This is a genomic window from Streptomyces sp. NPDC088746 (genome assembly GCF_044751065.1).
Taxonomy (GTDB): Bacteria; Actinomycetota; Actinomycetes; order Streptomycetales; family Streptomycetaceae; genus Streptomyces.
Window position 1 is genome coordinate 1 of the sequence record NZ_JBIVLA010000014.1, and the last position, 90,791, is coordinate 90,791.

The following is a 90,791-nucleotide window of genomic DNA, read 5'->3' on the forward strand; positions in this document are numbered from 1 at the left end:
ACTCTATCAGACTCTTTCGTGTCCGATTCCCGGCCGAAGCGGGTTCCTGCTCAATCGCTTTCCAGTTCTTCGCTTTCGCGTTTCCCTTTCCGGCGAGTCCGACTCTATCAGATCCTTTCGGGCCTGATTCCCAGTCAGCGGGGCTTGTCTTCCCGGCCCTTGGGCCGTTCCGACGAGTGAGACTTTAGCGGAATCCCCGGCCCCGACGCTAATCGGGCCACCTTCGAACGCTGATTCCTCATTTCGCACGTGTGCACGCAAAAACGCACGACAGACGTCGTTCGTTTCGAGTGGTTACTGCGGAATGGCTGTCCGGGGACCGACCGGGGTCGGCGCTCACGTCGGACAACTCGGAGCACACTACGGATCGGGGCGGGGCGTGTCAACCCTCGTCCTGCCCGCCTCTGTGATGGAACGCCAGCCTGTAGTCGCGGGGGCTGGTGGCCAGGTGCGTCGCGAAGTGCTGGCGCATCGTGATCTCGCTGCCGAAGCCCGCGCGGCGGGCCACCTCCGGGACCGGCAGGTCGGTCCGTTCCAACAGCTTCTGGGCTGCGGCGATGCGCTGGGCGATCAGCCAGCGCATCGGCGTCGTACCGGTGGTGGCCTGGAAGTGGCGGGCGAAGGTCCGCGCGGACATGCCGGCCCGGGCGGCGAGCGCGGTCACCGTGTGCGGTTCCGCCAGATGGGCCAGCGCGTGGGCACGGGCCTCCGCGAGTGCGTCCGCGTCACGGTCCGCGCGGGGCGTCGGGTGCTCGATGAACTGCGCCTGGGTTCCTGTGCGGAAAGGAGCCGTGACCATCGAACGCGCGATCGTCGCAGCCGCCTCGGCCCCATGGGTCGTACGCACCAGGTGCAGGCAGAGGTCGATCCCGGCGGCCGTGCCTGCCGAGGTCCAGATGTTGTCCTGGTGGAGGAAGAGCGCGTCCCGCATCACGGTCACCCGGGGATGCTCCGCCTTCAGCAGTTCGGTGAGGTTCCAATGGGTGATGGCCCTCCGGCCGTCCAGGAGCCCGGCCTGAGCGAGCGTGAAGGCTCCGCCGCAGAGCGCCGCGAGGGGGGTGCCCCGGATGTGGGCGCGCCGCAGGGCGTCGAGCACCGGCTCGGGTGCGGGCGTCACGTGGTCGTCGAGTCCGGGGATCACGATCAGGTCCGCGCGCGCCAGCCAGGCGAGAGTGCGGTCGGGCGTGAGGGACAGCCCTCCCCGGAGCCGGACGGGCGCCGGGTCGCTCGCCACACGCCGCAGCTCGAAGGCGGGCACACCGCGGTCGGTGCGATCCACCCCCCAGACCTCCGTGATGACGGATACGTCGAAGGCGCGGACACCGGGAAAGGCGACCAGGGCGACGCGGTGGGGGCGGTCCGGTGAGGCGGTCATCGTGGCAGTAAACCATCGATCGATGGCTTTCCCGCTCCTGTGAGCGGGCCGCCGCCGGGAGGAGAGTGGGGTGTATGGAGATCGCGGAGAACGCAGCGCTGGTGGTCGTCGATGTGCAGCAGGGGTTCGAGGAGGAGGAGTACTGGGGGCCGCGTGACAACCCCGAGGCGGATCGGAACATCGCCGGGCTGATCGATGCCTGGCAGGCGACCGGCCGGCCCGTCGTCTTCGTGCGCCACGACTCGCCCAAGCACGACTCGCCACTGCGGGACGGGTACTCGGGGAACGCGTTCAAGGAGTACGTCGAGGAGCGGCGCGGAAAGGGCCTGGGGCCGGAGTTGTTCCTGACGAAGTCGGTGAACTCCGCCTTCTACGGAACTCCCGATCTCGATGTCTGGCTGCGGGAGACCGGGGTCCGCCAGATCGTGGTGGCGGGGATCCAGACGAATATGTGTGCGGAGACGACGGCACGCATGGGCGGCAATCTCGGCTACGAGGTGTTCTTCGCGCTCGACGCGACGTACACCTTCGACGCGGTGGGGCCGTGGGGCTGGCGGCTGAGTGCGCGGGAGCTGTCGCGGGCCACCGCCGTGACGCTGCACGGCGGTGGGTTCGCGAGGGTGGTGCGCAGCGAGGAGCTGGTGGCCGCGGTGAAGTAGCCGGTCGGACAAAGCCCGGCAGGGCGGTGGGCCGGCAGGGTGCCGGCCCGGCAGGTCAGCCGTTGCCCGTCGCCAGCTCCCGGCTCCGGTCACGGGCCGCTTCGAGCGCGGCGATGAGGGCGGCGCGTACGCCGTGGTTCTCCAGTTCGCGGATGGCGCTGATGGTCGTGCCGGCCGGGCTGGTGACGGCCTCGCGGAGCTTGACCGGGTGTTCGCCGCTGTCCCGGAGCATGACCGCCGCGCCGATGGCGGCCTGGACGATCAGATCGTGGGCCTGGGCGCGGGGCAGGCCGAGCAGGATGCCGGCGTCGGTCATCGCCTCGACGAGGAAGTAGAAGTACGCGGGTCCCGATCCCGAGAGCGCGGTGGCCGCGTCCTGCTGGGACTCCGGGACCCGGAGCGTCTTGCCGACGCCCCCGAAGATCGCCTCGGCGTGGTCGAGGTGCTCGGCGGTGGCGTGGCTGCCGGCGGAGATGACGGACATGCCCTCGTCGACCAGGACGGGGGTGTTCGGCATGACGCGTACGACCGGGGTGCCGGCGGCGAGGCTGTCCTCGATGAAACCGGTCGTGATGCCCGCGGCGGCGCTGATGACGAGCCGGTCGGCGGTGACGTGCGGGGCGAGCTCGTCGAGGAGCCTGCCCATGTCCTGGGGCTTGACCGCGAGGATGAGGATGTCGGCGTTCTTGGCGGCCTCGGCGTTGGTGACGGGCTCGACGCCGTAACGGGCGCGGAGCTTCTCGGCGCGCTCGGTGGTGCGGGTGGTCACCAGCAGGTCGCGGGCTTTCCAGCCGGCCCGGATCATGCCGCTGAGCAGGGCCTCGCCGATCTTTCCTGTACCGAGGACTGCGACTGTCTGGGTCATGCGGTTCATCCTCCGGGTGGCGGCGCGCGGTACGCGGTGCTCGTCGTTGGCCGCCATCCTCGCACCGCGCCGTCAGACGGTGCGGCGGCGGAGGGTGGCGGCGCCGAGGCAGAGGACGAGCAGGGCGCAGCCGGCGACGATCAGGATGTCGCGGTAGAAGTCGGCGGTGATGCCGGTGTGGGTGAGGACCTGGTTCATCCCGTCGACGGCGTACGACATCGGCAGGACGTCGGAGACGGCCTCGAGGGCGGGGTGCATCCGGTCCCGCGGTGTGAACAGGCCGCACAGCAGCAGTTGCGGGAAGATCACGGCGGGCATGAACTGGACCGCCTGGAACTCCGAGGCGGCGAAGGCCGAGACGAAGAGGCCGAGCGCCGTGCCGAGGAGTGCGTCGAGCAGGGCGACCAGGAGCAGCAGCCAGGGGGACCCGACGACGTCCAGGCCCAGGACCCAGACGGACATCGCGGTGGCCAGGAGCGACTGGGCGACGGCGACGGTCCCGAAGGCCAGCGCGTATCCGGCGATCAGGTCGCCCTTGCCGAGGGGCATGGCGAGGAGGCGTTCGAGGGTGCCGGAGGTGCGTTCGCGGAGGGTGGCGATCGAGGTCACCAGGAACATCGTGATCAGCGGGAAGATGCCGAGCAGCGAGGCGCCGATGGCGTCGAAGGTCTCCGCGTCCGCGTCGAAGACGTAGCGGAGCAGCGTGATCATCAGGACCGGGACGATCAGCAGGAGCGCGATGGTGCGGGGGTCGTGGCCGAGCTGGCGCAGGACGCGTCCTGCGGTGGCGAGGGTGCGGGCCGGGGAGAGTGCGGGGGCGTCCGTGCTCATCGGGTCGTCTCCTGGCGGGCGGCGGCCTCGTCCGCGGCGGCCTCGTCCACGAGGTGGAGAAAGGCGTCTTCGACGGTGGCGGAGCCGGTACGGGTGCGGAGGGCGTCGGGGGTGTCGTCGGCGAGGATCGCGCCTTCGCGCATGAGCAGGAGGCGGTGGCAGCGTTCGGCCTCGTCCATGACGTGGGAGGAGACGAGGATCGTGGTGCCGCGGTCGGCGGCGAGGGAGTGGAAGAGGTCCCACAGATCACGGCGCAGTACGGGGTCGAGGCCGACGGTCGGCTCGTCGAGGACCAGGAGTTCGGGGGTGCCGAGCAGGGCGACGGCCAGGGAGACGCGGCTGAGCTGGCCCCCGGAGAGGGTGCCGGCGAGTGCGTCGGCGTGGCTGGTGAGGTCGACGTCGCCGACGGCGCGGGTGACGGCTTCCGCGCGGTCGGTCCGGTGGGCGCGGCCCGGCTGGAGCACGGCCGCGAAGTAGTCCAGGTTCTGCCGCACGGTGAGGTCCCTGTAGACCGACGGGGCCTGGGTGACGTAGCCGACGCGGGCCCGCAGGGAGGCGTGGCCGGCGGGGCGGCCCAGGACGTCGAGCGTGCCCGTGACCTTGCCCTGGGTGCCGACGAGGGCCCGCATGAGCGTGGACTTGCCGCAGCCGGACGGGCCGAGGAGGCCGGTGATCCTGCCCGGCTCGACGGTGAAGTCGAGGCCGTGCAGGACGGTGCGGTCTCCTCGTACGACGGTGAGGGCGCGTGCCTCGACGGCCCCCGCGTCCGAGGTACGCAGGGAATTCATCATGTGATGAATATTGATCCCGCCGAAGGCGCCGCGTCAAGGGAGGCGGCGCGCCCGGACCGGGCTGTCAGCGGATCAGCAGGGCGACTTCCACCACGTAACGCTCCTCGACCGCACCGTCGGGGAACACGGCGGCCAGGTGCCCGCGCTCCTCGTCCAGGAACCGGCGGGTGGACGCCTCTCCGGCCGCGCCGCGCACGAGGAACGCGGAGTGGCTGGCGAGGTTGGCGAGATGCAGGTCGACCGGCACGGTCCGGGACCACGACAGCAGCCGCTGCGTGAACTCGCCGCCGGACAGCTGCCCGAGGTTTCGTGAGCCGGCCCCGCCCGGGGTGCCGTGGGCGCTGTCGTCCGTGCCGAAGTGACGGCGCAGCCGGGTGTCCTGGTCGGCGATCCAGCGGACGGATGCGTCGGCGACGTTCCACCAGAGCGCCAGCGCGCCCCCGGGACGCAGTACACGGAGCGCTTCGGGCAGGGACAGGGCCGGATCGGTCCAGTGCCAGGACTGTGCGTAGGTGACCAGGTCGGCCGACGCGGTGGCGAGGGGGAGGCGGTTGCCGTCGCCCCGGACCACGGGGACCGACGGCAGCGACCGGCGCAGCTCTCCCGCCATGCCGGGGCCCGGCTCGACGGCGGTGACCAGGGCACCCCGGGCGTGCAGCAAGCGGGTGGCGATGCCCGTACCCGCACCGACGTCGACGGTGCGGGCGCCCTTGAGGGGGCGGCCGGCCAGCTCCTCGACCGTGTCCAGGAGCACGGGCGGATAGCCGGGGCGCGCGGCGGCGTACCGGGCGGCGGCGCTGTCGAAGGAGAGGGCGCGGGGCGTGGATGCGGTCATGCGTTCATCGTGCACACGCTCCGGCGCACGCGGGCGTGGAACGCGTCGGCTACCCGCGTCCGGAGCGCTTTCCCTTGGCACCCTTGGCGCTCTTGCGGGCCGCCGGGTTGCCGGTCCGCGAGGAGCGGCGCTTCGCGTACCGGGCGAGCGCCGTCTCGTACTCCGTGCGCCGCAGCTTCTCGCCCGGTGCCTCCTTGAAGGAGCGGATGAAGTAGGCGAGCAGCGAGCCGATGAAGCCGATCGCCTTGAGGCCGCGCAGCCTGTCCTCGTGGGACGGGTCGGCGGGGCGGCGGGTGAAGCCCTCCCAGGTCTTGCGGAAGGCGATGGCGCTGCAGACCGCGAACATCAGGACGACGAGCATGCCGACGAGGCCGCCGACCTCGGCGATCTCCAGGCCCTGGTAGGCGAAGCGCAGGACGAAGCACCCGGCCACGGCCGCGACGAGCGAGCCGAGGGTGGCGCCCACGCGCCGCAGTCCGTACCCCCCGTCGTGGCCGACCCAGGTCGTGCCGAAGAAGCGGAGGGGTTCGGGCTGCGGCCCTGGTGCGGTGGAGCCCGAAGGCGCGGCCGAGGGCGTTCCGGGGGCTTCGCTGTTCTCGCTCACGGAATCGATTATCCCCGGCCGCGCGTCTCTTCCGTCAGTCGCAGCGCGGAGCGATGTAGCCGTCACTGCCTGTCTTGACGTAGGCGTCCGACACGAACTGCCCGTTGGCGATGTTGTCCCAGAGGTTCGACGTGCCGTACGGACCGGACACCCTCTCCCCGGGCTTCTGGCAGTACACCGGGACGCTCATCCCGTACGGCAGCGTCCGGACGATCCCGTACTGGGTCCCGGGACCCCTGCGGACGTTGACGCGGTAGCCGGGAGCGATCGGGTAGACGACGGTGTCCGCGGCGAGCGTCGTCACCTCCCCCGCGGCGTCCGACTCGTCCGTGGTGGCTGTGATGACGGCGTTCTCTTCAACACCCATGAGGGCCTCCCCCGTTGAAAGCGATGCGTGCGACGCGCAGGCTAACAAGCCCCACGCTCTTCGCACGCACCATCGACTAGGCTCCGTGCGTCGCGCTTGCGCACGAACACACGGGGGTGGGCGATGCCGCCGCTGCGAGGGGCCGGATCACATCCGGAAGCGGAGCATCCTGAGTACGCCGGGCAGTACCGGCTCGAAGCACGTCTCGGAGCGGGCGGCATGGGTGTCGTACACCTGGCGCGCTCTCCCTCCGGGCTACAGCTCGCGGTGAAGGTGGTGCACCGCCAGCACGCCGCGGACCCGGAGTTCAGGGCGCGTTTCCGGCAGGAGGTCGCGGCCGCCCGGCGGGTCAGCGGCGCGTTCACCGCGCCGGTGGTGGATGCCGATCCGGGGGCGGCGCTGCCCTGGATGGCCACCCTGTACGTCCCCGGCCCGACGCTCGCCGCGCAGGTGAAGCGGAACGGGCCGATGAGCCCCGCCGAACTGCGCAGGCTCACGGCCGGGCTCGCCGAGGCACTGCGCGACATCCACCGTGCCGGTGTCATCCACCGGGATCTCAAGCCGAGCAATGTGCTGCTGCCCGACTCCGGGCCCAAGGTCATCGACTTCGGCATCTCCCGGCCGTACGACAGTGATCTCCGCACGGAGACGGGCAAGCTGATCGGCTCGCCGCCGTACATGGCGCCCGAGCAGTTCCAGCGGCCCCGCGAGGTCGGTCCGGCGGCGGACGTGTTCGCGCTGGGGGCGGTCCTGGTCCACGCGGCGACGGGCCGGGGGCCCTTCGACTCGGACAGCCCGTACCTCGTGGCCTACCAGGTGGTGCACGACGAGGCCGACCTGGCCGGGGTGCCGGCGGACCTCGCGCCGCTGGTGGGGCGTTGCCTCGCCAAGGACCCCGGCGAGCGCCCCACCCCGGACGAGATCATGGCCGCGCTGCACCCTCCGTCGTACGAGGCGGCCGCCTTCATACCCGTACAGCGCAAGCCGGTGGCCGCCGAGTCGGTGGAGGCGGACGAGGGCACGACGCATGTACGGGCGGCGGACGGGCTGCCGTCCGGCGCGGGGCCGGTGAAGGGCCGACGCAAGCGGTACGGCATCGCGGCCGTCGCCGCGGCGGCGCTGCTGGTGGCCGGAGGCCTCTGGGCGGCCGGAGCCGGGGCCGGCTCCGGGGCGCCGGAGGCGGGGACCGGCGCGAAGAAGGGGGGCGCGGCGGCCTTCGTACCGTGGCGGACACCGCTGATGTCGCGGGACGGCTCGACACCGTCGTGCGCCGCGGGGCCGGCCGCGGAGCTGTACTGCGTCTCCGCCGGTTACGGCACGGTCCGGCTGGATCCGTCGGACGGCCGGCCGGTCTGGTCGCACCGGGACACGGCGTCGAAGGGATCCGGAGGCCCGAGCCCCGAGGGCGCGGTGTCCGGGAACGTGGCCTGGACCGTCGTGGCGGGCGAAGAGGTCCGCGCGTACTCACCCGGTGAGGGCACTCAGCTCTGGCGCAAGGATCTCTCCGCGTACCTCGACACCCCCTTCCCGGCCGGAGACACCCTGCTGACGGTCCGCCAGGACGGGACGCTCCAGGCGCTCGACGCGGCGACCGGCGCGTCCCGGTGGCGGCGCACCGTCCCGGGACATGTGAGCCCGGGTTACGCGTTCCACGATCCGCGGACCGGCCTCGCCTACGCCTTCGAGAGCTCGCCGGAGGGGTCCACCACCCTGGTCACGGCCATCGGGGCGAGGACCGGCGAGACCGCCTGGCAGCGCAGGCTGGACGGGATGCTCACCCCCGCCGGGACGTCGGACGGGGCGCTCCTGCTCACCTCGATGAACGAGAAGGCGCAGACCACGGGGCTCGTCCGCTACGACCCGGTGCTGCGGAGCGCGACCCGCGTCGCGCTGCCCTTCCGGATGAACGGACCGGAGACCGTGGTGGACGGGGACACGGCCCTGCTCCTGGAGCGCGGCGGAACACTGCTGGCCGTCGACGTCCGCCCGGGCGCCGGGCGGGCCGAGCGGTGGCGTCTGGAGACGGCCGTCAGCACGACCTCGGCACCGGTCGTCGGAGCGGGCGGGCGGCTCTACTTCTCCGCCGCGGACGGACGGCTGCTCGCCGTCGACACGGAGAGCGGGACGCTGCTCGGCCAGACGCGCCCCCGGCTGCGGGGCGGGAAGCTCAGCCACGCGTCGTCCCTGCCCGCCCCCGTCGTCCTGGGCCGGAGCGTCATCGGCACCGCGCCGGACGGGTCCGTCTTCGCCGTGGACGCGGACGACCCCGCCCACTGGTGAGACCAGGGACGGGGCCGGGAGGCCGGGAGGGTCAGCCGAGCTTCGTGACGTCGCGGACCGCGCCGCGGTCGGCGCTCGTGGCCATCGCCGCGTAGGCGCGGAGGGCGGCCGAGACCTTGCGGTCACGGTTCTTCGGCGCGTACACGCCGTTCAGCGCCTCGCGGCGGGTGGCGAGCTCGGCGTCGGGGACGAGCAGCTCGATCGAGCGGTTCGGGATGTCGATGCGGATCCGGTCCCCGTCCTCGACCAGTGCGATCGTGCCGCCGGACGCCGCCTCGGGCGAGGCGTGGCCGATGGACAGGCCCGACGTACCGCCGGAGAACCGACCGTCGGTGACGAGCGCGCAGGTCTTGCCGAGGCCGCGGCCCTTGAGGAAGGACGTCGGGTAGAGCATCTCCTGCATGCCGGGGCCGCCGCGCGGGCCCTCGTAGCGGATGACGACGACGTCGCCGTGCTCGATCTCCTTGCGGAGGATCTTGTCGACGGCGTCCTCCTGCGACTCGCAGACGACGGCCGGTCCCTCGAAGGTCCAGATCGACTCGTCGACGCCCGCCGTCTTCACGACGCAGCCGTCCACGGCGAGGTTGCCCTTGAGGACCGCCAGGCCGCCGTCCTTGGAGTACGCGTGCTCCAGGTCACGGATGCAGCCACCCGCGGCGTCCAGATCCAGGGTGTCCCAGCGCTCGGACTGCGAGAAGGCGGTGGCGGAACGGACACAGCCCGGCGCCGCGTGCCACAGCTCGACGGCCTCGGGGGACGGCGAGCCGCCGCGGACGTCCCAGTTCTTGAGCCACTCGGCGAGCGTGTCGGAGTGCACGGAGTGCACGTCCTCGTTGAGCAGACCGCCGCGGTGGAGCTCACCGAGGAGGGCGGGGATGCCGCCGGCCCGGTGGACGTCCTCCATGTAGTACGTGCCGCCGGGGGCGACGTTGGGTGCGACCTTGGAGAGACAGGGCACGCGGCGCGAGACCTCGTTGATGTCGTCGAGGTCGTACGCCAGCTGCGCCTCCTCGGCCGCGGCGAGCAGGTGCAGGATCGTGTTGGTCGAGCCGCCCATGGCGATGTCGAGCGCCATGGCGTTGTCGAACGCGGCGCGGGTGCCGATGGCCCGCGGCAGGACGGTCTCGTCGTCCTGCTCGTAGTAGCGCTTGGTGATCTCGACGACCGTGCGGCCCGCGTTCTCGTACAGCGCCTTGCGGGCGGTGTGCGTGGCGAGGACGGATCCGTTGCCGGGGAGGGAGAGTCCGAGGACCTCGGTCAGGCAGTTCATCGAGTTGGCCGTGAACATGCCGGAGCAGCTGCCGCAGGTGGGGCAGGCGTTCTCCTCGATGCGGAGGATGTCCTCGTCGGAGATGCTCTCGTCGACCGCGTCGCTGATGGCGTTGACCAGGTCCAGCTTGCGGACCGTGCCGTCGACGAGGGTGGCCTTGCCGGCCTCCATCGGACCGCCGGAGACGAACACCGTGGGGATGTTGAGGCGCATCGCGGCCATCAGCATCCCGGGGGTGATCTTGTCGCAGTTGGAGATGCAGATCAGGGCGTCGGCGCAATGGGCCTCGACCATGTACTCGACGCTGTCCGCGATGAGGTCGCGGGAGGGCAGGCTGTAGAGCATGCCGCCGTGGCCCATCGCGATGCCGTCGTCCACCGCGATCGTGTTGAACTCGCGGGGCACCGCGCCCGCGGCCTTGATCGCCTCGGAGACGATCCGGCCGACCGGGGCGAGGTGGGTGTGGCCCGGGACGAACTCGGTGAAGGAGTTGGCGACCGCGACGATCGGCTTACCGATGTCCTCGCCGGCTACGCCGGACGCCCGCATAAGGGCGCGGGCGCCCGCCATGTTGCGGCCGTGGGTGACAGTGCGGGACCTCAGCTGGGGCATCGTCTCTCGCTCCTTCGACAGAAAAGACTGTCTCCGAGCGTACGCCTCCCGTGCCAAGATCTGGACACCGTGTCCGGAATGCGGGATGTGATGCCCAACGGGTGGTCGGGCGAGGCCTTTCCGCCGGCCCCGCCCCGCGTCACACCGCCGGGAGCGCCATCAGGCGTTCGGCGTGCAGCGCGGCCAGCCGCTTGCCGCCGGAGACCACGTACCACTGCTCCGTGCCCGTGTCGTCGCCGAAGGTCCAGCGGAGCTTGCCGTCCCGGGCGCCGTACGCCTGGACGCCACCGTCCTTGCCGAACTCCGTCGCCCCGTACAGGGTCTCCCCCACCCTGGCGAACTGGAGCGGGACCGATACCTCGCGCAGGTCGTCGGCGTTGTGCCACAGCTTCCTGCCGGTCGCGGGGTCGACGGCCCACAGGGCGTGGGCGCTGTCCGAGGCGTAGATCACCCCTTCGAGCATGGACGGCCCGTTGAACGTGTCGAACTCCTCGGTCTCCAGCGCCCAGCGCTCGGCTCCGTCGTCCACTCCGAAGGAGCGCAGGTGCCGCCCGTCCGAGACGACCACCGCTCCGTCGTGGACGGCGATCCTCTCGAAGTTGGCCCTGCTGATCTTCTTCGTCCACAGCTGCCGCCCGGTCGCGGTGTCGCGGACGGTCAGGTTCTTGCGGAGGTCGGTGTAGACGAGGCGGCCGCCGAGCACGGCGGAGGTGAGCCCGGACTCGTCGGTCCCCGTGTCCCGCTTCTCGCTCCAGACGGCCTTGCCGGTACGGACGTCGATGGCGGCGATCACATTGGTCCGGGAGCTGAGGTCCTTCTCCAGGATGCCCGCGATCACGTACACGCGTTCGGTGTCGGCGCCGATGGGCCGGGGCTGGTTGTACCGCCCCTCCAGGTGGCTGCGCCACGTCTCCTTGCCCGTGGCCGGGTCGAGTCCCACGAGATCACCGTCGTACTCGCCGCTGGCCAGGTAGAGCGTGTCCCCGCCCATGATCAGCCGCGCGCCCGGCTGGGCGGCGCCCGGCAGCGACCACAGCTTCTTGCCGGTGGCGAGGTCGCGGCCCACCAGGGGGTCGCCGGCGACCAGCACGACGTCGCCCACGACGGCGAGCACCTCGTGGTTGCCGAGGGTGCCCACGTCGGTCCTCTCCTGCCACAGGGCGCGCGGGGCGGTGCCTGCGGGCGGGGTCGTGAACGCGTCCCCGCCGCCCTTGCCGCTCCCGCCGGGCGCCGGGCCCCCCGTGTTGCCGCCGGAGGCGTCGGTCTTCTCCGGCCCGCACGCGGTCGTCACCGCTCCGGCCAGCGCCAGGCCCAGCCCCGCGCCGGCCAGCCGCAGGAGCCGTCTGCGCGACACGGTGGCACCCCTGCCGTCCTCCGACGGCCCGCCCTGTCCGTGCCCGCCTCTGATCGACCCGTTCATGATCGTCTCCCCCGCCCGTTGTGCACGCCGTGTAAACGTCCGGCCCGCGTGATCCCGGACAGCCAACCATCCGGATCCGGCCACGGCCGGTGCCGGTACCGACTCGCGACATCGTTGTGATGCGAACGGCACAGCCGTCACACAGGCAGGACCGGGTCAGCCGGGGTCAGCCGTCACACAGCCAGGACCCGGGTCAGCCGGGGTCAGCCGTCACACAGGCAGGACCCGGGTCAGCCGGGGTCAGCCGTCACACAGGCAGGACCCGGGTCAGCCGTCGCACAGATACCGCTGGAGCGTGGGCGCCACCATCGCGATGATCTTCTCCGGGTCCGTGGACGCCAGGGGCTCCGCCCGGATGACGTAGCGCAGGATCGCGATACCGATCATGTGCGAGGCCGCGAGTTCGGCGCGGAAGGTCGGGTCGGGCACGTCCAGCTCCGCCGCGATCCGCTCCAGCAGGCGGCGCAGGACGAAGCCGCGCAGCACCTTCGCCGCCGCCTCGTGCGTGAGCGCGGAGCGGAGGATGGCCAGGAGCGGTGCCCTGGAGACGGGGTTCTCCCATACGCCGATGAAATACCGGGCCAGCCGCTCCCCCAGGTCCTCCGAGGGGCCGCCCAGGATCGTGGGGATGACGAGCGCGGGCTCGAAGGAGAGCTCGATGGCCGCGGCGAAGACCTCGTCCTTCGTACCGAAGTAGTGGTGGACCAGGGCCGCGTCGACGCCGGCCGCCCTGGCGATGCCCCGGACCGACGTCTTGTCGTACCCGCGTTCGGCGAACTCCTCGCGGGCCGCCTCCAGGATCCGGGTCCTGGCGTCGGGGCCGGTGGCGCCCGCCGTACGGGAGGGGCGGCCCCGGCGCCGGGGCGACGGGGCGTCGGCGCCCGGGGTCACGGGCGGGGCGTCCGCGCCGACGACGCCAGGTGGAGCCGGGTGAAGGCGAGCGCCTCCGCGAGATCGGCCTCACGCTCGGCCGAGGACATGGCACGGCGGGTGTTGACCTCGATGACCACATGGCCGTCGAAGCCGGTACGGGCCAGCCGCTCCAGCAGCTCCGCGCACGGCTGGTCGCCCCGGCCGGGCACGAGGTGCTCGTCCTTGCCGGAGCCCTTGCCGTCGGCGAGGTGGACGTGGGCGAGCCGGTCGCCCATCCGGTCGACCATGGCCAGGCTGTCGGTCCGCGCGGTCGAGGTGTGCGAGAGGTCCACGGTGAAGTGCCGGTAGTCGTCGTTGCTGACGTCCCAGGCGGGGGCGTACGCGAGCATCTCGCGGTCCCGGTAGCGCCACGGGTACATGTTCTCCACCGCGAAGCGCACGTCGGTCTCGTCCGCCATGCGCCAGATACCGGAGACGAAGTCCCGGGCGTAGTTCCGCTGCCACCGGAACGGCGGGTGGACGACCACCGTCGAGGCACCGAGCTTCTCCGCCGCCGCCCTGGCCCGCTGGAGCTTCACCCACGGGTCGGTGGACCAGACCCGCTGGGTGATCAGGAGACAGGGGGCGTGCACGGCCAGGATCGGCACCTGGTGATAGTCCGAAAGCCGCTGCAGCGCCTCGATGTCCTGGCTGACGGGGTCGGTCCACACCATGACCTCGACACCGTCGTAGCCCAGGCGCGCGGCGATCTCGAAGGCCGTCGCCGTCGACTCCGGATAGACGGAGGCTGTCGACAGGGCGACCTTCGCATCCGGGATGCGCACCACTGGATCTGCCACGTGGAACAGGGTACGGGCAGCTGTACGCGAGGCCGAGGGAGCCCGGCTGAAAGTGACGAGCCCCATGAGGGCGCCCGCCGGGATCAGGCCAGGGCGGCCTGCTCGGCCGGCAGGTGGTCGAGCCGGCGCAGGATGACTCCCTCGCGCAGCGCCCAGGGGCAGATCTCCAGCTCCTCGACCCCGAACAGGTCCATCGCACCCTCGGCGACGAGCGCGCCCGCCAGGAGCTGAGCGGCACGCCCCTCGGTCACCCCGGGCAGATTTCCCCGCTGCTCGACGGTCATCGCCGACAGCTTCGGCACCCACTCCTCCAGAGCCTTGCGGGTGAGGACGCGCTGCACGTAGAGCCCCTCGGCGGACCGGGCGGCGCCCGTGATCCTGGCGAGCTGCCGGAAGGTCTTGGAGGTCCCGACGACGTGGTCGGGCGGCCCCAGCCGGGTGAACTCCCCGACCGTACGGGCGATGCCCGCGCGGACATGGCGGCGCAGCGCGCGCACGGCCGTGGCGTCCGGTGGATCGCCCGGGAGCCAGGCGGCGGTGAGCCGGCCGGCGCCGAACGGCAACGAGACCGCGGCGTCGGGCTCCTCGTCCATCCCGTAGCCGACCTCCAGCGAGCCGCCGCCGATGTCGAGGACCAGCAGCTTGCCCGCGGACCAGCCGAACCAGCGGCGCGCCGCCAGGAACGTCAGCCGGGCCTCCTCCTCGCCGCTGAGGACGGCGAGGGAGACACCGGTCTCGTCCCGCACCCGGGCCAGCACCTGGTCCGCGTTGCCCGCCTCACGCACGGCGGAGGTGGCGAACGCCAGCACGTCCTCGCACCCCTTGTCCTCGGCCGCCTGGAGGGCGTCGGCCACGGTCGTCACGAGCCGGTCGACCCCCTCGGGGCCGATCGCCCCCTCCGCGTCGAGGAGTTCGGCGAGCCGCAACTCCGCCTTGTGCGAGTGCGCGGGCAGCGGGCGGGCGCCGGGATGCGCGTCGACCACCAGCAGATGCACCGTGTTCGACCCCACGTCGAGGACTCCGAGTCTCATACGGGAACGCTACTGCGGCTTACTCTGGGCACGTGCCAAAGACGAAAAAGGCGAAGCCGGACAAAGCCACGAAGAAGCAGCGGCAGACGAAGCAGGAGATGCGGCAGCCGGACGCGACCGGGCCGGACGGGCCCGACGAGAAGGGGATCGACTTCGCGCGGGCCTGGGTGGAATTCCCCGATCCCGCCGACGACGAGCAGGTCTTCCGCTGTGACCTGACCTGGCTGACGTCCAGGTGGACCTGCATCTTCGGCAGCGGCTGCCAGGGGATCCAGGCGGGCCGCGCGGACGACGGCTGCTGCACGCTCGGCGCGCACTTCTCCGACGAGGACGACGAGAAGCGCGTCGCCGGGCACGTGGCACGGCTCACACCGGAGTTGTGGCAGTTCCACGACGTCGGCACCGAGACCGGCTGGGTCGGTGTCGACGAGGACGGCGAGCGCCAGACGCGGCGCTGGGAGGGCTCCTGCATCTTCCAGAACCGCCCCGGGTTCGCCGGCGGCATGGGCTGTTCCCTGCACATCCTGGCCCTCAAGGAGGGCAAGGAGCCGCTGGAGACCAAGCCGGATGTGTGCTGGCAGCTGCCGGTCCGCCGTACGTACGACTGGATCGAACGGCCCGACGACACGCGCGTGCTCCAGATCTCCATCGGGGAGTACGACCGCCGGGGCTGGGGCCCGGGCGGTCACGACCTGCACTGGTGGTGCACCTCGGCGACGTCCGCGCACGGGGCCGGTGACCCGGTCTATGTGTCGTACCGGCCCGAGCTCACCGAGCTGATGGGCAAGGAGGCCTACGACCGGCTGGTCGAGCTCTGCGAGCAGCGGCTGGCGTCGCTGCTGCCGATGGCGCCGCATCCGGCCGATCCGGCCTGAGGCAGGCCCTCCGGGGCGGCTTTCCTCTCCTCGACGGCGTCCTGGCGTGCGGCGCACAAACGTTCCGCCGCGTACCGGGGCGCCGTCCGTGTCAGCCGGCGGGCCCGGAGGGCTCGCCCGGCTCCGTCGGGTCGGGCGCTGTGGAGCCGCCGGACGGTGACGGGGTGGGGCCGGGAGAGCCCGGTCCGTCGGTGGGCGGCTCCGTGGGCGTGGGCGTCGGGTCCGGCGGATCGGTGGGCACCGTGGGGTCGGGGGCCGGCTCCGACGGGGCCGGGGAGGACGGGGTGGGGCTCGGGGTCCCCGACGACGGATCCGGTGACGGCCGGGGGCTCCCGGGGCGTGGGGCCGTGGCCCCGTAGCCCGTGATCGCGACCGCGGACCCCGACGGGGCGAACAGGACACGGGCGCTCCAGGGGCCCCGGGGCTCGGCCGCGCTGTTCACGAACACATGGAGGCTGACGGTGCGGCCCGGTGCGACCGTGCCGGACGTACGGCTGAGGCGCAGCCACGGGGCGTCCGCCCGGGCCGACCAGACGACGGCTTCGTCGCCGGTCGCGGTCAGGGTGATCGTCGTACGGCTGCCGGAGGAGCGGGCCGAGACCGCGAGCGAGGCCGCCCCGTCCGGGCCGGCGCCGACGCTGATCACCTCGGCCGAGACGTCCGGGCCACCGGCGTCCTCCGCGAAGCGGTCGTGCCCGTCCGGGCGGGCGTTCCCGGCGTTCTCGTAGTGGTCGTACGGATCGCCGTCGGGGCTCGGTTCGCCGTCCACGTCCGTCGCCGTGACCGATGGGTCGCGGCCCTCGCCGGTCAGCGGCGCACCTCGGTAGGCGACCCAGAGGGCGATCACCGGGGCGGCGACGACGGTCGCGACGACCGTCGTGGTCACGACCCGGGCGCGCAGCCGGTCCCGGCGCGCGGCGTGGTCCTTGGGGTCCAGCGGGAAACCGGTCCGGCCGAAGCGCGGCGCACCGGACCGGGAGCGCCGGGCGTGGGTCAGGGCGACGTGCACCGAGGGGCGGGGCGCCTCGACGACCGGCAGTGCGGCGGCCGGGGTGACCGTCGTGCCGGGCCAGGGGCCGGCCGCCCCGGCCCGCTCGGCGGCGCGGCGGCAGCGGGGACAGTCGTCGACGTGCCGGACGAGCTCCCGGCGCAGGGCCGCCGAGAGCAGCACCTGATGGGCGCCGGTGAGCCGCGCGACGGAGGGGCAGTCGCCCGTCTCCACGACGGCGAGGGCGGCACGGGTGCGCTCCACCTCGCAGGCCGCGCCCGCCAGGAGCTCCCGGGCGCTGCCGGGGTCGAGGCCGAGGACGGCGGCGACGGCGCGCGGGGTGAGCCCGTGGCGCACGGCGAGCTCCAGCGCCTCGCGCTGCTCGGGGGTGGTGCCCGCGGCCTCGGGCCAGGCCAGCTGCGCGAGTTCACGCCGGCGCGCCTCGGCCACCGGGGACTCCGTGGGGCAGTTGGGGGCGGCGGCCTCCTCCGGTGCGCCGTGGGCGGACCGGCGACGGGCCGCGCGGGCGCCCTCGCGGGGCGCGGTGCGCGCGGCGGGCGGCGTACGCCGGTGTGCCTGGCGGCCCCGCCGCTGCTCGGTGAGCGCCCGCAGGCAGGTCCATCTGGCCAGGGCGTACAGCCAGGATTTACGTTCCTCCTCGGCCGCCGGGCACCGGCCGTCCTGCCGCTCGGCGATGGCCAGGAGCGAGCCGAGCGCCTCGGTGGCCGCCTCGTGATCGCAGAGCACGGAGAGGCAGTAGGTGAACAGGCCGTCGAGATACGGCTCGTACCGTGCGGACGACCGCTGCGCCGAAGGACGGGCCGCACGGCGGTGCGCCCGGTGTGCGCCGGTGGGATGTGTGGGGGTCTCCAGCCTGCTGCTCGTCACGGGGCGACCGTAGGCAGATACGGGCGGAACCCTGACCGCACTTTCCTACATTTAATCCTTACGGGTGACGGTCTCCCTCGAAAGGGGACAGGAATCCCGGATTCCATAAAAATTGACGCATCGGGCGCATGTTCGACCATGGTGCCCGCAGCCGGACTGTCAGACCCCACCTATACGGTGACGCCATGGCTGCCCGTACGAAATCCGCGAAGGACCGCCCGTCCTACCGCTGCACCGAATGCGGCTGGACGACGGCCAAATGGCTCGGCCGCTGCCCCGAGTGCCAGGCCTGGGGGACGGTCGAGGAGTTCGGCGGCGCCCCCGCGGTCCGCACGACGGCGGCCGGCCGGGTCTCCACCGCCGCGGTGCCGATCGGCCAGGTCGACAGCCGGCAGGCCACCGCCCGCTCGACCGGCGTCGGAGAGCTGGACCGGGTGCTCGGCGGGGGGCTCGTCCCCGGCGCCGTCGTGCTGCTCGCGGGCGAGCCGGGCGTCGGCAAGTCGACGCTGCTGCTGGACGTGGCCGCCAAGGCGGCGAGCGACGACCACCGCACCCTGTACGTCACGGCCGAGGAGTCCGCCAGCCAGGTGCGGATGCGGGCCGACCGCATCCGGGCGATCAACGACCACCTGTATCTGGCCGCCGAGACCGACCTCTCGGCGGTCCTGGGGCACCTGGACGCGGTCAAGCCGTCCCTCCTCGTCCTCGACTCCGTGCAGACCGTCGCCTCGCCGGAGATCGACGGCGCTCCCGGCGGCATGGCGCAGGTCCGCGAGGTCGCGGGCGCGCTCATCAGGGCCTCCAAGGAGCGCGGCATGTCGACGCTCCTGGTGGGCCATGTGACCAAGGACGGCGCGATCGCGGGGCCGCGCCTCCTGGAGCACCTGGTCGACGTGGTGCTGTCCTTCGAGGGCGACCGGCACGCACGCCTCCGGCTCGTGCGAGGCGTCAAGAACCGGTACGGCGCCACGGACGAGGTCGGCTGCTTCGAGCTGCACGACGAGGGCATCACGGGCCTGGCCGACCCCTCCGGGCTCTTCCTCACCCGCCGTGACGAGCCCGTCCCCGGCACCTGCCTGACGGTCACCCTGGAGGGCAAGCGGCCACTCGTCGCCGAGGTGCAGGCGCTGACGGTCGACTCGCAGATCCCCTCGCCCCGGCGCACCACCTCCGGCCTGGAGACCTCCCGGGTCTCGATGATGCTGGCCGTTCTCGAACAGCGGGGCCGGATCAGCGCCCTCGGCAAGCGGGACATCTACAGCGCGACCGTGGGCGGCGTGAAGCTCACCGAACCGGCCGCGGACCTCGCCATCGCCCTGGCGCTCGCCAGCGCGGCGAGCGACACACCGCTCCCGAAAAACCTGGTCGCGATCGGTGAGGTGGGCCTCGCCGGGGAGGTCAGAAGGGTGACCGGCGTCCAGCGCAGGCTGGCGGAGGCGTACCGTCTCGGGTTCAAGCACGCCCTGGTCCCGAGGGACCCGGGACAGGTTCCGGCCGGTATGAAGGTCACAGAAGTGGCCGACATGGGCGACGCTCTGAGAGTCCTTCCCCGCCGCTCTCGGCCGGACGGACCACAGGAGGACGGCGCACGCCGGTAGACTTTGCCCTGGTCTCGCCCGCCCGTACGAACGGTACGAGGGACGCAAGGGCACCGCCGACCTGTGACCGGAGGAGTGCAGTGGCAGCCAACGACCGGGCAGCATCGCCCGGAAAGTCCGGCCAAGGCACCGGGAACGAGGCGCTGATGCGCGCCTCGTTGAGCGCGGTCGCGCCGGGAACGGCCCTCCGCGACGGCCTGGAGCGCATCCTCCGCGGCAACACCGGCGGACTGATCGTCCTCGGCATGGACCGAACCGTCGAGTCCATGTGCACCGGCGGTTTCGTGCTCGACGTGGATTTCGCCGCGACGCGCCTGCGCGAACTGTGCAAGCTGGACGGCGCGATGATCCTCGACAAGGACATGACCAAGATCCTCCGGGCCGGCGTGCAGCTGGTCCCGGACGCCTCCATCCCCACCGAGGAGACGGGCACCCGCCACCGCACGGCGGACCGGGTCTCCAAGGCCTGCGGCTTCCCCGTGGTGTCGGTATCCCAGTCCATGCGCCTGATCGCGCTGTACGTGGACGGGGAGCGGCGGGTCCTGGAGGAGTCCTCAGCGATCCTGTCCCGCGCCAACCAGGCGCTCGCCACCCTGGAGCGGTACAAGCTCCGGCTGGACGAGGTCGCCGGGACACTCTCCGCGCTGGAGATCGAGGACCTGGTGACGGTCCGGGACGTGACGGCGGTCTCGCAGCGGCTGGAGATGGTGCGCCGCATCGCGACCGAAATCGCCGAGTACGTCGTGGAGCTGGGCACCGACGGCCGCCTTCTCTCGCTCCAGCTGGACGAGTTGATCGCGGGCGTGGAGCCGGAGCGGGAGCTGGTCGTACGCGACTACGTCCCCGAGCCCACCGCGAAGCGGTCCCGTACGGTCGCGGAGGCGCTGGCCGAGCTGGACACGCTCACCCACACCGAGCTGCTCGAACTTCCCGTGGTGGCACGGGCACTGGGCTACAGCGGCTCGCCGGAGACGCTCGACTCGGCGGTCTCCCCGCGCGGATTCCGGCTGCTGGCGAAGGTGCCACGGCTGCCCGGGGCGATCATCGAGCGGCTGGTGGAGCACTTCGGCGGCCTGCAGAAGCTGCTCGCCGCGAGCGTGGACGACCTCCAGGCCGTGGACGGAGTCGGCGAGGCGCGGGCCAGGAGCGTCCGGGAGGGGCTCTCGCGGCTCGCGGAGTCCTCGATCCTGGAGCGGTACGTCTAGGACCCTCCGTCCGGATCACATGGGACCGGCCCCGCCGGACAAGCGTTCCGGCGGGGCCCGGCGTCGTTCGTTGCGGTCCGACCCGGCGTCGTTCGTTGCGGGTCCGACCGGCGTCGTTCGTTGCCGGTCGGACCCGACCGCGTTCGTTTCCGGTCGGACCCGGCGGCGTTCGTTCCCGGTGGGGGCCTGCCGCCGCCGTCAGTCCTTGGCCAGGACGAACGAGGCGGGCCGGACGGACTCGCCCGGGACCTTGGCCTCCAGCAGGTAGGTCCCCGGACCCGCGGACCGGACGGGCGGTGTCGCGCACGAGGGCGCGCTCCCCTTGCGGTCCCACTCCACGGTGTGGACGACGGTCGTTCCCGCCGGGACCCTCAGGAAGAGGGCGCCGCCGGGCTTCGGGCAGTCCTTGGAGGACCACACCTGCTCGTCGTCCTCGCCGGCCTCGGTGATCGTGAGCACGGCGTTCTTCGGACCGAAGTCGGCCTTGCAGTCGGCAGCCGAGGTGTTCTTGGCGCTCAGCCGAAACTTCGGCTTGTCGTCGGGTCCGAAGCTGATCTCCGTCTTCAGGCTCAACTGCAGTACGGCAGGCGTGCAGTTGGGGAGCGGTGATCCGGCGGGTACCTGCTGGCCGGCCGCGCTGCCACCGGTTCCCGCGCCCGACGCGGAGCCACCGGATCCCGCGGTGTCCGCTCCCGCGGTGTCCGTTCCCGCGTCCCCGCCGGTGTCCGATCCCCCGGCGCCGCCCGTTCCCGTCCCGGTGCTCCCGCCGCCCGACCCGGAGCCCGCGTCCGTACCGGAGTCGTCCGACTCGTCGCGCCCGCCGGGGGGTTGGCCGGTGACCGGGCCGGAACTCGAAGGCCCGGGGGTGATGGACGGGGCGGGGCCGGAGCCTCCGGGCTTCCCGTCGTCCTGTCCGCCTCCGCCGCCGCCCGAGGTGACGGCCCACGCAATCAGCGCCGCGAGCAGCGCGATCACCAGCACCGCTACTGTTCTCCGACGCCAGTAGATGCTGGAGGGAAGCGGCCCGACCGGATTGCGCATAGAACCCACGGACCGAACTGTACGAGAGATCCAGGCCAACTCCGGCCCTCAACCGCCGCTCTGATCGACAAGTTTTCCTGATCATCATCATGGAGCGGCCGTTACCGGGGCGCTTCCATCCGCTTTGCACCGGCTCGGCCCCCGTCCGCCCCCGCGCGAAGGGACAGAACGGGTGGCGTTATCACTCCCTGAGCGCTCCGCCGGGCCGACACCCCCGTAGCCGTGCCCGATGTCCCGCCTTCCGTGCCAGGATCGTGGGTGCGATGACTGCCACGACTTCGACACAGACGCCCCCCGCCTCCCTCCATGCCCCCGTCATCGGGTGGTTCGAGCAGCACGCGCGCGATCTGCCCTGGCGCCGCCCCGACGCGGGTGCCTGGGGTGTGATGGTGAGCGAGTTCATGCTGCAGCAGACCCCGGTGAACAGAGTCCTCCCGGTCTACGAGCAGTGGATGGCCCGCTGGCCGCGCCCGGCCGACCTGGCCGCCGACGCACCGGGCGAAGCCGTCCGCGCCTGGGGCCGGCTCGGCTACCCCCGGCGTGCGCTCCGCCTGCACGGGGCCGCGCAGGCGATAACGGAACGCCACGGCGGCGACGTGCCGAGCGAGCACAACCAGCTGCTCGCACTGCCCGGGATCGGGGAGTACACGGCCGCGGCCGTGGCCTCGTTCGCGTACGGGCAGCGTCACGCCGTGCTGGACACGAACGTCCGCAGGGTGTTCGCCCGGGCCGCCACCGGCATCCAGTACCCGCCGAACGCGACCACCGCGGCCGAGCGCAAGCTCGCCCGCGCACTGCTCCCGGAGGAGGACGAGCGCGCCGCGAGCTGGGCGGCGGCCACGATGGAGCTCGGCGCACTCGTGTGCACCGCGAAGAACGAGGACTGCACGCGCTGCCCGATCGCCGGGCAGTGCGCCTGGCGGCTGGCGGGAAAGCCCGCCCACCAGGGCCCGCCGCGCCGGGGCCAGACCTACGCCGGCACGGACCGGCAGGTCAGGGGGCGGCTGCTCGCGGTGCTGCGGGACGCGGTCACGCCGGTTCCGCAGTCGGCGCTGGACGCGGTGTGGGAGGAGCCCGTGCAGCGGGCGCGCGCTCTGGACGGGCTCGTCGCCGACGGTCTGGTCGAGCCCCTGGCGAACGGCCGGTACCGGCTGCCCCTGACCTGACGGCGCTCCGGCGGACCCGGGCTGTCCAGCGGCTGTTACACAACCGATGGACAGCCGTGCGTCCGCCTACGGCTGCTCCGCACACCCTCGTGACAACGCCTCCGTAACGTCACCGGACGTCGGCCACGGGACCACCCGGCCGACGGCGGTACACGGGGATCCACGGGGACGGAGGCGGTTGTAATGGCTCAGGGCGAGGTGCTCGGTTTCGAGGAGTACGTACGGACCCGACAGGACGCGCTGCTGCGCAGTGCCCGTCGGCTCGTTCCCGATCCCGTGGACGCGCAGGACCTGCTCCAGACCGCTCTGGTCCGCACCTTCGGCCGCTGGGACGGCATCGCCGACAAGTCCCTCGCCGACGCCTATCTGCGCCGCGTCATGATCAACACGCGAACGGAGTGGTGGCGGGCCCGCAAGCTCGACGAGGTCCCCACCGAGCAGCTCCCCGACGCGAGCGTCGACGACGGCGCCGAGCAGCGTGCCGACCGCGCCCTGCTCATGGACGTCCTCGGGGTACTGGCTCCGAAGCAGCGCAGCGTCGTCGTGCTGCGACACTGGGAGCAGATGAGCACGGAGGAGACGGCCGCGGCGCTCGGCATGTCCGCCGGCACGGTGAAGAGCACGCTGCACAGGGCCCTGGCGCGTCTGCGCCAGGAGCTTGAGGACCGTGCGGCCCGGAGCCGCGAGGCCGAGGAGACACCGGCGCGGATACCCTCGCAGCGGAACAGGCGTCATGACGAGCGGGGGCGGGAGCGGTGCGCGGCCTGACGGGCAGCAGAGGGGGCACGAGGGCCCGCCGCGGGAGACTCCGGGGCGGCCTCGCGGCGGGGAGCACGGCGGTGGCCGGGCTCGCCGCCTTCGGGCTGTTGTGCGCCGGCTGTTCCGCCGGAGGCACGGGCACGCGCGACGAGGGGCCGGCGAGCGCCCAGCAGGTCGCCCGGGCCACGCCGTCGAGCGCGGCGGTGCCCAGCGGGACGGCGAAGCCCTCCCCCCGGGTGAACGCCGTGATGCTCGTCAAGAGCGACCCGAAGGTGAGCCGGCAGCTCAAGGACGACCTGAAGCCCTGCACCGGGGACGAGTATCCGGTCGACACCTCGTACGGCTCGCTCACCGGCGGCTCGGAGACCGATGTCGTGGTCAACGTGATGACCTGCGGTGATTCGGTGGGAGTCGGGACGTACGTCTACCAGCGGCGGGCGGACGGCACGTACGGGAACGTCTTCGCCGCCGAGGTGCCCGCGGTGTACGGCACCATCGACCGGGGTGACCTGGTCGTGACGACGCAGGTGTACGGGTCGAAGGACTCGGTCACCTACCCCTCGGGCGAGGACGTCATCACGTACCGCTGGAGCGCGGGCCGGTTCACCGAGACCGACCGGGTGCACAACGATTTCAACCGGGCCGTCGGCAGCGGGGAGGGCACTCTCCCCGCACCGCAGACGGCGCAGAACTGAGAGCCGCCCGCCATGGCCGATACCCACGTCCTCTTCGTCGAGGACGACGACGTCATCCGTGAGGCCACCCAGCTCGCACTGGAGCGGGTCGGCTTCACGGTGACCGCGGTGCCCGACGGCCTGCTGGGCCTGGAGGCCTTCCGGGCGGACCGTCCGGACATCGCGCTGCTGGATGTGATGGTGCCGGGCCTCGACGGCGTCAGTCTGTGCCGGCGCATCCGTGACGAGTCGACCGTTCCCGTGATCATGCTGTCGGCGCGCGCCGACGCGATCGATGTGGTGCTCGGCCTGGAGGCGGGGGCCGACGACTACGTCACCAAGCCGTTCGACGGGGCGGTGCTCGTCGCCCGCATCCGCGCCGTGCTGCGGCGCTTCGGCCACGCCGCCGGCTCGGGCGGGGCGCCCGACGGGGCCGGTGGCGCGCAGGACGGGGCGAGCGGTGTGCTGGTCTTCGGCGACGTGGAGATCGACACGGAGGGCATGGAGGTACGCCGCGGAGGCGCGCACGTGGGTCTGACACCGACGGAGATGCGGCTGCTGCTGGAGTTCTCCGCGGCACCCGGGACCGTGCTCTCCCGGGACAGGCTGCTGGAGCGGGTCTGGGACTACGGCTGGGGCGGGGACACCCGCGTCGTCGACGTCCATGTGCAGCGGCTGCGCACCAAGATCGGGCAGGACCGGATCGAGACGGTCCGCGGCTTCGGCTACAAGCTGCGCGCATGAGGCGGCTGGCGCTGCGGACCGGGGTCCGCTGGAAGATCAGCATCGCGATCGCCGCGGTCGGCGCGCTCATCGCGCTGGCACTGAGCCTCGTCGTCCACAACGCGGCCCGTGTCTCGATGCTGGAGAACGCGCGCGAGGTGCAGCTGGAGCGGCTGCTTTTCGCCCAGCGGCTGTACGAGGCGACGAACACGAAGAAGCCGTCGCCGAAGTTCGGCGCCAAGATCAACGACCCGTCGCTGCCGGCGAGCCTGCGCAGCCGGATGCAGGACGACCGGCGCGCCACCCATGTCGACGAGTACGACGACGGGGTGCCCGACGTCTGGGCGGCCGTCCCCCTGGCCAACGGCGACGTCCTGTCCCTGCACACCCGCTTCGCCGACCGCAGCGCCACGGTCATGGGCGACCTGGACAGGGCCCTGATCATCGGCTCGGTCTCGGTCGTCTTCGGCGGCTGCGCGCTGGGCGTCCTGATCGGCGGCCAGCTGTCCCGGAGGCTGCGCAAGGCGGCGGCAGCGGCCGGCAAGGTCGCCCAGGGCAATACGGAGGTACGCGTACGGGAGGCTGTGGGCGGGGTCGTACGGGACGAGACCGACGAGCTGGCCCGGGCGGTGGACGCGCTCACGGACGCGCTGAACGAGCGGATCGAGGCGGAGCGCCGGGTCACCGCCGACATCGCGCACGAGCTGCGCACCCCGGTGACCGGACTGCTCACGGCGGCCGAGCTGCTTCCCCCGGGACGGCCCACGGAGCTCGTACGGGACCGGGCACAGGCCATGCGGACCCTGGTCGAGGACGTCCTGGAGGTGGCCACGCTGGACGGCGCCTCGGAGCGTGCCGAGCTCCAGGAGCTGCAGCTCGGTGAATTCGTCAGCCGGCGGGTCCGGCTGCTGGATCCGGAGATCACGGTCCGGGTGGTGCACGAGTCCTGGGTGTCCACGGATCCGCGACGGCTGGAACGCATCCTGGGCAATCTGCTGGGGAACGCCGCCAAGCACGGGGCCGCCCCGGTCGAGGTCACGGTCGAGGGCCGGGTGGTGCGGGTCCGCGATCACGGGCCCGGGTTCCCCGAGGCGCTGCTGCGGGAGGGGCCGAGCCGGTTCCGTACCGGGAGCAGCGACAGGTCCGGGCGCGGCCACGGCCTGGGGCTGACCATTGCCGCGGGGCAGGCGCGGGTGCTGGGGGCGAGGCTGACGTTCCGCAACGCGGGGCCCGCCGGGGGCGGGGACACCGGGGGTGCGGTCGCCGTGCTGTGGCTGCCCGAGCACGCGCCGACGAACACCGGAAGCTTCCCCGTCCTGCGGCAGACAGGGTCGGCCTGAGAGGACAGGGGCGGGCCCCGGGGACGAGGTGTCTCCGGGGCCCATCCCTGTACGGGGTCCGCTCAGGCGCTCTGCCGCGCCTTGTCCGCCGTGGGCCGGGCGGGCGCCGAGCCGTCGCCGTCCGAGGCCGCGGCCGGCATCGCGGTGCCGCGCAGCGGGACCTCCTTGACGAACAGCGCCGCCACCAGGGCCACCACCGCGACCGAGCCGCCCACCAGGAAGGCGATGTGGGTGCCGGAGGCCACCGCGTACTCGTACGCCTCGCGCATCGCGGCCGGCAGCTTCGCCAGGCTCGCCGCGTCCAGCTGTGCGGACTTCTCGGTGGCTCCCCCGCCGCCGCGTGCCGTCATCTCGTCCTGCACACGGCCGGTGAAGAGGGCGCCCATGATCGCGACGCCGAACGAGCTGCCGAGTGTGCGGAAGAGCGTGGTCGTGGACGAGGCGACGCCCATGTCCTCGAGCTCGACGCTGTTCTGGGCGACGAGCATCGTGATCTGCATCAGGAAGCCCATGCCGGCACCGAGCACCGCCATGTAGATGCCGGACGTCAGGCGCGTGGTCCCGGTGTCCATGCCGGAGAGCAGGAAGAGGCCGGCGACCATCAGGAGGCTGCCCACGATCGGGAAGATCTTGTACTTGCCGGTGCTGGTGGTGATCCGGCCGGCGACCAGCGAGACGATCATCATCGCGAGCAGCATGGGCAGGAGCAGCAGTCCGGAGTTGGTCGCGGACGCCCCCTGGACCGACTGCTGGAACAGCGGCAGGAAGAGCACCGCGCCGAACATCACGAAGCCCGCCATGAAGCCGACCACGGACATGAGGGTGAAGTTGCGGTTGCGGAAGATGTGGAGCGGCACGATCGGTTCGGCTGCCTTCGTCTCGACGAAGAGGAAGCCGACGAGGGAGGCGACGCCGAGCGCGATGAGCTCCATGATCACGGCTGAGCCCCAGGCGTACTCCGTACCGCCCCAGGTGGTGACCAGCACGATCGCGGTGATGCCGACGGTGAGGAGCGCGGCGCCCAGGTAGTCGACCTTCGCCTTCCGGCGCTCCTTGCGGGGCAGGTGCAGCACGGCGGTGACCATGGCGAGCGCGACGGCGCCGAGCGGCAGGTTGATGTAGAAGCTCCAGCGCCAGCCCAGGTGGTCGGTGATGGTGCCGCCGACCAGCGGTCCGCCGATCATGGCGATCGCCATCACGCCGGCCATCATGCCCTGGTACTTTCCGCGCTCCCGGGGCGGTACGAGGTCGCCGATGATGGCCATGACGCCCACCATGAGGCCACCCGCTCCGAGGCCCTGGACGGCCCGGAATCCGATCAGCTGGCTCATGTCCTGGGACATTCCGCTCAGCACGGAGCCGATCAGGAAGATCACGATGGACGTGAGGAAGATGCCCTTGCGTCCGTACATGTCGCCGAGCTTGCCCCAGATGGGCGTGGAGGCCGCGGTGGCCAGGGTGTAGGCGGTGACCACCCAGGACAGATGTTCCATTCCGCCCAGATCGCCGACGATCGTGGGCATCGCGGTTCCCACGATCAAGTTGTCGAGCATGGCCAGCAGCATCGCGATCATCAGCGCGAGGACCACCACCCGGACGCTGCGCGGCTGTGGTTCCGCTTTCCCGCCCGCCGTCGCTTTCTTGAGTTCTGCCATGCCGTCCGCTCCCCTGATCCCCTGATGCCTGTCCGCCGCCGATCCGGCACTTACTTGCCGCCCGGCTAGTTAGTACACTGAGGAAAGTAGACCCGTAACTAGCCGGGCGTCAAGTAAGTTTTTGGGAGAGTCGAATGAGCAGCACGCCGCAGCCGCGCCGGGGCAACACCCGCCAGCGCATCCAGGACGTCGCTCTGAAGCTCTTCGCCGAACAGGGTTACGAGAAGACCTCGCTCCGCGAGATCGCCGAGCAGTTGCAGGTCACCAAGGCGGCGCTGTACTACCACTTCAAGACCAAGGAAGACATCCTCGTCAGCATCTTCGAGGATCTGAACAGGCCTGTGGAGGAGATCGTCGCCTGGGGCCAGGAGCAGCCGCGCACCCTGGAGACGAAGAAGGAGATCCTGGTCCGCTACAGCGAGGCGCTCGAGGCGGCGGCGCCGCTCTTCGTCTTCATGCAGGAGAACCAGGCGACGGTGCGCGAGCTCAGCATCGGCCACACCATGAAGCACCGGGTCATGGCCCTGGTGGACCTGATCAAGGATCCCGACGCCCCGCTCACCGACCAGGTGCGCTGCTTCACCGCGCTCTTCGCGATGCACGCCGGGATGATGGCCCTCAAAGACGCCGAAGGCGACCCCGAGGAGAAGCGCAAGGCTGCTCTCGAGGTCGCCGTCGAGCTGGTGACCAGGGCCCATGACCCGGGGCCCGCCGCCTAGCGGCTACGGGGAACCCGTGGGTCAGACCTTGACGTGCACGGACTTCAGGTACGAGACCGGGTTCAGCGCAGAACCGTAGTCGGGCGAGGTGCGGATCTCGAAGTGCAGGTGCGGGCCGCTGGAGTTACCGGTGTTGCCGGACCTGGCGATCTCGTCGCCGGTCTTCACGCGGTCACCGACGTTGACCTCGATCTTCGACAGGTGCGCGTACTGCGAGTACTTGCCGTTGGCGTGCTTGATCACGATGGCGTTGCCGTACGCGGGACCGTCGCCGCCGCCGTTCGGGCCGGCCTTGACGACCCGGCCGGTGTGCGCGGCCTCGACCTTGGTGCCGATCGGCACCGCGAAGTCCTGGCCGGAGTGCTTGTGGGCCCAGCGGTCGCCGCCGGTGCCGTAGGTGGCACTGAGGACGTAGTGGTCGACCGGGGCCTCCCACGAGGCGGCCTTCTTCTTGGCCGCGGCCTTCTTCTTCGCGGCCGCCTTCTTGTCGGCCTCGGCCTTCCCGGCCTTGTCGGCCTTCGCCTTCGCGGCGGCCTTGCTCTGGGCGGTCGCCTGCTGGGCGACGGAGTCGGCGGTGGCCGCGCCGGCGAGGGCCGCGGTGTCCGCGGTACCCGTCGTGCCGGACGCGAACGCCGCGCCCGCACCGAACACCATCGACGCACCCAGGCCGGCGGCCACGACGGCGCCACTGACGCGGGGCATGGACGGACGGCGGGAGTGCTGGAACGTAACGCGCTTCGACATGCGGGGAGAACCTCCGGGGTGACTGGACCCGGTGCTCGACCGGGCTTGCTCCACCTTGGTAACCCGCACCCCCGGCAACACTCAAACACCCCATCTACGATCAAAAGCCGTAGCCGAGGGGGTGGGAATTCATCGCGGCCACCGGCCGGGAGGCGACGGACGATCTTCGGGATATTTTTCGCGAAGCGGGTTTAACCCCAGCCCCAAAGGCTCCCTTCCTGGACACAGGCCAGCAATACGGTCATATTCACCCAAACGCCGAAAGGCTCCTCACGGGTGGGCCGAAGGTCCCGCGGCCGCCCACCCCGACTTCTCCGAAGGGGCCTAGTAGGCCTCCGAGGGCCTGTGCGCCTTGTCACCGCCGGTGGGCCGGAAGCCTGCCCGTTTCGGGACCTTCGGCCCCCGCCCTGGCCACGCCGTCCGGGCGCACGCCCAGAACCCAGGTCGGCTCACCCTGGCCCCGCACCACGCCGTGACCGGGAGAACGGGGGCGAGGGGGCCGGTGAGCACCGCGGTGGCAACGGCACGGCAGGGTCGTGAGCGCGGTGCAAGCCCGTGGACCGCACGCTCGTCGCCCTCGGCGCCCTCCACCTCCCCGCACCCCTGGCCCGGCCTGCGCGTGACGATCCAAGGCGATCGTGTCCCCCTGCTCCGAGGACGACGGGAAGGGCGGGAGGGCCGGCTCAAGGTACTCACCCCCTGATCCGTCGATACCGGCTCAGGCGAAAAGGGGCTGCCCCGGACCGAAACCGGTCCGGGGCAGCCCCTTTTCGACGCTCAGGCGCTACGCGCCCTACGCATCCTTCGTCAGGTTCGGGCCGCCGCCCGCCGCCTGCTCGATCGGCGGGACGTCGGGCAGAGCCGACTTCTCCTCGCCGCGGAACGAGAACTTCTTCTCGTCCCCTTCGCCCTCGGTGCCCACGACCACGATGTGACCGGGACGCAGCTCGCCGAAGAGGATCTTCTCGGAGAGGATGTCCTCGATCTCGCGCTGGATCGTCCGGCGCAGCGGCCGGGCGCCCATCACGGGGTCGTAGCCCTTCTTCGCGAGGAGCGACTTGGCCTCGGCACTGAGCTCGATGCCCATGTCGCGGTCCTTCAGACGCTCATCCACCTTGGCGACCATGAGGTCGACGATCTGGATGATGTCTTCCTCGGTGAGCTGGTGGAAGACCACCGTGTCGTCGACACGGTTGAGGAACTCAGGCCGGAAGTGCTGCTTGAGCTCGTCGTTGACCTTGACCTTCATGCGCTCGTAGTTCGTCTTGACGTCGCCCTGGGCGGCGAAGCCCAGGTTGAAGCCCTTCGAGATGTCCCGGGTCCCGAGGTTGGTCGTCATGATGATGACCGTGTTCTTGAAGTCCACGACCCGGCCCTGGGAGTCGGTCAGACGACCGTCTTCCAGAATCTGGAGCAGGGAATTGAAGATATCGGGGTGGGCCTTCTCGACCTCGTCGAAGAGGACGACGGAGAACGGCTTGCGGCGCACCTTCTCGGTGAGCTGGCCACCCTCTTCGTAGCCCACGTATCCGGGGGGCGAACCGAAGAGACGGGAAACCGTGTGCTTCTCGCTGAACTCCGACATGTCGAGGGAGATCAGCGCGTCCTCGTCGCCGAAGAGGAATTCGGCGAGCGTCTTGGAGAGCTCCGTCTTACCGACACCGGACGGGCCGGCGAAGATGAACGAGCCACCGGGGCGCTTCGGGTCCTTCAGACCGGCTCGCGTACGGCGGATCGCCTGCGAGAGGGCCTTGATGGCGTCCTTCTGGCCGATGACGCGCTTGTGGAGCTCGTCCTCCATGCGCAGCAGACGCGAGGACTCCTCCTCGGTCAGCTTGAAGACGGGAATGCCGGTGGCGGTCGCGAGGACTTCGGCGATGAGCTCGCCGTCGACCTCGGCGACGACGTCCATGTCGCCGGCCTTCCACTCCTTCTCCCGCTTGGTCTTCGCCGCCAGCAGCTGCTTCTCCTTGTCGCGGAGCGAAGCTGCCTTCTCGAAGTCCTGGGAGTCGATCGCCGACTCCTTGTCACGGCGGACGCCCGCGATCTTCTCGTCGAACTCGCGGAGGTCCGGCGGCGCGGTCATCCGGCGGATGCGCATCCGGGAGCCGGCCTCGTCGATCAGGTCGATCGCCTTGTCCGGCAGGAAGCGGTCCGAGATGTAGCGGTCGGCCAGGGTGGCGGCCTGGACCAGCGCCTCGTCCGTGATGGAGACCCTGTGGTGGGCCTCGTAACGGTCGCGCAGGCCCTTGAGGATCTCGATGGTGTGCGGCAGCGACGGCTCCGCGACCTGGATGGGCTGGAAGCGGCGCTCGAGCGCGGCGTCCTTCTCCAGGTGCTTGCGGTACTCGTCGAGCGTCGTGGCACCGATGGTCTGGAGCTCGCCTCGCGCCAGCATGGGCTTGAGGATGCTCGCCGCGTCGATCGCGCCCTCGGCGGCGCCCGCACCCACCAAGGTGTGGAGCTCGTCGATGAACAGGATGATGTCGCCGCGGGTGCGGATCTCCTTGAGGACCTTCTTCAGGCGCTCCTCGAAGTCACCTCGGTAGCGGGAACCCGCCACCAGGGCGCCGAGGTCCAGGGTGTAGAGGTGCTTGTCCTTGAGGGTCTCGGGCACCTCGCCCTTGACGATGGCCTGGGCCAGGCCCTCGACGACCGCCGTCTTGCCGACGCCGGGCTCGCCGATGAGAACCGGGTTGTTCTTGGTACGGCGGGACAGCACCTGCATGACCCGCTCGATCTCCTTCTCGCGCCCGATGACCGGGTCGAGCTTGGACTCACGAGCGGCCTGGGTGAGATTCCGGCCGAACTGGTCGAGCACCAGGGACGTGGAGGGCGTGCCCTCCGCGGGGCCGCCCGCAGTGGCCGCCTCCTTGCCTCCCGAGTACCCGGAGAGCAGCTGGATGACCTGCTGCCGCACCCGGTTCAGGTCGGCGCCCAGCTTCACGAGGACCTGGGCTGCGACGCCCTCGCCCTCGCGGATCAGGCCGAGCAGGATGTGCTCGGTACCGATGTAGTTGTGGCCGAGCTGAAGGGCCTCACGGAGCGACAGCTCCAGGACCTTCTTGGCCCGGGGAGTGAAGGGGATGTGCCCGGACGGGGCCTGCTGGCCCTGACCGATGATCTCCTCCACCTGCTGGCGGACCGCCTCGAGCGAAATCCCGAGGCTCTCCAGGGCCTTAGCGGCGACACCCTCACCCTCGTGGATCAGGCCCAGGAGGATGTGCTCGGTGCCGATGTAGTTGTGGTTGAGCATCCGGGCTTCTTCCTGAGCCAGGACGACAACCCGCCGCGCGCGGTCGGTGAACCTCTCGAACATCGTTAATCGCTCCTCAGAGCGGTCAGGCAGTAAGGGGTCGGTCCCCTCCCTGTCCTTCCGCAGCTTAGTCCCGCAAGCGGGGACCGCTCATTTCAACTGCCGACACCCGGCCCTGCTGCCTGGCGGATCCCCCGCCCCGAACGCCGACAACTGCTCCAACCCGATGGTGCGAGACGATGTTCCCGCAGGCCAGGCAGATAGCCCTTTCGCCAGTACGCCGATGGCGAACGTGAGACGTTTTTGCCCGCGTGTCGCCCCTTCCCACTAGGGATGTCTTACCCGCACCCACTGACAGTCCATGCGGCGCACCCCCGTTTCCTCCGCTACGGGCGAACAACTTCGCGCCGCCGGGGGCTTCCGCACGCCCCCAGGACGCACACGCAGGGCAGTCGATCATGGACGGTGCGTAACTCCGGGGCCCGTTCGGCGGTTCATCGGACATGGCTTTCCTCGTCCCGCCTCCCCGCTCGTCGCCGGAATCCGGCGACCGCGCTCAGTGGTACGCCCGTGAGCTCGACTGGGCCACGACGGGCACATCACCGGTCCGGCTGCTGACGGGGCTGCGCTTCGACGTCCTGGAACTGCCCGCCCCGGCGGGACACGCGGTGCTGCGCCGTGTCGGGCGCACCGGCCCGGTGGCGCTGGCGGGGCAGCGGATGCGGCTGCTGGTGGCCGCGGGCAGCGCCGACGAGCTGCCGGGTCTGCTGGACTGGCTGGAATGGGGCGGGATCGCCCTCGACCTGTCCGCCCTCGGCACGGGTGGGCACATCACTGCCCCGGTGCCGCCCGGCGGGACGGCGGGCTCGCCGGGGACCGCGGTCTGGCTGCGGCCCCCCGGATCGCGCCAGGAGGTGGAACGGTCACTCCCGGCCCTCGGCGGCCTCGGGAGCAGCGGTGGGGATGCTCCCGATCTCGTACGACTCGTGGACGCGGCGGCGACGGAGTGCCACCGGGCCAGACTCGCTCATGCCCGGACTCACCTGTGGACCCATCGGCCGACAGGTCAGCCGTTCGCCTTCTCGTAAGCCTCACGGATCTCGGCGGGAACGCGGCCGCGGTCATTCACGTTGTGGCCGTTCTCGCGCGCCCACCTACGGATCTCGGCCGTGTCCTTGTTGCCACCGGTAACGGCGCGGCCCTTGCCACGGCCGGTCGCGGCACGGCCGCCGGTGCGGCGTCCGCTCTTGGTGTACGGCTCAAGAAGACCACGGAGCTTGTCCGCGTTGGTCGTGGTGAGGTCGATCTCGTACGTCTTGCCATCCAGAGCGAACGTCACGGTCTCGTCCGCCTCGCCACCGTCGAGGTCATCAACAAGAAGGACCTGAACCTTCTGTGCCACCGGATTTCCTTTCATCGAAAATGCAGTACGCGGAAAGGAAACCGCTTTTCCCCGGAAAACACAAACCCCTGGGAGAGGTTCAGGAGCGCAAGAGCACGGGAAACATGCGCGATTCGGACATAGGGTTCCGGCATCTTCCGCCGTTCACAGGTGCAGAAGCATCCGGCTGTTGCCCAAGGTGTTCGGCTTCACTCGTTCGAGACCCAGGAACTCGGCGACACCCTCGTCATAGGAACGCAGCAGCTCGCTGTAGACATCTCCGTCGACGGGCGTCTCTCCGATCTCCGTGAAGCCGTGCGCGGCGAAGAAGTCGACTTCGAACGTGAGACAGAAAACCCGGCGGACACCGAGCCAGCGCGCGGTCTGCAAGAGCTTGTCCAGGACCTGGTGTCCGACTCCGGCGCCCTTGATGGCGTGGTCGACGGCGAGAGTGCGCACTTCGGCGAGGTCTTCCCACATCACGTGGAGTGCGCCGCAGCCGATGACACGGGCGTCCTCGTCGCGTTCGGCGACCCAGAACTCCTGGATGTCCTCGTAAAGCGTCACCGTCGCTTTGTCGAGCAGGATGCCTTCGGAGACGTAGCCGTCAAGGAGTCCGCGGACGGACGCCACATCGCTGGTCCTGGCGCGGCGGACGGTGATGGCCGGTCTATTTACCGACGGGCCGGTATGAACATCTGCGCGAGATCCCGTTTCCGGACCGGTACGATCTCCGGTTTGCGTCTCGGTGGGGTGCTCGGTTTGCGACTGCTCTGGGGACATCCCCCGACGCTATCGCCCGCTCTCCGGCGGCGCCCCATCGGCCGGGTCCCCGTCATCGGGCCGGCTCTCGGCCGGTTCGGGGAAGGTCGGTGCCACGACGCGGATCGCATCCCGGAGAGCTTCGCGCTGCTCCGCGGACATCATGCCGAAGAACGCGACCAGCGCGGCCGCGGGGTTGTCACTCTGCGACCACGCTTCGTTCATCAGTGCGGCCGAGTATGCGGCGCGGGTGGAGACGGCCGTATATCGATATGCCCGGCCATCCACTTCCCGGCGTACCCAGCCCTTCTGATGGAGATTGTCCATTACCGTCATGACGGTCGTGTACGCGATGGACCGTTCCTGTTGAAGGTCCTCGAGAACTTCCCGCACGGTGACCGGGCGGTTCCATTGCCAGACCCGTGTCATCACGGTGTCTTCCAGCTCTCCCAATTGGCGAGGCACAGCGTCACCTTAGTGCTAGATGTCTGGAATGGGATAATTCAGGGACGAAAAAAGGGCGCACGGCTCCGGGGAGCCGTGCGCCCTTCATGCTCGGGCCCGGGTCAGGCGCCCTCGGGCCTCGGAGCCTGCCGGGCCGATTCGGCACGGGCGAGCGCCGCGTCCACCGCGGCGTCCTCCTTGGCCTTGTTCGGGCCGCCCTGGCTCTTGATGATCGTCCTGACGAGGCCGATGAAGAAGACGGCCATCACCACGGGGGGAACGAGCGCGGATACGTAGTCCATGCCGTCCAGGGTAGCGAGCCCGGCATTCCGGCCGCTCCCGGGCACCCCCCAGGCGCGTCGGCGCCTCAGGACACGGCGCGCTCCTCGGCCGGCGGAGCGGGTGCAGGCCGGCGGCGGGGCGGGAAGACCTCGGACGGCTTCGGCATCGGGCGCTCGCCGGGGGCCGGCGGGCGGGCCGGCTCGGCCGGCCGCGACGGGGTCCGGGGCCGCTCGGGCTCCTTGGCCGCCGACAGGCCGCCGCGCAGGGCCAGCAGCCGGCCGCGCGGCGCGGGCGTCGTCATGGGCACCGCGCGACCGGCGAGGCGCGCCCGCACCGAGCGCTCGGCCAGCACCTGGCAGCGCTCCAGCAGGGCCGCCGCGACCGGCCCGGCGCGCAGGGCGCGCAAGGCCGCGAGATCGTCAGGGCGGGGGTCGTAGCCGGCCGCCAGGGCGTCCTGGAGGAGCTCCAGATAGCCGCTGAGCGAGCCGGGGAGCGCCTCGCGGTAGCGGGCGAGATCGGCGAGGAGGAAGGCGCGCAGCCGGCCCGCCTCGCTCACCACCTCGTCCACGCTGCCCGCGAGGCGCAGGCAGTCCTGGACATCCTCTTCCGGCAGGGGCGTGGGGTGGAGGGCGTTGGCGAGAGCACGTCGGAGCACCCGGAGCTCGTCCGCGCTGAACGCCATGCCGCCGCGTGATCCATAGGGCGTGGGCATGACGCGACAATACGTGCTAAATGGACAAAATCGGCTTAACTAACCGCTCGGCGGCGCGGCGCCGTGCTCCGCGCCGCCGGGTCGTTCCCGCAGGTGGTCGCGGGCGCGCCCTACATCCGGGCGATGTTCCGCTCGTACACGAGGCGCAGCCCGATGAGGGTCAGCCAGGGCTCGTGCTCGTCGATGACGGAGGACTCACCCAACACCATCGGAGCAAGGCCGCCGGTCGCGATGACGGTGACCTCGTCGGGGTCGGCCGCCAGCTCCTTCTTCATGCGCTCGACCACGCCGTCGATCTGGCCCGCGAATCCGTAGACGATGCCGGACTGCATGGCCTCGACGGTGTTCTTGCCGATGACGCTGCGGGGCCGCGCCAGCTCGATCTTCCGGAGCTGGGCGCCCTTCACCCCGAGCGCCTCCACGGAGATCTCGATGCCCGGCGCGATCACCCCGCCCGTGTACTCGCCGCGGGCGGAGACCGCGTCGAAGGTCGTGGCCGTGCCCAGGTCGACGACGATGGCCGGGCCGCCGTAGAGCTCGACCGCGGCGACCGCGTTGATGATGCGGTCCGCGCCGACCTCCTTCGGGTTGTCGGTGAGGACCGGGACGCCGGTCTTCACGCCCGGCTCCACGAGGACCGCGGGGACATCGCCGTAATAGCGGCGGGTGACCTCGCGGAGCTCGTGCAGGACGGCGGGGACGGTCGAGCAGATCGCGATGCCCTCGATGCCGTCGCCGAGCTCGACGCCGAGCAGAGGGTGCATGCCCATCAGCCCCTGGAGCAGGACGGCGAGCTCGTCGGCGGTACGGCGGGCGTCGGTGGAGATCCGCCAGTGCTCGACGATCTCCTCGCCGTCGAACAGGCCGAGGACGGTGTGGGAGTTGCCCACGTCGATGGTGAGCAGCATCAGGCGTCGGCCCCGTCGGTGCCTGCCGCGGTGTCACGGAAGTCCAGGCCGATGTCGAGGATCGGGGAGGAGTGCGTGAGCGCGCCGACCGCCAGGTAGTCGACGCCGGCCTCGGCGTAGGCGCGGGCGGAGTCGAGGGTGAGCCGGCCCGAGGACTCCAGCACCGCACGGCCGCCGACGAGCGCGACCGCCTCGGCGGTCGCCGTCGGGGTGAAGTTGTCCAGCAGGATCAGGTCGGCGCCGGCTTCGAGCACCTCGCGGACCTGCTCCAGGGTGTCCACCTCGACCTCGATCGCGAGCTCCGGGTACGCCTTCCTGACCCGCTGGAACGCCTCGGCGACGCCGCCCGCCGCGATCACGTGGTTGTCCTTCACCAGTGCCGCGTCCACGAGCGACATGCGGTGGTTGACGCCACCGCCGCAGCGCACGGCGTACTTCTCCAGGGCGCGCAGCCCAGGGGTGGTCTTGCGGGTGTCGCGGACCTGGGCCTTCGTGCCCTCGAGCACGTCGGCCCAGGCACGGGTCGCCGTCGCGATGCCGGAGAGCCTGCACAGGAGGTTGAGCGCGCTGCGCTCGCCGGTGAGCAGGTCACGGGTGCGCGTGGTCACCGTGAGCAGCTTCTGGCCGGGCGCGACGCGGTCGCCGTCCTCGACGTGGCGCTCGACCTCGAACTCGTCGGTACAGACGATGGAGAGGACGGCTTCGGCGACCCGCAGACCCGCGACGACGCCGGCCTCACGCGCGGTGAAGTCGCCGGTGGCGACGGAGTCCTCCGGGACGGTCGCCACGGTGGTGACGTCCTCGCCTCCGTCCAGGTCCTCCTCGATCGCGACGTGGGCGATGTCCTCGACCTGCACCGGGTCCAGCCCGGCCTCCGCCAGGAGCTGGGCCAGGGCGGGGTCGAGGCCGCACTCCAGGCCGTCGGGGTCGTAGCCGTCACCGCAGCCGCAGCCGTCGCCGCAGCCACCACCGGACTCGGCGGGTGCGCCGATGTGGATCAGCGGTACGTCCACAGGTGTGGGGCGCGGATTCTCTTCGGGCGTGCTCACGGTTACGGCTCCTCGGGGGCGTCGGCGGGGCGGTTCAAGAGGCCTGCAGGCAGTGCGGAGTCTGCCGGGTCTCCGGGGCGTACGGGCGGGAACGCGGAAGTGTCCGTCGTGCGGACGACGGGCCGCAGGTACGGGTCGACGCGGACGACCAGGTGGCGGCGCCAGGCGTCGTCGTCGCGCTCGGGACGGTCCTCGCGCCAGTGGCAGCCGCGGGTCTCCTCGCGCTCCCGCGCGGCGGCGACCAGCACCTGCGAGACCAGGAGGAGGTTCGTGACCTCCCACGCCTCCACCCCGGGTACGGCGTCCTTCCGACCGTCCTTGTCGGCGGCCGTCGCGGCCCGCTGGAGGGCATCCAGCTCCCCGGCGGCGACGGCCAGGCTGCCGGCGGACCTGATCACCCCGGCGCCCCTGGTCATGATCCGCTGGATCGCGGTCCGCGACTCCGCGGTCAGCAGGGGGACGGTACGGGTTCCGGCGGGTGCCGCCACGGGGGCAGGCCGGGAGGCGGCCCCGGTCTCGGCCCTGGGGCCTTCCACGATGTCGGCCGCGATGCGCTCGGCGAAGACCAGGCCCTCCAGGAGGGAGTTGGACGCCAGCCGGTTGGCGCCGTGCACGCCCGTGCAGGCGACCTCGCCGCAGGCGTACAGGCCCGGCACCGTCGTACGGCCCCGGAGGTCGGTGCGGACACCGCCCGAGGCGTAGTGCGCGGCGGGGGCGACCGGGATCGGCTGCGTGACCGGGTCGATGTCGTGGGCCCGGCAGGCTGCCAGGATCGTCGGGAAGCGCTGCTCCCACATCTCGGCGCCGAAGTGGCGGGCGTCGAGATACATGTGCTCGGTGCCGTGCAGCTGCATCTGACGGGTGATGGCCTTGGCGACGATGTCGCGGGGGGCCAGCTCGGCCAGCTCGTGCCGCCCGAGCATGAAGCGGGTGCCGGACGCGTCGACGAGATGGGCGCCCTCGCCCCGTACCGCCTCGGACACCAGCGGCTGCTGGCCCTCGGAGTCGGAGCCGAGAAACAGGACGGTCGGATGGAACTGTACGAATTCGAGGTCCGAGACCTCGGCGCCCGCCCGCAGCGCGAGTGCCACCCCGTCGCCCGTGGAGACCGGCGGGTTGGTGGTGGCGGAGAAGACCTGGCCCATGCCACCGGTGGCGAGCACCACGGCCGGGGCGTGGACGGCGCCCACGCCGTCGTGCTGGCCCTCGCCCATGACGTGCAGGGTGACGCCCTCCGTACGGCCTTCGGCGTCCGTGATCAGGTCCAGGACCAGGGCGTTCTCGATGATGCGCAGGGCGGCTGAGCGGACCGCCCCGACCAGGGCGCGGGAGATCTCGGCACCGGTCGCGTCGCCCCCCGCGTGCGCGATACGGCGGCGGTGGTGGCCGCCCTCACGGGTCAGGGCGATCGCGCCGGTGTCGGTGGTGTCGAAGTGCGCCCCGGTGTCGATCAGCCGGCGTACGGCGTCGGGGCCCTCGGTGACCAGGGCGCGCACCGCCGTTTCGTCGCAGAGGCCGGCCCCGGCGACCAGGGTGTCGTCGAGGTGCTGCTCGGGGGTGTCGCCCTCGCCGAGCGCGGCGGCGATGCCGCCCTGCGCCCAGCGGGTGGAGCCGTCGTCGAGGCGGGCCTTGGTGACGACCACGGTCGCGAGGCCGGCCGCGGCGCAGCGCAGTGCGGTGGTGAGACCGGCCACGCCGGAGCCGACCACGACGACGTCCGCGTCGATGGCCCAGCCGGGGGCGGGGGCGGTCAGCCGTATTCCGGTCACGTGAGAGCTCCGAGGGTCAGCGGGATGTTGTCGATGAGGCGGGTGGCTCCCACCCGTGCCGCGACGACGAGGACCGCCTCGCCGCTGACGCGGTCGTCGGGCACCTCGGTGAAGTCCGCCGGGTCCACGAGCGCCACGTAGTCGAGGGCGAGCGGCACCGAGTCCTCCGCCGCCTCGTCCAGGACGGCCCGGGCGGCGGCCAGCACCGCGGCGGGCGCGACGGTCGGCCTGGCCAGTGCCACGGCCTGGGTGTCGGCGGCCGCACGGGCCTCTCCGAGCTGGTTCAGGGCGGCGGCGCGGCCTTCGCGCTCGGGGACCGTCCGGGCGCGGGCGTGCAGCGTCTGCTGGGCGACCAGCCGGTCACGGGCGGCGAACAGGGCCCTGGGCAGGGCCAGCGCGGTCCGTCGCTCCTCGGCCGAGAGGAAGCGGTTGCGGCTGGAGAGCGCCAGGCCGTCGGGGTCGCGGACGGTCGGCACCGCGACGATGTCGGTGCGGAAGTTCAGGTCGCGCACCATGCGGCGGACCAGCGCCAGCTGCTGGACGTCCTTCTGCCCGAAGAACGCCGCGTCCGGCCGGGTGAGGTGCAGCAGCTTGGCGACGACGGTGAGCATGCCGTCGAAGTGCCCGGGACGGGCGGCGCCCTCCAGCCGCTCGCCCATGGGGCCGGCGGCGATCCTGACCTGCGGCTCACCCCCGGGGTAGACCTCGTCGACGGAGGGGGCGAAGACCGCGTCGGCCCCGGCCTCCGAGGCGACGGCGAGGTCGGCCTCCAGGGTGCGGGGATAGCGGTCGAGGTCGGCTGCCTCGCCGAACTGGAGCGGGTTGACGAAGACGGTGACCACGACCTGGCCGTCGGGCCCGGCGGCGGCCCGCGCGGCACGGATCAGCGTGGCGTGGCCGGCGTGCAGCGCGCCCATCGTCATCACGACGGCGCGGCGTGTCCCGGCGGACCGGCCGAGGGCGTCCAGCTCCGCGGTGGAGCGCAGCAGGGTGGCGGGTGCGGTGTTCATCGCTTCTCCCCCGGTCCGGATGCGTCAGGACCGTGTGTTCCGTTCGTTCCGTTGACGGCGTTGCTGTCGGACAGGACGCCGAGGAGGTCCTCCGCGAACTCCGGCTTGAGCAGGCCGTGGTCGAGGGCCCGGTCGGCGGTGGCGCGCGCCATGGCGAGATATCCGGCCACCGTCTGCGGCGCGTGGGCGCGCAGCTCGCGGATGTGCGCGGACACCGTCCCCGCGTCGCCCCGGGCGACGGGGCCGGTCAGTGCCGCGTCACCGGAGCGCAGGGCGTTGTCGAGCGCGGCCCCGAGCAGGGGGCCGAGCATCCGGTCGGGCGCGCCCACGCCGGCCTTGCGGAGCAGGTCCATGGACTGTGCGACGAGGGTGACCAGGTGGTTCGCCCCGAGGGCGAGCGCCGCGTGGTAGAGCGGCCGGGACTCCTCGGCGATCCACTCGGGCTCGCCGCCCATCTCGATGACGAGCGCCTCCGCGGCGAGCCTGAGCTCCTCGGGGGCGGTCACCCCGAAGGAGCAGCCCGCCAGCCGCTGTACGTCGACGGAGCTGCCGGTGAAGGTCATCGCCGGATGCAGGGCGAGCGGGAGGGCGCCGGCCCGCAGCGCGGGGTCGAGCACCTTCGTGCCGTACCGGCCGGAGGTGTGGACGAGCAGCTGGCCCGGTCGTACGGCGCCGGTCTCGGCGAGGCCTTCGACCAGGCCGGGCAGGGCGTCGTCGGGGACGGTCAGCAGCACGAGCTCGGCGCGTGCGAGGACCTCGGCGGGGGTGACCAGGGGGACGTCGGGGAGCAGTGCGGCGGCCCGGCGCACGGATGCGTCGGAGACGCCCGACACCGCGACCGGGCGGTGCCCGGCGAGTTGCAGCGAGGCGGCGAGGGCGGGGCCGACCCGTCCCGCGCCGACCACGCCGACGGTGAGACGGGCGGGGCGGTCCCTCGCGTCGAGGGCTTCCTTGGAAACTGATGCGTTCACGCGGCGATGGCCTTCCGTTCCAGTCCGCGGGGGGTACCGGACGATTCCTCTGCATGCTACGCCAGCGTTTCGCCACATACCCCGGCCGTCCACAGCCTGTGGATAACTTCTGGCGGGAGAGAACCCCGGGATGGGCGCCGTCAGCGGTCCGGGTGATGATCGTCCCATGGGAGACACCGAGGAGCAGAAGCAGCGGCACCGCAGGCTGACCGCGTGGCAGCGGTCCGGGAAGGTGCTGGCGCGGATGTCCGCGGACCACACGCTGGCCGGCCGGCTGGCCGCCCTGGCCGCCGACGCGGGCACGGTCCACGACCTGGGCGACTGGACGGACGTCTACGGCGGCGGGGTCGTCGCGGAGGCCGAGCGGCGCACGGCCGGCCTGCTGGGCATGGAGGCCGCCGCGTTCTTCCCGACCGGGACGATGGCCCAGCAGGTCGCGCTGCGCTGCTGGGCGGGCCGTACGGGCATTCCGGCCGTGGCACTGCACCCCCTCTCCCACCCGGAGGTGCACGAGCGCGGCGCGCTCACCTCGGTGAGCGGACTGCGTACGGTGCATCCGACGACCGAGCCCCGGCAGCCCACGGCGGACGAGATCCGGGACTTCCCCGAGCCGTTCGGCACACTCATGCTGGAGCTGCCGCTGCGTGACGCCGGCTTCGTCCTGCCCTCCTGGGAGGAGCTGGAAGCCACCGTGGCCGCCGCACGGGAGCGGGACGCGGTGGTGCATCTGGACGGGGCGCGCCTGTGGGAGTGCACGACGCACTTCGGGCGCGGCCTGCCGGAGATCGCGGCGCTCGCCGACAGTGTCTACGTGTCGTTCTACAAGTCCCTGGACGGGCTGTCCGGAGCGGTGCTCGCGGGCTCCGAGTCCCTGGTCGAGGAGGCGAGGACCTGGCGCCACAGGTACGGCGGCCAGGTCTTCCAGCAGTACCCGGCCGCCCTCTCCGCCCTGCTGGGCCTGGAGCGGGAGCTGCCGAGGCTGCCATCGTACGTGGCGCACGCGAAGGTGGTCGCCGGTGCTCTGGCGGAGGGCCTCGCCGGATCGGCGGTGCCGTGGTTCCGGGTGCACCCCGAGCCGCCGCACACGCACCAGTTCCAGGTCTGGCTGCCCTACGCCGCCGACGTGCTGGACGAGGTGTCGGTGCGGCAGGCCGAGGAGACGGGCGTGACGCTCTTCCGCCGCTGGTTCGCGGCTCCGGCCGGGCCGCCCGGACTCTCGTTCACCGAGGTCACGGTGGCGGCGCAGGGGCTGGAGTGGACGGCCGGCGACGTACGGGAAGCGGTGGCGGATTTCGTGGCGCGGCTCCAGGAGGAGGCGTCAGCTCAGGAGTAGGGCGGACGGTGCGCGGCCGTCCACACGCGGATACGCCTGCGGATGGTGCGCAGGACGTCCCTGTCGTGCGCGCCCGGCGGCGGGGGCGGGCCCTCACCGTGCTGCGCGGCGCGGTAGCTGTCGAGCATGTGCTGCTGAACGGTGTCCATGAATCCAGCCTGACCCCGGCCCGGCGGTCCCGCCCGTGGATTGACGGCCGCGGTCAAGTGACGACGGTCCTCGCCCCCGCACCCCGCACCATGGAGGGGTGAGTGTGCACATCGACATCGCCGGCCTGCCTCCCGAGCGCATCGTTTTCGAGACCTCCCCCCTCGCGGAGTTGGGGCTCGCCCTCCATGCGCTCTCCGAGCCCGGCCACCACCCCGGACTGCACGGCTGGGCGACCGCGACCTCCGCGGCCCTGGAACCGGATCTCGCGGACCGGCTCCACGAGGCGGAGTTCCTGTGGCGGAACACCTTCTCCGACGTCTTCATGCCGTTCGCCGGTGTCCGCGGCGGGGACGGCAGGACCGGCTCGACCCTCGCCGAGGACCTGGACATCCTGGACAGGCTCGACGACGAGCGGTTCGTCTCGGCCGCCCTGGAGTTCACCTGCGCGAGCCTGTACGGAACGGGAGCGCCCTCACCGCTCACCGACGCCGGGATGCGGACCCGCGCTCTCGACATGGCGGCGGCCAGGGGCCCGAAGCAGCTCGCCTTCACCCGGCAGCTGCTGGCCGACCCCGTCTCCGTGCGCGGCTGGGTCCGGCGTCTCTTCGAGGACTGCGACCAGGCCTTCTTCGCCGACACCTGGCGGCGTACCCAGGTCCAGCTGGTCGCCGACGCCCGGCACAAGACCGAGGTGCTGCGGCACAAGGGCGTCGGCGCGGCCCTGGGCGCGGTCTCGGCGGCCCTCTCGCTGGACGAGAGGACCGGCAGGATCAGCGCCGACAAGCTGACCACGGGCCGGACCGAGGCCACGGGATCGGCGGCCGGGACCGGCCTCACCCTCATCCCGACCAGCTTCGGGTGGCCGCATCTGATGGTGCTGCACGCCCCCGGCTGGCGTCCGGTGATCCACTACCCGGTGCACCGCCCCGAGCTGCCCTCCCCCGCCTCCGTCGAGCTGCTCCAGCTCCGGATGGAGGCGCTGGCCCACCCCATGCGGATGAGGCTCTGCCGCAACCTGGCCCGCTCGCCGTACACCACCGGTGAGCTCGCCGACTCGCACGGCATCACGCCCCCCGAGGTCTCCCGCCACCTGGCGGTGCTCAAGAAGGCCGGCCTGGTCACCACCCGCCGGCGCGGCCGGTACGTCCTGCACTCGCTGGACCTCACGGTCGTGGCACGCCTGGGCAGCGACTTCCTGGAGGGCGTACTGCGGTGAACCGCGCGGGGTTCCGGCCGAATCCCTTGTGCGGCCGTGCTGCTGAGGAGCCGTCAGCCCGCCCCGCCGCCGGCCCGCACCAGCCCCGTCTCGTACGCGAGGACGACGACCTGGACGCGGTCGCGCAGGCCGAGTTTGGTGAGGATGCGGCCCACGTGCGTCTTCACGGTCGCCTCGGACAGCACCAGGCGGGCCGCGATCTCACCGTTCGACAAGCCCTGCGCGACGAGCAGCATCACTTCGCGCTCGCGCCCGGTCAGCTTCTCGACGTGCTTGTGCCGGGGTTCCTTCTTGCCGCTGGGCAGCATCGGCGAGAACCGGTCGAGCAGCCTGCGGGTCGTCGACGGGGCCACCACGGCGTCGCCGCTGTGCACCGCGCGGATGGCGGAGAGCAGCTCGCCGGGCGGCACGTCCTTGAGCATGAAACCGCTGGCGCCCGCCTTCAGACCGGAGAAGGCGTACTCGTCCAGGTCGAAGGTGGTCAGGATCAGCACCTTCGGCGGTTCGGTCCGCGCGCAGATGCGCCGGGTCGCCTCGACGCCGTCCAGCCGCGGCATGCGTACGTCCATCAGCACGACGTCGACGGCCGTGGAACGCAGGACCTCGATCGCCTCGGCCCCGTCGCCCGCCTCCGCGACGACCTCCATGTCCGGCTGGGCGGCGAGCACCATCCGGAAGCCGGTGCGCAGCAGCACCTGGTCGTCGACGAGCATTACGCGGATGGCCATGGGGTGTCCTGTCCTTCTGTCACTGGTTGGCCGGCTTGAGCGGAAGCAGCGCGCTGATCCGGAAGCCGCCGCCCTGGCGCGGGCCCGCGTCCAGCGTGCCGCCGACCATGCCGACCCGCTCCCGCATGCCGATCATTCCCTGACCCGCTCCGTCGGCGCCGCCGTCCTCGTAGAGCTCGTGCGGGGCACCGCGGCCGTCGTCCTCGACCAGCAGGCCGAGACCGTCGTCGAAGTAGACCAACCGCACGCTCGCACCGGCGTCCGGACCCCCGTGCTTCCGGGTGTTGGTGAGCGCCTCCTGGACGATGCGGTACGCGGTCAGCTCGACCCCGCTCGGCAGCGGACGAGGAGTGCCCTCGATCTTGAAGTCCACCGCGAGGCCGGTCTCCCTGACCTTGCCGACGAGTTCCTCGATCTGCTCGACGTCGGGCTGGGGGACGTACTCCCCGCTCTCCGGGGAGTCACCGGTCCTGAGCACTCCGAGCAGCCGCCGCATCTCGGCGAGCGCCTGGCGTCCGGTGCCGGAGATGGTCTCCAGGGCTTGCCGGGCCTGGTCGGGGGACGAGTCCATGACATACGCGGCGCCGTCCGCCTGGACCACCATCACCGAGACGTTGTGCGCGACGACGTCGTGCAGTTCGCGGGCGATACGGGCCCGTTCGGCGGCGACGGCGACCTTCGACTGCGCCTCGCGCTCCCGCTCCAGCCGGGCGGCCCGCTCCTCCAGCTGGCTGAAGTAGGCCCGCCGGGTGCGTATGGAATCGCCGAGCACCCAGGCCAGGACGAAGGGCACGGTCATCATCACGACGTAGCCGAGCGTCTGAGCCCACCCGCCGTACGGTGCGTCGTCGGACCAGCGCAGCCGGGAGATCCCCGCGGCGACCAGGCTGCATCCGAGGGCGAGCCGGGACGCCCAGCGCTCCCCCACCGTGGCCACGGTGTACGTGATCACCAGCAGGGCGAAGTCCGCCACGTCCGGCCGCACCCCGAACAGCAGCTGGGCGAGCCCCATCAGGATCGCGAGCAGCAGCATCTTCTCCGGCGCACGGCGGCGCAGCGCGACCACGACGCACAGCCCGACCGCGATCGGCACCGCGGCGACACGCTCCGGACCACCGCCGACCTGGCCGGCCACGATGGACACACCGGAGAACCCGAGGAGGAGGACAGCCCAGAGGATGTCGACGCCCGTCGGGTGTCTGCGGATGAAATCGTAGAAGCGCTGCACATTACCCAGCGTAGGGACAGCTGATCCGTGCCCGGGTCAGCCGGAGGGCCGATCCGGATCCTGGGACCGTACTCCCCAAGGTGGAGACTTGCCTATGTGACGTATGACTGGTGCCGCTGGCGGGAAGCCGCCGAGACCGCTTTGTACGGAGAAGAGGGCTTCTACCGGCGCCCGGAGGGCCCCGCGGGCCATTTCCGTACCTCGGTGCACGCCTCCCCCCTGTTCGCCCGGGCCGTCGCCCGGCTGCTGGCCGGCACGGCACGGGAGCTGGGGACGGACTCGGTGGACCTCGTGGATGTGGGAGCGGGCCGCGGCGAGCTGTTGACGGGAGTGCTGGCGGCGCTGCGGGACGAAGCCCTGGCCCCCGGCCTGACCGTACGGCCGTACGCCGTCGAGCTCGCCGCGCGCCCGCCGGGCCTGGACCCGGACATCGAGTGGTGCGCCCGGCCCCCGGAGGGTGTGCGGGGGCTGCTGTTCGCCAACGAATGGCTGGACAACGTCCCGACGGACATCGCCGAGGCCGACGCGGACGGGGTGCCCCGCTACGTCCTCGTACGGAGGGCCGACGGCACCGAGCGGCTCGGCGATCCGGTGACCGGGGCGGACGCCCGGTGGCTCAGCCGCTGGTGGCCGCTGTCACGGCCCGGCGACCGTGCGGAGATCGGGAGGCCGCGCGACGAGGCCTGGGCGGTCGCCGTCGCGTCGCTGGCCGCCGGGACCGCGGTGGCGGTCGACTACGCGCATGTACGGGCGTCGAGGCCGCCGTTCGGGACGCTGACCGGGTTCCGCGGAGGCCGTGAGGTGCCCCCCGTGCCCGACGGGAGCTGCGACCTCACCTCGCACGTGGCCCTGGACGCCTGCGCGGCGGCGGCGGACGGCGTGGCCGAGCTCCTCGACCAGCGGACGGCGCTGCGGGAGCTGGGTATCAGCGGCGAACGCCCGCCGCTGGCACGGGCGTCGGCCGATCCCGTCGGCTACGTCCGGGCGCTCGCCTCGGCCGGGGAGGCGGCGGAGCTGACGGCGCGGGGCGGGCTGGGCGACTTCGGCTGGCTGCGGCATCGGGTCCCGGGCCGTGAAGAGGGCGCCGGTCGGTGAAGAGAGCGCCGGGCCATGAGGAGTGCCCCCGGTCGGTGATGAGGGCGCCGGACCGCGGAGAGGGCCCGGATCGTGAAGGGGGATACTGTCCCGCATGACGGAGACGACGATCGGCATCGGCGGCGCGGCGGAGAGCACCGACATGGTGCTGAACATCGGTCCGCAGCACCCCTCCACCCACGGTGTGCTCCGGCTGCGGCTCGTCCTGGACGGCGAGCGGATCCAGCAGGCCGAGCCCGTCATCGGCTACATGCACCGGGGCGCCGAGAAGCTCTTCGAGGCCAGGGACTACCGGCAGATCATCATGCTCGCCAACCGCCACGACTGGCTGTCGGCGTTCTCCAACGAGCTCGGGGTCGTCATGGCCGTCGAGCGGATGCTCGGCATGGAGGTCCCTGAGCGCGCCGTCTGGACGAGGACGCTGCTCGCCGAGCTGAACCGGGTGCTCAACCACCTGATGTTCCTCGGCTCCTACCCCCTCGAACTCGGCGGGATCACCCCGATGTTCCACGCGTTCCGGGAGCGCGAGGAGCTCCAGGCCGCGATGGAGGAGGTGTCCGGCGGCCGGATGCACTACATGTTCAACCGGGTCGGCGGTCTCAAGGAGGACCTGCCCGCGGGCTGGCTCGGCCGGGCCCGGGACGCGGTGGCGTCCGTGCGTTCGCGGATGGACGTGTACGACCGGCTGGTGCTCGGCAACGAGATCTTCCGGGGCCGCACCCGCGGGGTGGGCGTGCTGTCCGCCGAGGCCGTGCACGCGTACGGGGTGTCCGGGCCGATCGCCAGGGCCTCGGGCGTCGACTTCGACCTGCGGCGCGACGAGCCGTACCTCGCCTACGGGGAGCTGCGGGACACGCTCGAGGTCGTCACACGGACCGAGGGCGACTGCCTGGCCCGTTTCGAGTGTCTCCTGGAGCAGACGCACAACGCCCTGGACCTCGCCGACGCGTGCCTGGACCGGATGGCCGAGCTGCCGCCCGGACCCATCAACCAGCGGCTGCCCAAGGTGCTGAAGGCCCCGGAGGGCCACACCTACGCGTGGACCGAGAACCCGCTGGGGATCAACGGCTACTACCTCGTGTCCACGGGCGAGAAGACGCCGTACCGGCTGAAGCTGCGGTCCGCCTCGTTCAACAACATCCAGGCGCTCACCGAGCTGCTGCCGGGGACGCTCGTCGCCGACATGGTCGCGATCCTGGGCTCGCTCTTCTTCGTCGTCGGGGACATCGACAAGTAGCCCCGGCGGCGCGGGCCCTGGCGCGACGAGCCCCGGCGCCTCGGGCCCCGGCGCCTCGGGCCCTCCCGCTACGAGGAGATCGCGCTGCGCAGCTCGACGACGTCCAGCTGCTCCGTCTCGTCGTGCGCCGTCAGGTCGATGACCTTGCCGACGGCCCGGTTCTCGGCCGTGCCCGTACGGTGCGCCGCCAGAGCCTCCTCGCCCACCACGTCCGCGAGGTCCTCGTTCTGCACGGACTCGATCGCGGCGTTCGCCTTCTGCGTGCCGAAGAAGTCGAAGCTCCCCCGCGGCACGAGGTGGCGGCGCGCGGCGGCGTACGGGACGACGGCGGAGGCGGCGGGCACGGCGCGGGGCGGACGCACGGCCGCGGGGGACAGCTGCGGTGCGGGCGGGGCGGCCTGCGGACGGCGGTGCTGGAGGTCTCCCGCTCCGGCGACCGCCGCGTGCTTCCCCTTCGGGCCGCCGCCCTCCGGGTCCTGTTCCACCGAACGCCCGGCGGTGTCACGCTGCCCGGCCGTGCGGCGCGCCTCCTGGAGAGCGGCGTTGCGGCCCAGGTCCCGCAGGGCCTGTGCGGCCCGCAGATAGGCGCCCGGAGTCGGTGTGGAACGGGCGGGCAGCAGCTCGCGCGGTGCTGAGGCCTCGATGGCGAGCTGCCTGCGGCCCTCCAGGGCACTGGCCCGCTCCGTCTCGGCGTTGGCGTACCGGCGCAGCAGCGCGGCGTGTTCGCCACGCAGCCCGGCCAGCTCCACGCGCTTGCGGCGCAGCCTGGTCTCCAGCCGGGTGCGCAGTTCCCTGGATTCCTCGAGGTCCGCCTCGAGTTCGGCTATGCGCTCCTCGGTCTTCCACTCGTCGCTCGCGCGGGCCCGGTTCAGCTCCGCGACACGCAGACCCGCCGCCCTGTCCCAGCTGCGCATCAGCCAGGCACCGGTGACGGCCACGGCCGCCGTCACGGCCACCAGGACGCGCAGCGGCAGGGGTTCCCCGAGGAACCAGGCACCGGCGGCACAGACGACCGGCACTCCGGCCACCACGGCGGGCGGCAGGATTCTGTGGAGGGGCGGCGAATGGCGGTGGCGTCCTCGTGGCATGGCCCGAAATTTACCGTGCGTACGAGTCACTTGGGAGACCGCCCGGCAATCTGTTCCCCGCCGGTTACCTAAGGGCCTCCGGTCCGGGTCGGGCGGGCCTCCCAAGTGGCCCTCGCACGGGCCTTTTTACTTCTTGATCAGACCCTTCGACCGGAGATAGTCCCCGGCCGCGTCGGCGGGCTTGGCACGCTCCGCGTCGACCTTGCGGTTGAGTTCCGCGAGGTCCTCCGTGGTGAGTACGTCGGTGAGCTTCCCCAGCGCTTCCGCGATCTCCGGCGCGCCCGCGTCCTTGGCATTGAGAACCGGAAGGACGTTGTCCGCATTCTGCAACTTCTTGTCGTCCTCCAGGAACACCAGCCCGTAGGAGTCGAGCACCGCGTCCGTGGTGGTCGTGAGGACCAGCTGGTCCTTACCGTCCTTGACCGCCTGCTTGGACTGCGGCGTGCCGACGCCCTTGGGGTCGATCCCGGTGACGTCGATGCCGTACGTCTTCTTCAGTCCGGGCGCGCAGAACGGGCGCACCTCGCACTCGTCGCCCGCCGCGATCTTCACCTTGATCTTCGAGGAGCCGAGATCGGAAAGCGTCCTGAGATTGTTCTTGTCGGCGAATTCCTTGGACACCGCGAAGGCGTTCTGATCGACCGCCTTCCCCGCCGGCAGGACCTTCAGTCCGAGCGGGGTGGCGAGCTTCTCCAGCGCGGTGACGGTGGCCTCCACGTCACCCGAGGCGACCGGCTTCGCCTCCGCCTCCTTCGCTCCGTTGACCTTGGCGTTGAGGAATTCCGCGAGGGTCGCCGCGTATTCCGGGACGACGTCTATCTCGCCCTTCTCCAGCGAGGGCTCGTAGAGTTCGCGGTTCTTCACCGTGGTGACCGACGTGTCGTACCCGGCGCCGCCCAGGACCTGGGCGTACAGCTCGGCGAGCACCTTGGACTCCGTGAAGCCGGCCGCGCCCACGACGAGCGCCCCCTTCTCGGAACCGGCGTCGGCACCCGTGCCCGAGCCGCTCTTCTCCTTCTCCAGGCTGTCGCCGCCGCAGGCGGCGAGCGACCCTGCCAGCGCGACCGCTCCGATGACCGCACCCGCTATGCGCGAGGTCCTGCTCATGGTGTTCTCCGTCCGAAAAAAATGGTGTGCACAGTCCGAAAAGTCAGCGCGTTCATACCGTCCGGCGGCGGCGCAGGGGCGACAGCAGCCGGTCCAGCGCCACGAGAACGCCCTCCACCACCAGGGCCAGGAGGGCGACCAGCACCGCACCGGCGAAGACCTGGGCGGTGTCGTAGGTGTTGAACCCGGCGGTGATGATCCGGCCCAGGCCACCGAGACCGACCATCGCCGCGATCGAGGCGGTGGCCACCACCTGGACGGCGGCGGACCGGAGACCGGCCATGATCATCGGGTACGCGAGCGGGAGTTCGACCCGCAGGAAGAGCTGTGGGCCGGACATCCCCATGCCCCGCGCGGCCTCCAGCACCGACCGGTCCACCTCCGTCATCCCGACGTAGGCGTTGGTCAGCAGCGGGGGCACGGCGAACAGCACCAGGGCGATGACCGTGGGCAGATAGCCGGAGTTACGCAGGGGCGTCATCATGAAGAGCGCCAGCACCGCGAACACCGGGACCGCACGCCCCACGTTGGAGATGTTCACGGCGAGGCCGCCCCCCTTGCCCACGTGCCCGAGGTACAGGGCGACGGGCAGGGCGATGAGGCAGGCCGCCGCGAGGGCGATCCCGCTGACGTACAGATGCTCGGCCAGCCGGTGTCCCGCCCCGCCGTCCCCCGACCAGTTGGCTCCCGTGGTCAGCCAGGTCCACGCCTCCCCGACGACTCCCATGGATCAGACCGCCTCCGTCTTCGCGATGCCCGCCCCGGCGGATGCCCCGGCGGGCGTCCGTATCCGGGTCCAGGGCGTGAGCAGGCGTTGCACGCCGAGCAGCAGGAGATCCGCCGCCACCGCGAGCAGCACGCAGAGCACGGACGCGGTGAGCACCTGTGCCTTGAAGAAGCTCGGCAGCGCGTCCTCGATGAGATTGCCGAGGCCGCCCTTGCCGACGAGCGAGCCCACCGTCGTCAGCGCGACCGTCGACACCGTGGCGATCCGCAGCCCGGCCATGAGCGCGGGCAGCGCGAGGGGGAGTTCGACCTCCCAGAGGAGCCGGACGGGCCCGTACCCCATGCCCTCCGCGGCCTCCCTGGCCTCCTGCGGGACCGCTTCGAGCCCCGCCAGGATGTTGCGTACGAGGATGGTCAGCGAATAGAGCACCAGGCCGGTGACGACGAGCGCGGCCGACAGGCCGAAGAGCGGCAGCAGCAGCGAGAACATCGCCAGCGACGGCACCGTGTAGAGCACGGTCGTCAGGCCCAGCACCGGGCCCGCGAAATGCCGGCCGCGGCGCGCGAGCAGTGCGAGCGGGAATGCCACCGCGAGCCCTATCAGCACGGAGGCCGCGGTGATCCAGATGTGCTGGACGGTCGCTTCGGTCAACTCGTGGCTGCGGGAGCGCAGATACTCTCCGCAGATCCAGTCGTTCGCCACCAGGCAGTTCTGCTCGGCCATCCGCCCCCACCTCCTGTTTGCCCTCGCGATGCCACCCCGGGTCCGGTCCTGGGTGACCCTATCCCCGACCACCGACAATCGCCGAGGCTGTCGTATTCCGGCAACATGGCCTTCACAGAACCCGCGTCACAATGGGGAATCATGATCCGTTTCGAGCACGTCACCAAGCGGTACGAGGACGGAACCACCGCCGTCGACGACCTTTCCTTCGAGGTCGCCGAGGGTGAACTGGTCACGCTCGTCGGGCCTTCCGGCTGTGGCAAGACGACCACCATGAAAATGGTGAACCGCCTGACCGAACCGACCGAGGGCCGGATATTCCTCGACGGGGACGACATATCCACCATCGACCCCGTCCGTCTCCGCCGGCGCATCGGCTATGTGATCCAGCAGGTCGGACTGTTCCCGCACAAGACGGTCCTGGAGAACACCGCGACCGTTCCCCATCTCCTCGGCTGGGGGCGGGAAAAGGGCAGGCGACGCGCTGCCGAACTGCTGGATCTCGTCGGACTGGATCCGTCCGTTTATGGCGGCCGCTATCCCGAGCAGCTTTCCGGCGGTCAGCGCCAACGCGTCGGCGTGGCACGGGCCCTGGCGGCCGACCCCCCGGTTCTGCTGATGGACGAGCCTTTCGGCGCGGTCGATCCGGTCGTACGGGAAAGGCTGCAGAACGAATTCCTGAAACTGCAGGCGCAGGTCCGCAAGACCGTGCTGTTCGTCACCCACGACATCGAGGAAGCCGTCCGCCTCGGCGACAGGATCGCGGTGTACGGGCACGGCCGCGTCGAGCAGTTCGACACCCCGGCCACGGTGCTCGGTGCTCCGGCCACGCCGTACGTCGCCGATTTCGTCGGGGCGGACCGCGGCCTGAAGCGGCTCTCGGTCACGCCCATCGAGGAGAGCGACCTCGACCAGCCGCCGGTCGTCCATCTCGACGATCCGCTGGCGAAGGCGACCGAGCGGCTGCGGGCGGACGGCGCGCGCTGGGCGGTCGTCCTCGACGGCCAGGACAATCTACACGGCTGGATCCCGGCGGGCGACGGCGCGACGGCCGAGGGCACGGTCCGTGAACACGCCCGGCGCATGGAGGCCTGGCTCCCGCTCGGCGCGCCGCTCAAGCAGGCCTTCTCCACGATGCTGCAGCACGACGCGGGCTGGATCGCCGTCATCGACGAGGAGGCCACCGGACGCTTCCTGGGCGTGCTCACCCCTGCCCGCCTCCATGAGGCCCTGCGCCGCTCGATCGACGCGGACGCACAGGACGTGCCGCGCGCCGAGGTCGCCGTGGAGACCGTGGCGGGCGTCGGTTCCCCCTGAGCCCCACGCCCCGCCGTCCGTCCGGCTAAACGCGGTGCGGGCGGATCCCGAGGCGCGGGCCCCGGCCGGGGCCCCGTAACCGCCCGTACCGGACGCGGCCGGCGGGTACGGCGGCGTCCGCCGATGTGCCTACCGGGCGCCACGGGCCCGGGCGGGACCTCTCGGACACGGCCTAGGCTGGGCGCATGAGTACGTTGCGAGGGCGGGGCACGGTGCGGGGTCTCCCGGAGTGGGACCGCTGTGCGGTCATGGGGGTCGTCAATGTGACGCCCGACTCCTTCTCCGACGGAGGCCACTGGTTCGACACCACGGCGGCGATCAAGCACGGCCTCGAACTGGTGGCCGAAGGAGCGGATCTGATCGACGTCGGCGGCGAGTCGACCCGCCCGGGCGCGAGCAGGGTCGACGAGGCCGAGGAGCTGCGCCGGGTCATCCCCGTGGTGCGCGGACTGGCCTCCGAGGGGGTCACGATCTCCGTGGACACCATGCGGGCCGGCGTCGCCGAGCAGTCCGTCGCGGCCGGCGCGGTCCTGGTCAACGACGTGAGCGGGGGCCTCGCCGATCCGGGCATGATCCCGGTCGTCGCCGACGCCGGAGTGCCGTTCGTCGTCATGCACTGGCGCGGTTTCAGCGAGTCGATGAACAGCCGCGCGGTCTACGGGGACGTCGTCGGCGAAGTCGTGGCGGAGCTCCGGGAGCGCATGGAGGCGGTGATCGAGGGCGGGGTGGACCCCGGCAAGCTGGTGATCGACCCCGGGCTGGGCTTCGCCAAGAACGCCGCTCAGGACCTCGCGCTGGTCGCGCACCTCGACCGCCTCCGCGATCTGGACAGGCCCCTGCTCGTCGCCGCCTCCCGCAAGCGGTTCCTCGGCCATGTCCTGGCCGGCGAGGGCGCGGCCCCGCCGCCCGCCCGCGAACGGGACGCCGCGACGGCCGCGGTCTCCGCGCTCTCCGCGGCCGCGGGCGCCTGGGCGGTCCGGGTGCACGCGGTACGGCCGACGGCGGACGCGGTGCGGGTCGCCCGCGCCGTCGAGGGAGCCGCGTGAGCGCGCCGCGGGACGAACACGAGGAGGCAGCCGCCGACATCGCGGCGGTCGAGCAGGCCAACACCGCCTTCTACGAGGCGATGGAGCGCGGCGACCTCGACGGACTCTCCGGGCTGTGGCTGCCCGGAGAGGACCTCACGGTGTCCTGCGTCCACCCGGGCTGGCCGGTGCTCACGGGCCGCGGCGAGGTGCTGCGGAGCTATGCGCTGATCATGGCGAACACGGAGTACATCCAGTTCTTCCTCACCGATGTCGGGGTCGCCATGACCGGCGACACCGCCCTGGTGACCTGCACCGAGAACATCCTCAGCGGTGGCCCCGCGGAGGAGGGCAACTCGCTCGGCCCGCTCGTCGGCCAGCTGGTCGTCGCCACCAATGTGTTCCGGCGCACACCGGACGGCTGGAAGCTCTGGTCCCACCACGGCTCCCCCGTACTGACCGAAACCGGTGAGGAAGAGGACGAAGAACCCACCGCCTGAGGGGGCGGAGGGGATCACGGGGGATTGGGCCCCCCGATCACGGGGTATACGCGGCTACCAACCCCCTGCCGGGCCGGTCCGCGCCCCCGCGGGCGGGCTGTGTCGGTCCTCGCGGGTAGATTCGAAAGACGGCACCGCACCGCCCGCACGCGGCCAGGTGCCTCCAGAGACGACGAACAGCAGGAGTGATTCGCGTGGATCGTGTCGCGCTGCGCGGCCTCAAGGCCCGTGGGCACCACGGTGTCTTCCCCCGGGAGCGGGCAGAGGGCCAGACCTTCATCGTGGACCTGGTGCTCGGCCTCGACACCCGCCCCGCGGCAGCCGCCGACGACCTGTCGAAGACCGTGCACTACGGCGTGGTGGCGGAAGAGGTCGTCGATGTCGTCAAGGGTGAGCCCGTCGACCTGATCGAGACCCTCGCGGAACGCATCGCGCAGCAGTGCCTCAAGCACGAAGGGGTCCAGGAGGTCGAGGTCGTCGTCCACAAGCCGGACGCCCCGATCACCGTCCCCTTCGACGACGTGACCATCACCATCACCCGGAGCCGAGCATGACTGCATTTTCCACCGAGGGGCAGAGCGACCCGACCGTACAGCCGGTTCCCGCCGCAGTGGTCGAGCAGGTCGACGCGGCAGACGTCACCCTCTCCAACCCCAAATGGGCCGTGATCTCCCTCGGCTCCAATCTCGGCAACCGGCTGGAGACGCTCCAGGGTGCCATCGACGCGCTGGAGGACACCCCCGGTCTCCGGGTCAAAGCGGTCTCCCCCGTCTACGAGACGGAGCCCTGGGGCGTCGAGCCCGGCTCCCAGCCCTCGTACTTCAACGCGGTGATCATCGTGAGGACGACTCTGCCCCCGTCCTCGCTGCTGGAGCGCGGCCAGGCCATCGAGGAGGCCTTCGACCGCGTCCGCGAGGAGCGCTGGGGACCGCGCACCATCGACGTCGACATCGTGTCGTACGCCGAGGTGGTCTCCGACGACCCCCTGCTGACCCTCCCGCACCCGCGCGCCCGTGAGCGCGCCTTCGTCCTCGCTCCGTGGCACGACGTGGACCCGGAGGCCCAGCTGCCCGGTGCCGGCCCCGTCGCCGACCTGCTGGCCGGTGTCGGCCGCGAGGGAGTGCTTCCCCGGCCCGACCTGGAACTCCGTCTCCCCGAGTAGTCGTTAGGCTCAAGGACGACCGATCACGGTCCACCTGCACAGGCGACCGATCACGGGCAACGGCGACGAAGGGCGGCACTCTCGGTGAAGCAACTACGGCTCGGGCTCCTGGCCGGACTCCTCGCCGGAGCCGGCGTGCTGTCCTGGGCTGGGGCCCGCCTCTGGGACTCCCTGGGGACACTGCCGAGCGTGCCGCTCGCCGCGCCCGTCGTGCTGGCCGTGATCGCCGTCGTCCTGCTCGCCACGGCCCTGTCGATCCGGGCACGGCTGCGCGCGCAGCGGGAGCGCCGCCCGGGGGCGAAGGGCGTGGAGCCGATGATGGCGGCCCGCGCCGTGGTCTTCGGCCAGGCGAGTGCGCTCGTCGCCGCGCTCGTCGCCGGGATGTACGGCGGCACGGGGGTCTTCCTGCTCGGCTCCCTGGACGTCCCGCCCCGTCGGGACCAGGCCATCTACGCCGGCTCCGCCTTCCTGGCCGGCGTCGCGGTCGTCGCCGCCGCCTACTTCCTCGAGCGTGTCTGCAAGCTCCCGGAGGACGGGGACGACGACAGGAACACGGCCCAGGCCGCGTAGGGCGAGGGCCCGGCCCTCAGTCGGCCACCGGATTCTCGATCAGGGTGACCCGGTTGCCGTCGGGGTCGTGTACGGCGGCGAACCGCACCCCCCGGGAGCCGGGCTGGGGCTCTCCGGCCGTGATCCCCCGGCCCGCGAGGTCCGAGAGCGCCCGGTCCAGATCCTCGACCACCAGATTCACCAGCGTCCGGCCGGCGTGCTCGGGCGACACGAAGACCTGGAGCCAGGCGGACGGGGAGACGTGCCAGTCGGCCAGCCCGTCCATGGGCCTCGCGTCGGCCGGGCGGCCGAAAAGCCGCTCGTACCACTCCACCGCCGGCTCGATGGCCATCACGGGGGCTACGGCGAGCACGTGGGTGCAGGTCATCGGGAGACTCCCTCCTGGTGGCTCCGGCCGTACGGCCGCTTCCACTACGGTCGACTCCTCCCGCCGCACGAACTCATCGCTGCCGCGCCGGCCCGCCCCCCGCAGGGGCGCCCTCAGAGGGTGTCCGCCTAGCGCGCCATGATGAGGCTCATCGCCTCGGCCCGGGTGGCGGGGTCGCGCAGCTGGCCACGGACGGCGGAGGTGATCGTCTTGGCTCCGGGCTTGCGGATCCCCCGCATCGACATGCACATGTGCTCACACTCGACGACGACGATGACCCCGCGAGGCTCCAGGATCGCCATCAGGGAGTCGGCGATCTGCGTGGTGAGCCGCTCCTGGACCTGCGGCCGCCGGGCGTAGACGTCGACCAGCCGGGCCAGCTTCGACAGTCCCGTGATCTTGCCGCTCGTCGCCGGGATGTAGCCGACGTGCGCGACACCGTGGAACGGCACCAGGTGGTGCTCGCAGGTGCTGAACACCTCGATGTCCTTCACCAGCACCATCTCGTCGTGGCCGAGATCGAACGTCGTCGTCAGGACGTCCTCGGGTTCCTGGTGGAGGCCGGCGAATATCTCCTTGTACGCACGCGCCACCCGGCCCGGTGTCTCCCGCAGCCCCTCGCGGTCAGGGTCCTCCCCCACGGCGATGAGGAGCTCCCGTACGGCCGACTCGGCCCGCTTCTCGTCGAATACGCCGATCGAGCCCTGCCCGTCGAGCGTCACCGGGTCGGTCATCTGTGCCTCGTTCCTCTGTGCAGTCACATGCGCGGGCCCGCCCGGACTTCACGGAAATTCGGCAGGCAACGCAGGCATACGGAAAAGCCGCGCCCCCACAGGCTAGAACCTGGGGGGCGCGGCATCCATTCCGGGCCCGGCGGAGCCCCCGTGACAGGGGCCACACCAGGTCGGGCAGGGGGCTAGCTCTCGGGGCGATCCTCGGGGAGAGCCTCCGGGGAGGTGCCGGTGTTCTTCGACGTGATGTCCGTCGGAGCGATCTCCGGAGTCCCCGAGCCATTGGCAGTGCCGTTGGTGAGGGCGAGCTCCTTGGGAGAGAGCACGGGCGGCCGCGTCGACGGGGTACGCCGGGCGGAACCGGTCCACGCCGGGCGAGCCGGGCGCCTCACGATCGGGGCGAAGATCTCGGCGATCTGCTCCTTGTTGAGCGTCTCCTTCTCGAGAAGCTCGAGGACCAGGGCGTCGAGGATGTCGCGGTTCTCGACGAGGATTTCCCACGCGTCGTTGTGCGCGGTCTCGATGAGCTTCTTGACCTCTTCGTCGACGAGCGCCGCGACCTCTTCCGAGTAGTCGCGCTGATGGCCCATCTCCCGGCCCACGAACGGCTCGGTGTTGTCTCCACCGAACTTGATCGCACCGAGACGCTCGGTCATGCCGTACTGCGTGACCATCGCGCGGGCCGTGGCAGTGGCCTTCTCGATGTCGTTCGCAGCACCGGTCGTCGGGTCGTGGAAGACCAGCTCCTCGGCCGCGCGCCCGCCCAGCATGTACGCCAGCTGGTCGAGCATCTCGTTGCGCGTCGTGGAGTACTTGTCCTCTTCCGGGAGCACCATCGTGTAACCGAGGGCACGGCCGCGGGAGAGAATCGTGATCTTGTGGACCGGGTCCGACTGGGGTGAGGCCGCCGCGACCAGGGCGTGTCCGCCCTCGTGGTACGCGGTGATCTTCTTTTCCTTCTCGGACATGATCCGGGTCCGCTTCTGCGGGCCCGCCACGACGCGGTCGATGGCCTCGTCGAGCATGTGGTTGTCGATCAGCTTCTTGTTGCTGCGCGCTGTGAGGAGCGCCGCTTCGTTCAGCACGTTCGACAGGTCGGCACCGGTGAAGCCGGGCGTACGACGCGCGACCGCGTTGAGGTCGACGTCCTCCGCGACCGGCTTGCCCTTCTGGTGCACCTTGAGGATCTCCAGGCGGCCCTGCATGTCCGGCCTGTCGACGGCGATCTGCCGGTCGAAGCGTCCGGGACGCAACAGCGCCGGGTCCAGGATGTCCGGCCGGTTCGTGGCGGCGATCAGGATGACGCCGCCCTTCACGTCGAAGCCGTCCATCTCGACGAGCAGCTGGTTGAGCGTCTGCTCGCGCTCGTCGTGACCGCCGCCCATGCCGGCACCGCGGTGCCGTCCGACGGCGTCGATCTCGTCGACGAAGACGATCGCCGGAGCGTTCGCCTTGGCCTGCTCGAAGAGGTCACGCACACGGGAGGCACCGACACCGACGAACATCTCGACGAAGTCGGAACCGGAGATCGAGTAGAACGGAACGCCCGCCTCGCCTGCGACGGCGCGAGCGAGCAGCGTCTTACCCGTACCGGGCGGCCCGTAGAGCAGGACGCCCTTGGGGATCTTGGCGCCGACGGCCTGGAACTTCGCCGGCTCCTGGAGGAATTCCTTGATCTCGTAGAGTTCCTCGACGGCCTCGTCCGACCCCGCCACGTCGGCGAACGTCGTCTTCGGCGTGTCCTTGGTGATCAGCTTGGCCTTGGACTTGCCGAACTGCATGACCTTGGAGCCGCCGCCCTGCATCTGATTCATCAGAAACAGGAACACGACCACGATCAGGACGAAGGGCAGCAGGGAGAGAAGGATCGAGACGAACGGGGACTGCTTCGACGGCGAGACGGTGTAACCCTTCTCGATGTCACCGCTCTCGAACTTCTTCTGCAGCGTGTCGGCCAGCTCGACACCCTGGTTGCCGATGTAGCTCGCCTGGAACTTGCTGCCGGACTCGCCCTCGAGCTTTTCCTTGTCCTTCAGCTCGATCTTCAGGATCTGTTCGTCACCGGTGGTGAGCTTGGCCTGCTCCACCTGGTTCTTACTGATCGCCTGGATCACCTTGCCGGTGTCCACCGTCTTGTAGCCGCCGGACGAGCCGACGACCTGCATCAACACGACCACGGCGAGGACGGCCAGCACGATCCACATGACCGGCCCACGGAAGTATCGCTTCACGTCCATCCATACGGAGCGAAGTCGCCCCGTCCCTCCTGCCCGTAGGTAAATGCTGCTGTGAGAAAAGACTGTTCTTCGGACGGTACCCCAGCATTGTCACCCGTGACCGCAGGGGAGGTCCGGCAAACCCGTCTTCGAAGGCTCCAACGGCCCGAACGCCACAAGGGTTCCCGGCACTGCGGCCGGGTTCGGCCGGGTGCCGCCGGTTGCACCGTGCCGCCGGTTCCTGTCGGGCGGTTGCCTCAGCCGCCGTAGACGTGAGGCGCGAGCGTACCGACGAAGGGGAGGTTGCGGTACTTCTCCGCGTAGTCCAGCCCGTAGCCGACGACGAACTCGTTGGGGATGTCGAAGCCGACCCACTTCACGTCGATCGCGACCTTCGCGGCATCCGGCTTACGGAGCAGCGTGCAGACCTCCAGGCTCGCGGGTTCACGCGAGCCGAGGTTGGTCAGCAGCCAGGACAGCGTCAGACCGGAGTCGATGATGTCCTCGACGATCAGGACGTGCTTGCCCTTGATGTCGGTGTCGAGGTCCTTGAGGATCCGGACGACGCCCGAGGACTGGGTGCCGGCCCCGTACGACGAGACGGCCATCCAGTCCATGGTGACGGGGGTGGACAGTGCGCGGGCCAGGTCCGCCATGACCATCACCGCGCCCTTGAGCACGCCGACGATGAGCAGGTCCTTGCCCGCGTACTCCGCGTCGATCTTCGCTGCCAGCTCGACGAGCTTCGCGTCGATCTCTTCCTTGGTGAGGAGCACCGACTGAAGGTCGGTGCCCATGTCCTTCTCGTTCACCCGCGTCTCTTTCTCTGCCCTGCCGGCCGGACTCTTCCCCGGGCCGGACCGGCGTTTCGCCTGCACTTCAGCCGCTTGCGCTTCAGCTCTGCCGAATCACCAGTCTGCCACCCTGCCGCCGCACCTCGACGCGGCCGGGCAGGTTGATGGCGCCCTGGCCCCGCCAGCCGGTGATGAGCCGGTCGACTTCCTCGATGTGGCGCGCGAAGAGCGAACCGGCGGGGGAACCGGCGTCGATCACGGCCCGGCGCAGCACCCGGCGGCGCACCGCGGGGGGCAGGACGGAGAGCTTGGCGCACTCCAGACGCCCGTCGTCGTCACGGACCGAGCGCGCGGCCTCGGCGGCCCAGGTGTCGAGGGCGTCCGCGTCGTCGCGGGAGAGCTGGGCCGTACGGGCGAGTGCCTCCACGACGCCCTTGCCCAGCGCCTTCTCCAGGGCGGGCAGGCCCTCGTGGCGCAGCCGGGAACGGGTGTAGGCGGGGTCGATGTTGTGGGGGTCGTCCCAGACGGGGATCGACTGGACCAGGCAGGCCTTGCGGGCGGTCTGCCGGTCGAGCTGGAGGAACGGGCGGCGGTAGCGGCCGGCGGGGCCCGACGCCGCGGCCATCCCGGACAGCGAACGGATACCCGAACCGCGGGCGAGGCCCAGCAGGACGGTCTCGGCCTGGTCGTCGCGGGTGTGGCCGAGGAGTACGGCGACGGCGCCGTGGCGCTCCGCGGCGTCGTCCAGGGCGGCGTAACGGGCGTCGCGGGCGGCGGCCTCGGGCCCGCCGTCGCGGCCCACCCGCACGGCGACCGCCTCGACCGGGTCGAGGCTCATCTCGGCGAGGCGGGCGACGACCTCGTCGGCGCGGAGTCCGGAGCCGGGCTGGAGGTTGTGGTCGACGGTGATGCCGCCCGCGCGGACGGGAAGCTTGCGCGACTCGAAGGCGAGGGCGGAGGCGAGGGCCATGGAGTCGGCGCCCCCGGAGCAGGCGACGAGCACCAGCGGGGTCTCCGGCCGCTCGGGAAGCGCGGAACCCCGCCCGCCGGTCCCTGCTTCGGCGAACTCGCCGCGTGCGGCCTGTCCGGTGTGACGGTTGTGTTCGGTGACGACGTCGTGGAGTACGCGGCGGACCGCCAGGCGTATCGCCGCGACCGCAGGATGGGGACCCATGTCCGGTGCCCTTCGGGTGAAGTTTTGGGGGGTGCCTCCGAGTGCGCGGGACGGAGTCCCGTCACTCAGAGTGCGTCGATGGTGACAGAGCCAAGCTGTCCATCGAGCATTGCACGCCTTCCCATGCCCCTATGGTCCCTCGGATGGGTGATTGGAGAGGCAATCCCGTGCGATCGGGCCGCCCAAGATCACGAGTCTGCCTTACGGTGCACCCTCGCCACCCAGTCCGCCGGTGCGGCGATCTCGGCCTTGGTGGGAAGGGTGTTGGGCGAGGTCCATACCCGGTTGAAGCCGTCCATACCGACCTCGTCCACGACGGCCCGGACGAACTTCTCGCCGTCGCGGTACTGCCGGAGCTTGGCGTCGAGCCCCAGGAGCTTGCGCAGCGCCAGGTCCAGCCGGCTCGCGCCACGCGCCCTGCGCTGCTGGAACTTCTCCCGGATCTCGGCGACCGAGCCCACCACTTCGGGGCCCACCCCGTCCATCACGAAGTCCGCGTGGCCTTCGAGCAGGGACATCACCGCGGTGAGACGGCCCAGGATCTCGCGCTGGGAGGGTGTCTGGACGATCTCCACGAGGCTGCGCCCGCCGTCGTCGCCCTCCTCCCCCTGCTCGCCCTCGGGGCGGCTGCCTCCCGAGAAGGCCTGCGCGGCCTCGCGGAGGCGTTCGAGCACGGTCATCGGGTCGACGTCGGTCTCGTCGAGGAACGACTGGATTTCGCCCCGCAGATGGTCGCGGAGCCAGGGAACCCCCGTGAACTGGGTCCGGTGCGTCTCCTCGTGGAGGGCCACCCAGAGCCTGAAATCGTGCGGGTCGACCTCGAGTTCACGTTCGACGTGGACGATGTTGGGGGCCACCAGCAGCAGCCTGCCGCCCCCCTTCGAGGACGCGGGCAGCTCCCGGCTTGCGGGGGCGAACGTCTCGTACTGTCCGAGGACCCGGGAGGACAGGAACGACAGCAGCATGCCCAGTTCGACCCCGGTCACCTTGCCGCCGACCGCGCCGAGCACGGCGTTGCCGGGCCCGCCGCCGCGGCGCTCCTGCATCTTCCCGAGCAGCGGACGCAGCAGCTCACGGAAGCCCGCCACGTTGGCCCGGATCCAGCCGGCCCGGTCGACGACCAGGACCGGGGTGTCCTCGGGTTCGTGTCCCTCCGGGATCATCCGGGTGAACGAACGGACGTGCTCCTCCGAGGCCTTGGCATGCCGTCGGAGCTCCGCGACGACGGCGCGGGCCTCCTCACGGCTGATCTCGGGACCCGGCCGCACGAACCGGGTCGCAGTCGCGACCGCGAGATTCCAGTCGACCATCTCGGCACCACCGATGCTCGTCATGCGTCAACCGTACGTGAGGTGGTCGCCCCGTGGTGGGGTGTCAGCCGCTCACCGGCTGCCCTGGGTGAGCGTGGTGGCCAGGGTGTCGAGAGAGGCTTCCGCGTCGTCGGGCGATGTGGTGCCCGAGGCCAGGAAGGCGAAGGCGAGCAGCCGGCCCTGTGCGTCGACCGCGGTCCCGGCGAGGCTGTTCACCCCGGTGAGGGTGCCCGTCTTGGCCCTGATCAGGCCGGTCGCCGGGGACGTCGCCGCGTAGCGGTCGCCGAGCGTGCCGCTGAATCCGGCGACCGGCAGGCCGGTGAGTACGGGGCGGAGCTCCGGGTGGTCGGGGCCGGCGGCGAGTGCGAGCAGCCGGGCCAGGAGCCCGGCCGTCACCTTGTCCGCGCGGTCGAGACCGCTGCCGTCGGCGAGCCGGGCACCGCCCAGGGGCAGGCCGAGCGACTTCAGCCGGGCGGTGACGGCGCGGCGGCTCCCGGCGAACGAGGCGGGCTCCCCGGCCTTCAGCGCGGTCTGCCGTGCCAGCGCCTCGGCGATGTCGTTGTCGCTGTTGGTCAGGGCCCGCTCGACCAGGGCGGAGAGCGGCTTCGACAGATGCGTCGCCACCGTTCGCGCCTTGACCGGGGCCCGTCCGGCCGCGGGGGCGGACCGGGTGGCGACACCGGCGTCGTCGAGGAGGTCCGCGAAGGAGCGCGCGGCGTCACCCGCCGGGTCGTCCGTACGGGGGGCCGGACCCCGGTCGCTCCTGTCGAGGCGGCCCTCGTCGACCATGAGCGCGCTGACGGGCGCGATGTTCTCGTTGGGGCCGATGGGGTGGAGTGCCGGACCGGAGTAGCGCGAGGCGTCGTAGACCAGCCGCACGGGCCCGGCGCCGGCGTCGCGCAGGGAGCGCGCCGTGTCGGCCGCCAGGGAGCGCAGGGCCGCCTTGTCCAGGGTGGGGTCGCCCCCGCCGACGAGGGTGAGCGTCCGGGAGTCCGGGGACAGCCTGACCGTCGTGGCGATGCGGTGGGCGGGGCCGAGCGCGGAGAGCGCGGCGGCGGCCGTCGCGATCTTCACCGTGGACGCGGGGGTCATGGGCGTTCCCGCTCCCCGGGCGTACAGCTGCTTGCCGGTCACCGCGTCGACGACCAAGGCGGTGCGTACGGAGCCGAGTGCGGGCGCGTCCAGCAGGGGCGTGAGGGCGGCGTCCAGGCCGCTCGCGCCCGCGGGGGCCGTGATGCCGCCCGTGGCGCCGAGGGCCCTGAGGACGGCCGGCGCGCTGGCCGCGGGCTCCGGGCCGTCGGGCGTGGTCCCGTCGTGATGTGCGCCACCTGGGCGCTGCAGGGCGGCCGCCCGGTCCCGCTCGGCCTTACGCTGACCGGAGTCCCAGGGACCGGTGGCCAGGACGGCACCGGCGGCGACCACCAGGCCGAGCACCGCGGAGCCTGCGGCGAGCCGGAGGTCGTCCCGTCCGCTCCCACGCTTCAGGTACTTCGGGACTTTCCACTTGCCCCACCTGTTCAACGGTCCGTCCGTCGGTTTCTCCACCGGCTCGGCCACCGTTGACCAGCCCCTTTCGCGAGCACTCATCTGCGTGAGGGACACTTAACCACCAGTCGTATGTGTTGATCATGGAGGAGCCACCCGTGGAGTTCGACGTCGTTATCGAGATTCCGAAGGGTTCGCGGAACAAGTACGAGGTGGACCACGAGACCGGTCGGATCCGTCTGGACCGTCGACTCTTCACCTCGACCAGCTACCCGGCGGACTACGGTTTCGTCGAGAACACCCTCGGCGAGGACGGCGACCCGCTGGACGCGCTGGTCATCCTCGAGGAGCCGACGTTCCCCGGCTGCCTCATCAAGTGCCGCGCCATCGGCATGTTCCGGATGACGGACGAGGCCGGCGGCGACGACAAGCTGCTGTGCGTCCCGGCGTCCGACCCCCGGGTGGAGCACCTGCGCGACATCCACCACGTCTCGGAGTTCGACCGCCTGGAGATCCAGCACTTCTTCGAGGTCTACAAGGACCTGGAGCCCGGCAAGTCCGTCGAGGGCGCCGACTGGGTCGGCCGCACCGAGGCGGAGGCCGAGATCGAGGCCTCCTACAAGCGCCTCGAGGCGCAGGGCGGGAAGCACTGACGTAATCCCACGGTTCCGCCCACGGGCGGGACGGCGCGGATCGCGGCGCATGGGCCGACCGGCCCAGCCAGCCGTACGGACAACGGGCGGCGCACCTTCACCGGTGCGCCGCCCGCTGCGTGTGGCGGCCCATGTCCGTGCACATACTGGGCAGAAGCGCTCCCGTAACGAGCGGTCGCGGAGGAACGAGGTCGAGTGGTGGCGGAACAGGGCGGTCCCGAGGACCAGAAGCCCCAGTCCGACGAGGCGCGCAGCGCCTTCGTCCCGCCGGCCGGTGTGGAGCAGCCCGCGGCCCCGTCCGAGGACGACCATCCGACGTCGGAATTCGCCCTTCCGGCCGGTCTGCACACCGATCCGACGGCGTCGTCCGGACCTGGTTCCGGTTCCGGGCCGGGGGGCGGGCCGGGCTCCGACACGCTCTCGTCGGCCTTCGTCCCGCCGAGCGGGTACGACGCACAGCAGCATCCGCCGGCGTTCACTCCCGCGCACGGCATTCCGATGGTCCGGCTGACCAAGGAAGCCCCCTGGCAGGACCGGATGCGCACGATGCTGCGCATGCCGGTGACGGAGCGTCCGGCGCCCGAGAGTGTGCAGAGGACCGACGACTCGGGGCCCGCGGTCCCGCGCGTCCTCGACCTGACGCTGCGTATCGGGGAGCTGCTGCTCGCGGGCGGCGAGGGTGCCGAGGACGTCGAGGCCGCGATGTTCGCCGTGACGCGGTCCTACGGTCTCGACCGCAGCGAGCCGACGGTCACCTTCACGCTGCTGTCCATCTCGTACCAGCCGTCACTGGTGGACGACCCGGTGACGGCCAGCCGCACCGTGCGGCGCCGGGGCACCGACTACACCCGGCTCGCGGCCGTGTTCCGGCTGATCGACGACATCACCACGGCGGAGCACGTCGAGGTCTCGCTGGAGGAGGCCTACCGGCGCCTCGCCGAGATCCGCCGTAACCGCCACCCGTACCCGGGCTGGGTGCTGACGGCCGCCGCGGGTCTGCTCGCCGGCTCGGCATCGGTGCTGGTCGGCGGTGGTGTGCTGGTCTTCATCGTGGCGGCGGCGGGCGCGATGCTCGGCGACCGGCTGGCCTGGCTCTGCGCCGGGCGCGGGCTGCCGGAGTTCTACCAGTTCACGGTGGCGGCCATGCCCCCCGCGGCGATGGGCATCGCTCTGACCCTCACCCATTCGACGGATGTGCGGCCCTCCGCGGTGATCACCGGTGGACTGTTCGCACTGCTGCCCGGAAGGGCTCTCGTCGCCGGGGTGCAGGACGGCCTGACCGGCTACTACATCACCGCGGGAGCCCGGCTCCTGGAGGTCATGTACTTCTTCATCGGCATCGTGGCGGGCGTGCTGCTGATGCTCTACCTGGGCGTCCAGCTCGGTGCCGAGCTCAACCCTGAGGCCCGGTTCGTGGCCAACGACCGGCCGGTGCTCCAGATCCTGGTCTCGATGACCCTGACGCTGGCGTTCGCCATCCTGCTCCAGCAGGAGCGTTCCACGGTGCTGGCGGTGACCCTCAACGGGGGCGTGGCCTGGGTCATCTACGGGGCGATGGCCCGCGAGGGCGGTATCTCGCCGGTGGCTGCCACGGCGGTGGCGGCCGGCCTGGTGGGGCTGTTCGGCCAGCTGTTCTCGCGCTACCACTACAGCTCGTCGCTGCCCTACATCACGGCCGCGATCGGCCCGCTGCTGCCCGGTTCGGCGACCTACTTCGGTCTGCTGGGCGTCGCTCAGAACGAGGTGGACACCGGTCTCGCCTCGCTCTCCACGGCGGTCGCCACGGCGCTGGCGATCGCCATCGGGGTCAACCTGGGAAGCGAGATCTCCCGGCTCTTCATGCGGGTGCCGGGCGCGGTCGAGGGTGCGACCCGCCGGGCGGCCAAGCGGACCCGCGGCTTCTGACCCACGCACGGCGCCCCGGCCCCCTCAGGGGGACCGGGGCGCCGTCGGTGCGCTCGGGGGAGGTCAGCGCCTGTTCTGCCACCCGTACTGACCCGGGTCGTCCTCCTGGCTGTCGCCCGGGCCGGCCGCGGGGCGCTCACCGTAGGGTCCGCCGTCGGCGTACGGGCCGGGCTGCTGCCCGTCGTACCCGCCGTCGTACCCGCCGTCGTACCCGCCGCCGTTGTACGGGGTGGCCTGGGGGCTGCCGTACTGGCCGGCCTGGCCGTTGTCGTACTGGCCGGCCTGGCTGCCGTCGTCGCCGTACTGGCCGGCCTGGCCGTTGTCGTACTGACCAGCCTGGCTGCCGTCGCCGTACTGACCGGCCTGGCCGTCGCCGTACTGACCGGCTCCGTACGGGCCGCCGTACTGACCGCCCTGGCCGCCGTTGTACTGCCCGCCGTACTGGCCGCCCTGGTCCGTGCCGTACTGCCCCTGCGCGTCGCCGTACTGACCCGCCTGCGCGTCACCGTACTGACCCGCCTGCGCGTCGCCGTACTGACCCGCCTGCGCGCCGCCGTACTGACCGCCGCCGCCCTGCTGCGTGCCGTACTGCGCGCCGTACGGAGCCTCCTGGCCGCCGTACTGGCCGTTGCCGCCCTGCTGCGTGCCGTACTGACCGCCGCCGTACTGGGCGCCCCGGCCGCCGTACTGACCGCTGCCGTACTGCGCGCCCTGGCCGCTGCCGTACGGGGCCGGCTGGTCGCCGGTGTACCGGTAGGCGGCTGGGCCCTGGCCTTCGTCGTCCGCTCCGGCGTGGGGGCCGGCCGCGGGCCCGCCGTCCGAGGGGCCTTCGTCGTCCCCGCCGCGCGCCGCGGCTTCCTTCTTCGACTTGCTGCGCGCCCGCAGGAACTCGATCGCGATCGGCACCACGGAGATCAGCACGATCAGGATGAGGATCATCTCGATGTTCTCGTGCACGAAATCGATCTTGCCGAGGACCGCGCCGAGCAGCGTCACGCCGACGCCCCAGAGCACGCCGCCGATGATGTTGAACGTGATGAACGAGCGGTAGTCCATCCGGCTCACACCGGCGATGATCGGCGTGAAGGTCCGGACGACGGGCACGAAGCGGGCCAGCACCAGCGACTTCGGGCCGTACTTCTCGAAGAAGTCGTGGGCCTTCTCGACGTTCTCCTGCTTGAAGAGGCGGGAGTCCGGGCGCTTGAACAGCGCCGGCCCCACCTTGCGTCCGAAGAGATAGCCGACCTGGTCACCGATGATCGCCGCCAGGGCGATCAGGAGGCAGACCAGCCACAGGGGGTACTTCAGGTCACCCGTCGTGACCAGCAGACCCGTGGTGAACAGCAGGGAGTCGCCGGGAAGGAAGAAGCCGATCAGCAGCCCGGACTCGGCGAACACGATCAGCAGGAGGCCGGGCAGCCCGAAGGTGTTGAGCAGATAATCCGGGTCCAGCCAGCTCGGGCCGAGCGCAAGCGTATTCAAGGGTCCGGGCTCCAGGGTTGGTCGATGTGCGCGGCTGCGTGGCCGCCCCAAGCTATCAACGCTGTGGCGGACGCCTGGGTTCCACTGGCGTAAGCAAGGATGCGCGCGGAACGAACCGGGGCAAAGCTTTCCGCAGGAGGTGCCACAGCATGAGCATCGAGGACTACGGCGGCGGACAGACACCCCAGGCGGACGTCCTGGTCGTCACCACGAACGACGTACCCGGACATCAGGTGACGCAGGTCATCGGCGAGGTGTTCGGGCTCACGGTCCGCTCCCGCCACCTGGGCAGCCAGATCGGCGCCGGTCTGAAGTCGATGATCGGCGGCGAACTGAAGGGGCTGACCAAGACGCTCGTCGAGACCCGCAACCAGGCGATGGAGCGGCTCGTCGACCAGGCCAGGGCGCGTGGCGCGAACGCGGTGCTGATGATGCGCTTCGACGTGAGCGAGGCGGCGGACGTGGGCACCGAGGTCTGCGCCTACGGCACGGCGGCCGTGATCAGCAGGTCCTGACCGGCCCCGCTCCCCTTCCCTCTCCCGGAGGCCCGCATGCCCACGCCCGTCAACGTCGCGGTCGTCTACTACTCCTCCACCGGCACCGTCTCCACGATCGCCAAGGCCATCGCGCAGGACGCCGAGAACGCCGGCGCACAGGTACGGCTGCGCAAGGCGGCCGAGCTGGCCCCCCAGGCGGCCGTCAACTCCAACCCGGTCTGGGCCGAGCACGCGAAGGCGACCGCCGCGATCGCCGAGGTCTCGCCGGACGACATGGTCTGGGCGGACGCGGTGATCCTCGGTACGCCCACCAGGTACGGCAACGTCACCGCCCAGCTCAAGCAGTTCCTCGACACGCTGGGCGGTCTCTGGCAGGCCGGGCAGCTGGCCGACAAGGTCTACAGCGGTTTCACCGCCAGCAGCACCACGCACGGCGGCCAGGAGTCCACCCTGCTGGCGCTGTACAACACCGTGTACCACTTCGGCGGCATCCTGGTCCCGCCCGGCTACACGGACGCCACCAAATTCGTGGACGGCAATCCGTACGGCACCTCCCATGTCTCCGGGCAGGGCGACATCCCGGTCGCCGAGCAGACCCTGACCGCCGCTCGGGTCCAGACCGAGCGCGTCGTGAAATTCACCCGGGCCATCAAGGCCGGACTCGCGGCCGAGAACTGAGGAGTCCGACCATGCCGCTCCACAAGGGTTCGCACGGCGGGGCCGCTCCGTCCGACGAGCACCGCAGACTCGCCCTCAACCCGTTCTTCGGAGAGGCCGACCCGACCGCTCCGATGGTCGCGGCACCGCCGACGCACCGCCTCCCGGACGGCCCGCTGCCGCCGTCGACGGCCTACCGGCTCGTCCACGACGAGCTGATGCTCGACGGGAACTCCCGGCTCAATCTCGCGACCTTCGTCACCACCTGGATGGAGCCCCAGGCCGGTGTGCTGATGGGCGAGTGCCGGGACAAGAACATGATCGACAAGGACGAGTACCCGCGCACCGCCGAGCTGGAGCGGCGATGCGTGGCGATGCTCGCCGACCTCTGGAACGCCCCCGACCCGGCGGCCACGGTGGGCTGCTCGACCACGGGCTCCAGCGAGGCCTGCATGCTGGCGGGGATGGCGCTGAAGCGCCGCTGGTCCGCCAGGAACTCCGACCGCTATCCGGCGTCCGCCCGGCCCAATCTGGTGATGGGCGTCAACGTGCAGGTCTGCTGGGAGAAGTTCTGCACGTTCTGGGAGGTGGAGCCCCGCCAGGTCCCGATGGACGGTGAGCGCTTCCATCTGGACCCGCAGGCGGCCGCCGAGCTGTGCGACGAGAACACCATCGGCGTGGTCGGGATCCTCGGCTCCACCTTCGACGGTTCGTACGAGCCGATCGCGGAGCTGTGCGCGGCGCTGGACGACCTCCAGGAGCGCACGGGACTCGACATCCCGGTCCATGTGGACGGGGCGTCCGGGGCGATGGTGGCGCCGTTCCTCGACCCGGACCTGGTGTGGGACTTCCGGCTCCCCAGGGTGTCCTCGATCAACACCTCGGGTCACAAGTACGGCCTGGTCTACCCGGGCGTGGGCTGGGCGCTGTGGCGTTCACCGTCGGAGCTGCCCGAGGAGCTGGTCTTCCGGGTCAACTACCTGGGCGGCGACATGCCGACCTTCGCGCTGAACTTCTCCCGGCCCGGCGCACAGGTGGTCGCGCAGTACTACACGTTCCTGCGGCTGGGCCGGGAGGGTTACCGGGCCGTCCAGCAGGCGTCCCGGGACATCGCGGAGCGGCTCGCCGGTGAGTTCGAGTCCCTGGACGACTTCCGGCTTCTGACCCGGGGCGACGAACTCCCGGTGTTCGCCGTGACGACGAAGCCCGAGGTGAAGGCGTACGACGTCTTCGACGTGTCCAGGCGGCTGCGGGAGCGCGGCTGGCTGGTGCCCGCCTACACCTTCCCCGCCAACCGCCAGGACCTCTCCGTGCTGCGTGTGGTCTGCCGCAACGGCTTCTCCTCGGACCTCGCGGAGCTGCTGCTGGACGACCTGCGCGGACTCCTGCCCGAACTGCGCGCCCAGCCCCACCCGTTGCACCGCCCCCCGGGAGTGCAGACCGCCTTCCACCACTAGTGACGGTCAGCGGCTGAGCCGCGCGAACCTCCCTACCGCCAGGGGGAAGAACACCGCGATCAGCGCCACCGGCCACAGCACCGCGAGGAGTTCGGCGTGTTCGGCGGCCCAGGAGCCGGACGCGCCGCCCGGGTTGCCGAACAGGCCGCGCACCGCTGTCGCCGTGGCCGACATCGGGTTCCACTCGACGGCCGCGCCCAGCCAGCCCGGCATCGACTCCGGCGAGGCGAAGACGTTGGAGAGGAAGCCCACCGGCCAGACCAGGATCTGCACGGCCTGCACCATCTCCGGCCTGCCCGCCACCATCGCGAGCTGGATGCCGATCCACAGCATCGCGAACCGCAGCAGGAGCAGCAGCCCCAGCGCGGCCAGCGCGGCGGCCGTGCCGTTGTGCCAGCGCCAGCCGAGGGCGTACCCGACTCCGGTCATCACGGCGAGCGCGGCCACCGACTGGAGCATGTCGGCGGCGCTCCGCCCGACCAGGACCGCGCCCGAGACCATCGGCATGGAACGGAACCGGTCGATGACGCCTTTGTTCAGGTCCTGGGTGACCGCGAGCATCGTGCCTTCCAGGCCGAAGGCCATGGTGAGCGCGAGCATGCCGGGCACCAGGAATTCGGTGTTGTCCCCGTCGACCCCGCTCCCGCCGCCGACCAGGTAGTTGAACATCAGGAGCAGCATCACCGGGAAGACCAGACCGACGGCCAGCTGGACCGGCTGCCGCGCCCAGTGCGCCAGTTCGCGCCGTGTCATCGTCCAGGAGTCGGCCAGGGCCCAGCCGATGCGCCCCGGTCCCGCCGTCGTCGTACTCATGCGGCCACCTCCGTGTCCATGGGTGCGCGGGTCTCGCCGCGGGCGCCGGTGAGGGAGAGGAAGACCTCGTCCAGCGTGGGCCGGCGCACCGCGATGTCCTCCGCCTCGATGCCCGCCTCCTCGAGCGCCCGCACGGTCCGGGCCAGGGCCCGCATGCGGTCCGGGGCGGGCGCGCCGAGCCGCCGCCGGTCCTCGTCGACGGTCACCCCCTCGCCGAGCAGCGCGGCCGCCTCGGCCAGCCGGTCCGCGTCGCGGACGACGACGTCGACGCGGTCACCGCCGACCATCGACTTCAGCCCGTCGGCCGTGCCCTCCGCGACGACCCTGCCGTCGTCGATCACAGAGATCCGGTCGGCCAGCTGGTCCGCCTCCTCCAGGTACTGCGTGGTCAGCAGGACGGTGGTGCCGCCCGCGGTCAGCGACCGCACGGCGCTCCACACCTCGGCCCGTCCCCGCGGGTCGAGTCCGGTCGTCGGCTCGTCCAGGAAGAGCACCTCCGGGTCGGTGATCAGGGACGCGGCCAGGTCGAGACGGCGCCGCATGCCGCCGCTGTACTGCTTGACGGCCTTGCGCCCGGTGTCCGCGAGCCCGAACCGCTCCAGCAGTTCGTCGGCCCTCAGTCCGGCGCGGCGGGCGCCCAGGTGGTACAGCCGGCCGAACATCTCCAGGTTCTGCCGGCCGCCGAGCTCCTCGTCGACCGCCGCGTGCTGACCGAGCAGCCCGATCCGCCTCCTGACCTCGGCCGCTTCGGACCGGACGTCGAACCCCGCCACCTCCGCCCGGCCCTCGTCGTGCCGCAGCAGGGTCGTGAGCACACGTACGGCTGTGGTCTTGCCCGCCCCGTTGGGGCCGAGCACCCCGTGGACCGTTCCGCGGCGGACGGCGAGGTCGAGGCCGTCCAGGGCGCGCTTGCCTCCGTACCGTTTGTGCACTCCTTCGACGACGATGGCGTCGCTCACGGTGCCCACCACCCCTCCACTCCATGTAGTCAAACTTGACTAGCAAGGCGAAGATAAGCCCGCCGAAGCGATTCGTCAAACTTGATCAGTGAGAATCCCCAGGGTCTGCGACACCTGTGGCGTAGGGGTTCTCCTGCCCTTCGGCAAGCACCCCGACGAAGGGCACACCCTCACCCGCGAAGGTGTACGCCCCCGCCTCGATCCGTGCGATCAGGCCACGGGTCCACTCGGCCCCCGCGTCCGCCGAGTGCACCCACATGTTCATGATCTCGCCGATGTGGCCGAGCGACTCCGGGCCGCCCTCCGGCGTGTAATGCTCCGTGACCGCGGCCCGCCAGCCCTCGATGGCGGCGACGCGCCTGCTCAGCAGTTCCAGCGCCTCGGCCCGCTCCAGGTCGACGATGAAGCCGATCCCGGCAGAGAGCACGTCCACGCTCTGGTCGTACGACGTCAGCGAGGCCCTCAGCAGCGTGAAGTACTCCTGGGTGCCCGCGTCGGTGACCTCGTACTCGGTGCGGGGCGGGCCGCCGGCCGTGGACGGGGCGACCTCGTGGGCGAGGAGCAGTCCCTGCTTCGCCATCTGCTTGAGTGCGTGGTAGATCGACCCGGGCTTGGCGTTGGACCACTCGTGGGCACCCCAGTACTCCAGGTCGTTGCGCACCTGATAGCCGTGCGCGCGGCCGTGCTGGCGCACGGCACCCAGGACCAGGAGGCGGATCGCCGACATACCACTCACCCTTTGTAGTCAACTTTGACCAGGGTAGCCCTCCTCTTCGGGCCCCTCAGGCCGGACCCTGTCCTCGGTCCGCGCGTCGGAGAGGGGTCAGAAAGGAAAGACCGTTCGCCCGTGCTGCACCGAGATCCACTTACGGGTGGTGAACGCCTCCACGGCGGCCTCGCCGTTCAGCCGCCCCATGCCGGACCTCTTCTCGCCCCCGAACGCGACCGCCGGATCGTCCTGCACGGTCGCGCCGTTCACATGGAACATCCCGCCTCTGATGCGCCGGGCGAAGCGCACCCCGCGCTCCGCGTCGGCCGTGTGGACGGCGCCGCTCAGCCCGTAGGGGCTGTCGTTGACGATGCGGACGGCGTCGTCCTCGCCGTCGAACGGCACCAGCAGCGCCACGGGGCCGAAGATCTCCTGCTCCAGCAGCGGCGACCCCTCCGGCAGCCCGGTCAGTACGGTCGGCTCCACGAGGTTGCCGCGCGTGCGACCCCGCACGAGCGCGGTGGCACCGGCCTCGACCGCCCCGTCGACCAGCGCGGTCAGCGCCTCGGCCTGGAACGCGTCGACGACCGGCCCGATGCGGGTGCCGGGGTCGCGCGGATCCCCTGAGACGAGGCCGGACACCGCGGCCGTGAACCGCCCGGTGAACTCCTCCTCCACGGACCGGTCCACCAGGATGCGGTTGGCGGCCATGCTGACCTGCCCCTGGAACAGGAAGCGGCTGTAGACGGCCGCCCGGACCGCGTGGTCGAGGTCGGCGTCCTCCAGCACGACCAGGGCGCTGTTGCCGCTCAGTTCGAGGATGGTCCGCTTGAACAGCCCGGCGGCGACGGCGGCGACGTGACGGCCGACCCGGTCCGAGCCGCTGAACGCGATCACCTTGGGCACGGGGTGCTGGATGAAGGCGTCGCCGATCTCGGCGCTGTCGGTGATCAGGACGTTGAGGAGCCCCGGGGGAAGCCCCGCGTCCTCGAAGATCCGCGCGACCATGCTCCCGCCGGCGATCGGGGCGTTCTGATGGGGCTTCACCACGACCGCGTTGCCGAGCGCGAGCGCGGGGGCGACGGTCTTCATCGTCACCAGGAAAGGGAAATTGAAGGCGCTGATCACACCGATGACCCCGACGGGCAGCCGGTAGACCCGGTTCTCCTTGCCGTCGGTGACCGAGGGCAGCAGCTGGGCCGACGGGCGCATCGCCTGTCCCGCCGCCTCGCGCAGGAACTCCTGAGCGGTCCGCACCTCGAATTCGGCCCTCGCCCGGGTGCCGCCGAGCTCATCGATGATCAGCTCGGTGATTTCGTCGCAGCGCTCCCCGACGAGCCGTACGGCGTTCTCCAGAACCGCCCGCCGCGCATAAGCGCCGGCCACCGCCCATTCCCGCTGCGCGCGTTCGGCGGCCCGGTAAGCAAGGTCGACTTCCGCCGCGGTGGCCACGGTGACGGAGCAGAGTTTCTCGCCGTTGTAAGGATTGAAATCAATGATGTCCCACGCACCGTTGCCGGTCAGCCACTCGCCGTCGATGTACTGGCGGGCCAGTTCACTGGGGAAGGACATGCAATCCCTTACTGCAGGCGCAGACTCCTGTCGGTCACTCATCGTACTGTCGAATCACGTCAGTTGAAGGAGTCCCCGGAGAAGATCCCGGCTCTCCTCGGGGCCCGGACTGTCCTCGTGGAGCCGGACCATGGCCTTTTCGTACTGGGCGACTTCTTCGGCCTTGTCCAGATAGAGCGCACTTGTCAGCTGCTCCAGATAGACGATGTCCGACAGATCGGATTCCGGGAAACGCAGCATCGTGAATGCCCCGCTCTCACCGGCGTGGCCGCCGAAGCTGAAGGGCATCACCTGGAGAGTGATATTCGGCTGCTCCGACATATCGATCAGATGCCGCAATTGCGCACGCATCACCTCACGCCCGCCGTACGGACGACGCAGCGCCGCCTCGTCGAGCACGGCGTGGAAGCGCGGGGCGCGCTCGGAGACCAGCGCCTTCTGCCGCGCCAGGCGCAGCGCGACCCTGCGGTCGATCTCGGCGGCCGGGGCGCCGGGCATGCCACGCGCGACGACGGCATGGGCGTACGCCTCGGTCTGCAACAGCCCGTGGACGAACTGGACTTCGTAGATCCGGATGAGCGAGGCCGCCCCTTCCAGTCCGATATACGTCTGGAACCAGCCGGGCAGCACATCGCCGTAACTGTGCCACCAGCCCGCCACGTTGGCCTCACGGGCCAGACCGAGGAGCGAGTCCCGCTCCGCCTCGTCCGTGACTCCGTAGAGCGTGAGCAGGTCCTCGACGTCCCTGGCCTTGAAGCTCACCCGTCCCAACTCCATGCGGCTGATCTTCGATTCGGAGGCACGGATGGAGTAGCCGGCCGCCTCACGGGTGATGCCCCGCGACTCGCGCAGGCGCCTGAGCTGTGAGCCCAGGAGGATGCGCCGCACCACAGAACCACTCGACTCGCCTGCCGACACCGGCTTCCCAGCCCTCCCCATCGCTTCCCGTACTTCGGGGTCCCCCCGAACCCCGGAGGCGGATTCTGCCACCAAAACGCTTCAGCCCGTACTCATTCGATTACAGAAATAGCAAGACTTTCTGAAAGCTTCAAAACTGTGAAGCGGAAGAAATGACTCGAACCGGTACGCTATCGGGCAGAGCACGCGCGTGCACGTGCATCTGCCCTTGCATCTGCCGTGCGCATTCGGAACCATGGTCCCCGCGCACCTGCATGCTCGTTCGTGTTGTGCCGCTGTACCCGCAGTGCCCGCTAGAAGCAGTGCCGCTACAGCCGCGAATCCCGGGAGTGCCTCGCATGGGGACGAATGGATCGACGATGCTCGAGCCGTTACGGCAGGGGCTTCCGCCCATCGACCCCTCAGCGGTCGCGGGCTCGGCCTCCTGCACGCTTCCGGCCCGGTACGAAGCGGTGGGCGGTGCGCGGAGGTTCACCCGTACGACGCTGAACTCCTGGGATCTGGGCGAACGGTTCGACGATGTCGCCCTGGTCGTGTCCGAGCTGGTCACCAACGCGCTGCGGCACGCCCTTCCGGCCGACACGGCGCGGGAGCGGCAGGACTCCTCCGTACGGCTGCATCTGATGCGCTGGTCCTCGCGCCTGGTGTGCGCGGTGCGCGATCCCAGCGAGAAGGGGCCGGTCGCGGGCGAGGCGCCTGATTCGGCCGAGTCCGGCCGGGGCCTGTTCCTCGTCGAGTCGTTCAGCGACTGCTGGGGCTGGCACCCCTCCCCCGTACCGGTCGGCGACACCGCGCCCGAGGGAAGGTTCGGAAAGGTGGTCTGGGCCCTGTTCCGGCTGACGGACCACACGACGGCGGAGCGCCCCGTCCCGGTCGACGCGTTCCCCGACAGCCTGTAGTACGGCGCGCCCCGGGGCGTACCGGCGTGCGCCCGGGCCGCGGCTCGCGGCGTTCCCCGATCGCGCCGCCGTACGCCCAACTGCGGTGTTCCGTGCGTTCAGCCGCCCGCGGTCAGGTGGTCGAACTCCCCGTCCTTGACGCCCAGCAGCAGCGCCTCGATCTCCGCCGGCGTATAGACCAGCGCGGGCCCGTCGGGGTGACGCGAGTTCCGCATCGCCACATTTCCGCCGGGCAGTTTCGCGAACTCCACGCATGATCCCTGGGAGTTGCTGTGTCTGCTCTTCTGCCAGACGACCCCGCGAAGCTCTGTGGCCGCCATGCCGTTGTACACGTGGTGCACAGGACGCTCCCCGAGTTGCAAGGTGCAAGTGTCAACTAGCTCGGATCATAGCTGTGTTCATATGCCAATGCATGAGCAGATGCACGTGCACGCCGGGTGCGCGCGCGATTACAGTTTCGCCCCGATCCGCCCGTCCGTCCGTTCACCCGCCCCCGCCTCTATGAGGAACAGACGAACGGCACGCCAATTCGGCTCCCGTTTCCCGGAGTTGTTCTCTTCTCCCCTGGTAGCTCGGCGCGGCCTTTCGGCAGTGAATCCACGAGGGGGAACTCCCATATGGACAGGTTTCCGCGCTCCGTCGCTCTTGCCGCCGCCGGTCTCCTCGTCGTGTTCGGCCTGACCGCCCGCGGCGGTGACGATCCCGCCGGTGACAAGGCCCCGGACACCGGAGCTGCCCACGGGCCTGCCGGAGGTCCCCGCTCGCTAACGCCCCCGCCTCAGGCCCGTCCGCTGCTGATCTCCAGTGCCCGCGAGAAGTCCTCCAGGGCGCGGAGCAGCAGGGTCGCCCCGTTGCGTACGAAGGAATCGGGCGGCGCCCCCTCGGCGGCGTCGCGGCGCGCCAGCGCCTCCTTGACCGGAGCCCAGTCCGGGACGCGGCGCTCCCGCACCGCCTTCGCGCCCTCCTCGGTGGCCCGGCGCAGCGCGTCGGCCAGCCCGGCGGCCTCGGGTACGGGGGTGGCGGAGGCGGCGGGCAGATGGGCCTCCATGAGCATCGCGACGCGGCCGAACTGGGCGAGCGCGTCCTGGGCGTCCGCGGCGGAGGTCCGGGAGATGCCCCGGTGGCGTACGGGTTCGTGCTGGGCCGTCTCCAGCGCCTCCTGCCAGGCGACGCGGGCCTCCCGGGTGGTGAGGAGGGCGGTGCGCACCTCCTCCAGGGTCCTGGACGCGGGATCGGCGTACCGGTCGAGGACCGTGGCCGCGTAACGCCCGTCCGTGATCACCCAGGCGGCGAGCCGGTCGCGCAGCCGCGGGGTCTCCCAGGCCGGGTAGACGGCGTACGCCACCATCGCGAGCAGACCGCCCAGGAGGGTCAGCACGACCCGCTCGGGCACCGTCTGGGACCAGTCGTCGCCCGCCATCCCGAGCAGGAAGACGACATAGGCGGAGGCACAGACCTGGCCGACCGCGTATCCGGTGCGCATCAGCAGGTACATCAGCGCGGCACAGACGACGGCGAGCACGGCGGAGAGCTCCGCGTTCGGGTGCGCGACCTGCACGATGCCGGTGGCGACGGCGACGCCGAGCACGGTGCCCATGAAGCGGCCCACGGACCGCGAGTACGTATGGGTGAACTCGGGGCGCATCACCATCACGGCGGTCATGGGCGCCCAGTAACCGTGTCCGAACGGCAGCGCCAGCCCGATGACGTAGCCCGCCGCGGTCACCGCCGAGACCCGTTCCGCGTGGCGCAGGATCGTCGAACCCCGGCGCAGTTCGCGGCGCATGGAGCTGAGGACGACGGGGATCAGCTTCAGCAGAGTGGGCCGGCGCCGGTGCGAGACGAGGGGCTCGCCGGGCGTCCTGTCGTCCGTGCCGGTCCCCTCGGCGATCTCGATGACGTCGGCGAGCAGCGACGTGAGCCGGTCGGCGGCCCTGCGGGGCGGACCCGTGAGGATCACCTCGGTGTCGGGGGACTTCAGCACCGAGAGCGCCGTCTCGTCCAGCCGCACCGGGTCGCCTGTGCGTACCGCCCGGGCGGCGGAGTCGAGCAGGGAGCCGGCGGCGCCGAGGATCTCCCGTGCCCAGTAGCGTTCGGGTCCCTCGGCCGGGACTCCCAGGGCGGGGTCCGCCAGCGAGGCGAGGACCGGCCGCAGCCGTTCGGCGACCCCGCGCGCGCCGTGCAGGTCGGCGGGACGGCGCCGGGCCTGGCGGGGGGTGACGGCGGCGGCGTTGCGCGCGGTCATCAGCGGCACGGGGTCGAAGGGCGCCACCGGGTCGTGCCGCAGCCTGCGGGCGTAGTCGGCCTCACCCGCCAGGGCGTCGGCGAGCGCGTCGCGCTGGGCCCCCCATCTGCGGACCGGGAACAGCACGATCAGTGCCGCCTGGACGAGCCCCCCGAACGCCATCATCGCCGCGTGGGCGGCGGCGTCGGCGACGGAGGTGGGCAGGGTGATCGTGACCAGCATGATCGCGACGTTGGAGCCCGCGATGATGCCGCCCGTCGGGCCCGCGGCCCAGGCCAGCCCGGCGGTGAACGTCCAGAGGACCAGCAGGGCCAGGAACAGCAGGGTGTGGGAGACGGTGACGTAGCCGACGAACGTCGACACGGCCAGACTGGCTCCGGAGACCAGCGCGAGCACGGGCCGGGGGCGCCAGCTGCGCTGGAAGGTGGCGATGGCCGCCTGGTACGCGCCGAACGCGGAGCCGGCGGCGATCACCGGGCCGAAGAGCACCAGGCTCACCCCGACGACGAGCGCGAGGCCCGCGGCGCCGCGCAACGCGATGAGCGGTTCGAGACGCCGCCGCTCGATCGTCAGCCCCGAGCGGGCGGTCTCCTTCAGCGCCCGGAGCCAGCTCATGGACCGAGACTAGCCGGATGACGGACAACCCCGACTTGTGCCGCTCCGTCGGCCTAACGGCGGATTTCCGGCCCTCCTCCGCCCATCCGGGCCCGGTCGGCCGCGGCCGTGCCGTGGTTCCAGCCCTCCGCGTCGGTCGCCCCGCGCAGCCGGGTGGTGGTGGTCCTCGGGAACATCTGCTCCGCCGTGTCGGTCACGGCGACGTCCCGGGCCGCCAGGACCGGCAGCAGGGCACCGGCGTCACCGTCGCGGCCTTCCGCGCCGGCCTCCGAGCCGGCCGCGGCGGTGACCCGCTCGGTGTCCGCCGTGAGCCGGCTGCCCAGGCGCTGGGCGTACGCCATCAGGAAGGACTGCCGGAACGTTTTGGTCCGCTTGCGCCCGCCGGCCCGCTGCCCGGCCTCCGCCTTCGTCATCGCCGCCGTGCCCTGCACCAGCAGGGAGGTGAAGAGCAGTTCCACGGCCTCCAGGTCCGGCTCGAAGCCCACGACCGTGGTGAAACCGAGATCGCTGTTCCAGACGGCACGGCAGCGGTTCGCCGAGGCGACGGAGTCGAGCAGGACGGCCTTGGCGCTCTCGTACGGGGGGTCGACCCCGATCCGGACGGCCCCCGGGGTGTCGGCACTGTGCGTACGCGCGGCGAGGAGCGCCTCGTCGATGCTGTGCCGGGCCATCAGCTCCTGCGCCTTGGTGGTGAGCGCCTCGGCCTCCTCCGGGAAACCGGTCGCCTCCGCCTTGGCGAGCAGCGCCCGGATCCTGGTGAGCATGCGGGGTTCACCGTGGGCCGGCGGACGGTGCGGAGCGTCGGCGGCCGTGCCGGGCACCGGCCCGACCGGCTCGATGACGGGGAGCCGCAGCAGCAGGCGGTACAGCTCCAGGAGTGCGGAGGCGTACGTGAAGCGGTCGGGCCGGTTGCGCGGCGCCGGGGCGGGCATGGCGGCGAGCTGGTCCGCCCAGCGCGGGGGCAGCCGCGCGTAGGCCGCGGTCTCCCCCGTGATCAGGGCGGAGGCGAGCGCGGCGCCGTCCTCGTCCAGCTCCCGGCGGACGGTCCGCAGGACGTCGGCGGGCTGCCAGCCGCGCGTCCAGGCGCGCCGGACGAACTCCTGGCCGCGTCGGTGCAGCTCCTCGTCGGCGGACGGGTCCGCGGCGAGGAGGGAGGCGCCGGTGTCCAGGCCCGCGTCGTCGTCCGCGTACAGGGCCGCGGCACACGCCCGGTCGATCACCGATTCCATCGTGCCAGCGTAAGGGCTGTCCCTCGCGCGGCCGGGCGCTCAGTGTTCCCCGGGAAGCAGGACGAGCTTGCCCCGCACGTGTCCGGCCTCGCTCAGTTCCTGGGCCCTCGCCGCGTCACCGAGCGCGAAGGTCTGCCCGACGGGGATCCGCAGAGCGCCGACCGCCGCCGCCTCCGCGTACTCCGCGAGCCGCCTGCCCTCGTCCGGACCGCTTCCGCCGCCCGCCGAGAACGCCACCCCGTAACGGGCCGCGTCCGGGTCGGCGATGGTGGCGATCCGGTCGGCCGTACCGCCGCGCAGCTCGACCGAGTCCGCCAGCGCGCCCCTGCCCGCCACGTCGAACACGGCGTCCACGCCCTGCGGCGCGGCCTCCCGTACCCGGTCCACCAGGCCGTCCCCGTACGCCACCGGAACCGCGCCGAGCACCCGCAGATAGTCGTGGTTGGCCGGTGAGGCGGTCCCGATGACCGTGGCCCCCCGGGCGGCGGCCATCTGGACGGCGGCGGAACCGACCGCACCGGACGCCCCGTGCACCAGCAGGGTCTCGCCCGCGGCCACCGTGAGCTCGTCGAGCACCCGGGCGGCGGTCGCGGTCGCCACGGGCAGCGCCGCCGCCTCCGCCCATCCCAGCCCCTCGGGCTTGGGCGCGACGGATCCCACGTCGGCGAGGACGTACTCCGCGTACGCGCCGGTCGTGCTGCGGCCGAGGACCTCGTCGTCGACGGCGAACTCCGTGACACCGTCGCCGGTCTCGTCGACGACTCCGGCGAACTCGCTGCCGGGTGTGGCGGGCAGCGGGGTGGGGAACGCGGCCTCCATCCAGCCGTTGCGGATCTTGTAGTCGATCGGATTGACCCCGGCGGCCCTGACCGCCACCCGGATCTGCCCGGGCCCGGCGTGGACGTCCTCGACCCGGGCCGGACGCAGGACCTCGGACCCGCCGAACTCCTCGTACACGATCGCTTCCATCACCGTCTCCTCCGCCGCCTGCCGTGGTCCCGGAGCGCGCCGCGCGCACCTCACTCCGATCCTCGCGTCCGTCGGGCGCGCCCGCCCGGTGAGCCGGGGCGGCGCGCCCGCCCGGTGAGCCGGGCCCGCTGTCAGTGCCGGGTGCGAGACTCGGCCCATGACCGAACGTTGGGCTCTGGCCACCGCGGAAGGAGGCGGCGCACTCCTCGCGCCGCTGACGCGCGACGGCCTGCCCGCCGGTCCCGTCCTGGCCGAGCCCGACCTCGTCGAGTCCGTCCGCTCCCGGCCCGAGGTGACCCGCTGGGTCTGGCGCTCGACCGCCGGCATCTACCCCCGGCTGCTCGCCGCGGGCGTGCGGGTCGAGCGGTGCTACGACATCGAGTGCGCCGAGCTGCTGCTGCTCGGCCACGAGGGACGGCTCGGGGAGCCCCGCTCCGCGGCGGCGGCCTGGGCCCGGCTGCGCCGTGCGCCGGTGCCGCCCGATCCGCCGCCCCGCTCGGCGGAGCCCGGCTCCCAGTCCTCCCTCTTCGAGCCGCGTTCCGGCACCGATCTGCCCTTCGAAGCGCTGCTCGAGGTCTACGCCGAGCAGCTGCGCCGTCATGAGACGACGGAGCACCCCGGGAGGATGCGGCTGCTCACGGCCGCCGAGTCCGCGGGCATGCTGGTCGCCGCCGAGATGAACAGATCCGGGCTCCCCTGGCGCGCCGATGTGCACCGAGAGGTGCTGGACGACCTGCTCGGCGAGCGCTACGCGGGAGGCGGCGAGCCCCGGTGACTGGCCGAGGCCGCGGAGGAGGTGTCGGCCGCATTCGGCAGACGGGTGCGGCCCGACCTGCCGGCCGATGTCGTGAAGGCGTTCGCGCAGGCCGGTATCAAGGTCAGGTCGACCCGGCGGTGGGAGCTGGAGGAGCTCGACCATCCGGCGGTGGAGCCGCTGATCCGCTACAAGAAGCTGTACCGCGTCTGGACGGCCCACGGCTGGAGCTGGCTCCAGGACTGGGTGCGCGAGGGCCGCTTCCGCCCCGAGTACCAGCCGGGAGGCACGGTCAGCGGGCGCTGGACGACCAACGGCGGCGGGGCGCTGCAGATCCCCAAGGTGATACGCCAAGCGGTCGTCGCCGACGAGGGCTGGCGGCTGGTGGTGGCGGACGCCGACCAGATGGAGCCCCGGGTGCTGGCCGCGATCTCCCGCGACCGGGGCCTGATGGAGGTGGCCGGACACGAGGGCGACCTCTACAAGGCCCTGTCCGACCGGGCGTTCCACGGCGACCGCGACCACGCCAAGATCGCGCTGCTGGGCGCGATCTACGGGCAGACCTCGGGCGACGGTCTGAAGAACCTCGCGGCGCTGCGGCGGCGGTTCCCGCACGCCGTCGCCTACGTCGACGACGCGGCGAAGGCCGGCGAGGAGGGCCGCCTCGTCCGCACCTGGCTGGGGCGCACGAGCCCGCCCGCCGCCGGAGCGGGAGAGGACGGGGAGGCCGGCATCCCGCAGGAGAGCGAGGAGCCGCCGGCCGGGGAGGGCAGCGGCACCTACGGCTTCACCCCGGGCTACGCCTCGCCGAACGCCCGGGCGCGGGGCCGCTTCACCCGCAACTTCGTGGTGCAGGGAAGCGCGGCGGACTGGGCGCTGCTGCTCCTTGCGGCGCTCCGGCAGAGGCTCACCGCCGCGGGGATGCGGGCGGAGCTGGTGTTCTTCCAGCACGACGAGGTGATCGTGCACTGCCCCGCCGGGGAGGCGCCCGCGGTGGTGGAGGCGATCCGCGAGGCAGGGGAGCTGGCCGGCCGGGTCACGTTCGGGGAGACACCGGTGCGGTTCCCGTTCAGCACGGCGGTCGTCGAGCGCTACTCGGACGCGAAGTAGCGGCGCCACGGCGACACCCCTGAAGGAGCGCACCGGACGGCGACAGGCCGGAAGCCCGGGCCGGGAATGGAGTCCCGGCCCGGGCCGCTGCCGTGTGTCTACCCGCGCTCCCACAGCGCGGGGACCCGCGGCGGTTCCCACCCGGCGATGGCCGAGTGTGCCTGCAGACAGCGGAAGGAGACGCCGTCGTAGGTCACCCGGTCACCGGACCGGTAGGAGGTTCCCGCCGCCCAGGGCGGACCGGTCGGCGGGTCGGTGGGCGGATCGGTGGGCGGATCGGTCGGGTCCGGCTGCTGGGCGACATCGAGCACGAAGTCGAAGGTGCCCTGCCGCCCGGACCCCGCGGTGCGCACGTTCATCAGCAGCGCCGGGTCGTAGAGGGCGTCGGTGGCGTTCCGCGGCTCACCCGGGAAGTAGAGCTGGGTGGTCAGCACGGGGCGCCCCGGCGCCTGGGCCTTCACATGGATGTGCCGGGTGCGCCCGGGATACAGGCCCGCCACCACCGTGGTGAGCGTGAAGGCCCCGTTCGCGTCGGTGAACTGGTGCCCGCGGAAGGCGAACCCGCTCATGTCGTACGCCCCGCCGGCGTCCGCCTGCCAGAAGTCGAGGAGCACTCCCGTCAGTGGTGTGCAGGCCCTGCCGAACACATAACCGCTGACCGTGAGCGGAGTGCCGGGGGTGCCGGACGTCACCAGGCTGGTCCGGAGCGGGGAGTCGGGTTTGAAGTAGGGCCCCTCCATCTGCTCGGGGGTCGGATCGTCCCCGTCGTCGCAGGCCGGCGTAAGCGCCAGGGGAGCGCCGCCGGCACCGGTGTCACGGGCCAGGGCGATGCCCCCGCCCGCGATCAGGGGCACGGCGCTCACCGCGACGGCGGCCCGCAGGAGGTTCTTGCGGCTGATCGGGCGGCCGGGAGGGCCGGCCTCGGAGGATGAACTCTCGGTCATGGCTGCTTCCTCGGTGTACGGGGGCTTCCTCGGACGCGTGTGTCTTGTGAGCCTCGGCTGAGTGCCTAGTGCGCGGAGAGGCCGTCAGATCCGCTGCCAGAGCGCGGGCACGTTCGGCGGCTGCCAGCCGGCCTGCGCCTGGTGGCCCTGCAGACAGCGGTAGCTCGCTCCGCCGTACGTCACCACCGCGCCGGCGGCGTACGTCGATCCCGCGGCCCAGGTTCCGCCCGGGTCGGTCGGCGGGTCGGTCGGATCGGTGGGCGGGTCGGTCGGCGTACCACTGGTGACGAGGGTCAGTCCGTAGGCGGCGAGCGCCGGGTTGACCGGCTGGTAGTACGTCGTACCGCCCTGGGAGCAGTTTCCGGAGCCGCCGGAGGTGACGCCCTGCGCCTGGCTGCCCGAGATGAACGAGCCGCCGGAGTCACCCGGTTCGGCGCAGACACTGGTGCGGGTCACGCCGGAGATGGTGCCCTCCGGGTAGGTGACGCTGCTGCCGTGCTGCTGGATCGTGCCGCAGTGCCAGCCCGTCGTGGAACCGGAGCGGCAGACCGAGGAGCCCACCACGGCCTGGGTGGATCCGGCGACGGTCACATCGCCGTTCCCGTATCCGTTCACCAGGGCGCGGGGCGTCCAGTTGGCGTTGGTGGCGACCCAGGCGTAGTCACGGCCGGGGAAGGTGGAGCCCTGGAAGGAGCCCTGGGCCTGCTGGTTGACCCCGGTGGTGGTGACGCCCGGCGTTCCGCAGTGCCCTGCGGTGACGAATCCGTTCTGCGTACCGCGTTTGACGGGGAAGCCGATGGAACAGCGGCCCGTGCCGTTCATGTAGTACGCGTCGCCGCCGCGCAGATCCGCGTAGGCACGAGGCTGTTCGGTGGAGCGGTCGACCCGCACGAGATCGCGGGAGACCCCCGCCTCCGCCAGGAAGCTGTCCGCCGCCGACGTACGGCCGGCGTTGACGACCAGGCGGTTCGTACGGACGTCGACGTACCAGGACGGCACGTCCTTCGGTGCCTTCTCGAGCGCCACCGCGTCCAGCGCCGCCTTGGCGGCTTCGAGGCGGTCCAGGCTGTGGCCGACGACCTCCGCGCGGGCTCCCGCGGCGGTGATCCGGCCGACGTCGGCGCGGTCGGTGGTGGCGACGACGAGGACGTCGGCCCCGTCGCTCAGCCGGGCTCCGGCGAAGTCCGCGCCGAGGGACTTCTCCAGCGCCGCCGCGACGGCCGCCGCCCGGTACTCGTCCGCTATCCGGGCCCTGGCCTCGTCGGCGTCCAGACCGAGGTCACGGCTCATGGCTTCGATCAGTCCCGGCGAGAGCCGGTCGGCGGCGGGCACGGCGCCGCCCGCCTGGCCGGCCGAGGCGACACCGGTCAGACCGGCGAGGGCGAGCGCGCCCACCGCAACGGCGGCGGCTCCTGCGGCGAACGCGCGTCTGCGGAGCACGGTTGTCTCCACGTCACTCTCCTTGTGTTCGGGGGGCGTCGGGCTCCGGGGGAGCGGAGCCCGGGGGGCGAACTGCCGAAAACGTAGCCGCGCGCGGGCCCGGGACAGGAGATCCCGTCCGCCCCCTCCCACCGCGTTATGGGGCGCGCCGGAGCCGTGCCGGGGCGGGGCGCCGCACCGCTATAGGCTCCGGCCATGGCGACGCACGAGCACGAGATCACCGAGCCCGTCGACCTCTGTCTGTCCGACGGCAGCCTGAACCCGGCGGCGGTCGGCTGGTCCAGGAAGCCGCTGCACCGGGCCAATCTGCGCGGCTGGGGCAGGACGAAGCGGTGGGAACACTGGTGCGTGACCACGCCCACGCATCTGGTGGCCCTGACCGTGAGCGACCTCGACTTCCTGGCACTGAACACGGTCTACGTGCTGGAATTCGGCCCCGGAGGACGCGAGTTCGAGTGCTCCTCGATCGTCCCCGCCGGCCGTGGCGTCCACCTCCCCGACACCGTCGCCGGGGCCCCGGGCTCCGAGGACGTGGTCGTCGGCCCCGCCCGCCCGACCGGCGGCAAGGTGCGCGTCGAGATCCGTGACGAGAACGCCGGCACGAGGCTCCGGGCCCGCTGTCTGACCCCGGAGCGGCTGCCGCTGGAGGTCGGCCTCCTGGTGTCGCGGCCGGAAGGACACGAGTCGCTCTCCGTGGTCGTGCCGTGGAGCGAGCAGCGCTTCCAGTACACCTCCAAGCACACCGCGCTCCCCGCCTCCGGCCGGGTGCGGATCGGCAGCGATCTCCTGACGTTCGGCGGGGACGACACCTGGGCCGTCCTGGACCACGGCCGCGGGCGCTGGCCGCGTACGGTCGACTGGAACTGGGGCGCCGCGTCCGGCCGCACGGGCGGGCACACGGTCGGCCTCCAGTTCGGCGGCCGCTGGACGGAGGGCACCGGCTCCACCGAGAACGGCCTCTGCGTGGACGGCCGGCTCACCAAGATCGGCGAGGAGCTGGACTGGCAGTGGTCCGTCTCCGACCCGCTGGCCCCCTGGACCCTCCGTACGCCCTCGTCCGGCCAGGTGGACCTGACGTTCACCCCGTTCCACAACCGGGCCGTGCACACGGACGTCGGTCTGATCGCCAACCGCACCGACCAGCGCTTCGGGCGCTACAACGGCCGGATCCGTACCGACGACGGGGCCGAGATCGCCGTTGAGCAGCTGCTGGGCTGGGCCGAGGATGTTCACATGCGCTGGTGACTCCCCCGGGCGCGACGACGCGGGTAGGTTGCCCCTCATGCGTATAGGCCCACTCCTGGGCTCGGGACGCACCGCCGACGTGTACGCACTCGACGGCCCCTGGGTCCTGCGCCGCTACCGCGACGGCATCGACGCCACCGGTGAACTGGCCGTGATGTCGTACCTCTCGGCCTCGGGCTACCCCGTCCCCCGCATCGGTCCGCCGGCCGGGGAGGCGCGCCCCGCGGATCTGGTGATGCAACGGCTGACCGGGCCGACGCTGGCCGAGGCGCTCATGACGGGCGCCGTCACCGAGGGCGACGGCGCGGAGCTGCTGGCGCGGCTCCTGCGGGAGCTGCACGCGGTCCCTCCGCGGCTCTCCCACGACCCGGAGGACCGGATCCTCCACCTGGACCTGCACCCGGAGAACGTCATCATGACCCCCGACGGCCCCATGGTGATCGACTGGCTGACGGCCGGCGAGGGCCCGCCCGCGCTGGACCGGGCCATGACCTCGGTGATCCTGGCCCAGGTCGCCCTCGATCCGTCGTTCCCCGCCGGCGCTCAGCTCCGGGAGCTGCTGGCGGCGCTGCTCTCCCGGTTCGCGGACGACGGTGGCGTGCCCGCCGACGCCCTCGCCCGCGCTACCGCCCTGCGCGCGGCGGACCCGCGGCTCACCGCGCACGAGACGGCGGTGCTGGACGAGGCGGCGGAGCTGGTCGCCTCACTGGCGGTCTGACGGCGCTCCTGCCGGCGGCCCGCCGGCGTCCGGGCGCGGGTCACTTCCGCAGGTAGGCCAGCACCGCGAGGACCCGGCGGTTCGTCGCGTCGGTCAGGGACAGGTCCAGCTTGGTGAGGATCGAGCCGAAGTGCTTGCTGACCGTGCCCTCACTGACCGTCAGCGCCTCGGCCACCGAGGCGTTCGACCGGCCCTCCGCCATCAGCGCCAGCACCTCCCTCTCCCGCGCGGTCAGCCGCCCCAGCGGGTCGCGCCGGTGCCTCAGGAGCTGACGCACCACTTCCGGGTCGACGACCGTTCCGCCCTCGGCGACCCGCTGGAGCGCGTCGACGAACTCCTCCACCTTCCCGACACGTTCCTTGAGGAGGTAGCCCACTCCCTCGCCGTCGCAGGAGTCGAGCAACTCCTCGGCGTAGGCCCGCTGGACGTACTGGCTGAGGACCAGGACGGGCAGCCGGGGCCGGGTCTCCCGCAGGGACACGGCGGCGCGGAGGCCTTCGTCGGAGAAGCCGGGCGGCATCCGCACATCCGTCACCACGATGTCGGGGCCGTGTTCGGCGACGGCCTCGGTGAGTTCGCCGGCGGTGCCGACGGACGCCACCACCTGGTGGCCGAACCTCTCCAGCAGGCCTACGAGGCCCTCCCTCAGGAGCACACTGTCCTCGGCCAGCACGATGCGCAGCATCCAACCCTCATTCGATCAGGTGAGCGGGGGCCCGGGGGACGTCCAGCCGGAGCACCGTCGGCCCCCCGGCCGGGCTGGACAGTAGCAGCCGTCCGTCCAGCACGGAGAGCCGGTCGGCGACCCCCTGGAGCCCGGTCCCTCCGGTGGTCGCCGCGCCTCCCGCCCCGTCGTCCCGCACCTCGACGGTCAGCCGCTCGCCGTCGTCCCGGCCCGTCACCCACGCCCGGTCCGCCCCGCTGTGCTTCGCCACGTTGGCCAGCGCCTCACAGAGGGCGAAGTACACGGCGGTCTCCACCGGCTGGGGCAGCCGCTCGGGTATGTCGAGGTCCACCTCGACGGGTACGGCCGAGCGGTCGGCGACGTCCTCGACCGCCGCGGCCAGCCCCCGGTCGGTGAGGACCTGGGGGTGGATGCCCCGGATGAGTTCCCTGATCTCCACCAGGGCTTCCCCCGCCTCCTCGTGCGCCTTGGCCAGCAGTCCGCCCAGCGGCTCGGCCGGGCTCTCCAGCCTGGCGAGCCCGAGCGTCATCGAGAGGGCGACGAGCCGCTGCTGCGCCCCGTCGTGCAGATCGCGCTCGATCCGGCGGCGCTCCGCCTCGAAGGCGTCCACCAGCCTCATCCGGGAGCGGCCCAGCTCCTCGATGCGGGCGTCGAGCCCGTCGGCCGCCGAGGACAGCAGCGCCCGGGTCAGTGCCGCGCGCGCCACCGCCGCCCACCCGAGCGGATAAGCCAGGAGCGGCAGCAGGACCAGCCCGAGCAGGGCGAGCGCGAACGCCTGGGGATACGAGTCCGCCAGATAGAGCTTCAGTACGCGCACCTCCTCGCCGCCGGTGACCACCGCCATGACGACCGGCGCCGCCAGCAGCCCCCCGCAGACCGTCAGTACACCCCCGACGAGCACGCCCTCCAGCGGCCAGAGCACCCCGGCGAACAGCAGCGCGTAGCCGAACTCCCGCCAGGTGGCCTGCTCCCGGAGCCGCGTACGGAGCCATGCCGGCAGACCGGCGCGCGCCGGCGCCCGGTGCGGATCGCCGAGGGGGGCGGGATCGATCAGCCGTAGCCTGCGGCGTTCGGCCGCGGCCACGGGAACACCGATGAGGGCGAGCGTCAGCAGCAGCGGCAGGCCGATGAGCACCAGGGTCAGAGCGCCGCCCACCACGGCCAGCAGCAGGACGGACACGAGGAGGGCCAGCCCCGCCGGGACGCTGCTCAGCAGGTACAGGGCCGCGCGCCACGGCCAGGCGCCGAGGAGGTATCGGCGCCCCACGAGGGCCTGCCGGAGGGTGAGTGAGCTCATGGCCCGCACCGTAGACAGCGCGGGCCGGTCACCACCACCCAGCGGGCGGGGGGGCGGGGGTGGGGGCGGCGCCACCCCCCCGGCAACACCACGCGGCGGAGTGGGCGGGGGGCGCCGCCCGGTGGGTCGAAACCAAGAAAAAACAACCCCCACCCCGAACGGGCC

85 protein-coding genes and 1 pseudogene are annotated in these 90,791 nt (G+C 71.7%); 31 read left to right on the plus strand and 55 right to left on the minus strand.

Going from position 1 to position 90,791, the window contains the following annotated elements; all coding sequences use genetic code 11:
- Positions 1-382: 382 nt before the first annotated feature.
- Positions 383-1,375: a GlxA family transcriptional regulator gene (locus ACIP63_RS36405; RefSeq protein WP_401524821.1), complete on the minus strand. Its 993-nt coding sequence runs from the start codon at positions 1,373-1,375 to the stop codon at positions 383-385.
- A gap of 74 nt (positions 1,376-1,449) precedes the next feature.
- On the opposite strand from ACIP63_RS36405, the gene ACIP63_RS36410 reads away from it, so the two are divergent.
- Positions 1,450-2,034, plus strand: a complete 585-nt coding sequence (locus ACIP63_RS36410; RefSeq protein ID WP_401524824.1) for a cysteine hydrolase family protein — start codon at positions 1,450-1,452, stop codon at positions 2,032-2,034.
- A 55-nt stretch (positions 2,035-2,089) separates the two neighbouring features.
- Here the strand turns inward: ACIP63_RS36410 and proC are convergent, their stop codons facing one another.
- The 6 genes from proC to ACIP63_RS36440 form a co-directional block, all read right to left on the minus strand.
- On the minus strand, positions 2,090-2,908 hold the full coding sequence (proC, locus tag ACIP63_RS36415; protein WP_393756490.1) for a pyrroline-5-carboxylate reductase: 819 nt from the start codon (positions 2,906-2,908) through the stop codon (positions 2,090-2,092).
- Positions 2,909-2,971: 63 nt separating this feature from the next.
- On the minus strand, positions 2,972-3,730 hold the full coding sequence (locus ACIP63_RS36420) for an ABC transporter permease (RefSeq protein ID WP_401524827.1): 759 nt from the start codon (positions 3,728-3,730) through the stop codon (positions 2,972-2,974).
- The gene (locus ACIP63_RS36425) at positions 3,727-4,521 is read right to left on the minus strand and encodes an ABC transporter ATP-binding protein (RefSeq protein ID WP_401524830.1); all 795 of its coding nucleotides are present in this window, start codon (positions 4,519-4,521) and stop codon (positions 3,727-3,729) included. The genes ACIP63_RS36420 and ACIP63_RS36425 overlap by 4 nt, the downstream gene beginning before the upstream one ends.
- Positions 4,522-4,585: 64 nt before the next feature.
- The gene (locus ACIP63_RS36430; RefSeq protein WP_401524833.1) at positions 4,586-5,356 is read right to left on the minus strand and encodes a class I SAM-dependent methyltransferase; all 771 of its coding nucleotides are present in this window, start codon (positions 5,354-5,356) and stop codon (positions 4,586-4,588) included.
- Positions 5,357-5,405: 49 nt separating this feature from the next.
- A complete protein-coding gene (locus ACIP63_RS36435) occupies positions 5,406-5,960 on the minus strand; it encodes a hypothetical protein (RefSeq protein ID WP_401524836.1) in 555 nt (184 codons plus the stop codon).
- A 34-nt stretch (positions 5,961-5,994) separates the two neighbouring features.
- Positions 5,995-6,327, minus strand: a complete 333-nt coding sequence (locus tag ACIP63_RS36440; protein ID WP_401524837.1) for an SH3 domain-containing protein — start codon at positions 6,325-6,327, stop codon at positions 5,995-5,997.
- Positions 6,328-6,450: 123 nt separating this feature from the next.
- Between ACIP63_RS36440 and ACIP63_RS36445 the strand changes: the two genes are divergently transcribed.
- Positions 6,451-8,607 (plus strand): PQQ-binding-like beta-propeller repeat protein, encoded by a 2,157-nt coding sequence (locus ACIP63_RS36445; protein ID WP_401525004.1) that lies wholly within the window; start codon positions 6,451-6,453, stop codon positions 8,605-8,607.
- 31 nt (positions 8,608-8,638) lie between these two features.
- Here ACIP63_RS36445 and ilvD read toward each other — a convergent pair whose 3' ends face one another.
- From ilvD to ACIP63_RS36470, 5 genes are all read right to left on the minus strand, one after another.
- Positions 8,639-10,489 carry a dihydroxy-acid dehydratase gene (ilvD, locus tag ACIP63_RS36450; protein ID WP_401524840.1) on the minus strand — a complete coding sequence of 617 codons (1,851 nt, stop codon included), beginning with the start codon at positions 10,487-10,489 and terminating at the stop codon, positions 8,639-8,641.
- Positions 10,490-10,628: 139 nt separating this feature from the next.
- Entirely contained in the window at positions 10,629-11,909 is a 1,281-nt protein-coding gene (locus ACIP63_RS36455; protein ID WP_401524843.1) for a PQQ-binding-like beta-propeller repeat protein, read from the minus strand.
- A 267-nt stretch (positions 11,910-12,176) separates the two neighbouring features.
- Positions 12,177-12,800 carry a TetR family transcriptional regulator gene (locus tag ACIP63_RS36460; RefSeq protein ID WP_401524846.1) on the minus strand — a complete coding sequence of 208 codons (624 nt, stop codon included), beginning with the start codon at positions 12,798-12,800 and terminating at the stop codon, positions 12,177-12,179.
- Positions 12,797-13,609: a sugar phosphate isomerase/epimerase gene (locus tag ACIP63_RS36465; RefSeq protein ID WP_187355968.1), complete on the minus strand. Its 813-nt coding sequence runs from the start codon at positions 13,607-13,609 to the stop codon at positions 12,797-12,799. Before ACIP63_RS36465 ends, ACIP63_RS36460 begins: the two co-directional genes overlap by 4 nt.
- A gap of 95 nt (positions 13,610-13,704) precedes the next feature.
- Complete coding sequence (locus ACIP63_RS36470; RefSeq protein ID WP_401524848.1) at positions 13,705-14,652, minus strand: Ppx/GppA family phosphatase; 948 nt, start codon at positions 14,650-14,652, stop codon at positions 13,705-13,707.
- 32 nt (positions 14,653-14,684) lie between these two features.
- Here ACIP63_RS36470 and ACIP63_RS36475 point away from each other — a divergent pair, with 32 nt between their 5' ends.
- Complete coding sequence (locus tag ACIP63_RS36475) at positions 14,685-15,527, plus strand: hypothetical protein (RefSeq protein ID WP_401524850.1); 843 nt, start codon at positions 14,685-14,687, stop codon at positions 15,525-15,527.
- Positions 15,528-15,618: 91 nt separating this feature from the next.
- Here ACIP63_RS36475 and ACIP63_RS36480 read toward each other — a convergent pair whose 3' ends face one another.
- A complete protein-coding gene (locus ACIP63_RS36480) occupies positions 15,619-17,403 on the minus strand; it encodes a hypothetical protein (RefSeq protein ID WP_401524853.1) in 1,785 nt (594 codons plus the stop codon).
- A 185-nt stretch (positions 17,404-17,588) separates the two neighbouring features.
- Here ACIP63_RS36480 and radA point away from each other — a divergent pair, with 185 nt between their 5' ends.
- Complete coding sequence (gene radA, locus ACIP63_RS36485) at positions 17,589-19,001, plus strand: DNA repair protein RadA (RefSeq protein ID WP_104786887.1); 1,413 nt, start codon at positions 17,589-17,591, stop codon at positions 18,999-19,001.
- Between the two features lie 80 nt (positions 19,002-19,081).
- A complete protein-coding gene (gene disA / locus ACIP63_RS36490; protein WP_033296474.1) occupies positions 19,082-20,206 on the plus strand; it encodes a DNA integrity scanning diadenylate cyclase DisA in 1,125 nt (374 codons plus the stop codon).
- Between the two features lie 198 nt (positions 20,207-20,404).
- Here the strand turns inward: disA and ACIP63_RS36495 are convergent, their stop codons facing one another.
- Positions 20,405-21,247 carry a hypothetical protein gene (locus ACIP63_RS36495; protein ID WP_401525007.1) on the minus strand — a complete coding sequence of 281 codons (843 nt, stop codon included), beginning with the start codon at positions 21,245-21,247 and terminating at the stop codon, positions 20,405-20,407.
- Between the two features lie 263 nt (positions 21,248-21,510).
- Here ACIP63_RS36495 and ACIP63_RS36500 point away from each other — a divergent pair, with 263 nt between their 5' ends.
- The 5 genes from ACIP63_RS36500 (at position 21,511) to cseC (ending at position 25,909) form a co-directional block, all read left to right on the plus strand.
- The gene (locus ACIP63_RS36500; protein ID WP_401524858.1) at positions 21,511-22,413 is read left to right on the plus strand and encodes an A/G-specific adenine glycosylase; all 903 of its coding nucleotides are present in this window, start codon (positions 21,511-21,513) and stop codon (positions 22,411-22,413) included.
- Between the two features lie 183 nt (positions 22,414-22,596).
- A complete protein-coding gene (locus tag ACIP63_RS36505) occupies positions 22,597-23,181 on the plus strand; it encodes a SigE family RNA polymerase sigma factor (RefSeq protein WP_362927100.1) in 585 nt (194 codons plus the stop codon).
- Between the two features lie 71 nt (positions 23,182-23,252).
- Positions 23,253-23,867 carry a hypothetical protein gene (locus tag ACIP63_RS36510; protein WP_401524860.1) on the plus strand — a complete coding sequence of 205 codons (615 nt, stop codon included), beginning with the start codon at positions 23,253-23,255 and terminating at the stop codon, positions 23,865-23,867.
- Between the two features lie 12 nt (positions 23,868-23,879).
- Positions 23,880-24,590, plus strand: a complete 711-nt coding sequence (cseB, locus tag ACIP63_RS36515) for a two-component system response regulator CseB (RefSeq protein WP_401524862.1) — start codon at positions 23,880-23,882, stop codon at positions 24,588-24,590.
- A complete protein-coding gene (gene cseC, locus ACIP63_RS36520) occupies positions 24,587-25,909 on the plus strand; it encodes a two-component system sensor histidine kinase CseC (RefSeq protein ID WP_401524865.1) in 1,323 nt (440 codons plus the stop codon). Before cseB ends, cseC begins: the two co-directional genes overlap by 4 nt.
- Positions 25,910-25,971: 62 nt before the next feature.
- Here cseC and ACIP63_RS36525 read toward each other — a convergent pair whose 3' ends face one another.
- On the minus strand, positions 25,972-27,564 hold the full coding sequence (locus tag ACIP63_RS36525) for an MDR family MFS transporter (protein ID WP_401524867.1): 1,593 nt from the start codon (positions 27,562-27,564) through the stop codon (positions 25,972-25,974).
- Positions 27,565-27,698: 134 nt separating this feature from the next.
- Between ACIP63_RS36525 and ACIP63_RS36530 the strand changes: the two genes are divergently transcribed.
- A complete protein-coding gene (locus ACIP63_RS36530; RefSeq protein ID WP_401524870.1) occupies positions 27,699-28,283 on the plus strand; it encodes a TetR/AcrR family transcriptional regulator in 585 nt (194 codons plus the stop codon).
- Between the two features lie 21 nt (positions 28,284-28,304).
- On the opposite strand, the gene ACIP63_RS36535 is transcribed toward ACIP63_RS36530, so the two are convergent.
- Together ACIP63_RS36535 and ACIP63_RS36540 are read right to left on the minus strand one after the other, a co-directional pair.
- Positions 28,305-29,027 (minus strand): M23 family metallopeptidase, encoded by a 723-nt coding sequence (locus ACIP63_RS36535; RefSeq protein ID WP_401524873.1) that lies wholly within the window; start codon positions 29,025-29,027, stop codon positions 28,305-28,307.
- A gap of 793 nt (positions 29,028-29,820) precedes the next feature.
- Positions 29,821-32,346, minus strand: coding sequence for an ATP-dependent Clp protease ATP-binding subunit (locus ACIP63_RS36540; RefSeq protein ID WP_401524875.1), 2,526 nt, complete (start codon positions 32,344-32,346; stop codon positions 29,821-29,823).
- Positions 32,347-32,786: 440 nt separating this feature from the next.
- On the opposite strand from ACIP63_RS36540, the gene ACIP63_RS36545 reads away from it, so the two are divergent.
- Positions 32,787-33,371 carry an SCO3374 family protein gene (locus tag ACIP63_RS36545; protein ID WP_401524878.1) on the plus strand — a complete coding sequence of 195 codons (585 nt, stop codon included), beginning with the start codon at positions 32,787-32,789 and terminating at the stop codon, positions 33,369-33,371.
- Here ACIP63_RS36545 and ACIP63_RS36550 read toward each other — a convergent pair.
- The 10 genes from ACIP63_RS36550 to ACIP63_RS36595 form a co-directional block, all read right to left on the minus strand.
- Positions 33,350-33,685: an Lsr2 family protein gene (locus tag ACIP63_RS36550; RefSeq protein WP_073750230.1), complete on the minus strand. Its 336-nt coding sequence runs from the start codon at positions 33,683-33,685 to the stop codon at positions 33,350-33,352. The two genes, ACIP63_RS36545 and ACIP63_RS36550, sit on opposite strands and share 22 nt — an antisense overlap.
- Before the next feature lie 144 nt (positions 33,686-33,829).
- Positions 33,830-34,327: an amino-acid N-acetyltransferase gene (locus ACIP63_RS36555; RefSeq protein ID WP_104791746.1), complete on the minus strand. Its 498-nt coding sequence runs from the start codon at positions 34,325-34,327 to the stop codon at positions 33,830-33,832.
- Positions 34,328-34,456: 129 nt separating this feature from the next.
- The gene (locus ACIP63_RS36560; RefSeq protein WP_401524881.1) at positions 34,457-34,891 is read right to left on the minus strand and encodes a BlaI/MecI/CopY family transcriptional regulator; all 435 of its coding nucleotides are present in this window, start codon (positions 34,889-34,891) and stop codon (positions 34,457-34,459) included.
- 101 nt (positions 34,892-34,992) lie between these two features.
- A complete protein-coding gene (locus ACIP63_RS36565) occupies positions 34,993-35,172 on the minus strand; it encodes a hypothetical protein (RefSeq protein WP_104786906.1) in 180 nt (59 codons plus the stop codon).
- A 65-nt stretch (positions 35,173-35,237) separates the two neighbouring features.
- Complete coding sequence (locus ACIP63_RS36570; RefSeq protein WP_401525010.1) at positions 35,238-35,834, minus strand: hypothetical protein; 597 nt, start codon at positions 35,832-35,834, stop codon at positions 35,238-35,240.
- A gap of 140 nt (positions 35,835-35,974) precedes the next feature.
- Positions 35,975-36,772 carry a type III pantothenate kinase gene (locus ACIP63_RS36575; RefSeq protein WP_031091045.1) on the minus strand — a complete coding sequence of 266 codons (798 nt, stop codon included), beginning with the start codon at positions 36,770-36,772 and terminating at the stop codon, positions 35,975-35,977.
- Positions 36,772-37,821: a carboxylating nicotinate-nucleotide diphosphorylase gene (gene nadC, locus ACIP63_RS36580; RefSeq protein ID WP_401524885.1), complete on the minus strand. Its 1,050-nt coding sequence runs from the start codon at positions 37,819-37,821 to the stop codon at positions 36,772-36,774. The genes ACIP63_RS36575 and nadC overlap by 1 nt, the downstream gene beginning before the upstream one ends.
- 2 nt (positions 37,822-37,823) lie before the next feature.
- Complete coding sequence (locus ACIP63_RS36585) at positions 37,824-39,590, minus strand: L-aspartate oxidase (protein WP_401524887.1); 1,767 nt, start codon at positions 39,588-39,590, stop codon at positions 37,824-37,826.
- The gene (panC, locus tag ACIP63_RS36590; protein WP_401524889.1) at positions 39,587-40,600 is read right to left on the minus strand and encodes a pantoate--beta-alanine ligase; all 1,014 of its coding nucleotides are present in this window, start codon (positions 40,598-40,600) and stop codon (positions 39,587-39,589) included. Before panC ends, ACIP63_RS36585 begins: the two co-directional genes overlap by 4 nt.
- On the minus strand, positions 40,597-41,571 hold the full coding sequence (locus tag ACIP63_RS36595) for a Rossmann-like and DUF2520 domain-containing protein (RefSeq protein ID WP_104786914.1): 975 nt from the start codon (positions 41,569-41,571) through the stop codon (positions 40,597-40,599). Before ACIP63_RS36595 ends, panC begins: the two co-directional genes overlap by 4 nt.
- A gap of 166 nt (positions 41,572-41,737) precedes the next feature.
- Here ACIP63_RS36595 and ACIP63_RS36600 point away from each other — a divergent pair, with 166 nt between their 5' ends.
- Positions 41,738-42,904: a threonine aldolase family protein gene (locus ACIP63_RS36600; protein WP_401524893.1), complete on the plus strand. Its 1,167-nt coding sequence runs from the start codon at positions 41,738-41,740 to the stop codon at positions 42,902-42,904.
- Here ACIP63_RS36600 and ACIP63_RS36605 read toward each other — a convergent pair.
- Positions 42,895-43,053: a hypothetical protein gene (locus tag ACIP63_RS36605; RefSeq protein WP_401524896.1), complete on the minus strand. Its 159-nt coding sequence runs from the start codon at positions 43,051-43,053 to the stop codon at positions 42,895-42,897. The two genes, ACIP63_RS36600 and ACIP63_RS36605, sit on opposite strands and share 10 nt — an antisense overlap.
- A gap of 104 nt (positions 43,054-43,157) precedes the next feature.
- Here ACIP63_RS36605 and ACIP63_RS36610 point away from each other — a divergent pair, with 104 nt between their 5' ends.
- Positions 43,158-44,270: a DUF5937 family protein gene (locus tag ACIP63_RS36610; protein ID WP_401525013.1), complete on the plus strand. Its 1,113-nt coding sequence runs from the start codon at positions 43,158-43,160 to the stop codon at positions 44,268-44,270.
- A gap of 53 nt (positions 44,271-44,323) precedes the next feature.
- On the opposite strand, the gene ACIP63_RS36615 is transcribed toward ACIP63_RS36610, so the two are convergent.
- The gene (locus tag ACIP63_RS36615) at positions 44,324-44,998 is read right to left on the minus strand and encodes a response regulator (protein ID WP_401524899.1); all 675 of its coding nucleotides are present in this window, start codon (positions 44,996-44,998) and stop codon (positions 44,324-44,326) included.
- A gap of 19 nt (positions 44,999-45,017) precedes the next feature.
- Positions 45,018-46,226 carry a sensor histidine kinase gene (locus tag ACIP63_RS36620; protein WP_401524902.1) on the minus strand — a complete coding sequence of 403 codons (1,209 nt, stop codon included), beginning with the start codon at positions 46,224-46,226 and terminating at the stop codon, positions 45,018-45,020.
- A gap of 96 nt (positions 46,227-46,322) precedes the next feature.
- Here ACIP63_RS36620 and ACIP63_RS36625 point away from each other — a divergent pair, with 96 nt between their 5' ends.
- Both ACIP63_RS36625 and ACIP63_RS36630 read left to right on the plus strand, forming a co-directional pair.
- The gene (locus tag ACIP63_RS36625; RefSeq protein WP_401524905.1) at positions 46,323-47,321 is read left to right on the plus strand and encodes an SAM-dependent methyltransferase; all 999 of its coding nucleotides are present in this window, start codon (positions 46,323-46,325) and stop codon (positions 47,319-47,321) included.
- A 94-nt stretch (positions 47,322-47,415) separates the two neighbouring features.
- The gene (locus tag ACIP63_RS36630; RefSeq protein WP_401524908.1) at positions 47,416-48,558 is read left to right on the plus strand and encodes an NADH-quinone oxidoreductase subunit D; all 1,143 of its coding nucleotides are present in this window, start codon (positions 47,416-47,418) and stop codon (positions 48,556-48,558) included.
- 68 nt (positions 48,559-48,626) lie between these two features.
- Here the strand turns inward: ACIP63_RS36630 and ACIP63_RS36635 are convergent, their stop codons facing one another.
- The 4 genes from ACIP63_RS36635 to ACIP63_RS36650 form a co-directional block, all read right to left on the minus strand.
- On the minus strand, positions 48,627-49,646 hold the full coding sequence (locus tag ACIP63_RS36635) for a hypothetical protein (RefSeq protein WP_401524911.1): 1,020 nt from the start codon (positions 49,644-49,646) through the stop codon (positions 48,627-48,629).
- Positions 49,647-49,772: 126 nt separating this feature from the next.
- Positions 49,773-50,753 carry a glycine betaine ABC transporter substrate-binding protein gene (locus ACIP63_RS36640; protein WP_401524914.1) on the minus strand — a complete coding sequence of 327 codons (981 nt, stop codon included), beginning with the start codon at positions 50,751-50,753 and terminating at the stop codon, positions 49,773-49,775.
- Between the two features lie 52 nt (positions 50,754-50,805).
- Positions 50,806-51,480, minus strand: a complete 675-nt coding sequence (locus ACIP63_RS36645) for an ABC transporter permease (protein ID WP_401524917.1) — start codon at positions 51,478-51,480, stop codon at positions 50,806-50,808.
- A gap of 3 nt (positions 51,481-51,483) precedes the next feature.
- A complete protein-coding gene (locus tag ACIP63_RS36650) occupies positions 51,484-52,203 on the minus strand; it encodes an ABC transporter permease (RefSeq protein WP_401524919.1) in 720 nt (239 codons plus the stop codon).
- 141 nt (positions 52,204-52,344) lie between these two features.
- On the opposite strand from ACIP63_RS36650, the gene ACIP63_RS36655 reads away from it, so the two are divergent.
- The 6 genes from ACIP63_RS36655 to ACIP63_RS36680 all read left to right on the plus strand — a co-directional run bounded on the left by ACIP63_RS36655 (position 52,345) and on the right by ACIP63_RS36680 (position 56,777).
- Positions 52,345-53,520 (plus strand): ABC transporter ATP-binding protein, encoded by a 1,176-nt coding sequence (locus tag ACIP63_RS36655; RefSeq protein WP_401524922.1) that lies wholly within the window; start codon positions 52,345-52,347, stop codon positions 53,518-53,520.
- Positions 53,521-53,705: 185 nt separating this feature from the next.
- Entirely contained in the window at positions 53,706-54,566 is an 861-nt protein-coding gene (gene folP / locus ACIP63_RS36660) for a dihydropteroate synthase (protein ID WP_401524925.1), read from the plus strand.
- Positions 54,563-55,045, plus strand: a complete 483-nt coding sequence (locus ACIP63_RS36665; protein ID WP_401524928.1) for a nuclear transport factor 2 family protein — start codon at positions 54,563-54,565, stop codon at positions 55,043-55,045. The genes folP and ACIP63_RS36665 overlap by 4 nt, the downstream gene beginning before the upstream one ends.
- 194 nt (positions 55,046-55,239) lie before the next feature.
- The gene (folB, locus tag ACIP63_RS36670; protein ID WP_362927130.1) at positions 55,240-55,599 is read left to right on the plus strand and encodes a dihydroneopterin aldolase; all 360 of its coding nucleotides are present in this window, start codon (positions 55,240-55,242) and stop codon (positions 55,597-55,599) included.
- Positions 55,596-56,207: a 2-amino-4-hydroxy-6-hydroxymethyldihydropteridine diphosphokinase gene (gene folK / locus ACIP63_RS36675; RefSeq protein WP_401524931.1), complete on the plus strand. Its 612-nt coding sequence runs from the start codon at positions 55,596-55,598 to the stop codon at positions 56,205-56,207. Before folB ends, folK begins: the two co-directional genes overlap by 4 nt.
- A gap of 84 nt (positions 56,208-56,291) precedes the next feature.
- Positions 56,292-56,777, plus strand: a complete 486-nt coding sequence (locus tag ACIP63_RS36680; protein ID WP_401524934.1) for a DUF3180 domain-containing protein — start codon at positions 56,292-56,294, stop codon at positions 56,775-56,777.
- Between the two features lie 16 nt (positions 56,778-56,793).
- Here ACIP63_RS36680 and ACIP63_RS36685 read toward each other — a convergent pair whose 3' ends face one another.
- The 7 genes from ACIP63_RS36685 to dacB all read right to left on the minus strand — a co-directional run bounded on the left by ACIP63_RS36685 (position 56,794) and on the right by dacB (position 64,926).
- The gene (locus tag ACIP63_RS36685; RefSeq protein WP_401524937.1) at positions 56,794-57,144 is read right to left on the minus strand and encodes a VOC family protein; all 351 of its coding nucleotides are present in this window, start codon (positions 57,142-57,144) and stop codon (positions 56,794-56,796) included.
- Positions 57,145-57,272: 128 nt separating this feature from the next.
- Positions 57,273-57,878: a GTP cyclohydrolase I FolE gene (folE, locus tag ACIP63_RS36690; RefSeq protein WP_031091001.1), complete on the minus strand. Its 606-nt coding sequence runs from the start codon at positions 57,876-57,878 to the stop codon at positions 57,273-57,275.
- Between the two features lie 182 nt (positions 57,879-58,060).
- On the minus strand, positions 58,061-60,112 hold the full coding sequence (gene ftsH / locus ACIP63_RS36695; protein ID WP_401524941.1) for an ATP-dependent zinc metalloprotease FtsH: 2,052 nt from the start codon (positions 60,110-60,112) through the stop codon (positions 58,061-58,063).
- Positions 60,113-60,348: 236 nt separating this feature from the next.
- On the minus strand, positions 60,349-60,888 hold the full coding sequence (gene hpt, locus ACIP63_RS36700; protein ID WP_014155504.1) for a hypoxanthine phosphoribosyltransferase: 540 nt from the start codon (positions 60,886-60,888) through the stop codon (positions 60,349-60,351).
- A gap of 97 nt (positions 60,889-60,985) precedes the next feature.
- On the minus strand, positions 60,986-62,059 hold the full coding sequence (gene tilS, locus ACIP63_RS36705; protein ID WP_401524944.1) for a tRNA lysidine(34) synthetase TilS: 1,074 nt from the start codon (positions 62,057-62,059) through the stop codon (positions 60,986-60,988).
- Positions 62,060-62,247: 188 nt separating this feature from the next.
- Entirely contained in the window at positions 62,248-63,393 is a 1,146-nt protein-coding gene (locus ACIP63_RS36710; RefSeq protein WP_401524947.1) for a zinc-dependent metalloprotease, read from the minus strand.
- 48 nt (positions 63,394-63,441) lie between these two features.
- On the minus strand, positions 63,442-64,926 hold the full coding sequence (gene dacB / locus ACIP63_RS36715) for a D-alanyl-D-alanine carboxypeptidase/D-alanyl-D-alanine-endopeptidase (protein WP_401525015.1): 1,485 nt from the start codon (positions 64,924-64,926) through the stop codon (positions 63,442-63,444).
- Between the two features lie 86 nt (positions 64,927-65,012).
- Between dacB and ACIP63_RS36720 the strand changes: the two genes are divergently transcribed.
- On the plus strand, positions 65,013-65,507 hold the full coding sequence (locus ACIP63_RS36720) for an inorganic diphosphatase (RefSeq protein ID WP_104786950.1): 495 nt from the start codon (positions 65,013-65,015) through the stop codon (positions 65,505-65,507).
- A gap of 195 nt (positions 65,508-65,702) precedes the next feature.
- A complete protein-coding gene (locus ACIP63_RS36725; protein WP_401524950.1) occupies positions 65,703-67,412 on the plus strand; it encodes a threonine/serine exporter ThrE family protein in 1,710 nt (569 codons plus the stop codon).
- Between the two features lie 63 nt (positions 67,413-67,475).
- Here the strand turns inward: ACIP63_RS36725 and ACIP63_RS36730 are convergent, their stop codons facing one another.
- The gene (locus ACIP63_RS36730) at positions 67,476-68,894 is read right to left on the minus strand and encodes a DedA family protein (protein ID WP_401524953.1); all 1,419 of its coding nucleotides are present in this window, start codon (positions 68,892-68,894) and stop codon (positions 67,476-67,478) included.
- Between the two features lie 149 nt (positions 68,895-69,043).
- Between ACIP63_RS36730 and ACIP63_RS36735 the strand changes: the two genes are divergently transcribed.
- From ACIP63_RS36735 to ACIP63_RS36745, 3 genes are read left to right on the plus strand one after another with little or no spacing between them, the layout of a single operon-like run.
- Positions 69,044-69,409, plus strand: coding sequence for a YbjQ family protein (locus ACIP63_RS36735; protein ID WP_104786954.1), 366 nt, complete (start codon positions 69,044-69,046; stop codon positions 69,407-69,409).
- Positions 69,410-69,445: 36 nt separating this feature from the next.
- Entirely contained in the window at positions 69,446-70,069 is a 624-nt protein-coding gene (wrbA, locus tag ACIP63_RS36740; protein ID WP_401524956.1) for an NAD(P)H:quinone oxidoreductase, read from the plus strand.
- Positions 70,070-70,080: 11 nt separating this feature from the next.
- Complete coding sequence (locus tag ACIP63_RS36745; RefSeq protein WP_401524959.1) at positions 70,081-71,505, plus strand: glutamate decarboxylase; 1,425 nt, start codon at positions 70,081-70,083, stop codon at positions 71,503-71,505.
- Between the two features lie 6 nt (positions 71,506-71,511).
- Here the strand turns inward: ACIP63_RS36745 and ACIP63_RS36750 are convergent, their stop codons facing one another.
- The 5 genes from ACIP63_RS36750 to ACIP63_RS36770 form a co-directional block, all read right to left on the minus strand.
- Positions 71,512-72,318: an ABC transporter permease gene (locus tag ACIP63_RS36750; RefSeq protein WP_401524962.1), complete on the minus strand. Its 807-nt coding sequence runs from the start codon at positions 72,316-72,318 to the stop codon at positions 71,512-71,514.
- Entirely contained in the window at positions 72,315-73,277 is a 963-nt protein-coding gene (locus ACIP63_RS36755) for an ATP-binding cassette domain-containing protein (protein ID WP_401524965.1), read from the minus strand. Before ACIP63_RS36755 ends, ACIP63_RS36750 begins: the two co-directional genes overlap by 4 nt.
- 85 nt (positions 73,278-73,362) lie before the next feature.
- Positions 73,363-74,004 (minus strand): PadR family transcriptional regulator, encoded by a 642-nt coding sequence (locus ACIP63_RS36760; RefSeq protein WP_401524967.1) that lies wholly within the window; start codon positions 74,002-74,004, stop codon positions 73,363-73,365.
- A 96-nt stretch (positions 74,005-74,100) separates the two neighbouring features.
- On the minus strand, positions 74,101-75,558 hold the full coding sequence (locus ACIP63_RS36765; protein WP_401524970.1) for an aldehyde dehydrogenase family protein: 1,458 nt from the start codon (positions 75,556-75,558) through the stop codon (positions 74,101-74,103).
- A 54-nt stretch (positions 75,559-75,612) separates the two neighbouring features.
- Complete coding sequence (locus ACIP63_RS36770; protein ID WP_356713820.1) at positions 75,613-76,497, minus strand: helix-turn-helix transcriptional regulator; 885 nt, start codon at positions 76,495-76,497, stop codon at positions 75,613-75,615.
- A 338-nt stretch (positions 76,498-76,835) separates the two neighbouring features.
- Here ACIP63_RS36770 and ACIP63_RS36775 point away from each other — a divergent pair, with 338 nt between their 5' ends.
- Positions 76,836-77,375: an ATP-binding protein gene (locus tag ACIP63_RS36775; RefSeq protein ID WP_401524973.1), complete on the plus strand. Its 540-nt coding sequence runs from the start codon at positions 76,836-76,838 to the stop codon at positions 77,373-77,375.
- A 98-nt stretch (positions 77,376-77,473) separates the two neighbouring features.
- On the opposite strand, the gene ACIP63_RS36780 is transcribed toward ACIP63_RS36775, so the two are convergent.
- From ACIP63_RS36780 to ACIP63_RS36795, 4 genes are all read right to left on the minus strand, one after another.
- The gene (locus tag ACIP63_RS36780; RefSeq protein ID WP_401524976.1) at positions 77,474-77,716 is read right to left on the minus strand and encodes a DUF397 domain-containing protein; all 243 of its coding nucleotides are present in this window, start codon (positions 77,714-77,716) and stop codon (positions 77,474-77,476) included.
- Between the two features lie 437 nt (positions 77,717-78,153).
- Complete coding sequence (locus tag ACIP63_RS36785) at positions 78,154-80,235, minus strand: FUSC family protein (RefSeq protein WP_401524978.1); 2,082 nt, start codon at positions 80,233-80,235, stop codon at positions 78,154-78,156.
- 53 nt (positions 80,236-80,288) lie between these two features.
- Positions 80,289-81,464 carry a DUF2786 domain-containing protein gene (locus tag ACIP63_RS36790; protein ID WP_401524981.1) on the minus strand — a complete coding sequence of 392 codons (1,176 nt, stop codon included), beginning with the start codon at positions 81,462-81,464 and terminating at the stop codon, positions 80,289-80,291.
- Between the two features lie 39 nt (positions 81,465-81,503).
- On the minus strand, positions 81,504-82,433 hold the full coding sequence (locus ACIP63_RS36795) for an NADP-dependent oxidoreductase (RefSeq protein ID WP_401524984.1): 930 nt from the start codon (positions 82,431-82,433) through the stop codon (positions 81,504-81,506).
- Positions 82,434-82,590: 157 nt separating this feature from the next.
- On the opposite strand from ACIP63_RS36795, the pseudogene ACIP63_RS36800 reads away from it, so the two are divergent.
- A pseudogene (locus tag ACIP63_RS36800) lies at positions 82,591-84,297 on the plus strand (bifunctional 3'-5' exonuclease/DNA polymerase).
- Between the two features lie 98 nt (positions 84,298-84,395).
- Here ACIP63_RS36800 and ACIP63_RS36805 read toward each other — a convergent pair.
- Both ACIP63_RS36805 and ACIP63_RS36810 read right to left on the minus strand, forming a co-directional pair.
- Positions 84,396-85,241 carry a carbohydrate-binding protein gene (locus tag ACIP63_RS36805; protein ID WP_401524987.1) on the minus strand — a complete coding sequence of 282 codons (846 nt, stop codon included), beginning with the start codon at positions 85,239-85,241 and terminating at the stop codon, positions 84,396-84,398.
- 84 nt (positions 85,242-85,325) lie between these two features.
- Positions 85,326-86,693 carry an alpha-lytic protease prodomain-containing protein gene (locus ACIP63_RS36810; RefSeq protein WP_401524989.1) on the minus strand — a complete coding sequence of 456 codons (1,368 nt, stop codon included), beginning with the start codon at positions 86,691-86,693 and terminating at the stop codon, positions 85,326-85,328.
- A gap of 183 nt (positions 86,694-86,876) precedes the next feature.
- Here ACIP63_RS36810 and ACIP63_RS36815 point away from each other — a divergent pair, with 183 nt between their 5' ends.
- On the plus strand, positions 86,877-87,926 hold the full coding sequence (locus ACIP63_RS36815) for a DUF2804 domain-containing protein (protein WP_401524991.1): 1,050 nt from the start codon (positions 86,877-86,879) through the stop codon (positions 87,924-87,926).
- 37 nt (positions 87,927-87,963) lie between these two features.
- Complete coding sequence (locus tag ACIP63_RS36820; RefSeq protein ID WP_401524994.1) at positions 87,964-88,644, plus strand: phosphotransferase; 681 nt, start codon at positions 87,964-87,966, stop codon at positions 88,642-88,644.
- 40 nt (positions 88,645-88,684) lie between these two features.
- Here ACIP63_RS36820 and ACIP63_RS36825 read toward each other — a convergent pair whose 3' ends face one another.
- Positions 88,685-89,329, minus strand: coding sequence for a LuxR C-terminal-related transcriptional regulator (locus ACIP63_RS36825; RefSeq protein WP_401524997.1), 645 nt, complete (start codon positions 89,327-89,329; stop codon positions 88,685-88,687).
- 7 nt (positions 89,330-89,336) lie between these two features.
- A complete protein-coding gene (locus ACIP63_RS36830) occupies positions 89,337-90,626 on the minus strand; it encodes a sensor histidine kinase (RefSeq protein ID WP_401525000.1) in 1,290 nt (429 codons plus the stop codon).
- Positions 90,627-90,791 lie beyond the last annotated feature (165 nt).

What these genes read in the sequence shown, in the direction of transcription:
- ACIP63_RS36405 (WP_401524821.1), bottom strand. Translation starts at nt 1,375, where the DNA reads ATGACCGCCTCACCGGACCGCCCCCACCGCGTCGCCCTGGTCGCCTTT.
- ACIP63_RS36650 (WP_401524919.1), bottom strand. Translation starts at nt 52,203, where the DNA reads ATGGCCGAGCAGAACTGCCTGGTGGCGAACGACTGGATCTGCGGAGAG.
- ACIP63_RS36540 (WP_401524875.1), bottom strand. Translation starts at nt 32,346, where the DNA reads ATGTTCGAGAGGTTCACCGACCGCGCGCGGCGGGTTGTCGTCCTGGCT.
- cseC (WP_401524865.1), top strand. Translation starts at nt 24,587, where the DNA reads ATGAGGCGGCTGGCGCTGCGGACCGGGGTCCGCTGGAAGATCAGCATC.
- ACIP63_RS36445 (WP_401525004.1), top strand. Translation starts at nt 6,451, where the DNA reads ATGCCGCCGCTGCGAGGGGCCGGATCACATCCGGAAGCGGAGCATCCT.
- ACIP63_RS36785 (WP_401524978.1), bottom strand. Translation starts at nt 80,235, where the DNA reads ATGAGCTGGCTCCGGGCGCTGAAGGAGACCGCCCGCTCGGGGCTGACG.
- ACIP63_RS36630 (WP_401524908.1), top strand. Translation starts at nt 47,416, where the DNA reads ATGACGGAGACGACGATCGGCATCGGCGGCGCGGCGGAGAGCACCGAC.
- ACIP63_RS36600 (WP_401524893.1), top strand. Translation starts at nt 41,738, where the DNA reads ATGGGAGACACCGAGGAGCAGAAGCAGCGGCACCGCAGGCTGACCGCG.
- ftsH (WP_401524941.1), bottom strand. Translation starts at nt 60,112, where the DNA reads ATGGACGTGAAGCGATACTTCCGTGGGCCGGTCATGTGGATCGTGCTG.
- tilS (WP_401524944.1), bottom strand. Translation starts at nt 62,059, where the DNA reads ATGGGTCCCCATCCTGCGGTCGCGGCGATACGCCTGGCGGTCCGCCGC.
- ACIP63_RS36455 (WP_401524843.1), bottom strand. Translation starts at nt 11,909, where the DNA reads ATGAACGGGTCGATCAGAGGCGGGCACGGACAGGGCGGGCCGTCGGAG.
- ACIP63_RS36565 (WP_104786906.1), bottom strand. Translation starts at nt 35,172, where the DNA reads ATGGACTACGTATCCGCGCTCGTTCCCCCCGTGGTGATGGCCGTCTTC.
- ACIP63_RS36525 (WP_401524867.1), bottom strand. Translation starts at nt 27,564, where the DNA reads ATGGCAGAACTCAAGAAAGCGACGGCGGGCGGGAAAGCGGAACCACAG.
- ACIP63_RS36655 (WP_401524922.1), top strand. Translation starts at nt 52,345, where the DNA reads ATGATCCGTTTCGAGCACGTCACCAAGCGGTACGAGGACGGAACCACC.
- ACIP63_RS36710 (WP_401524947.1), bottom strand. Translation starts at nt 63,393, where the DNA reads ATGACGAGCATCGGTGGTGCCGAGATGGTCGACTGGAATCTCGCGGTC.
- ACIP63_RS36745 (WP_401524959.1), top strand. Translation starts at nt 70,081, where the DNA reads ATGCCGCTCCACAAGGGTTCGCACGGCGGGGCCGCTCCGTCCGACGAG.
- ACIP63_RS36545 (WP_401524878.1), top strand. Translation starts at nt 32,787, where the DNA reads ATGGCTTTCCTCGTCCCGCCTCCCCGCTCGTCGCCGGAATCCGGCGAC.
- radA (WP_104786887.1), top strand. Translation starts at nt 17,589, where the DNA reads ATGGCTGCCCGTACGAAATCCGCGAAGGACCGCCCGTCCTACCGCTGC.
- ACIP63_RS36760 (WP_401524967.1), bottom strand. Translation starts at nt 74,004, where the DNA reads ATGTCGGCGATCCGCCTCCTGGTCCTGGGTGCCGTGCGCCAGCACGGC.
- folP (WP_401524925.1), top strand. Translation starts at nt 53,706, where the DNA reads ATGAGTACGTTGCGAGGGCGGGGCACGGTGCGGGGTCTCCCGGAGTGG.
- folE (WP_031091001.1), bottom strand. Translation starts at nt 57,878, where the DNA reads ATGACCGACCCGGTGACGCTCGACGGGCAGGGCTCGATCGGCGTATTC.
- ACIP63_RS36765 (WP_401524970.1), bottom strand. Translation starts at nt 75,558, where the DNA reads ATGTCCTTCCCCAGTGAACTGGCCCGCCAGTACATCGACGGCGAGTGG.
- ACIP63_RS36635 (WP_401524911.1), bottom strand. Translation starts at nt 49,646, where the DNA reads ATGCCACGAGGACGCCACCGCCATTCGCCGCCCCTCCACAGAATCCTG.
- ACIP63_RS36830 (WP_401525000.1), bottom strand. Translation starts at nt 90,626, where the DNA reads ATGAGCTCACTCACCCTCCGGCAGGCCCTCGTGGGGCGCCGATACCTC.
- ACIP63_RS36505 (WP_362927100.1), top strand. Translation starts at nt 22,597, where the DNA reads ATGGCTCAGGGCGAGGTGCTCGGTTTCGAGGAGTACGTACGGACCCGA.
- ACIP63_RS36470 (WP_401524848.1), bottom strand. Translation starts at nt 14,652, where the DNA reads ATGAGACTCGGAGTCCTCGACGTGGGGTCGAACACGGTGCATCTGCTG.
- ACIP63_RS36535 (WP_401524873.1), bottom strand. Translation starts at nt 29,027, where the DNA reads ATGTCGAAGCGCGTTACGTTCCAGCACTCCCGCCGTCCGTCCATGCCC.
- ACIP63_RS36570 (WP_401525010.1), bottom strand. Translation starts at nt 35,834, where the DNA reads ATGGCGTTCAGCGCGGACGAGCTCCGGGTGCTCCGACGTGCTCTCGCC.
- ACIP63_RS36815 (WP_401524991.1), top strand. Translation starts at nt 86,877, where the DNA reads ATGGCGACGCACGAGCACGAGATCACCGAGCCCGTCGACCTCTGTCTG.
- panC (WP_401524889.1), bottom strand. Translation starts at nt 40,600, where the DNA reads ATGAACACCGCACCCGCCACCCTGCTGCGCTCCACCGCGGAGCTGGAC.
- wrbA (WP_401524956.1), top strand. Translation starts at nt 69,446, where the DNA reads ATGCCCACGCCCGTCAACGTCGCGGTCGTCTACTACTCCTCCACCGGC.
- ACIP63_RS36825 (WP_401524997.1), bottom strand. Translation starts at nt 89,329, where the DNA reads ATGCTGCGCATCGTGCTGGCCGAGGACAGTGTGCTCCTGAGGGAGGGC.
- ACIP63_RS36530 (WP_401524870.1), top strand. Translation starts at nt 27,699, where the DNA reads ATGAGCAGCACGCCGCAGCCGCGCCGGGGCAACACCCGCCAGCGCATC.
- folK (WP_401524931.1), top strand. Translation starts at nt 55,596, where the DNA reads ATGACTGCATTTTCCACCGAGGGGCAGAGCGACCCGACCGTACAGCCG.
- ACIP63_RS36605 (WP_401524896.1), bottom strand. Translation starts at nt 43,053, where the DNA reads ATGGACACCGTTCAGCAGCACATGCTCGACAGCTACCGCGCCGCGCAG.
- ACIP63_RS36495 (WP_401525007.1), bottom strand. Translation starts at nt 21,247, where the DNA reads ATGCGCAATCCGGTCGGGCCGCTTCCCTCCAGCATCTACTGGCGTCGG.
- ACIP63_RS36430 (WP_401524833.1), bottom strand. Translation starts at nt 5,356, where the DNA reads ATGACCGCATCCACGCCCCGCGCCCTCTCCTTCGACAGCGCCGCCGCC.
- ilvD (WP_401524840.1), bottom strand. Translation starts at nt 10,489, where the DNA reads ATGCCCCAGCTGAGGTCCCGCACTGTCACCCACGGCCGCAACATGGCG.
- ACIP63_RS36410 (WP_401524824.1), top strand. Translation starts at nt 1,450, where the DNA reads ATGGAGATCGCGGAGAACGCAGCGCTGGTGGTCGTCGATGTGCAGCAG.
- ACIP63_RS36440 (WP_401524837.1), bottom strand. Translation starts at nt 6,327, where the DNA reads ATGGGTGTTGAAGAGAACGCCGTCATCACAGCCACCACGGACGAGTCG.
- ACIP63_RS36615 (WP_401524899.1), bottom strand. Translation starts at nt 44,998, where the DNA reads ATGGCCATCCGCGTAATGCTCGTCGACGACCAGGTGCTGCTGCGCACC.
- hpt (WP_014155504.1), bottom strand. Translation starts at nt 60,888, where the DNA reads ATGGGCACCGACCTTCAGTCGGTGCTCCTCACCAAGGAAGAGATCGAC.
- ACIP63_RS36640 (WP_401524914.1), bottom strand. Translation starts at nt 50,753, where the DNA reads ATGAGCAGGACCTCGCGCATAGCGGGTGCGGTCATCGGAGCGGTCGCG.
- ACIP63_RS36790 (WP_401524981.1), bottom strand. Translation starts at nt 81,464, where the DNA reads ATGGAATCGGTGATCGACCGGGCGTGTGCCGCGGCCCTGTACGCGGAC.
- ACIP63_RS36775 (WP_401524973.1), top strand. Translation starts at nt 76,836, where the DNA reads ATGCTCGAGCCGTTACGGCAGGGGCTTCCGCCCATCGACCCCTCAGCG.
- ACIP63_RS36425 (WP_401524830.1), bottom strand. Translation starts at nt 4,521, where the DNA reads ATGATGAATTCCCTGCGTACCTCGGACGCGGGGGCCGTCGAGGCACGC.
- ACIP63_RS36645 (WP_401524917.1), bottom strand. Translation starts at nt 51,480, where the DNA reads ATGGGAGTCGTCGGGGAGGCGTGGACCTGGCTGACCACGGGAGCCAAC.
- ACIP63_RS36575 (WP_031091045.1), bottom strand. Translation starts at nt 36,772, where the DNA reads ATGCTGCTCACCATCGACGTGGGCAACTCCCACACCGTCCTCGGCCTG.
- ACIP63_RS36685 (WP_401524937.1), bottom strand. Translation starts at nt 57,144, where the DNA reads ATGACCTGCACCCACGTGCTCGCCGTAGCCCCCGTGATGGCCATCGAG.
- ACIP63_RS36420 (WP_401524827.1), bottom strand. Translation starts at nt 3,730, where the DNA reads ATGAGCACGGACGCCCCCGCACTCTCCCCGGCCCGCACCCTCGCCACC.
- ACIP63_RS36795 (WP_401524984.1), bottom strand. Translation starts at nt 82,433, where the DNA reads ATGGAAGCGATCGTGTACGAGGAGTTCGGCGGGTCCGAGGTCCTGCGT.
- ACIP63_RS36735 (WP_104786954.1), top strand. Translation starts at nt 69,044, where the DNA reads ATGAGCATCGAGGACTACGGCGGCGGACAGACACCCCAGGCGGACGTC.
- ACIP63_RS36820 (WP_401524994.1), top strand. Translation starts at nt 87,964, where the DNA reads ATGCGTATAGGCCCACTCCTGGGCTCGGGACGCACCGCCGACGTGTAC.
- ACIP63_RS36750 (WP_401524962.1), bottom strand. Translation starts at nt 72,318, where the DNA reads ATGAGTACGACGACGGCGGGACCGGGGCGCATCGGCTGGGCCCTGGCC.
- ACIP63_RS36805 (WP_401524987.1), bottom strand. Translation starts at nt 85,241, where the DNA reads ATGACCGAGAGTTCATCCTCCGAGGCCGGCCCTCCCGGCCGCCCGATC.
- ACIP63_RS36500 (WP_401524858.1), top strand. Translation starts at nt 21,511, where the DNA reads ATGACTGCCACGACTTCGACACAGACGCCCCCCGCCTCCCTCCATGCC.
- proC (WP_393756490.1), bottom strand. Translation starts at nt 2,908, where the DNA reads ATGAACCGCATGACCCAGACAGTCGCAGTCCTCGGTACAGGAAAGATC.
- cseB (WP_401524862.1), top strand. Translation starts at nt 23,880, where the DNA reads ATGGCCGATACCCACGTCCTCTTCGTCGAGGACGACGACGTCATCCGT.
- ACIP63_RS36770 (WP_356713820.1), bottom strand. Translation starts at nt 76,497, where the DNA reads ATGGGGAGGGCTGGGAAGCCGGTGTCGGCAGGCGAGTCGAGTGGTTCT.